Here is a 110,672-nt window from a genome sequence, read left to right on the forward strand (position 1 = left end):
CGTCAGATTCCGTCTCACCATGCCGTCCCGCATCGTCCAATCCACCGTGTCCGTATTGGCGTTGCCACGATGATAGACATCCTGCCCGCCCACGGCCAGCCGTGTCGGGGAGATGGATATTCCTGTATCCTCGTCCCCGATAATCCATGCCCCTTTGGAATGTACCGTCGCATCCAGAAAGTCTATATGGGAAGCGTTGATTGTAGCGGTGGCCTTGTCCGCGTCGTAACGGAGCAACTGCCTGCCGCCGATATGCAGGCTGTCGCCCCCGACTTTCAGGTTGCCGGTAATCCTGATACCGTACTCGATGGCAGTTACCACACCTTCCGGATCGGTAATGTCCTGCGAATAGGTTTCCAGGATACGGGTGTTTCCAATGCCGGCTTCGAAACCGTAATTGGCACTGAGCTTGCCGGTCATGTCACCGCCCGATTTCTTCAGGTAATCCAACAGCAAGCCACCGCTTCCGGAACCGCCTTCTCCCGTAACGGCTCCGGCAATGGCGGATGCAAAACCGTAAGCGGTATTCTTCAGTCTCAGGCTGGTCTCGTCGCCTTCCTCGATGCCGTAAGGATGCTCGTCGTCCTTTTTCTGCTGGGCATTGAAAAAGTTATGGTACAGCTGTGCATAGATGGAATAGCACAGGCTCTCCTTGTCGAGGGTTTCTATATCGGGATGCAGTTGTACGCTCATTTGGTATAGCTGGTCTTGGAAAGAAATTTCTGGATACGTGATGTCAGCGAGATGAAGTTCGGCATATTGATCGGCGACATCGTGCCCATCAGTGTGGGAGTCATGATTTTCGAACATTCCGTCAGGAAGTCGAGCATCAGCCGGGCAAGCTCATTACCCAGAACCAGCGGCTCGGTGGCATTCTCGTCACCGAGCGTCACCTTGTTGTCGGCAACGGCAACGGTCGTGGAATTGACCTTTTGTACCACTTTATCTGCTGTCTGTCTGACTTCAGACTTGTCCACCGTATGCGTGATGCTTTCCGCATCGATAACGGTTGTCGCTTCCTTGTCCTTGTCATTCCTAACGGTTGTTGTGACGGCCGTCGGCGTATAGTGGGTGGAGGTCTCGTTACCGGTGGTTTCCAGTTCGTCGTAGTCCGGGGAAGAGTCGTTTTCCGGATCCAGTTCCTCCATTTCGGTCACGCCGATGACGGTTTCCGTGCGGGCATTGAGCCGCAGGATATCCACATGGGAGAAGTTAACCACATAGGCATAACGGGTGGCGGCATCCATGAAGATGGTCACGTCGGAAAAAAGTGCGGGGACGATCAGGAAGCCGCCTTCGCTGTTGGTGGCGGCCGAGAGCAACACGCCTTTATGGATAACAGGTTCGGCGGAGGCCGTCTCGTCCGGGTACTCGCCGACATCAATGGTACCGCCGTAGTCGGAAAACTCCTCGTCCGAGGGGTTGTCGTGTATCTTGGCGACATAGCCGTGTATCATGCGGGCCGTACCGATACCGGACATGCCTCCGGGAGCCAGATTGATACGCTCCATACTCCGTCCCAAGGCTATCTTGCGGATAGCCTCACGGATAAGCAACTGGTTGGATTTGTCTGAAGACATGAGTTTTTTGAAAGAATAGGAGGAGCATAGTTTATTGGTTGCCAATTATTTTGTACTTTTGCAAAGACAATGATATTACTTATGAAACAAGAAATTTTAGAATCCTATATTACATATATATTTGATTTCTTTCAAAAATCAAGATGCTTTAAAGCCGGGCAAGGTAACATGCTCAGAAATTTTAGATTTGCAGCTGAAAAGCAATTTACTCGTAATCAATTGGGTATATTGTATTTCCTGGTAAATACCCTCATTGATAATGGCTATCTCTACTTAAAAGATAGAGATTTTATAGCTCTTACGGAGAATGGTGCCGATGTTATAAATGGGGGAGAGTGTGTTATTCCTAAAATTTCCCTTGAGCGGACAATTTATGAAAAAGAGACCAGTAGATCAGATATATATGAACAGCTTTGGAATATTATCGGATCGAACAAAGAAAATGATTATGCGCCGCTGTATGTAGATGGACCATTGTTTTATAATACAATCAGGCCATATTTAACAACATTGTCGTTACCTCATACATATGGGGAATATATGGCAGAATTGCGGGAAAAGGAAGAATTTACATCAAGAATTAAATGGTATAGGACTTTATTTTTAGCTCTTGATGAGAATGATGTACAAAAATTCCTCAAAGATTTGTCTATCAAAATAAACAGGCTGCTGCTAATGAATACTCCAAAAGATGCGATACAAGAAGCTTTGAATCCTTGGGCAGATGTAGACATTCCTACAATCGATAATACGCCTCTGCCTGAAATTCTCAATAAAGTGGCGGAAGAACCAATTGTGAATAAAAACAAGCCGTTTGTGTTGATTTCGTATGCGTGGGAGGTAGAAGACAATGTCTTTATGAATTGGATTCAAACTTTCGCCAAAGATTTGCGAAGACGAGGGATTGATGCTCAAATAGACCAGTATCAACCTCATGGAACTGACTTGCCTAAATTTATGCTTGAAAGCATCCGTAAGGCAACTAAAGTTCTGTGCATTCTGACTCCAAAGTATAAAGAGAAAGCTGAATCCGGTAAAGGAGGTGCCGCTTATGAAGGGGGTATAATATCACATGAAATATATAACAATCAGGGAACCACTAAATTTATACCGGTTGTACGCAAAGGGTCTTTTGAAACTTCGACACCGGATTTCATTAGTGGAAGAAAAGGTTTTGATTGCTCTACTGACGATAAATACAATAGCGAACTTCCGAATATTATCAAGGTAATAAACGAAGAACCATTGATAGAAATTCCTCCTGTTGAATAACGGTAAATCTTATTTCCTAATTTTATACGGAATACTCAGTTGTTGCCTGTATCCACCCACCCCGAAAGTAGTCGTTACCTCTTCCACGAGGTATACGCCGTTCTTGGAAGGATTACGGTAGTCGATCAGTTCCACCTGTACGGCAGGAGACAGTCCGAAATCCCCGAATACTGTCACATTGCCGGTGATTCCGTTCAGATTGTAATTCCGAAAGTATTCCGTCGTCTCTTCTACAAGCCGGTCGGAATTGATTCCGACATGAGGTGACATATATGGTACGATGGTATATGTGGATAAATCCACCTTGGTCCTGGTCTTCGCTCCTGATGCCGTCGTGTTGCCCGTTACTTTGTGCGTCTTTTTTGAAATCTGCGTGGCATTGACCGTCTGAAACTCCTTGCTGCCCGGCGTCGCCGGGTCGTATTCAGGATTCATGCGTACTGTCACCTCAAAGAATTTTTCATCCGTCCCGAGTGCCTTGCCCGTCACCGCCAAAAACTTCGGATCGGTCTTGACCACTTTCAGGTTGCTCTGCGCCACATGCTCGTTGAAGTATATCCTGTACGGTCCTGTCGATTCATCCTCCGGGAATACCGGCTGAGCCTTGCTGGACGAATAAGGACGCCCGACGGCAATGGACGGTATGGCCCCGTCATCATCGGCATCGTATTTTAAAAAACAGTAGACCTTGTACTTCGACCATTCGGAAAGGATATCCGCTACCGTGAAGTTGTCCGTGACCTTTACCTTGCCGATATGTATCTCAAACCGCTTCGTATCCGAGTGTATCCTGAAGCCGGTATCTTTCAGGATATTATACTTGCCTTCCAGCACCTCGTTCACCGTCGTCCCTTTCGCCGGGGTCTCGAAATGAGGTGCCTGTTTCAGTTTGAGTTTGTAGGCCATATTCTCACACTGGATTTCCAGCGTGCTGTCCGAATTGTATCCGGTAATGTATCCGTCGAACATATTTTTCAGCACGCCGTTGTAGCCCAGCTTGATATTGATGCGCTGTCCGACCTTGAATGTCGTCTCGTCAACCAGACGCTGCGCGCTGCGTTTCTCGATGATGACACCGTCCTGCATCACCTCCGTCGTTATCCTCGACACGTCCTTGCCCTCCAATGTCACGTTCCCGATAATCGTGGAGCGGCATACCGACCCTTTCGGGAATATCACTTTGGCCGTTCCGATCAGCTTCTTGTAACTCTCGTTGATTTCGAGCGACTGGACTTCCGTAATCTCCACGCCGTTCTGTATCCTCATCGGATTGGATGGGTCGGCATCCCCGATGGTGATGCGACAGCAGAGGATATCCATTGCAGCTATACCCATAAACGTGTCAGTTTAAGCAACGAGGCGGGGTCGATGACCTCCGTACCGAATTTAACATACTTGATCCACTTGTTCGTGTGCTTGATGGCCGTGTCCACCTTTTCCTGTTCCGCCAGTTTCAGTTCCACGGCTTCCGATGGCTCCACGGCGACACAGTTCAGCGAATACGGCTGCACGTTCCGGCAATCCGTAGGCTGTAAGGTATAGCCCTGTATAATCAACCGTGAAATGTTGAACTGGCGCAATACCGTGTTGTCGCAATCGATGACACCCTTGTATTGTACCAGCCTGATAAACTTGGACACTTCCGCCTCGGGATACACGTCCGGGTATTTGGAGGTGATCTTGCCGTTGATGGTAATCTCGAGGTCACCCCCGGATATATATTCCTTGCGGGTATAGTCCCGCCCCTGTACCCGGGTCAGCAGGATATTGTTCCGGCTGCTGACCTGTACCTGCGGTCCCAGGTCCACGAATGTCACCAGTCCATACCGGCTGTTCGGCAAAACCTTGCACTCGCTGTTGTCATAATACTTCCCCTCCTCTGATATGGACAGTTCCAGAAAATCCGCCACTGTCCGGCCGACGATGGAATCGATATGGTTTTTCTTCTGCGCCACCGCCTGCTGTTCCCTGATGAGCTGGTAGTACTGTCCGGTCTTGTTCGCAAGGCTGGACTGCGACTGTGTCTGAAGATATTTGTCCCGCACCTGCTGTTCCCAGTATTTGAGGTATCGGGGATAGGAACGTAGCAACCCGTAAGCCGTCTGCGAGGCAACCTGTATGGCTGCCCGTTTGAGCAGGTCATGGTGCCTGGAGAAGTAATGTACCTGCCCGTCCTGCAATTCGGCAAGCCCCATGCCCAACGCCAGACGCGTGGCGTTGCTGATGTATCCGCCAAGCGAACCGTGGTTGAGTATGCCTCCGCTCAACAAAGTCGAGGCCGCGATTTGTATCAGTCTTCCCATAATCCTTTCATTTTATGCGTTCCAGGAGGCATCGAAGTCATGCACGACATCGATGAGCGCCTGTGCCAGTTGTTCTTTCAGGTTCTGTATCTCTTCCGTCTGCCCCTCCTTCGACTTCATCAGGTCGATGGTCCTGACACTGAGCAGGCTCTCTATGTTCACGATGACCTGTTTAGGTGCCGCCGAGGACAACCGCCCCGTGCCGGAATAGTTGCCGCCGGCCCCTCCGTCATCCAGATGCGTGTTGGTAATCGGGTTGGCAGCAAACGGACGTGTATCGTTGGAATCCGGTTCGTTGCCGTACTGGTCGGGAGTGAAGCCCGCCACGCGGAGGATGTTCTCGGCTGCCTCCGCCGAACCTCCGAAAGTCTGCCGGAGCGATGAAAAGAACTTCACGAGTGTCGTATGTGCCAGCTTGCGATGCGCGATGTTGTCTATACGCTGCGCATCGGTGGCGTTCTGCCCCAGTGCCCGCTGTTTCCATAGCCCGTTTTCGTCCTGCTCGAATCCCCAGGCCCTGAACTGGTCAAAGTCGAACCCTCCCTTACGCATCAGCTCATGCGCATTGGCGGCACTCGATATGGCATTCCGATAAGCGGTGGCGGCACGCACAATCTCCGGAACGGTCTGCGTGTTCATGTACCGGGCATAGTCGTATGTGCGGGCGGCAACCGCTTCCGACCTGTCCCCGATATCATTCACATAGACGGCCTTGCCATCCTGCATACGCCACAAAGACTTGTCGAGATCCTTCTCCTGTTGCCCGAAACGCTCCTTTACCGTCTTGAGGAAAGCGTCCACTTCCAATACCGTACCCATCTTCCCGAACTCGGCGTACGCGGCATCGATACGTGTCTGGCTGTCGCGTTTGGCAAGGGTGACAAGCGCATCCCTTATGTCATCCTGACGGGCTTTGTCCATGTTATACACATGGTCTCGCGATACCATCCCCTCAGATGAAGCGATGGCAAATTCCCCCAAGAACCCGGCCCACCAGTTGGATGTGAAGGCTCCGATTTTATGTCCCGAAGCCTCTTCGATACTTTTGCCGGCAACGACCTCGTCCACGGCACGCTTTGTCTTGACAGCCATGTTATAGGTCTCGCTCAGGGAGGAGTAAAGTGCCTCTATGGACGGATAACGGTACTTGCGGTTCGATTCGATCTCTTCCAGTACGGCATCCTTCGCCTCCTTTATCTTCCAGGTCTTGTAAGCCACCCATCCCAAAGTCCCGACCAATGCGGCTATACCTGCCGTGGCGGCAACCGCGCCTGTACTGATGGCACTCAACGAGGCGGCAGCACCGGTCAGTCCGCTGCCGGTAGCCACCTGTGTGGCAAACAGCGACTGCAGGACTCCTTTGGCTCCGATGACACCGCCCCCGGCCATCAAGGCGCGGTTCATCGCTCCCCGTCCCGCCACGCCTGCGGACTGCATGGCCGACACGATGGCCCGCTTCTGGGCAAACGAAACCTTACCGATACCACCCGCCCCCAGCAGCCCCTGCACGACACTGATTGATGTCGTGGCCGCAGACTGTTTGCCGATAAACCCCATGGCGATGCCGATATTCGTCAGGGCTCCCGCCACCTTGAACAGCCGGGTCGCGACAACGCCTGTAAAGACAAGCGGTTCTATCCAATGGAAATTGCGGGTCACCCATGCGCCGATATTGCCGATCACGGTGAAGATGTCCAACAAGGCATTCCCGATGGACACCAGGCCACGGGTAAATTCCGGAGCCTTGAACTTTGCCAGAAAAGTGCGGAGCACAGTGCGGATAGAGGGTTCCAACACCTCGTATGCCTGCATGAACCCTTCGGTCAGCTGGGAGGTCACCTGCGCCCACAATCCCTTGGTCGTATTCTGCTTTACCAATGCCAGTTCTGAGGAAACGCCCTGGGACCCCCGGTTATATGAAGTCAGTTCTCGTAGTTTGTCGTAGTTCTTCAGGAACATCATCGCCGCGTTACCGCCAATTTTCCCGAAGATTGCCTGGACATCCGCCATCGACGCGCCCTTCTTGTTCAATTCCTCGAAAATGTCCGCTATAGGACGGAGTTTCTCGACCTGCACCCCCTCGATGTCGCGCATTTCCGTGAACCGGATGCCCAGGCGGTCCAGAACTTCCTGTGCCTCCTTGGTAGGTTTGGCAAAACGTGTGGAAAGAGCACGCAACGAGGTTCCCGCCAGCGTTCCCTTCAGACCCATATTGCCCAAAAGACCGATGGCGGCACTGCTTTCCGTGAAGTCCACGCCCGCCATACGCAGGTAACCGGCAGCCATCTTGTATGACTCCGCCATCTCCACGATATTCACATTCGAGCGGGAAATGGTGGAGGAGATAATGTCCGCCACGCTGTCCATGCTGTCGTTATGGATATCATAACCGGCCATGATGTTCGTGGCCAGGTCGGCGATATACGACACGTCGTTGTCACCGATAAGTGCCAGGTTCGTGATCGGGCGGATGGACTTGTTGATTGTCTCGATATTCATGCCCGCCATCGACAGGTATTTGACGGCACCGGCAATCTCCACGGCTGTGTATTTCGTGTCGATGCCGATTTTACGGACATGACGGGCCATACTGTCAAAACGGGTCTCGAATGTCTTGAGGTCGCTGTCCGCCACACGGAGGATGGAATGTGCCGATTCCATGATGTTGGAATAGTCGATGGCCTTCGTCAGTTCCGAACGGATCAGGCTGTAACCCATATAGGCATTGAGCATCGAAGCGAACGGGAGGTTCCTGAGTGACGGCGCTTTCGAATACTGGATACGGTTGATGGCGGCACGGCGTTTACTGCGGTAGAGCGTACCGGCTGCAGTATGTTCCCGCTGCATGAGCCTGACGGACTGCATCGCATTGCGCTGTTCCTGCCGTCTTGCAGCCTGCTCGGCCTTTATACGTTCCGTTTCTGCCTTACGGCGTGCCTGTTCTGCCTGCCGGCGTATTTTCTCCGCAGCACGGGCGGCATTCTTGCACTCCCGTTCTTTAGCCCGCGCTTCATCGGCACGCCGCTTTTCCGCCGCGGCGGTTTCTGCCAGAGCCGCCTTACGGCGCTGGTCTGCGGTAAAGAGCTCCTCCGCGTGGACCAGTTTCTGGCGATGCAGCTGCTGTCCTGCATAAAGCCGTTCCATCAGTTTTTGCCGGGCCTTTTCGGGCATTACGAAGGCCTGCGGAGCATATGGCACCGGAACGGAAGGTGTGAGTCCTTCGGATGGTATGCCTCCCTGCATGTTGAAAGAAATGACAGAAGCACTTTTGATACGACCCAATAGGGAAAGTATCTGCTGCAACCTGTTTTCCGCCGTCCCGGTCTTGATTTGCAGTTCCCGGTCACGTTCCATGGAAACCAGGGCGGAGTTGATTTTCCCGATGGCTTTGGTAATGCGTTTCTGCGCGTCTGCCATCGTGCCAACGGACGAGGCGGCATTCTTTTCGATCTCCGCTTTGCGCATCTCGGCAGCCTTTTTCTCGTAAAGGCTTTTGGCGTTGGCCTTGATTTTCTTGCTGTCCAAAGCCTGACCGGCATTGATGGTCAGGCTGATGCCTTTGGAAAGCGTGGAAATATCCGTGAGTAACCCCTTGATACGTTCCAGCTTCTCTTCGCTTTTTTTCGTATCGATGGTCAGGCGGTAATCGAAATTACGTTTCTTGCCGTTCTTGGTGCGGAACACGCGGTCTATCTCGTCCATCATATTCTTGATGTTCGTGACGGCCGGAGTCAGGGACGCTTTCGCCTGTACCAGCTTGCCTACCGCCTCACCGAAGGCGATAACCTGCTTGGTGCCCTGAGAGGCATCCACGTTGATGGAGTAGTTGACCTGATAGTTCTGTTCCTGAGCCATGGTAATGGGTACTGCGTTAAAAGAATAGTCTTTCCGCAAGGGCGGAGATTATGAAACGAAGGCCGCCGCAAACCGGAAGCTTACGGCGGCAGGTCAAGGAGTCCTCTCCGGCAATGACATCGGAACGGGCATACGGCTGATGAGCATCTGCTCGTGCAGCCACAACGCCTCTTCGGAAAGCATCGCGAACTCCTCGTCGGAAATCGTGTCGAGGTTGACGCCGGGAAAGTAGTGGCGGACATAGATCATCCGCTGGCGGATGCGCTGCTCGTCGGTCACTACCCACCGGCTTATAAGTTTACCAGGACACTCTGGCGGGTGGTGATCAGCTCGGAAAGCTGTCCCATCAGACCGAACAGGAAGAGCGACTCGTCGTCCACGAGTTCCTTATCTCCGTCCACGAAGCAGTCGCGGGCCAACGTGCGCATGGCGATTACCTCGTCCTTTTTGGAAGCGGCCATGAATTTGCTGAACTGCGGAAAGCTCGGTTCGGACATGTAGGCCACATAAATCTCTTTCTCGCCGTTTGCGGTGTCTCCGAAAACGACCATCGGACAAATCTTGCGGAGTTTCTTCTCCTCTTTCAGTTTGAGGGCTTTTTCCTTGATCTTGATCTCCTGTTCCAATGAAAGCATTTTTTCGTCCATATCGAATTTGTTTTGATTCACCGAAAGAGTAGGACAAAGAATCGTGGAAAGGTTGAAGACACGGTTCTTATTCACTTGTAATCCATATGTTATACAAAAAACTTCTTTGCTCCTGATATTCCCAGATCAGTCTTTAAAGGAAATTTCGCTGAATATATTTCATATATTTCTTTGATATATAGTATATAATCGTTAATTTTGCATATTCTCAAACATAAATGATTATGTGCAAAATAGATGATTTTATAGATGTGACAAGCCGGTACATCGCTGAATTGCTTGATTTGAGGGCGGACATCAGGCCGGTCGAAAAGGATGTCTTGCATACATTCCCAGCCAACATTACTGCCGGTTATACATTTTGTACGGCTAACTTGTTGGGGCATGACGTAGTTCTTCTGTATAGTGCAGACAGTTCTGCATATACTCCGGGGCAGATGCGGAAACAAAAAGAACTGGTTGAGCGAAAAGCCCAATGCCCGGTAATATTTGTATTGCGTACAGTGGCGGCCTATAATGTACGGCGTCTTGTCAGACATCGTGTAAATTTCATCATACCGCAAAAGCAAATGTTCATACCGGATTTGTTGATAGATTTGAAACCGCATAAAAATAATATCGGGGGAGGTGAAGAAACGCAGATTCCTGCAATTGCCCAATGCATAATCCTTTATCATCTTGAAGTAAAGTCTCTCGAAGGGAAAGGAACTTATGATATTGCAGATCTTTTCAACGTGTCGTATGCCAATGTAAACCGGGCGGTCAGATGGCTGAAAGATAAAGAAGTTATCGCTTTATCCGGCGGCAAGACAAAGAGTATGATATTTCAGTTCAAAAAGCGTGAATTATGGGACAGGATGTTGCCGTTCCTGGCGAACCCCATCGAGCGGATTGTATATACCGATAGTCTGCCTGATGAAGTATTTTGTATTAGTGGAGTAAATGCCTTGTCGGAATATTCAATGCTGAACAAGGAAAAAAATGACACTTATGCCATTGCAAAAGAAGAAGCTCGACGGTTGCAAATCCGGACAGACAAGGAATATGGCGAGACCCGCATAGAGATATGGCGTTACAATCCATGTTTTTTCTCAAAAAACGGCATTGTAGACAAATTGTCTTTATTTCTGGCCATGAAGGATATGGATGATGAACGCATTCAAATAGAATTGGAAACTATGATAAATAATATGATATGGTAAGAGGAATTGATAAATTCAGGGAGTTTTTCACCGGATATGAAGGAAACTATGTCATCATAGGTGGTACTGCCTGTGAAATGCATGAAGAAATATATGCACAAACTCCAAGGGCGACCAAGGACATAGACATTATACTGATTGTGGAGGCGCTGTCTTCGGATTTTGCTGCAAAATTCTGGGAGTTTGTAAAAACCGCAGGGTACAGACAAAGGAATAAGGGAACCGGGAACGGGGAATGCAGGCATGAATATTACAGGTTCAAGGAACCGGGAAATCCGGATTTCCCGTATCAGATAGAACTCTTTTCACGAAATATCGGGGTTGTCAAATTCCCGGACGATGCCCACATTACCCCCATTCCGGTTGATGATGACCTGTCAAGTCTGTCAGCCATTTTGATGGATGATGACTATTATTATTATACCATTGAACACAGCACGTTGGAGGAGGGCGTACATATTGCGAACATTGAAAGTCTTATCTGTCTGAAATGCAGGGCCTATTTAGAAATGACCGAGCGGAAAAGCAATGGAGAACAAGTGGACAGCAAACATATCGTCAAGCACAAGAAAGATGTATTCCGGCTGGTTGCCATGCTTGCTCCTGCCGACACCTACGAAGTTCCTGATTCGCTTAAACAAGATGTTGACAGGTTTTGCCTGGCTGTCAAAGAAGAAGTGCCAAACTCTGATTTTTTCAAATCGGCAGGACTTAAAAGCATTTCCGGAGAACAGTTATTGGAACAACTTGAAGCCAATTTCATAACACAACAATGAGAATCCAATACGCATCCGACCTGCATCTCGAGTTTCGGGAGAACAGCAGTTTTTTGAAGCACAACCCGCTGGCTGTTGCCGGAGAAGTGCTTGTCCTTGCCGGAGATATAGGATATATCGGAGATGAGAACTACTCCAGACATCCGTTCTGGGACTGGGCTTCCGGAAATTACAGCCGGGTCATCGTGGTTCCCGGAAACCACGAGTTTTACAAGATGTTCGACATAGACAAGCTGTATAACGGCTGGTCGCTCAAAATCAGGGAAAACATCACCTGCCACTATAATGCCGTTATCCCATTGGGTAACGATATAGAATTGATCGCTACCACACTGTGGTCACATATCCTGTTGCAGGATGCCTATGAAACTGAGGCAGCCATCACAGATTTCCGCAGGATGCGTTACGGCAGCGAACCGCTGGACTGGACAAGGTTCAATGACGAACATTCGCGCTGTTTCCGTTTTCTGGAACAGAGCGTAAAACAAAGTACTGCCAGACATCTCATTGTCGCCACTCATCATGTACCGTCATTCGAACTGATGGCGCCGGAGTTCAAGGGCAGTCCGCTCAATGGGGCATTTACCGTGGAGCTTGGCGGTTTCATTGCAGACAGCCCGATTGAATACTGGATATATGGCCACTCGCACCGCAATATCAATAAGGTCATCGGAAACACCCGGTGCATATGCAACCAGTTGGGCTATGTGTTCAGTAACGAGCATACGTCATTCGATAAGGAAGCGCATATTTCGATTTAAGTCTGCCATACATAAATCCCGTCTGTCAGCCAAGGTCAATATCCGGCAAACAGACGGGTTATTATGTAACAAATTTATGGTTGACTATTGAAGTCGTGGCTTCACCAACTTCCCGTCGATACCGCATGTTTCCAGAACCGCGGTATTTTCTTTGTTGAAGGCGATCAGGCATGACGGCGCTCCGGCCGTACCACCCTGTTCCCCCGTAACATGGTAAAAACTGAGCCGTCCCTTGATAAAGAGTATTGAATCGGCGTTTGGGAATATCAGTTCGTGGAACAGGCGCGTGTCCGTGCGGGCAAAAGTGAGCGCGACGGCATTCCTGTGTTCGACACACCTGCGGATAAACCGGACAATCAGTGCAGTGTCATAGGGAGGATTGCAGAACACACGTCCGAACCAGGGTTGTTGCAGGCCGTCATCCTCAATGGTATAGTGATGTCGCGCCGTATCCCATGGGCGGTTTACGGGCGAACACGGATCCAAATCGAACGGCCCCAGCCTCCGAAGCAGGCAGGGAGGCGTGAGCCATTCGTTCTTTCCGGTAGAAGATTTCCCCTCGAAAGTTACATCCATGACAGCTTAGATTGTATCACCCGAGCCGATTTGGATATCGAACGGGTTGAGATCGAATTCATGGGTGATATTGGTATCATCCTGCTGTGACTCGAGACAATCCTCCGTGAAGATGCAACCTTTGAGCGTTACGGTCGTCGTTGTCCAGTCCTCGCCGGCCATCGGGTTGGCAAAGCTGATAATCAGGTCGAACTCGCCGATTTCGAGCAGCGAGCCGTACACCGAACGCAACAGCTGTTGCGTGGCATAGTCCATCGTGATGCTCGCCGTATAGGTAATGTTCCCGAACCCCCTCGACACCGGCCGTCCTCCCATGCCGTAGTTACTTTCGACCTTGCGCTTCTTCGACCATTTGATGGCCGACACGCCTTCAAGGGTCGTGGAACCTTCATCGATTCCCAGGGCGGTCGATGACAGGGTTATCATCGACCACGAGTATGCTACATTGTTGATTATTGCCATATGCTATGTCTTATTTGCGGTTAATGACAGTCCTTCCTCTACATAAATCTTCACGGCCACGCCCACCGGGACAAGGACATAGGAGATGCGCAGCGTGTCGTCCACCAACACGTTCTGGTTCGGGTCGATAGTGACGGCGTATCCTGAAATTTCCTGCGCCGCCTGCATCTTGGCCAGTATATCCCCGATGAGTGTCTTGAAAGCTGTAATCTTCGACGGGGCGAGGAACCCGGTTGAAGGATTGACCATCAGCGGTGAGTTCACATACGGCAGCAGGGCTGCACGCACGGCACGGCGGCTCTTGTTGATGGTGCGGTTCCGGGCAATGGTACGGAAATCCCCATGTGAGCATGTCTGGTCTTTCGAGATGTAGATCCCGTTCTCGCGGCCGGCATACTTGATGGGAAAAATATACCCCTTATCGTCGAGTTCGTCCAGCAGTGACGGGGAGAGTGACTCGTACCGGTTCAGGCTGAGGAAGTTCTCCTCTGCCTCGTCGAGGTTGATGTCCCCGAACCCCAACTCTATTTCCTGGAAATCGTCCGCGAAGAGATTGAACTGCTTGACCCATGCGATGGATTCGTGCACGTTGGCCTTTGCTATGGCTCCCATAACCGCTCCCAAAAATCCCACGGGCGTATGGTTCCTGTTGCACATCTGCATCGTGGAGATCTTTTCGTGATGCGCCTGGCCGAATATACAGCTGATACGGCTTGATTCACAGATGCATGAAGGTATTTTATTCAGGTCAATCTGACGCCCCTCAGTCGTATCCGCCCCCGTATTGGAAGGATTGGCGGAAAGGATGAGCGAGAGCGGCTGGTTCTGCTCCGCAAGCCCCACGGCCACGTCGTTGAGCCCCTTTACCAGATTGAGGTTGTATTGTTCCGATGCGCCGTTCGCTTTCCACAGCGGCTGTTCCGTCCATATGCCTATCTGGTTGATCATACCCCCGGCAGCACGCTGCATGATTTCCAGCGCATCCCAGTTCGCCGAACAGTCCGCGAACATCACGTAGAGTTTTCCTGAACCGCCCGGATTGCCGGACATGCGGAAAAATTCACGGATATGGTATGCCGGGATGCCGTGCAGGAAATTGACATTCATCTCCTCCTCGTCGGTTGCCTCCACACGTTCGATGATACCGAAGTCGTTCACGGCGGACTTGAACGAGGTGATGTAGCAGACATCGCCAGGCTTGAGCCTGGTCTCATTGGTTTTACCATACCCCTCCGTGAAAAGCGTCGGCTGGAGGGACACGTCGAACAGCAGTCCCGTCACCTTCTCGCCCGACGAGCCGGTATCGTAAGGAATATTGCCGTCCACATCCTTGATAAATACATTACCGAGTGCCATTATGATTTCTTTTTAAGTTCGTTGTAGAAAGGATTCCTGTAGAGTACGGCCTTGCCCCTGATGGCGGCCGCCGTGTCCGGCGCATAGGTTCCTCCGTGCGTGTCGATGTACAGCGACGGATATGCCGGGAACTTTTTCAACAGGGACAGGATGTGAGGCTCTGTCGTCTCCTCCGACCCTGCATTCCCTTTCCCCGCGGTCTTGGCCGGCAGCCTGTCTTCAGTCTCGCCGCCTGTCCCGAGGTTTTCCGATGCCGTTTCCGGAACGGGCACCGCCTGAGCCTCCGGTGCAGGAATATTATTGTTGTCTGTCTGCGGAGTTTCCTCCGTGTTGATTTTCTTTGCCATAACAGTAGAATGAAAATGGGGAACGGGGCCTTGCCTCCGCTCCCCGGGTGGATATTGAGAATGAAGAAAGGTGTGTTATTCGCTCTTCTTGTAGGCGGTATGGACCACGATCTCCGCCGGGCGGACGATGTTCACGTCCATTTTCATGCGCATCTGGAAAAAGAACAGCTCGGAGTTGGCCTGCAGACGGTCGATTTTCAGGATGTCCGTGTCGTTCGCGTAATCCACCCCCATCCACAGGTTGGAGTCCATGCCGGTGGAGAACTCGCCGAGCACCATCGTGTGTTCGGGGATTCCCACGACCGGGACGATGCGCTTGCCCTTGAAGCGATAGCGGTTGACCTCGGTATTCTCGGAATACTTGACCTGCTTGTCCGAGATATATTGGTCATACGCGTCCCAGGCGTCCCATCCGACCACAAAGGTCAGAGATGTCTTCTTTCGGATCTGCTTCGGACATTTCCTCCACATCGCATAGAGCGCCGCCTCCACCGCGGCCCCGTCCGTCAGCTCGGTCGTTCCCGAAATGATGCACTGCCCTCCGGCAACCACCTCGGCATCGGAGGAGTTCACATTGTCGAGGATCCGTTTGATGACCCCGTCAAAATATTTCTCCTTGTTGGCTCCGATTTTCGTGCAGCCTTCCGGTGCGGTAATCTTGGCCACCGTCTCTCCTCCGCGGGCGGAAGTCCAGATGGCGTTTCCGATATACTCGTTTTTCTTGTCCATAAGGAGACGGAGCATCGTCGCCTGGATTTTCGGGTCGAGCTCGCGGAACACGAGATTGCCTTCCGGCTGCGCGAAACGCCAGTACTTCTCGTAGTCCCTCGGGTTAAACTCGAGATAGACCATAAAATCGGACGGCTCAAGATGGCGTTCGGTGAACTGGTACTCGTTCGTGCCGTCATCGCCCTTGGCTCCGTGGATGGGTTGTGGGGTCGGCACGTTGTCCTGGATAATGTTGCCCAGCTTGATGGCAGGAAGCGTATAGCGGTGCTGGATGCCCGTCTTGATATGAATCAGTCCCTCGCGGACTGTATCATTGCCCTGCACGGTATAGGTCAGCAAGTCCTCAAGTACTTCGCCGCTATACCCGTTTTGAAGAAAGTTTACTGTATCAGCCATTGTCGTTTTAAGTTTTCCGTTGAAGAATGAAACTCGGCCGACTGGCGGATACCTGCTGTTTCCGCGCGAGACACTGCGGTCTCCGGCATGTCAGTTAAAATCGGGCGGACGCCCGCGGATAGTCTGTCAGAGCTTTCGGAACTTGAAATCCGCACCGACCACTTCCGCCACCTTCTCGGCCATCAGCTGTTCGGCGGTCTTTGTCGCTTCCGCCGTGGCCTGGATGTTGGCAGGGTCATCGGCGATTTCCTTCGAGATTTTCTCCCGCGCGGGAATGGAAGCCAGCGTGCTTTCCGCCAACTCGAAGTTGGAACCGGCCATCTCCACCCACTGCGTTTTCGCCTCACGGTCAATCTTGCCTTCTGCAATGGCATTCTCCACCAATGTCTCGATACGGGAAGCCTGCTCGTCCTTCTCTTTCTGCTCGTAGGCGGAAAGGCGTGCCGTCGCTGCGGCCAGGTCTGTCTGCAAGTTCCGGATGGAGGCGTCTTTTCCGGCGATGACGGTCTGCGCGTCGCTCAGTGATTTCTGTATTTCTCTGTATTTGGGTTCCATCGCGGCCAGTTCAGAGATACGTGCCATCACGTCCTTGACCTCACCGTCCTTCATGCCCAGCGAGGCTGCAATCGCCCCGTACTCAAAGCCTTGTGTCTTGTTTTCGTTTGCCATATCGTTTTCCGTTTCTGTAAGAGTAGGTTCAATGCCTTTGAAAGGTTTATTTCCCGCGCTGACACGGCTCATCAGTTCCTGGATGGCGGCCGTATCGGTCAATCCTTCTATCTCGTCATGCACTTTACGGCAAAGCTGCTTCGAGGTATGGATGACATGCTCCGCAGGTATGATGCCGGCCTTGACGGCAGCCTGTGCGTCGAAATAGGTCCCGTCCTTTCCTGCCTGTCCGTCCATGATGGCCCGCACATGCTCCGCTTTCAGGCCGAACCGTTTCCGGTAAATCGTCTCGATCTGTTTGGTAAAAGCCGTTACCATGTCCGACGGTTCCCCTCCGTCATCGTCCGGCAACATCGGGTTATGAATCATCAGTATGGCATAATCACGCATGAGAGAACGCTTGCCCGCCGCCCAGATGATGGAGGCCATCGATGCCGCGACCCCTTCGATGATACATTCCGTATCCACCGTGGCATTGGCGATGGTGGAATAGGTGGACATGCCGTAAAGGACACTGCCGCCCTCCGAGTTGATCAACACGCGGATACAGGAGGGACGGATGATATTTTCCAAAAAGTCGAACTCGTCATTGAAACGTGAGGTCGTCTCTTCCGTCACGCGACCGAAGAAACGGATAACAGCCGGCTGGCCTGCCTTCGCCTCTCCGACGACATATTGAAGTGTGTTCATATCCATATGCAAGGGTTATTTGAACAAGAGTAGGCGGTGGAAAAAGAAAAGGTTTTGCACTGCTATTTATGGAAGTGGAAATATGAGAATCCATCCATTTATGGAAATGCGATTATCTTTACAGTATAATAGATTGTTCAAATTACAGACCGGTTGCAACTATTTGTATCAAGACCGGCATGCTGAACATTCTAAATTCAGCAAGTACAGAAAATGTATCATGAGTCTTGTATTATCTGCTGATTCATGTCTGTTTATACGCAGTGCGGATAAATCTCCTGCATGGATTTCAATTTTCCGATCCAGTATCCGAAAAACCAGATACTTCGTCATGTTCCGGACGCGGATGGAAGCCGTGTCCGCCGCTGTCATGTTGCGGCGCATCGCTGTGTTGGGTGAACGGGGGCATGACCACATACCTTTTTACCCAGTCCCTGTATTTCCACGCGGAAGATTCCCTGAACCATACCTCGTAGTCTATCCAGTACGCCTGCAACATATTGGTTGAAAGCGGCATGTCGAAATAGGTCAGGTTGCACCGCTCGCTCAGCGCCGGCTCATGGTTCTTGGCATCCTGTATGGCTACATTGAGCCGCTGGAAGACCAGAAACGCCTCGCATTCCTTGTCTTCGTCCGCATTGTTGAGCGTATTCAGGATAAACCGCACGCGCATGGTGGCGCGTCCCTCACCGATACGCTGTTGCTGTACCAGGTACCTCACGTTGATAAAGTGGATGAACACGGCAGGGAACACAGTCTCATACTCCGTGTTATCGTCACGGACAATGCGGGCGAACTGGCCGTTGTCGATAGCGACGGTTTTGAACAGGGGCGGCGACAACGGGTCGTCCGGATTCTCCCGCAGGGTCAGGACAGCCCGCTTAACGGCCCGGTATATCTCCACGAAAGGGTTCGCGGAAACTTCTTCAGGCAGGCTCTCCGCCGGTGCCGACGGTTGTGCGGGCTGTGGTGCTGGGTGTTTGTCTTTTATCATAACGGCTGGTGTGGAAATCCTTTAAAAATCATATCTATGAAATGGGCGGCGATATAGTCGTCCGTCTTCGGTGAGAATCCGATGAACTGCCGGTGTACGGGACGGCGCGTGGAATACTGGTTTACCGTGTACAGCCCGAACTTCGGATCGGTATTGTGTATGGCGGCATAATGCCCGTAACGCTCCTTGCTGCGTCCCCGCTTGCCCTTGACTGGAAAGCTCTTTTCCGTAGTCCACATGCAATACCTGGCGCCTTTCCGGAAGATGCGCGTACGGTCCGAACGCCGTCCCACTATGTCTGTCCGGCCGGCTTCCGACTGTATGCTCCGGGCCAGAGTCCCCGTATCGTTCATGAGAGGATGGGTGAACCTCTTTCCCCATTTGGAGGTACGAGGCGCCCATTTGCTACCGTTGAATCCCCCCGAAGCGAATGAGGACACGAACTGCTGCCTGGTATAGTCACCGGCAGCAGTTGCGAAGTCGAATACGTTGAACTCCAGCCGGCTGGCCATGACGCGCGTACTGGTCCTGCTTACCCAGTGGCTGCAAAACTCATCAAGCGTTATCTTGGGCATAGGCGAACTTTCCTTTAATGCGTTTCACAATATCATTCATGTAACCCGGAAGCGGGACGGAGAAATAGCGGTGCGCATCGGAAAAGATACGCCCGCCGGTTGCCAGGCTCTCCCGGAAGACCGGATCCACCTTTTCCAGATAGTCTCCCTTATCCGGCAAAGCCGCCCGGACAGCGGCGAACCCCTCCGCGACCAGAAAGCAGCGGCATCCCCATTCGATCGGCGGTATCAGCTCCGGAGGAAACTCGGATTTGCGGAAGGAAATCCCTTCCAATGAAAGATGCCAGGCACGTACCCGTTCATCGCCTTGTGTCATGTAGGTAAGCACGGTATCCATATCCACCGCCATCCACCATGCGGCCATCGAGGCCGCGAAGAATACCTGGTTGTTCTCTTCCTCCGCATGGACGAGGTTATACCTGCGGCATATCTTTTCGTATGCTTCCATGTCCTGTTCATCCGCTGTCTCGGGCAGTTCCCCGAGCATGGCATACTCCTCTGCCGCGGCAAAATCCACCAGGTTGTCTATAGCTGCAATCAGGATGTCACGCTGCTGCCGTTCCCTCTCTGTTGTAAAGGAGTTGTGATTTTTCAGTATCTCCAATGCCCGGTCCATATCGATTCGCAGACCTGTCAGCGCACGGTCTATGAGGAAAGAGGCACGCAGGGTGATGATGTCCTCTATAATGTCGAGACGTTCCGCGCTGTTCTCCCAATAGAGGATCAGCCTGCGGAATGCATCGAAAATGACACGATACTCCTTTTCCGTATCGGATTCCGTGGTTGCAGATGCCCTGACAGCCCTGAACGGAGCGTTGTCCGGGAGCGGAAGACGGGCTTCTATTCCGCTCCCCGCAGAAAATTTCCGACCTTCGCCCCCCGGGGGCGTCCGTAACGCCGGAAATACTCCTCGTCCGACATGATGCCCCGGTCGTTGTGGCTGAGACCGGATGAGCCGCCTTCGGCTCCGAAACCTAATCCCGGGATAACATTGAGCTGCCGGCCCACATTGATACCGAACTCTTTCTCGATCTCATCGGCCGCCACTTCATATTTGTCCGTGATCAGCGAATAGAGCTTGATGCGGTCCTCGTTGCTCATCTCTATCCGGTTCGAATACCGGAACTCCAATCCTCCGGGGATATACCCGATAGCCACCAGGCGGGGGATTATCTCCTCGTTCATGACGTTTTCGATATACCGACGGTAGACTTCGATACGGTCGCGGAAAATGTCCTGGTGTGCTTTCGTGGAACCCACGTACGACTGCATCCCTCCGGCCATCGACTCGGAGCCGAGCACGAGGTTGGCAACTTCCTTGTTCACAAACTCGATAAGCCCGGTATATATCTTTTCCGAGTTGGACATGGTGAATGTCTTGATATCGACCTCGTCCTCAATGCCGGTAACCACCACCTTGTTCTGTGCCGCGTTGGCTATCTCGTTAGCCAGCCTCTTGCGGTCGGCGTTGCTCTCGCTGACCGTCTTTCCGTGGATAATCGGCTGTCCGTAAGTATGGGAAAAGTTCACATAGTTGGCCACCGTGAATTTCTTGGCCAGTATCAAAGGGGTCGTGGCGGAAAAAAGTCCCAAGTCGCCGGAGTTTACCAGTACATAACAACGGTAATATGCCGGGTCATGTAAATCCCAATGCGGCTCCCACAGTCCCTGCCGCTTCAGTACCGTTTTCTGGTCCGGCAACACATTACGCCGTTCGATGATGTTGACTTCCGCCAGCTTGTCCGTTCTGGGGTCAGTATGCGGCATGATTTCAAGCAGGGTGTACCCGTAGAGCTTGGATTCCACTATGCCCTTGATTATCTTGTCGAACTGCGAACCCTGTATCTTCAGGGAGTTCGCCACGTCCTTGATGTATTTTCCCTTTTCGTTTACACGGGCAAGCATATAGCGGTCGCCGAGAATCTGGCTTTCCAGTGTCTCGACAACGGAACGTATATGAGCGTCCTGTTGCAGGCAGGCTTCATACAGGTCAATGAGCCGGGCGCGGTCATCGAGAATATATCCCGAGCCGGTATCCTGACGGCATGAACGGTAGCGGTTGTTGCGCTCGATTTCGCGGACATACTCCTGAATTGTCTTTTTGGAGGTCTTAAAAATACTCTCCAAGAGTTCCCCGTTAAATGATTTGTCCGATGTAGCCATAATTTTTTTGTTTCTTGTTCAAAGAGTAGAGACAATCCTCAAGAGAGGTTTTTACGGCTAAAAGAATATATGGAGAACGGGACTCTTAATGCTTGATTTACAAACCGAAATATACAACTTAAATATATAGATATTTCGGTTTTATTTATGTTGTAAATATCTTATTATCAGTGATTAACAATTTATTAAAAGTGTAATTTATGTATATATTTATAGTGTATTTCATATTAAAAAGATATATCTTTGCACCACGTTAGATACAAATCCAAGAACAATGAAAAAGAGAACATGAAAGAAGAAAAGATTCCCTGCCGGATAATCCGGTACAGGGAGTTCCCCGATCTGCTTTTCGGAACGTTACGGGAAGACGGACCGGTCTATTTCGACGCGACACGCTTCATCCAGGCCAAAGGAGATGCACGCCGGCATAATGTCCGTGATTTCCGTGTCGCTTTCCATCACTGGGCAACGGCGTTGGCAGACGCCTACGGAATAGACAGGGAAAAGATGATCATCCGTGACGAGGCGTCGGGACACCTGTTAATTGATGAATGTCTGGCTCTATTATTTGTCGTTTACATCGATCCCGCGTTCGGTGTCTACCTTCTGGAGCGCGTGGACGAACTGCTGTCCGGTGGATTTACGGTTTCAGACACTTGGCTGGTACAGGCTGCCGGTCTTAGATTTACAAAGGAGGAATTAACGCAAATTTTAGAACAACATGAGACGCAGCACATTTAAACGACCCAAGATGGTGCTCATCTTCAACGGGGCACAGGTTCTTGTAGCGGTCACGCGCTCGCTGCACAGCGCGGCGGAATTGACAAAAGGCAACTTGCAGGCTATCTCATTCTGTTGCACGGGCAAGTATGTATGCAGCGGCGGATTCTATTTCAGGCATCTGCATCCGGATGTGGAAATCGAGCTGGCCGACCTCGGCACACTGATGCTGAAAGATTATGACGCCCTTTGCGGCGAGAAACGCACGTACTATCCGGTGCGCAAGATGGCACATAAGAGAGCCTTGCTTGAAAACAAACGTAAGTCTGATAACCAAAAGAAAGGAGGAAATACCTATGAGGGAAAATAGGAATGTTCCGTTCCGGGACTGGAACATAAGGGTTTCCCGGAACCATAACGGCCAGCTCCATATCTGCGCCGTGGATATATGCGATATACTCAAGCGGGACGAACTGCTTGAAAACGGCGCCATCGCCCGTGTTTGCCCGACGGCATTGAAAATCAGTTTCCGGAAAAACGGCAGGGAACAGTGGGGTTTCCGTCCCATCGATATGCGTCGGCTTTTACAACTGGTACGCAAGGAGACTATTATACCCCGTGACCTGCTTGATGAATTGGAAGTGTGGGGCAACAAGCTTCTGGAACTGGAAGCCGGGGAGCTGCACGCCGTCCCGCAGGACGACATCGTCATGCACTTCGAGGAAGGGTTCCCCGTCACGTTCCGGCGTGTCGGCGACAAGCTGATGGTCAACGCCACGCAGATCACGATGCACTTCGGGAAAATCCCGTCTGAATGGCTACGCATCGCTTCCACGGATATGCTCCGCAGGGAAATGGCCGGCAACGGACATACCGGGAAATACGAGTCGCAAGTCTTCACCACACGGGGGCGGGGGCACGGTGCGACCTGGTTGGAATCACCGCTTGTCATACCGTTGGCCAGATGGATCGCCCCTGACCTGTCTTTGGCGGAATGGTTGGGCGAGGCTATCGGCAAACTCTCCGTGAAACGAGGGAAGACAATCGTACGCGAACGCCCCAGGGTGGCGGCACCCGGTCTGCCCTGTATGGATTGTCCCATGCCGCAGGATATGGAATCGGCGACGAGACTGATTCTGGAACTGCGGAAGGTGGTGAGTGAATCCCTGCCGAAAATCGTATTCTACGAGGAGTTTATCGAGAACAGGGACTGGTTCAAGAGCACGCGCATCGCTGACGAACTCGGCATATCGCCGCGACAGTTGCACCAGTTCCTTGCCGAAGAGGGCATCTGCAAGTACGAGAAGCGGCAATGGGTGGTCTTTCCTTCCTGCCGGGCCTGGCAATGCGATGTGCCTTACACGTGGGAGAACAGCCGGGGCAAGGTATATACTTTCGGATCCACCAAACGATGGACACAGGCCGGACGGGAGTGTATCATAGAACTGTGGCGCAAGAGGAACCCTGAATACTGCCCACCGGGTGCATAGCGATGGAAACGGCATTACAGCGGATCATCCGCAAGACAGGAAGACGGCCGGTAGAGTGCCGTTGCCGTCTGTGCAGGCAGCAATGCCGGATACCGTGCCTCGGTACGCCGGAAGACATCCTCCGGTTGCTGAAAGCCGGATACAGGGAGCGTCTTGCACCCACTCGGTGGGCGGTAGGCCTGCTGTTAGGAAAAATCCCGTATATCGTGCCGATGGTACAGGCGAAACAGGAAGCAGGCGGGTGCACATTCTTTCAGGACGGACTGTGTGAACTGCATGCGGCAGGGCTCAAGCCCACTGAAGGCAGGTTGTCGCACCATACCATCACCATGGAGAACCTGAAGTTCGGAATGTCGCTCTCGTGGAACGTGGCCAAAGAATGGCTGGACGAGCGGAACTTCGACACGATACGGGAGATTGTCCGGATAATGGGAAAATAGATGAGGGACGGTTTCATGAATGAAGTATCAGTATAACCGGTTGATTCCTCCTTTGCCGATTTCATGGAACCGCCTCTTATTAATTCATACCATTTGCAAACAGTTCGTATTAGTCGCGGCTATCCTTTATCAGGAAAACATTTAAACGCGAATGATATGAAACTGAAAAGCAGAATGACCGTCGGGGAGATGTCGGAACACCTGACGGAACATACCGGCAAGTTCGCCAACCGCGTATCCGTGGGGCGTTACGCCAAAAAACTGGGATACGCCGTGTATAAACCGATGATAAACGGCAGGATATGCCAGTTCTATGTCAATCCGTCGATTAAGGATGACGGGGAAGCGGAAACATTACGGACGAACGAACGCGAAAACGGACATGAAAGGGAATGACGACAAAAGGCAACACGTGATACCGTTTATGAAATGCTTCACCGGGCTGGTCGGCGCGTTCACCCCGGAAGAGGTCATCTTCATGCTGTACATGGCAGACCGTACACGCCTGCGTGAAAAAGGTTACGACACCTTGCGCAGCAAGCGGTACTACATGGAGAACATGGAGATGGGTTCGCGGATTTTCGACAAGTGCGTGGAAAAGACAACGCGTATGGGATTGCTTGAACGGGTGCCGGTCAGCGGGATGTACGATTACCTGTGGCACATGGATTCCTACAACCGGCTTGTAGGGATATTGGCGGAACTTGGAAATCCTTTTTCTACCAGGGCATTCTGTCATCGGATGTTCGATGTGGAAAAAAGGACCGTGGCATCCGTCTCTGACGAAGAGGTCAGCCAATGGAAAGAGAGACACCGAAAAGTTTGAGCGTATCTGTCCACGGAACGTAAATGAATAAAAACAGACGGCATCGTTGTGATTTGCCGTCTGTTTTTGTGTTTTTGCGACATAAAATCCGATAAAACCGGAAGGAGGTGGTAGCCGGGTACAATATTATCCGGGCAAACGACAGAATATGCTAAATATACTTATTCAGTTCTTCCACAAGAAGATGCACCGTTGTCGAAGATTCCGCCTGTGCCGGCGGTATTCCCTCCATTCGGCGCAATACGGCTTTTGCGTTCGTGATGGCCTGAGCCTGTTTACCGCCCAGCTCCCTGAAAACACGACCGCCTGTACCGGCTTCCTTGTTGTAGGAGAAGCCCAACAAGCCGGATAGCTTTGTTTCATATTGATTTCTGTGCATCGGGCCTTGTACCAGGTTATAGTGCAGCAAGAACCAATACTCGAAAGCCTGGTTGCTGTATGCCACCCTCATGCCACCGGCTTCCGCCATACCGATAGCCCGGTTGAAATCCCGATCGGGAAAGTCATCCTTGTCAAATACCACCCAGCACTGGTCATACTCGCGTCCTTTCTTCCGCTCTTCTTCTTTCATCCGTAAAGCCTTTTGGACAAGACCTACCGTATTGAGTCCCTGGCCTACCGCTTTAATATTGGCGGAAGTCAGGCGAAATGCATTGAAATAATCCGGTTCCGTATTTACCCCCTCGCAGATGATCAGGAAGGATTGTTTGACCTCACGGACAAAACTGATACGCCTGAGTGTCCGTGCCGCGCGTGGATCACGCTTGTTCGTCCGTGCTGCCATATTCTTCCTCCCTCAGGTCAAATAACCGTTCAAACTGGCCGATGACAGGGATACCGCCATATTTCCCCATCAGGTACTCCTTTTCGAAAGGTGCACTGTTGCGAACCTTGTATTCCGCCAACGAATAGAGTTCCGAGGCTCCAAACGAATCTTTCTGTGTAAACCAGATCTGATCCCTGCGGAACAGGCTTGCATTAAGCAGGTTGGTGTCATGTGTCGTGAAAATCAACTGTGCATTCCTGGGATTTGTCACTCTGGAATTGAACAGCCCGATGATGCGACTTGTCAACAGAGGGTGCATTTTCGAGTCGAACTCGTCGACAACCAGCCTTTTGCCATGATCCAACGCGTCGATTATAGGATAAGCCAGCGAGAAGTATTTGATCGTACCCTCCGATTCGTTTACGCGGAACGGGAAAGTGACCGTCTTCGTGGCGTTGCCCTCCTCGTCATATTGCTGGTGTGAACTGATGACTGTATTGTCAACCTTGCGTATGTCGTCGATTCCGAAGTCTGCAAACCGGGCAAACTCCACAATACGCCTTTTCATGGACGGATCATCGATCTGGGCTATCGCCATTTCCCAAATCCGCTCGTCGCTGCTGCCAAGAACAATCGTGGTGTTGGCCAACCATCCCATGATTTCCACCGAGACGCTTTCGTTGAACTGTGCTGCCACGGAAAGAAGCAGCGCATTGTCGCGCACCATTTTTTTGGCGACAACCTCTTTGCCGACCGAAAATTTGGGATGCAGTTCATACTCATCGCCGTCACGCAGGAACAGTTCCACCTCCTTTGCCTTGCGCTTGTTGCCCTTTTGATAAAGCCACTCCCGGTGTACACGTTTTTCATCGACTTCGAACCCATAGCGGTATTGGACCGTTTCGTCGGCAAAGACCGCCTCAAAATAACTGGGCTCCTGTTCCGTCCTCCGGTTGAGACGGAAACTTTCCACCCGTATGCTTTCGCCGGACTGCACGCCTTTGGAGGAATTGATGACAAACCATTTGAAGAAATCGAGTGCTTTGACCAGATTCGATTTCCCGCTGGCATTGGCCCCGTAGATGACCGCACTCTTCAGCAAAGAGAGGTTCGTACCTTCAAGCTCAAAAACAATCTCATCGGACCGGGTCTGTTTTTCTTTCAGCGCGGAAGCAGCCAAAGACAAGGTCGCCGGCTCCTTGAACGAAAGGAAATTTTCGACTGTGAACTGAATAATCATATTATATCGCAGTTATATGTAAATTTTATGCAAATATAGGGGATATTTTTCATATATAGATGTTTTATCGGATCTCTTTTTGCGGTTATTTTCCTGCACGTGAAAATCAGACCGTTTTCGTTCTTGCAATGCTGCCCTGCAAAAGGCGACTGCAATTTTCCGAAGCGGCAACATCGGCTTGCGATTCATGCTCCCGATAGTGGAATTTGGGTGGAAAGACGCGAAATTCGCCACATCTTTCCCCTCAATGTGGTACAAATGTACCGTGTATCTGACAGGAGGGGTGTTACAAATGTAGCAACAATACTATAAGTAGTATTATACAAGAAGAAAGAAGAAAGATGTACTTTTTTCTTTGACGCAAAGAAAAAAGATACCAAAAAAGAAACAAATCATGACAGACGGCACGCCGTCTGTTTTTTTGTTTTTTTGAATCGGAAAGTGTTGAAAACGGATAAGATGAGGATTAAAGGACCACTTCCTCCCCAGATACAAGAGAGAGAAACAGAACGAATACCTTATACCGTCACCCTCTTACCGTCTGGCATCCTTGTCGCGGTTCAGCCTTACGACAGAGCGCACGCAGTCACGTACCAGTTCGGCATCCCTCCGCTCCATGAAATAGTTCCCGCATTCCAACCGTTTCCTGTCCGCCGGCCTGTTGTTGTCCCTGCATTCACGGATTTCCAGTATGTCATTCAGGTAATAGTACTTGTCACCGCGTCTGACACGTGTTGCCAGCCGTTCGAGTTCCTTCAGCCGTCCGTTCCATGCAAGCCCTTTCTGGCGTAGAGCATCGGAAAGCCTGCTACGGCCACTGGTTCCGATAGGCAGTATCTGGAGATTCACCGCGTACCCGACTGTTTCATGCAGGGAATAGCGCAGGCTCCCGTCTTCGTCCAGCAGGCAATACAGCACAACACGTCCTTTTGCGTCGATTTCCTTGAAAGCCCCCAGTATTACATGCTCATCCAGGATACTGAGTTTTACCAACTGTCCGTCTTTGGGAGCATAGAGAGATTCCGAACATACACCCCGGCGCTTGTCCCATGCAAGATGGCCTTCGTTCAGCAGGCGTTGGAGGGCAATCTTTTGCTCTGCGCTCGCTTCCCGGCAATCATTCAGAAACATGACCGCGTCATCGGTAACGAGTTCTCTGCCCGCAGTCATCCTTACCGGAACCGACACGCAATTACCCGTGACATCTCCCACAAGTCCGGTTTCCGATGTCCCACCGTTGAAGACGACCATTCCCTTGCGAATGGACGACCCACCCGTGCTGTCTTTCGGAATACTCCCGATTTTCTTCTTATGATATGATTCCATTCTTTCGATTCTTTATCCAGATATTTCCTGTAACAGCAAAATGCCATACTTCATACATAAGTGGATACAATACGGCAAATATACGTATAATTCACCAAAAAGGCAGGTGACTGAACCCCATTTCTTCTGCATTTCCACGGTTTCCTGTATAAAGTCACAAAAACCGTACAAATAAGTCGGAATCCATGTGGATAGCTTCGTTCTGTATATTCTATATGATTAAGGAACAAAACATTACAAGATTGTCCGATTGTGAAAAGCATATCCGAACATACTGAATGACAGGAATACACATCCTCCTTTTCCGTCGTCCAATCCGGTTAAGAACAGTCAATATACCGACGTGTCTCTATATATTTTTTGATGCGTTTTCAGCGTATCTAAAAAACAACTTCAAGCCGGAACCCGGAAATCGTGCAGAAAGTCTGTACACCCGTGAAAATTGAAAGGACAGGCATCCACAAATGAGAATATTTCAAAAATATGGGACATGGTGAACACCAGCACCTTAAGCAACCATGATAAATACAAGTACTTTACTGTATATTTTTTGATACCTGCTTACAGTTTCAATCCGAAAGCCGCATTTTGAGCCATTTTGGAAAACCGGACTTGAAAAAACGGCCCGAGGACAGAGACCGAATCCGCACCCGAGGGTACACCCTCCCTAATCTTTTTATTTTTATTACACCATTGAATATCAATAATTTATTAGGTTTACTTTTGTATAAAGTAAGCCTAAAAACGTCTTTTACATTATCTTTGCTTACAAATTGAAAGTAAAAAAATCTTTTCAGTCCTATTTTATCCATTTTAAGCAGCTAATAATCTGATAATCAATAGACAAAACTGATTTTGATTTTATACATACGTTGAAACGGGGCTTTTTTGATTTTTGCAAAGGAAAAATTTTTTTCAAAGAAAATCATTTTTTCTATTTTATTGATATTCAACTATTTACAAATTCACTTCGCGCGCGTGCGTTCCATATTCGCAAAAAGGCTGTTTTTGGAACGTTCCAAATTTTTTTTCTCAAAAAGTTTTGCAGTTCTGAAAAACGGTTTTATAATAGTCATGTACTCGAAAGCCAAACAAACGGCAAACAAGTACGGAGAAAAACGAATAAAAAAATAGATAGTAAAAAACAGAATTAAAAAACAGAAAAGCAAAGACCGCCGAGAGCGAGAAACAAAAACGGCGTTTACACGAAAGTGAGTTGTTGAGCCGTCAAAGGGTAACACCCGAAACAACACCGTGTGCGTTTAGGTACGCTTAAAGAGTGCGTTAAATAACCACGCTTCGCACGGGGCAATAATACCAGTATTGCCAACCTACGAAAGTAGGGAAATTTATGGAACGGGATAAATCGTATTTATTCCGAGTGCCGGAAATACGTCAAGACTTTTGCAAGTCGCTGGGAGTATTGAGAATACCGCCACTGAAAAGGACGTGCAAGAATAATGCCATAATTGCGCCCTTGTGCGCACGGAGATAAAATGCACGGTAGCGGAAAAACAGTCCGCACGGAGCTTGAGAAAAGAGCATTGCCAATGTTATGCCCATAATCACCAGCCGCCCACCACCTTACTGTTAGCTGCCGGATTGGAAAAGATCCGGAACGTGCCAGAGAAGCGTCTTGCCGAAATTGGAGTAAAGCAGCGCAGAGCCACGACACGATGAGTAGAACTCGTGCAAAGATACGATATGCCGAAAATGCGCTCATTTGGATAGCTCTGCTATGGGGTACGTTTTAAGTGCGACAAAGTTACGAAAAATTTTGCCGTGCAGGGTGAAATGCACGGCAAATTTTTGGGCGCGTGGCAGGAAATGCCACACTTTGCGCTATGGTGCAAAGTTCGGGGTTCGACTCCCCGAGTGCCCGCAATGCGTGATTTTGCGCAGTGTTTCTAAAATTTTATCATTATGGCAACTTCTAAATTGAACAAGGAACAGTATGCAAACATCGGTTCGTTTGCAGGTATCATGTTGGTTTACAACTCTACCAACAAGGACGGTGAACTCGTGCAGACGGCACAGCACTTTTTCGGTGCGGACTTTGAGCCTGCCGACAAGTCGGACAACGAGATTTTCCGTGTGATTAAAAACATGGTCGCAACTATGTGGCACACCATTGCGGAGGAAAAGAAACTGCGTGCCGATGCCGACGGCATACGCTCGAAATTCCGTGCCACAACCCCTGCGGAAATCATCATCTGCGAGAAGTCGGGAAATCGTATCAAGAAGTACGACCTTACCGACAGCGTTTGGGCGCGTATCGGTCTTGTGCCGACCAAAGTAGACCTCGAGAAGTCAAACCGTGATTTCCAAAAGACAATCCATGCCGCTGCAAAGGCTATCCGCAACGCCATGGATTTCGCCCCGAACCTCGCCAGCCTCGAAAAGCCAACCGAGAAAACGACCAAGACCGGCAAGGCTGAAAAGGTGGCGGAACAGCCTGCCGGAACGGTTGCCGACGAAAGCAAAAAGGCGGCATAAGGGCAACGGAGTAACTGAAACCTGCCCGAAAAAGGCAAAAGGACGGCAGGCAGCCCGCTGAACGTGTGGGACTGCCTGCCCTTTTCGTATCTGCCGTCGTAAGCGCGTGTTCTTGTGACGTATGCCACGGATACGCGCTTTTCATTTCGGGCGAAAGCAACTGTAACGTGATAGGCGAAAAGAATTTCCCGGCAAAAAACGGTGCCGGGACTGTACCTCCGCCGCAGGACGGGGAGTACACCGTGGACGACCTGAAGACCGCTCTGGAAGAGTCCGAGCGGTCGCTGCATGATGCCGTCTTCATAGCCCGCCAAGTGTGGGAGAAGGACTGCGATGCCGTGAAGTTCGACATCGACGACCTTGTGCAGATAGAATCGGCATTGCAGGAGATATGCAACATCACCGCAGGAATTGACAGCGGGGACGATGGCGAGTGACATGACGCGCACACGTGCTGCGGAAACTGCGGGGCGTGCGCGCTTTTTCGGGCATTGATATACACTGTGTCAGGATTGCACCCTGAAATGCCCGCACTTTTCTAAAATTCCCTCCGATATGACTTCCTTGCGCCGTGAGGCGTTGTGCCTACCTTGTATATAACACGGTTAAGCACGGTCTGGCGTTCTGCGGAACCGCCTGCCGTGCTTCCGCTGTTATCCTGTGCGGGGAAGCGGAGAACGGATGTGCCAATAATAAAACGAATAAATATGATAGAAGTGTTTGACGCAAAGCGCACCCGCAGTTACGGGTGCTTTGCCAGTTTCAAGGCTGCCACCGATACGCTTGACAGCCTTGCCGCGACGGGACAGCTCGGAAGTGTGCCCGCTGTCAGCGTGGCGGCGTATTGCAGCGGCGTGTTACAACGGGAATATGAAGCGGTGTTTGTCGGTGGGAAATGGCGTGTGCCGAAATCTCCGAAAAGGCGGATGCCGGAAACGAGACCTGCCCGTGGGAGACGTCGGCGGAAATGGTGCAAGGAGTACGCTACGGCGGAGCTGATGTTCCGAGAAGGGTTTCCCGACCATTTGAACCGCAGTTATCCGCTCTCGGCGGACAGCCTGAGACGGTGCAACCGGAAATGCAGAATTTATATGCAATAATAAAAACGCAATGAGTATGAAAACATTAGCAGACGTGAAACGGAAAATGACGCTTGGCTCGAAGTGGCGGTGTGTCCGGCTGTTCGAGGGCGGAAAAGACCTCGGCGTGCGTGAGGTCGGGAAAGTGCAGGGTAATGCCGTGGCATTCCTCAAACCCGACGGGAAACTCTCGTGGCTATGGTGGCCAAAGGCAAAGGACGTGCAGGTGGAAGAAAACGCCTTCACCGTGCTCCAGAACGGAGTGCCCAAGCTCAAGTACATCTATGCCGGATAGGTGTTCCGGAAAAAATCATGCAAAATAATATGAATTAATAACAACTATGGGGGCGGAATGCCCCTATGCTTTTATAAACGGATAAAGAAAATGACAGAAATAACGAGAAAGCAGATATCTGGTCTGCGGGTAAAGATGTATTAACGGCTATGGGAGAGGAACATAGAATCAACGAGATAAAAGGTGTCATCATCAGCCGTGCCCTGCTCAAGGAATACGGGTATGATGGCGATATGCCCACCGACAAACAGATGCAGGTCATCGGCAACGGGTTACTTGAATACTGGGGCGTAAGCGACGGTTTCAAGGAAGCCCTCGCCAGTACAATGGAGAACATGTTCGGTGTAAAAGCAAAAGATTAGGTCTATGGAAACGAAAGAACTTACTACCCACCAGCGTGGTGTTATTCTACGCGGCATCTGCGGCGGGGCTGCATTGAAAGACAAGTCGCCGCAAATATCTGAAAACAATACCGTCATAACCTGCGCCGGAGGGTTGGAGATTTGGGACATCTGCTGCATCAGCAGTGATGCCGAAGCCTTCGGCCTGAAACCGTCCTTCGGTTATGACGGGCACACGAGAATCACTTTCACCCCCAAAGAATAAGCGGAATGAAATCATATTACTACTTGGACTACCTGCACCGTGAAATCTTCCTTGAAGAGGAGGATATTCAGACCGTTCCGGAATCAGGCAGGGCGGACGATGCCTGTTCCGCCATTGCCGAAAAGCCGTATGTCGTGGAGCAGTTCATGGCGGACTCTTTCCGGACACTCAAAGATGTGGCCAGCCGCCTGTGCGATTCCCCTGATATTAAAAGCCGCCACGATGCGCTGATGTATATCGTGTGGAGGGTGGCACTGGACATCAAGGAGTGGCGGACTCTGAGCCATAGCGAAGCCGCCGTCAAGGTAACCCGTGAGGACGGTTTCGTGTGGCTGCTTGTATCGGCGGAAAATGCCCGGAAGCTATGGGAGGCAGACGTATTCTCCCTGTACAGGCTTTATGCCGATGATTCGGAATCCCTGATCGAAAGCGAGGCGGAGCTGGAATCGACTATCAAGGGCGGATACCAGATAGGTATCGAGGTGGGGTTCGCCTCTGTAATGGACCATGCCGCCCGGATGAAGCAACAATAAAAATCGGAAACAATCAAATAACGAAATCAAGAAGAAAGGTATGGAAACAACATTATTGACAAAGGAAAATGCCCATCGTGTGACCATGGTGCGGCGTGTGGATGCCCCGGAAAGCGAACCGGTAGCGTTTCTTTTCAGGGGAAAGAGACACGGGTATTGCAGCTATTCCCATCTTGTAGGGAATCCGGGCAAGGAAGAAATCCTCGCCCCGGCGGACTTCAAGGACTGGGAAGTTGTGGAAGTGGCGCACCCGGGCTATCTGGAAGAATATTTCAAGCAGGCGTGCAGCTCCTACAACCTCACCTCCTTCTCACCCGACGAGCGGGGTGAGTCAGACATCGCCTCGCACGAAAAGGAACTGCACGAGGATTTGCAGTCGATGCCCGAGCAGCAGCGGGAACGTTACATGGAAAACTACAAACGCTATTTCTCTGCCATGATCGCCGCCAACAGCCGTTGTGCCAGCGCGATGATTACGGGACCTGCACGCTTCAACACGGGCCGCAACGAAAAGGCCTGCAACAGCCACGCCAAGAGCGTCACGGCGTTCCGGGAATGGCGAGAACGTGCACTCGAAGCGATTCGCAAGGCTACCGAAGCGGCCAAGCCCGAAGAACAGCGTCTCGAGGAGGAGTGGCAGAAGGTCAAAGCCTTTATCGACGATGCCGCCTCGACCATTCACGGTATCGATACGGGTACGGCACGAGGCTATAGCCGGGCTCTCTTCGTCAGCAACCTCGCCGGGCGACTCTCCACCTATGTCAACCATGGCAACGTGGAAATCATCGACCGTGCCGTCGCTCGTCTGCGAGAGTGGAACGACAAAGTCAAGAAACCTGTCGTCACGGCACGCCATTCAATCTTCAAGTATCCCGAACTCGTCCGCAAGGTGCGGGAAAAGCAGCAGGAACGGGCAAGCCGTGAAAATCGTGAGATTCCGTTCGATGGCGGCAAGGTGGTCTACAACTTCGAAGAAGACCGCCTGCAAATCCTCTTCGACAAAATACCCGATACCGATATGCGTACAACCTTGAAGCGTAACGCTTTCAAGTGGGCGCCACGCAACCAGGCATGGCAGCGCCAGCTCACCCGCAATGCCGAATATGCCGCCGGTCAGGTGTTGAAAATAACCATTTAATCCAGTGCCCATGAGATACATCATCGATTCACGTTATTTCGACGGGACATGCCTCACGTCGATGTCGGATGACATGCACAGCGACTACGGCGGCGAGACGCTGGAAGCACTGCGCGAAAGGGAGAAGAACCCGTACCTGGTCGCTGTATCACCGGTACGCATGACACTGCTTGTGAAGCGTTATACCCGGGCACTTTGCAAGCCCTTCCATGAAATTACGGAGGAACGTTATTACGAACTGCTGGAATGCCTGCCTCCGGCCCGCATGCAGAGCGACTGGTTCTTTGTCGGGGAACCGTATTACCGAAACCTGTACGCGCTCTGTTTCGAGTCGGACGGCAGGTATTTCCGGGCGGAACGTCCCATACGTCTTTCCAATGCGGAAATCTACCGCCAGATTCGGGAACACATGGAGAAAGTAAACCTGCATCCCGCCATCGTCAAGAAGGCTTCCTTTGTCAAATATGTCAATTGGTACAAAAAGACGGTCACCTACATACCGTACTATTTCGAGTATGGAGGTAAAATATATTTCCTGAAGAACCTCGCCACTCGGACGGGATCCGAATTTGGCGACCGCCGGGAACGGAACGAGATGGCGGCATTGCTGAGGAACCTGCGCGGAAACCGCTACGAATACTGCACTTTCTACTCCCAAAAGAAGGACATCTTCGAGTTTTTTGACTGGCTACGGAAGAACAAATACACGCTGGAAATCCAGGGCGACTTGTTCGACTTTGCGGATGACCGCTCCCACGTGGACTTTCACGGCAATGTATGCGAGTATTCGGCTGTGTTCCATTACCGCATCTATTCACGCGAGCTTTTTGGCCATATCATTAACCAGCTACGCACCGTGAAACGGTATCACGCGTGGCATAAAAGGAGGGAAATACGATGAAAATCTCAAATGAACCTACCCCATACCTCCTGCTCAAGGCAGGAACTGACAGTGCATGGGATTGCTGCGACTTTGCAATCGTGTACCTGTCAAAAGAGTGGAGACAGACACAGTCCGGCAGGCTGGAAGCCGTCAAGCCATTCAAGGATGACATCAGTTTCCAGTCTTTGAACTTTTATGACATATCGGTTGGTTTTTACCAGCCGGACGAGGACGGGATACTGGGCAGCGAGGACTTGCCGGAAGACAATAACTGGTGCTTCGTGGAACTGACCGAAACGGAACTGGAAAGGTTGGTTCCGCCGGACAATGTGCTGGTCAGCCATATCTTGGCGGTATTTGCAAACGGGGAAGCCAGATACCGGGCGTACGGCAAACATACCGACGAGCGATTCTATACTGAAAAATTCCCTTTGCAACAGATTTTGGATATACTGGCGAGTCATGAATCTTAAAATTTCAAAGCAACTATGACAGAAATCATCAAAACGGACGGAACACGCCAACCCGTGCAGCCAGCCAATGGCTCAGACTTCACGCTGGAGGAGATGCAGGCGATTGTCGGCGGCTACATCGAACTGGTGGAACTGGACGGGAGCACGACAATGGTCGTCAACGAGGAAGGCAAACTTATCCCTCTGTCCCTCAATCTTGAAGCGAGCAGGATATTCCGTGCTCATCACCCGGCGTCGAAAGACTTCATCGTTGGGGACGTACTTGTGTGCAATAACAATCAAATCAGATAAAATTATGGATAAAGAGAAAGCAAAAGCGCTCAGCAAGACCCTCGCATGCTACAAAGAATTACAAGAGAATAACAGTGTAAACCTGATCGAGTTCCATACCGCTGACGGGCAGAAACACGGTATCGGCAACCCGGAAGCCATCAAGCTGTTGCTTTCGGTGGCCGTCATCGAACTGGAACGCCAGCTCCGGACCGCACAGTTCGGTGATATTCCGGAAAGCCTGGAGAACAGCCGCGAGTACAAGGCGGCCAAACAGCTGGAATACGCCATGAACGATTTGGGATTCAAGTCCGAACGTTTCGCCCAGGCTCTTCCTTATTTCCACAAGACACTGGAACAGACATTCTTCAGAACGGTAAAGGCTTCCATTACCGCTATGGCAGGGCGTGATTCACGCTGCATTGACGACCGCAACCGTGCTTCATACGAGATGTGTCAAATGCTGGCCTCCATGCTGGAAGATACCCGTCTGCCCTTTATCTAAATGCCATGTTCATAGACGAGAGGACACAAAACCGCCTCCATGCCGTGCCGGGAGAGAGTATCTCCCACGGCACGATGCGCACGCAGGACCTGATTCCGGCGTTCTTGGACGTTATCCGTGACACACCGGAATACGTGCAGGTGATGAATGCCATCCCCGCCCATGCCATGGAGGACAAAGAAGCAGACTGGTGGAACAGCGATGACGCGGCGGGATTGCTGGAATCGCTGTTCGACACGCTCGATAGTTACTCACCGGAGGGGTACTATTTCGGTGCTCATCTCGGTGACGGGTCCGATTACGGATTTTGGAAAATGGACAAGTGAATGTCGGAACATGGTACGGATTACAAAAGACAAGCGGCATGACATTCTCAAAGACGGGATTTGTATCGGGCAAATCTATCTTGCCCGTGCCGAAAGCAGGAAATTAAGATACTGGGCAATCTCTTGCATGAGTGGAATCGGCTTCAACACTTTCAATGAAGCCCGCAGTTATGCCAAGGATTTCCTTTAATAAAAGAATCGCATGAAAAATTGGATACAACAGATGCTTTTGTGGCGTAAAAAGACGGACAAGGGCAGAATGACACTCGGAAAGGTGCAGAAAGAGTATCGCGAGAATGACGTATGCATGGGAGAACTCCTTGATGCCCTTCCCGCCGACGGCCTTTCCATAGAGGAAGCGTTCGAGCTGGCTATCACCGCCAAGAAGTGGGCGGACGGAGACCGTTTCTACCGGAGTATCAACGATGGAGAACCGGAAGAATTGTAAGGTAAATAACAATAAACAATAATGACAAATGAGCAGATATGATTTTATAAGATTCGGCGGCTTTGTCAACTGGGCGGACGAGGACACGGACACGTTCCGGAAAATGAAAGTCTGCCTGCCGGTAAAGGAGCCTGTCGAAGATGACACGAAAATAGGACTGATTTCCACGGACGAGGACAATCCGGAAGAAATCGCGGTTTCCTATTCCGTCAGGGCAGCCGAACTCATCCCTTGGACGGACTCATTCCAGGAAGGATACTGGAAAGCCCTGATAGTGGCAGAGGCAAACGGAGCAGGCACGGACGTATTGCTGCCCATGCTCAAAGATGCCGGACTATGCCTGATGGAATGTGTCTTCCTGATGCTCCGGAGCGATGCCTGCAAACTGTTTCCGGTCCTGTGCCGGCTGTTCCCGGAAGTGGAGGAAATGTTTGAGATTATCACATGGAATGACAGGGAATATTTTGTCAGGGAACTGACGCTGTTCCGTGGAACGGGCGGGGAATACAAAACCTTGGTCTCTGTAACGGGTCTGCAAGACGTGCTGGTCGGCAAAGACGGCGCACCCATATCGGACGAGGCGGAGGCCGTGGACCGGAAAATCTGCTATTACTTCACGGACGAGGAGTTCCTGCTGCCGGAAGAGCGGCTTGTGGCCCTTGCGGAGGATGCGTGAGAAATCATAATGTATGTACAAAGACCAGAAAATGAATAAAAGAATGAACAAACAGCAAACCACTCCCGTTACCGACACTTTTAAGGGGATGCTACTTATGTCAATGGGTGTCCCTGTAGGAAACATCCGTCCCTACCGTTTGAAGTCGGCACCTTCCTGCCTCGGCGGTTTCGAGCGCATGAGCGTAGCGGCAGCACGAGCCTTGGGAATGGATATCCCGGAGACGGAGAAAGAGAACGATGAAGTTTACATATGCCGCTTGGGACCCGCCGTTTTCCATAAATGGATGCCTGTCTGGATGTTCGAAACCGCTTTCGAACCGGTTCCCGAGCAGAGACGCGGTGACCGCATCCGAACACTTACGGAAGAGATGAACAACCATCACGTGGCGGAGAAAGCCCTGAATGAAAAATGTTACGCCCTGTCCGTGGAGCTGCTTTCCGAGTGTGGCGGCAGCCTTGATGACAACGGTGAACAATCCTCGACCTATCTCCATGTTGTGGACCGTGACCCCGTGGAACTGGTCATCACGAACGCATCGCTCCGGAAAGACGGGAAAATCTTCATCATGGGTTACAGTTACTACACGGGCGAGGAGTACGAGCAGGAATGTGACGTAGAATCCGGCATGGACATACTGAATTTTATCCTTTCCCAAAAAAGTTTTGAGTGCTATGAATGAAGATAAGATATTGCAAATGTTCTTCGACATAGGCCGGTGGACGAAGGCCATTGAAAAAGGCGTGCTGAAAGACATTAGGAAAGACCAACTTATTCGGCTGACCGACGAGCATACCCGTATGGCGATGGCCTATGCCATGCGCCGGGGAAAGTACGAGATTTCCCCTCCCCACACGGCGCAGATACCCAAGGACAACGGTGAGTTCCGCACAGTGTACGTAAACGAGCCGATGGACCGCGTAGTACTGGGTATCGCCAACGACCTGCTCTTCGAGTTGATGCCGGAGATGCTGCACTCTTCGTGCAAGTCCTACCAGACCGGTATAGGGTGCGGCAAGGTAGTTACGGAAGTCAGCCACCGGATGACAGAAACCGGCAATAGCGGCTGTCTGGGCTGGAAGTCCGACCTTTCCAAATACTTCGACAGTGTTCCGATACGGTTCATCGACGAGGCGTTCGACAAGGTGGAGGCCAAACACGGCCAGTCTGCCCTGATAGACGTACTTAGGAAATATTACCACTCGGACCTCTATTTCGATGAAGATAACCGGTTGCAAAGCAAGTATCAATCCTTGAAACAGGGTTGTGCTGTGGCTAGCTGGCTGGCGGATGTACTGCTCTACGACCTAGACAGGGAACTGTCACAAATGAACGGCTACTACGTCCGGTATTCCGACGATATGCTTTTTATCGGCAAGGATTATGAAAAAGCGATGGACACACTCCAAAAACGCCTGGAAGATAAATCCATGAAGCTAAATCCCAAGAAAGTGGAATACCTGGCAGCCGATGTCTGGTTCAAGTTCTTAGGATTCAGTATCAAGGGCGGCATGGTCTCGCTCTCGTCATCACGCATCAAGACCTTCCAGCACGAGATCGAGCGGCGGACAATCCGCTGCCGGGACACGACACTGGTAAAAGCCGTGGACGCCGTGAACCGTTACCTGTACAAGGGCGAGTTCAGCTGGGCGATACAGGTATTGCCGGTCTGTAATGTGAAGAGTGACCTCAACGAGCTGAACAAGTTCGTGATGGACTGCTTTAGAGCCATTCAGACGGGCAGGTGCAAGATCGGCGGTCTGGGATATGTCCGAACCAAACCGGATGGCTGCATCGTCCGGGGACGGGGACGCAACGTGAAGGCCAACCGCGATAAAACAGACCGGGACATACCGGGTTACCTGACTGTCGGCTGCATGCGTAACGCCCTTCTGACCAGCCGGGCGGTGTACAACACGCTGGTGGCATCGCTATAAGTTACGCCGGGCACACGGCAGAACGGGTGGACGGGCAGGCTATTCAACGTTACAGGCTTATAACCAGAATCCATATCGAGATTAACCGGTCTAACACCCGGTTAATCCCATCTCGATTCTGGCTGCGCCTGTAATGTATCGGGAAATTAAAGTCATGTGCCGTCTGTCCCGCACCCGTTACCGGAGCACACCGGGAAAGTTCAAGGAATAGGTTTGGGCATCCCGCGTACCAACGTCTTCTTTCCGAGTCTGAAGGCGGCTGACCGTCGCCTTCGGACTCCGCAGAAGACCCATACGCGGGATACATCGGAAGCATAAAGCCATGTGCCGGTATTATGAGAACTTTCAGTCTTTTCCAGCACGGGAACGTGCGGTTCGGGGGAATGGATTCAGCCTGCTGTCCCCGATAAGCCCGTCTCGCGCCGTCGTATCCCTAACGTTATACGACGGCGCCATTCCGGCTTCCGCCACAGCAGACATCGGACCTGTAAAGGAACGTGCCGGCATTCCGGGAACCGCAAAAAGAACAGCACAGGGCAAAGGGGGCAAGGCCGGGATTTCAACAGAGCCGCAATTCACACAGCTGGAGCCTGTGTCATCTCCTGCTAACACGACAGATGACACAGGTTCCAGCTGTACTCGCGGCCCGTATCAGGTTTTTAAAGGGATGTGCCGTCCGGATGAGTCCCCTGAACAGAAGGTAGCGCGACCGCATATGCACGAGGGACCCAAATTCAAGATACAGTATTCAAGCTTGGTCCTGAGCCAGGCAACTACCTGGTTCAGGACCGAAGTCCTACTGTATTTATCAGGACTATAAAGATACGCGCCAGGGGTTTGAGTGCCATTTATTGTAAACAGGTGAGAAAATGGAAGATATTTACCGAGAAACCGTCACCGCCATAGAGAACGGCGCAAATTTCCGGATTGATTTCCAGTCCAGAAGTTTAAAAGTAAACGGGAGACACATGATACGGAACGGCAGGTATGATGGCGCTCCGTGGTTGCCGGAGTACGGCTGCGGGGATTTTTTCACGGATGTGGAGGAGCTGTACCGCCGCTATAAACATTCGATACCATCGGAGCGCAGCCAGAGCAAGTCCCGCCGGTATTTCATGGCATTGCCCGAAAGTGACCTCGAGGACGGGGACATGCTGTACGGGCAACACCGGGATACCGCGCAATTCGAGCTGGAATTCTATATCCTCTGCCGGATTATAGGCGGGTTCACATGGAATCCCGAAACGATGGGCAAATGGTTCTGGCAAAGCGAAAAAGACAAGGACCTGGTGATACTCAGAAAATGGGTGGAACCCGGAAGTAATCAACTATTAACAAATTCACAATGAGCAGAAAGAAACAAGAAACAAAAGTCCTGTGCCCCGGATGCGGCACGGAATTCGCCATCGCGGACAAGGAATTTGCCGCCACGGGCACCGTTATCGGCAAGAATTCGGATTTGGGCACCGTCTATCCGGTGGTGGCCGGCCATAATTCTCCCGCCGGACTTCCCAAAGGGGCGCGGGAGCGTATCGAGGCACTCCGCGGTGCCGGTGTGGACGTGAGCTGCCTGTTCGCCATGCAGGGAGCCGAGGGCGGCGAGTATATCGCCTCCAACAAAGACGGGAAACTTACCATCCTGGATGACAACGACCCGATATTCGGCAGCATCATGGCACAGGGTACCGTTCCCAACAACCGACTCTTCCGCCGGTGGGTCATGGCACAAATGTTCCATATGATGTCATACACGCATTACCGTGAAAAAGAGCCGGCAGGGGTGACCGAGATGATTCACCGGAAAGGCTATGATTACCAGTGGAAAATGCTCTTGAACGAGCTGCACGCCCAGATGAAGATGGAACACAAGGACATCACGGGTTTTGCCGAGAGAAACCGCTGGTTCAACCGTGATGTGGTTTTGGCCATCGCGAGCGACTATGTCAACGCGCTGAAAAAACACGTGGGCAACCTGGAAACAAGAAAATGCAAGGGAGTTCCCTACAAGCGTATACACGGCCGTAATATTTTCGTGGAGGACCTGCAATCCAAACTGTACTACCCGCTTTCCATCGCGATAACCCACATCAGGCACGCGTTGGACGCCACACAGCTTTACAACGCGGTCAGACAGTTCAATGACCGTCGTATCCGGCTGCCATGGGGCACTCCTCAAAGCAAGGCATGGATGGATGCCTATAAGGGAGCCGGGGCGTTCTTTACCATGCAGAACCTGATTCGTTTCCACGGTTGCACGGCTGTCAATGACCGGGGTCGGCGTCTGGACAAGTACCAGTCACTGGCGTTCCTGTCAGCCAAGGCGGAAGAGTATAAAAACGGAGAAGGCTGGCGGTTGCTGGCAGTCCTGAAAAAAATGCTGGCGGACAACAATATCAACATCAAAAAGAAGATGGCGGCATGGCGTAAGAAATAGGCCGTCATCTCCATCCGCCCGGTAGGCGGCACGGTGTGGCGGGTCAGAATAAATTAGTACTCCCTCCATTGAAATGATGCTCATCCCTGTTAACACAAGATGAGCATCTTTCAATGGAGGCATTACATCGAAAACGTAAAGAGATGCCCCTGTTTGACGACCACACCGCTATTCTAATCAAAACGACATAATCCTTTATACGATGAGCAAGAAACAACTACGACGCAGGGCCTACCTGCTGTACCGGTTACGAAAACAGGGTATCCGATGCCTGACACGTTGCCGGACCATCTTCTACCCTTACGGGGAGGATCCTAAATCAGTACCGCAGATCTGCAGCCTGATAAGCGAATTCCATTTCCATGTCCAGTTTGAAATACCCGCCTGACATGAAACCGGGAGACATTGCAACGCTGAAAGTGCCCTACAAGGGCTATCGCCGTATAGAGCTGTTGGAACGGCTCCAATACACCTGGCTGGTACGCATCTGCGAGAGCGGGAAGGAGATCGAGGTCTATGAAGACGAGTTCGAAACGGATTAAAGGCACGGAACAATGAAAGGAGAACAACAGGAAGAACGCATACCGAACTTTATCGGCAATGCCGTCATTATCCTCACAGCCGCCCATCTGGGCTGCGAGGTGGAGATGCTCGCCACCGCACAGGAGGTGTGGCGGACGAAACGCCTGCCCGAGGCGGTACTGCTGGGCATGTACGAAAAGGCCGCATGCGATGCCGTGTCGGCTGTCCGGAAGAGAGGTCTGGCGGAACAGGCTGACCGTCTCGGAGAGATATTTTACAGGACGGGGGAATTTCCCCCGCCGGAAGAAGACAATACATAAAAAGGAGTAACAAATGAAAACAAGGACTTTTCAGGAAATATATGATTTCTGCCGTACGGACGATACCTACCGGAGCTATTTCGAGGCATCGGACGAGTCCCGCATTACCGGAGCAAGGGCAAGAAAGTACTATTACGGCGACATCCGCCGAGGCCAGTGCCGCGTGGGGACATTCATCTACTGCCAGTCGATGCGGCAGCTTGAAAGGTTCCTCGAGGGCGCAAGGCAGGACCACTACATCCATGTTGACCCGCCGGCCTGCCGGGAAGTGAGCCTCAAGGACGATATGTTCCCCGGCCAGACCGCCTATATCGTGGTACATGTCAGGAGGCAGGGTGTGCAGATTGAAATCGAACACCCGTTGCATGGTGGATGGGTGCATTTCACGGCACGCTCCCACCGTCCCTTCACCAGGGAGGGAATCATAGCCGAGGCGAAGTCCTACATTGACAGCCACATCCTGCTGGCACCGGGAAGATACCGGGACTTGCAGCTGGAACATATGGTTTCCAAGGAACAGTTCCCCGCATGGTACAGGCAGTATAAAATGAGGCTGCACGACCGGGCGGAAGCCGAACATCGGGATATGGTGGACAGATACAGGCACAGGAACGACCTTACCTACGGAGAAGCCCGTGACATGCTCGCGGCTTCGGGTATATTCTTCGACCTGAACTGCGACGAGTTCGAGCGGGACGAGATTACGGAACAATTTGTAAGACTTTGTAACAAAACATAATACCCAGGCAAATGAATCTATATAATCAAATCAAATATAACGGGTATCGCATCAACATCTATTATGATGATGACGCCCGAAGCCCGCGTGAAGCGTATGACAATCTCGGTACGCTTTATACGGCACATCGTCGCTACCGCCCGGAGAAGGAGTTTGATGACCACTTCGATATCGACAAGGTTTTTGAAGGGCATATCGGAAATTTCCGGGAATCGTTCCTGAAGGAATATATCGCCCTGCCGGTCTACCTCTACGACCATGGCGGCATTACAATATCCACCTCGCCGTTCAGCTGCCCGTGGGATTCCGGATTTTTCGGAATCATCGCGGTACCGTTGGACAAGGTGCGCCGGGAATACGGGTGGAAGAACATCACCGCGAAACGCAGGAAGCGGATCGAGGGATACCTGCAAGACGAAATCAGTACCCTTGACAACTACTATACCGGGGAAGTTTTCGGGTATCGCATCATGCCGGAAAGTGACGATGACAATGAACTGGACAGTTGTTGGGGATTCTATGGTACGGAATGTATGAAAGAACTGGAAGCCGAATGCAGGCATATTATCGACGGGCAGAACAAAGCGGCAGCATAAAATAGAAAAATACGCATAATAACTGGAAATACAATGAAGACATCATACGGACTTGAATTTGACACGGTAACAGAAATCAATCCTGAATGGAGCGACTATGACAAGACGATAGCAGGATGTCACCTGGCCAATGCCAGGGTGGTCATCGTGGATACGGAATACGGGCAACCGATAGACAATGAGCATGACCTTGAAGAAATCTACCGGATTCTCGAAAAGAAAAAGACAGGCCATACTAAAAATGAACGACATGGAAGAAAAACGAGATAACAAGGAAATCAGGGTACGCCTGCACCATATCGACCGTGGAAACTGCACGGAAGTATGGGAGGTGCAGACAGAGAAGGGGAAGCCCAGACGCTATCTGGGACGTGACGACGGTTATGGACCGAAGGAGTGGTACACGCTCTGCGATGCTCCCTACGGCTATTGCGAACGCGACTGCCATGTGAGGGAGGACCTCACCCTCATTGTCTGCGACAAAGATTGGAACGAGGTGTTGCGAGACGGAACGGACAGGGAACGCTTTCCTGAAAGTTTCCCTTCACTGGATGAAGCCTGCAACGAGGCATGGAGCAAGGTCGTGAAAGTGCTTCCGCATGTCACGCACAAAGGTTTCGGGCAGTGGATCACCAAACAGTCATTCCTCCCGCTCAGCCAGACCGAAGAATTGAATTGGCGGGATAGCTACTATGAGGAAGAAGCGAGTGAGATACTCTCACGTTTTACATGGATCGGTGAAGAGTATGCCATATTCAAGGTTACCCAGAGGCACACCAAGTGCGACGCCCAATGGTACGAGTATTACGCGGGGAAGACAAACCGGCAGGAACACGAGTGGTATACCCGTTTCTTCGGTTACGAGTACCATGACCGGCATATCAGCGACGTACTCCGGACACTCGGAAGGCGGTGCGACGACATCATCCGTACTGCGGTGGAAACCCGCACGGACCACTATTACGGGCGTACGGTTTCCTGTTTCATGGACGAGTTCATCGGTTACGACCTGTCCCATGAACAGGTCCGTGACGCCAAGGAATGCAGATTGCGCAAGGCACGGGAAGACTACGACGAAGCGAACGCCTACTATTACAAACTGAAAGAGAATGAGGAAAGCATCCGTGGTATCGAATTGATGCTGCACTGCATAAGACAACAAATCCGAAAAATGAAAAGATAATGGCCAGAAAACTACATGTAGCCAGAGTTTGGCAAATCGAATACAAATATCCGGGTATGTATGGCGGGGACGGTCAGGATATCTTTTATGATATCCTGACAATGTTCGAAGTTGATAACTCCGCAGAAGACGCCTATACCGATGACTTCGAAATAGCCCGTTCGGGTCTGCAGCAGCTAAGAAAACATATCTCAGAACAGGATGAAACCTTCCGGCAGAATGCCGAAGAATTTTATTCCTGCCTGGCAAAGGTCGGGATGGACCGGGAAAAGTTTATCGAAGTACTCGATTGTCTAATCAACGGCAGTGACCAAAGCGATGCCTATGTGCATGTCTCATGGTTTTAATGATATGCCATGAAGGCGTTTCGAGCAAACCTGCCGTAACATCAAACCTGTATGAAACCTAAAGATAACGGGCTGGCCAACCTTCATGACCGGAAACGTGAGGAACGCGGTTTCTGCTGCATGCAACTGATCATATTCCTTACAGACAATGGAGTGAAGAGCTGGGATGAATGGCACCGGGCGCATACCGACGCGGCCCGGGGCGAATGCAGATACCGCAAGCGGTGCCCGGTTTATGGACGTAGCAAACATTTAATGAACAATAAATAATATGGTACTTAATATTGTAAAAAACGACCTGCCTGCCTCATGCATTGCAGAATATGTAAGATGCGTATTTGACAATGCCAAAGTAAACATCAAAGATGAAAATGCAGTATCCGTCGACATCGAAGTGACCGGAAAGAACGAGCTGCACTCTTTGGAAGGATTAAAAGAGTTGGAATACTATTTTAAAGATTATGACATAAGAATATGGTGACCGCCATGCAACGGGCGGCAAACCGGAAATTGTTCAACTACAGATAAAAAACAAGCAACATGGAACAGGAAAAACCTACAAAGCCGGAAACAGACAGAACCTTTCCGGAAGACGATGACACACTTTACCGTGAAATGACAGTGCACATGCCCCGCTGCTATTTTCCGACTTCGCTAGGCGAGAACAGTATCCTCAAATTTGCCGGAGAGGAATTCCGCCGCGTCAAGAATATTGTCTGCCGGCGCTACAACTTTAACGAGGACAAATATATCCGGGAGAACGCCGGCGTATCCCCTTTCGACTCTGTTCGAGGCAACTTCGAGCAGGAAGTGTACAGACGTCTCCGTAAGGATTATGCGCACCTCAGTATCATCTCCATCAGAAGATCACTTATGGAGAAAATCCGCGACGCCGTGAAGAAGGAGAACAACATCATCGGCACGTTCTACCGCAACTGCGGCGTACATTACCGGGAGGCGGAATCAGCGGAGTATGAAACCTCCCCGATAGTGGTGGTCCACAATTCCGCTTTTTACGGATACGGCGGTTATGAAAGTGCGACCGTTTATGAACTTTTCATCGACGGGAACGGCAAACTGCTCTGCACGCTCAACGGCGAAGCCGGCGAGGATTTCGATGAGCCCATCGGACAGGTACAGACCGAGGGATTGCTTGAGATTGCCCACTGGCTGGAAGAACACGGGTTCATCTCCGCTGATGTCAATGACGACGAGATTGTCGTATGCGAGGGGTGCGGTTCAGACAATATACAGACCCAGGCATGGGTGGATCCGAATGCCCGTACATTCATCGGTACCACGGGTATAGACCGCTATGATAACTGGTGCGACGAATGCGAGGACCATCAGCCATTCTGTACTTTAAAAGAGTTCAAAGAACGCATGGAGGAATGGTGGAACTCGTTGGACGCAAATCAAATGGAACAGATCACGGGTTGCCGTCAGGACAAGTGTCCGGCCGGAGACAACCATCAGGGGTTTGCCGAAACCTGCAATGAATGGTGGGAAAACAAGGGCTATGACGAGAAACGTAAAATCTGGAAAGAACATAATGACTGCTGATTATGATTTACAATCTTCTTAAACGCATACAGAACCTGTTGGCTTCCAAGCCGTCCGGGACAAAGGAGGAACAGGAAATCCTGAGTCTGGTCAGCCAGGCGCTTCCTGCAATGCTCAATGGGCATGATACGGAAACACTTGCCGCCAATGAGCTGCTGGTACGGATATGCCCCGACACCAAACGGCCGGTCCTCGTATGCCATAACGGCAACGGGCAGTGCCTGTGCCTGCACAATGGGACGACGGAAGAGGATGCCGTCGACGTGGACTTATGGCTGCGTTCCAACGGTAGAGAGTGTAACGGCTACAACAAGTTGCAGGAGGCTGTCGTGGACCTTGCCTACAATGCCGGGGCGGACAACCTGTGGGAGGACAGGGACTCCCGTGCCGTCAATGCCGAGATCGTCCAGTGGGCGGAAGAATTCGAGACTGAGCATGCGGGCACTGATTGGGATGCGGAGGACTACTTCCTTGCCATCGACAGGTTTTACAAGGAAAAGACAAAACAAATGAATCCGGTTACAATACCGGCGAACTGAAAAAATGGCAACCGAATGGACAAGGAAATTGCAGAAGAAATCATCCGGGAAAACCGTTATCCGTCCGGATATGACATACAAGACTATCTGTTTGACAATGAGGATACTGTGCTTTCTCTGGAGGACGGAACGGAGCTGCTTGATGACTTCGACCTCTGGAAAGAACGTTCCGACCTCGAACTTGAAAAAATCATGGACCGGAACTACTGGTCCTCGACTGGTGGATATTAGATTAAAAACAGGAATATAATTATGGTAAGAGAACTTTATCAACGGCTCAGGGAATATTTCAACAACTTACCCGAACCGACAGAAGAGGAAAGACAATTTATCCGGGAGCTGAACGCCGGGTATTTCCCTATCACGTCCGTCCACCGCGATGACCTGGAAGGACAAGGTTTCGATGTGGAAAAGATCAGCGATGACGACATGCAGAATCTGGCGGAAAAGATGGCCGACGATTACTGCGAACAGTTGTTCTGGCCCAGCATGGAAATCATTGCCGGAGAAATCCTGAGTTTCCCGAAAGTAAAAACAAAAGACATTATCTGTCCGAAATGCAATTCGGAAAATATCCGTTATGATATTCACGAAAGTCGGTTCCACTGCGGCGAGTGTTCCCTGGCATGGGATGACAAGTTATATGCACTCGTGGAATTTCCCGAGGAAAGTGCTCCTTTCGAGGAAGAAGGAACCGGTTATCCGGCATGGGGAAGCGGGGAGAACGGGGCGCTTTACGTGCCCGAGGAAGACTATATACGCCATACCGGCAAATCTCCCGAACGGGACAAGTGTTACCGTGCCGTGTGTTGGCCGGACTCCCAGAAATACATGGGAACGAAAGGTTGTGAACCCATACAGGATGAAAACGGGATACGGGATTTCGGCACATCGGCATACTGGGTGCCGCTGCTTCTGACGGAAGAAGCGGCAGAGCGACGAATGGACAAGAAAAAGGTACCGGTATGCCCCGAATGTGGGGGCACAGATATTGACATTCTGAGTGACGAGGGCGTGGCCGTATGCAATGACTGCTGCCTTGAATGGCCTTACGCGGAGGATTGAGAATGGAAACGGTAGATGTTTATACGGAACGAGGCGACCTGGTCACCTGTTCCGATTGCGGCAAGGTGATGCTCCTGCCGTATGGAGCGGATAAATGTCCCGCCTGCAAGAAAGAAGGTTGCCTGGTATGGACGGACGAAAGCTTGCGGGAAGCCGACATCGACTCCCTGCTCGAGAGGCACTGTAACCTGCACCAGAAGAGCGAACTGCAACCGGAGGAGTATCTTTCACTTTCCATACTGGTGACCGAGTATATTCCATATCTGGCCGATAAACCGCAGACAGCGCGTGAAACCCTGTTCCTACTCCTTGAAACCGGCTCTCTTTTCGAGAAATACTGGCGGGATACAAGATGCTTCCAATCCGAAAATATCTACACGCCCGCCATCAAGACACTGCTTGACAAACTGGACGTGAAACTGCGAGAGGGCGACACGATTCCGGTAGAATACCAGGATTGCCGCTCCCTGGAGGACTTCTTCAGGGTCGTTGCCGGCGAGCGTCCGGCAAAGGAAGAGGTATCGTTTTCTTCAGATAAGGAGGGAAACTATTATTTCAACGGACGCAAGGTCAAGGTGGAAAATTCTGACGAGTACGCCTACCGCCTGCTGAAAACCAAAATACAGACGAGCTACCGGCGTCCGGTAGATTTTTACTTCCGCTTCCTTGCCCGTTTCGGACCATACGGAACTTATGGCAACGTGTATTACCCGAGTATCACGGACCTGATATGCAGGCGTTACCTGCCTGAAACCGCAAAATGAATTCCGGAAAGGCGATGGACAACGGTTCACCGCCTTTCTTATTGTATAACTTTTTTAATATCAATCATTATGGCAACAGCATTAGCAACAACGGCCGCCCCCGTGCAGTTCGATTTCCAGAACAACAACGTCGAGGTGATGACGCTCGACACGCTCCGGCGCACACACAAGGAAAATGACATCTATGGCAACCCGCTCAAGGGAATCTACCATTACGAGGTGATAGAGCGCATGGCGGACATCTGCCAGAAACACAACCTGAATTACGAGGTGGAGGAAATCTTCGCCGCCCAGAACAAGAACAAGGCACAGCCCGGCGTGGTCGTCCTGCCCCAGGTGGAACAAAAGTACGGGGCGATGGCCGTCGAGGCGCATATCCTGCGCCGCGTTTATACGACCATCCGCATTAAGGAATGGGAAACGGACGAGCTGACCACGACGCTTGTCATCGCCTTCCATCAGGACGGCATCCAGGCGGCCATCGGCCCGTGCGTCAGGGTGTGCCACAACCAGTGCATCCTCTCCCCCGAACGCAGTGTGTCGAACTACGGGAAAGACAAAGTCACCACCGAAGAGCTTTTCGGTCGTGTAGACGAGTGGCTCTCGAACTTCGAGGTACAGATGAACGAGGACAGGGAACGCATCCGCCGCCTGAAAGCGAAAGTAATTACCCCGGTGGAGATGTACGCCTACATCGGATTGCTGACAGCATTGCGCGTATCGCATGACAGTTCCGACAAGCGTCTTTCGTCCAAGGTGGAGACCTATCCCCTGAACCAGTCCCAGATTTCCATCTTCACCGAGGACCTGCTCAAACTCACCGAAGAGAAGAAGACGCTCACGGCGTGGGATATCTATAACGTGGCAACCGAAATCTACAAGCCCGGACGTACGGACATTCCGGCCATGATTCCCCAGAACGGGGCGCTGGCCGAGCTGATGCTCTCGGAAGGGTTGCCGGAATCTTAAAAGGCTGCCACGTGACAAGAATCAAGGGACAACTGACGACAGCCGACTACCTGCCCATAGCGGAATATAACAGGCTGGTCCGCGGGCTTGAGAAGGACGGCGAGTACCTGTGGGAGACCTACTGCTGGCTGTCGTTCTGCACGGCATGCAGGGCCTCCGACGTGAGGACCCTGCGCTGGAAAGACATCTTAGGAAAAAGCACCATGACCCGCATCGAGCAGAAAACAAAGAAAAACCGCCTGATCAAGTTCAACAGGGACGTGCAGGAGAAGAACCGTTTCCTGTACGAGATGCTCGGACAACCCGCCCCCGAACAGTACATCTTTCTCAGCCCGCGTACCGGGAAACCTTACTCGCTGGAATACATCAACAGGCTGCTCAAGGTATTCAAGGTAAGGTACAGGCTGCCGATCAGGGCATTCTCCACACATACCTTCCGCAAGACTTTCGGGCGCTATGTCTACGAGCTGATGGGACGCTCGGCCGAGGGCCTGATCCTGCTCAACCAGATATTCCGCCATTCCAACCTGGAAACCACCCGGCGCTACATCGGGCTGGCGCAGGAGGACATCGACAAAGTGTTCGATTCCATACGTCTATGAGAATATTTTCAACGATGCCCGGAACCCGAGCGGGAGGTTCCGGGCTATGCTTTATATAACATATCAAAATCAGAACTGTAAATGGACACACCGATATATATCGACACATACTTCCGCGTCGAGTCCGGCTATGACGGCGGTCGCATGCCGGAAGAGAAAGCCGGACGCTTCTTCGACGAGGTAAAGCGCCTTTTCACGGAAACAGGGTTCAGCATCAAGGAAAACAAATACAAAGACGGTTGTCCCGAGGTGTATCTCGGAAAGACATGCCTGTACTGTCATCCCCAATCGTTATCGGGCCCTGTTCTTAAAGAGCACATGGAGCTTATCGAGAAGATTCTGGCACAAGGAACGACCTTCCGGTACCTACGTACTGACACTTACGGCGAGATTCTCGACCTGACGGAGGAGGAAGAACTCGCGTATTACCACAAGACTCATGACATGACTATCGGGGGTGTCTTTCTCGACGCCTTCCGCACCAAGCGCCGGAACCTGTACAAGAGCCGGGAGCAGGTGCTGGAAATACTCGTCGAAAAGCTGCGTGTCAAGACACTCCGTGGGAAGTCCGTTTATTCGAACACCTCCCCGGCATACCGTTATATCAGGGAAATGTACGGGAAAATGGTGTCCGAAGGACGGCTCGTCGAGGGATGCAAGCAAACCGCTTCCGGGAAACTGCCGCTCTGCCGCACGGCAACCGGCAGGGAACTGAAAATGAAAAGACGGGAAGACGACAGGACGGAATGACACGCGGTTCCGTACCGGACATGGCCGGATACCAGTCCGAAGACTTCTGTAAATCATAATTTTCAAGCCGGACTGTCAATCGAAAGAAGGACGACCCGGCTATACTTCAACAACAAGAGATAGCACTATTATGAGCATACAAATCGGAAAACTGTTGCCGGACGGCAGTGTCCGGCACATCAAGGCGCTCCATGAGACGCTTTCAAAAGACCTTGTGAGGAAACTCCGGGTGTTCTATCCCAATGACAGACGGGTAGATGCCCTGCTGTCGCTGGGCGACATACAAAAACTGGGACCGTCACCCTATGGAAAATGGACAGGAACCGGCGATACCGTCCACTGTTTTTCAAAGATCCGTGACGGACGGGAAACACCGCGGCAATCCGCATCACGCATCGCGGACAACGCAGACATTTTCGGCCGCATGGAGGACACGTGCCTCCTGTTCGATAACGGCAGATGGCATGTCATGGACAAGGGAGAATACTGTGAACTGCCGCTCTTCGTCGAAGATACGCCCTCCCATGACAGCATGAAACCGATCACGGTATATGTGAACAACCATGTCCGACTCGAAAAGATAAATACACCGCAGCACTGGCAGGGACTTGAGGAACTCGCCGAACGGGAATCCAGGATACTCTATGTCTACCGGGGGTGCCGCCTTGTGAGAATCGTCCGTTCGTCCAACCTTAAAAAGAAACTGTATGCGGCACAATAACATCGTATCGGCCATAGAATGGCTGCCGGAACACCTGTTCACGGAAGAGATCGTGGAAGCAGCCGTCGAAAGCAAGGAAATAGAGGTGCTGAGCCATATTCCGGGACGTTTCCTCACACCCGGACGTATAGAACGAATCATCGCGGGCAGCACGGAGAGCTGGCACAGCTTCGAGCTGCGCAATATTCCGGAGGCGTACCGTTCGGGAGCAGTCTGTGACTACGCCATGCGCAAAAAAACGAAGAATATCACGGCCGTTCCCGAAGCAATGGTTACCCGAGAAATGGCAGAAGCGGTCATCCGAAACGGACGCGGGGATTTCGACATTCTCGCCTTCATACCTGAACGCCTTTGGGACGCACAACTGGCATACCTGGCCTTGCGCAGCTATATTTACGACCCGTATTACACGGACAGCAGGACAGACGCCGTCATGAAAACGGGGCTTATCCTCGGATATGTCCCCGTTGAGGTAAAGACTCAAGAGTTCTATTACGGGATGCTCGACGGGATGAAAATATTGAGCACGGTTACCGATGCCGTCGTGCCGTCCCGTTTCAAGACTGCGGCATACTACCGCAAGATGGCGGAACATGACCTCTCGCTTGTTCCCGCCCGGTTCTATTCCTATGAGATTCTCCATGCGGCTGTCTGTTCGACCGAAGGAAAAAACTTCATCACAGACCCCCAGTTTTTCAAGCCGTTGTCGGTATATCTGGACGACATGCTGGCGGACCGGCTGATGGAGAAACACCCTTACATGTTCGGGGAGTTGCCGAAGCGGTTCAAGACACCGGAAAGACTGGTCATTGCCATCGATAACAGCAAACGGGAGACGAACTGCTATATCGACGAGGAAACTGAACAATCCCTGCTCACGGTGGAAGTGTGCAAGGCATTCATCCGAAGAAACGGCAACTGTCCCGAATTTCCTGAAAATGTATGGACGCGGGAATTTGTCGACTACTGCATGGAGCACGGGACGTGTTTCCGCTGGTTCCGCCAGATGCCCAAAAAGTTCCAGACCTACGCGAACACGCAGGCGGCGTATGATTACGGCCATCACCATATCTGTGACTTTGCCAAACGGTTCATCACCCCACAAATGGCGAAGGAGTGCTACCGGGAGCGCAGTTATGCACGTGCCATCCCCGGACATTTCCTCACGGAGTTCTGCCGACAGACCGGACTGCCCGAGAAGTTCTACGGCGGGGAAACCACGATGCTGTCGCTGAAAAACAGCCGTGACGACTATACTTACTGCAAAGTCGGCAATACCTGTCTGGCCTTTTACCTGAAAGAACAATACGAGCCGTCCTCGGCACATCTGATGATGACGCGGTCGGATTCAAAATACTGCACACCGGAGAAGGTGTTCGACGTGCCTGTCGGAACCTTCCACCGCACGTGGCTGGAAAAGATCGTGGCGGAAAACGACCCCCGCTTTGTCAAACCCCGTGTGGACAAAGCGTTGAAAGCCGTACAGGCGGTCTGCTATTACGGTGTCGAGAAGTTGAAGGACCTGAACCGTACGGAAATCTTCCGCAACACCTTCATGGGCGAGACCATCGGTTACTGCGCCCGCCGCAGGGACCTGACCTACCACAGCGACAACTGCGGGACCCTTATCGAGGGCTTGAAGTTCAAGATCCGGGGAATGGCTGTCCCCGTAACCCTGGCGGAAGACATGACTCCTTATACGGCCGACATGCTGCACCGGAAGTTCGGCTTCTGCTATATCGGAATGACGGCATTCGCCACGGACTACGGCCTGGACATGGAGAAGGCATACACCTTTGCACAGATGCGCCAGATCGTAAGGGAGAAAGGGCACAAGCCGTCATTGAGAAACTACAAACGTGAACTGAAACAAATAAACATCATACAATGAAAAAATACCGGATAGCTATCGAAGAGACGCTCCGTAAGGTCGTGGAGATCGAGGCGGAAACGCCCGGTCTGGCCGTCTGCAGGGCGGAAGACGAATACAATGAAGAGAAACACGTGCTGTCAGCCGACAATTTCGCAGGAGCTGACATCGCGCTCTCGACTGATGACATCACGGTCATGGAGACTCTGGAAGACGTGGGTTTCATCGGATACGTGCAACGCCGTTTTGAGGAATGCCGGGAGTCCATATCCGTCGAAGACAAAGTCCGGCTGGCATTCGGAAGTTTCGACAACGCCCTGTATGAGTTCGGCGAATACCGTAAGGAGGCGGCCCGGAACCGCCCGCAGGTCTACCTGCTGTACCGGAGCGATGCCTGGCACAACCGTTCTTCCATGGAGCTCATAGCCCCGTTCTCCTCCCTCGAAAACATGATGGAGTACCTGCGGCGTAAGAAGAAGGAATTCCGCCTGACGGAAAGTGATCTGGAAGAGTTCAAGAACAACCGGCAGACGAAGGGGCGCGGCGAAAACTACCTGTACGAGTCGGATTATCTGGATGTGCTGCCGGAACAGGAACCCGAACTGCCGCCGAAAGATGACGCTTTCTATGACAAGGTTTTCACCTGCGGGCAATCCGAGCTGTCACGCAGGGAGTTGGAATCTCTGCCGGAGCCGTTCGATACCTACCATGTTACGGACGAAGAAATGGAACAGATTGTGTACGAAACGGAAATGGAGACACGGGACCGGCTGCGGCTCGGTAAAAGAAAGCCCATAGATTTTGACAATGACCGCCATAGTGAAATCTGGTGGGAAGAAATGGAAAAAGCAGTGGTAAGGCACGGCGTACCGTACTACGAGGCCGAATAACGAAAATAGAACCTGTTCATCACATGCCATAATGATGACGGGCCGTCGCGGCTACGGCTGCGGCGGTCTTTTTTTTCAAAACGAGGTGAGTATTCCACCCCTTATACAAAACGATTACCTACTCTTAAAAAAACGGATTTATGAAACAGACAAGACAGGATTTCTTCACGGCGAACGGGGAAGGAATCAAAATCATGACATTTACGGAGTTCGCCCGGCATATCCTGCGTATGGAATGCGGGGAAAGTCTGGAACTGTATGCCGTTGTGAACCGGCAGACACGGGAATGCTCCCGGCCGCTCTCTGTCAGAAAGGAACAATGGAACGGTACGCCCTTTTACCTGCTCGGCGGGCACGGGCAGGAAGTCCGTACCATCAATTTTGCGGGTCGTCCGAAAGAGGAGTTTGAAACGACCTGCCATGATGCCTTGGACAGCTACGATGCCGTGGAAAGTATCGGGGCGGTCGTGTCAAGACTGCGTGAATTATCTCCTGAAGAACTGCATAAGCGGATTGCGGAAGAGATGAAGACCGGCTGTAAATACCTGTTGGTCTACCGCAGCGAGGAGGAGATGACGGCCGCACTCGACGGCAAGATATACGCCATCAGCGATACGGACGGCAAATTCCTTTGCGACCTGTATCAGCCGGATTATCTCCATCTGGAAAACGGGGGCGATATTGTGGACACCGCATCCATTCCGGACATGCATTTCCATTCCGATTGGGCAATCGCCAACCCCACGGTACGCGACAAGGTGCTCTCCTCCCGGATGGTGATTATATATACCCACGAAACGGCAACGCTATGATAGAGATTGGCAACAGGATAGAAACGCCGGAAGGTGTGTTCTATGAACTGGAATACGGAGGGGAAGGAAACATCTACAAGAACGAGGATGCCTTTCTCAACCGCCCCGATGAAGTGTGCTATATACCCGAATACGCGGCAGAAGACCGTGAGGACTGGCGTGTGCCGGAGAGCAGTGACGGCTGTTTCACGCATAACTCACTGCTCGCCCTGTGCAAGGGTAATGAAGAGGTGTGCCAGGATCTGTTTTACAGCCTTGAATGGACGTACCCGACCACCTTGCTGGAAGAATGGGACTCGAACGGCTATTTCGATGAGATCGAGGGCTGGTATGACAGTAACGATTAAATGGAACGGCATATCATGGACAGGAAATACAAAATCACATACTCGGGAAAAATCACGGGCAAGACCCCGAACTACATATTGAGCCTGCGGGCGCATCTGAAAGGCATTTTCCCTGAAATGGAACGGTATGGTAAGGAAGAATTCGACCACGTGCTTCATTGCATCAGCTCGTTCATTGATGATTTTACCTTCAAGGTACGCAATTCCCGATACCGGGGAGACATCCTGAAAAGGACTATCAGTAACGACTGCCTGAAAGTGTTCAACCTGGGTGACGAGAAAGTGATACTGACCGTCTCCTTCACCCCGCTGGAAACATGAAACCAACAATATGACAGATATGGATAAAATACAGAAAGACAATGCGGAGCCGGGCAAAGCCCCGGACAAAATGAGCGCCGACAAGCTGCATCTGTTCGCCACCCAGTACGCCTTTATCGACGGACGGCTGCACGAGGCCGAGCAAGCCATGCTGAAATTCATGCTGGAGTTCCTGGCACAATATGGCCGCGTATCACTCGGCCTTACAGAAGAGGAGGAACTCGATGACAACAACTTCCCCGTCACGACAACCTTGTACGGGAAGCACGACACGCCCCGTATCAAGCTTACCGATGTCTACCTGACGGATGACGGGGAATATCTCCTTGCTGACGGAATAGATGCGGAGACCGGGGAAAAACGGGACGGATTCTATATCTACAGCGAACAATACGCCGATATCTTCCAGTTCGTCGGCCACGCTTCGGAGATGAACTGACGAATGAGGAACAACCATAAAACGAAATATCAATGGACTGTATCAAAGATTTACAAGACGCCATCCGCAACATTCTCGTGAACAACGGTCTTACGGAACTCTGTCTGGGAGAGCCTGACGAACTGGACGATCCCACCTATATCATCTGGTATGACAGGCACTGTGAGCCTCACGAAGACCCGGTATTGAAGGTTTGCCTTGAAGATGAGGGCATTGCCGTTGAGGTCGAAGCCCGCAGTTTCGGGAACACGATAACCGTCTACGATTATGACATAGACCGTATTGAATGGTGGAAAGGCATTCATGCCAATATTCTGGAAGTGCTGGAGCGTGACGGCAAGCGCCGGTGTCCGGCCTGTGGCAGGACGGTCAAGGAAAAGCAGCTGTATTGCAGTGCCGGATGCCGTGATTTCATGACTCCCGGACCGACCGTGGAGCAGGTCGCGGAAAAAGCCAACCGGAATATCCGCAAACTGGCAAGCCTTGCCGCCGGAAAGGACAAGGCGTACCGGAAGCGGCTGATAGAGAAATATACCGTCGGCCTGTCATAGGCCGGCTTTGTGACACTAAAAAATGTATGATATTATGGCAACAAGAACCATCTACCTGACCGTACGGCTCGATATCGACAACCCGAAGGCCGATGAGATAACGGACGAAGAGGTTGACGAAATTATCAGCGAAGTGGACTATGAATTCAAAAATTACGGGGACTATGAAATCGACACGGAAATCTGCGGGAAAAATGACGAAGGTGGTCTTTAGACGCTATCCCGACGGACAGGTCATCGCCCTGTTCCCGGACATACCGTGGAGCGGACGGCGGGGTGAAATAACCTCCTACATGCATGTCGGCCAGCATGGCGCAGCCGACTATGCGGGCGTGATCGCCATGACACGGCCAGCCCATGAAAAGGAGTACCGCAACCCGCTTTCCGAACTGAGAGCCATCGGTTACGATGACCTACACATCATGCGGCGTGCAAGACCGAAATTCATAAACAGCTAAAAACAAATCTTATGTCTCATAAACCGAATGCCGTTCCTGTCTTGCAGGAGGGAACGGTCTATACAATTATACTTGACAACGGACGAAAGGTCCACGACGTAATCTATCATGCCTGTGTCGCCTCCGGCAAGTCGTATTTCGCCAAAGGCGATAAGACCTATCCCGCCGAAAAGGTGCGGAACCATTCAATCACCGGACATGCCGCATCGGACGGCTCTAGAAGGAACGGCACACCCAATCCCGACCGCTTCGCCATCACGGATGAAGTGTGCGAGGTCGTTGATGTAGTTACCACGCCGGAAACCAATCCGGAAATGTTCCGGTGTCGTGTCAAATGCCTGATGTATTCAGGCCTGTCACAAGCCGAGGCTGAGAAAGTCATCGCTTCAACGCCACTAAAGCTGGAACTCTTCTACGACGTAGGCCGTGGCAGTTTCGCTATTGACGCCGAGGCAGTTGGCAACACACCGCTGTATAATCCTTACACGGGAAAGGAAATCCCGGATGAAACTTAAGCCGAACTACATCGAATATGAGAGAACTATATATCAAGAATCTCTGCATCGAGATTACCCGACGTTGCAACATGCGCTGTACCCATTGCATGCGGGGAGATGCCGAATCCGTGGATATCCCTTTGAAACATATAAGCAACCTGCTGCGGCATGTCAGGCATATTCGCCATTTCAACATCACGGGCGGCGAGCCGTCGCTTAACGTCCGGGCCATCCGCCATATCCTCGAACGGGTACGCGCCTACGGTATTACTGTCAATGACTTTTATATCGTAACCAACGGCTCTGCCACATCCCGTTCGGAGGAATTCATAGAAGCCTGCGCCGCACTGTACGAGTACCAGGAGGAAAAGGAACAGGACTCCGGCCACATGCTCGAAATGAGCGACGACCGCTTCCATGATCCGGCAGAGCATGCCGCCACGCTCGCGGCACTTTCCCCGTATCCCTTTTTCGGAGTCCGGGGACAGGCCGAGCGTATCTTCCTTTTCCGGGAAGGCCGCAGCACGGAGGGGTTTCCGAACCCTGTTCATGGGATTTATCTTACGGAGGAGAACTACGTTTACGGCGACCTCTGTCTCAATGCTGAAGGCATGGTTCTCTCCAACGGGGACCTGAGTTATGCCCGCCAACGGGAACATGCCCTGTGTCCCTGCGGGAAACTGATGCAATATCTCCGGATGACCTTGAAAAAGCGTCAAAAAGAAAGATTGTACGAATAAATACACAAATCAAAAAACTTATGTCAATCGTATGCAGTATCTGCGGCGGCACTGGAGTGAAATGTACCGCCGTCATCGACCCGAACACCAGACAGTTCCTCGAATTTACCCGCAACGCCTTGTCGGACGGCCGGTGCAGCCAGTGCGGCAACGTTGCCCTGACCGACCCTGACGAAGTAAAAGCCGGGCTGGACAAGCTTTGGACGGAATATACGGCGCGGCATCGTGCCGCCCCTAACTACATCTGCTGCGACATTGTCCGGCATGGTGATTACGACGGGTGTGAAAAGGCGTATATCCGCATCGGAGGCCCGTCAGACGTGGTCGAGAAGTATCCGGTCGTGGCCGTGTGCCGCGACCTCGAAGAGCTCAAATCACTTGCGCTCCCTGACCCGACGCGAGAATTTACCCTCATGGGAATTCAAGGGTTCGAGTTCCACGACGTGTTGGAAAACAAGACCTACGAGATCGGGGTGGACGACCTGAAAATTCCCGTCACGACGAAAGAGGTGCTGGACTTTTACCCGGCGGAACATCGGCTGAAAGAAACGGACATCGAACAATATGCCGCGGCTTACACGGCCCGTATCAAGGCGTACAGGGAGTATACCCGTCAGCTCGACGCCACACTCGTGCGGCGGCTTCTCGACGAAGAGCGGCTGATGAAAGTCGGCGAGAGCGACGGTTTCCGCTTGAAACTCCATTTCGACTGGTTTGTCATTTTAAAGCGGGAGAACGAAAGGATGTACGCGCCTTTCAAATACGCTGTAAATGCTTATTGTCTGGATAATATCCAAACTTTCGACCGTCGTTATGTCACGCTCGAAGATGCCTTGCTCCACTGCCTGAACGGTTTCAACGAGAACGCGAACATTCCTAACCGTTACAAGTCCATCGGGCATTACCTGTCGGGGAAATCCTGACGACGGGCAGTGTATCGACGGGTTACCGGAGGCCACGGGTGCTTTCCCCTTGACCGGAATACCGTCGGAACAAGTAACAATGTAACCAAAGAATAAAAAATATGATGAATGATTATAAAATCAAGAACATTCTCGAATCCCTGAAAGAGGAGGTCGAGAACGGGAAGGTATCCCTGCGGGAAGCTGCTGTCGAACTTCATAAAGCCGGCTGGACGAATTTCATCGACATCGACGCCACGAGGAACCTACTGAAGACCCGGAATGTAACGGGGAACGGAAATGTCCCGGGAGTTTCCGACATGATGGGAAAATACCGCGAGATGAAAGCGGCGCACCCGGATGCCCTGTACATTTTCCGAAACGGGGAATCTTGTGAATTGTATGAGGATGATGCCATCGCCGCTTCCGGCATTTTGGGCATTGCCACCGCCGAACGCGTCGACGGGCAAGGGAAAGGCGTCAAGGAACTGCGGTTTTCTTTTCGTGACCTGGACGTGTATCTCCCCAAACTGATACGCGCCGGAAACCGGGTGGCTGTCTGCGAACCGAATCAAACCGGTTCGGGCAAACGAGTTTGATAACCATTAAATAACAAATATTCAAAACCCAAAGACACATGATAAAGATAACAACGATTTTCGGCGAGGACGCCGTACGGGAATATGAAGAGAACAATGAACTGCCTTCTGAAGAATGGCTGGCGGATAACGGGGGCGTCGTGGACGAGAAAGAGTTCGAGACTGAGGCGGAGTACAATGCCTACATCGCCGGGGTAAACGATGCCGACGGATGGAGTGATTATCATATCATACGCCACCGGTCGGAAGAGGCGGACACCTCGAGAGAGGAAAATCTCTGGCTACGTCTCGGAATTAGCGTCCGGGGCAGCCGGGAGGACATCGAAAGGATTCTAAACGGGGACACCGAAACCCTTCGGAAACTGCTCGATGCCGGACGTTATGGGATTGGCGGAGAGACCTATGTCCCTGGTTCGACCGTCGAGGGGTACAACGAGGACCACGACACGGAGTTCGAGGAGGAAGACGTGGAGTTCCATTTATAATAAAACCACACCATCTGCAATAATGATAACAGTAAAAGTTCTACTCGGTAAGGATACTGTAAGCATATACAGGAAAACCGGGGATATCTCGTCGGTGGAGAGCACGGCCGAATCCGGGGGATATGTGATAACCCGACATTTCGAGACCGAAGCTGAATACAAAGCCTACGCAATGGCTGTGGAAGACCTGGACGGACATGAAGACTGGCAGATGCTGACTCCTGCCGTTACGCCGGAAGCTCCGTTCCGCAAAGGGGAATTTGTCCGGCTGACAGACGATGCAATTAAGCGGATACGTGAAAGTTTCGGGGACGGACCGGCTGACTACAGAAAGGAAATGATTTTGGAGGTGATTGCCTGGTGCCGCTATGAAGGCACATGGATCATTGAAGTCCGAGATATCCGTGAAGACGATACTCAGGAGTTCGATGCCGTTTTTCTGCGCCCCTTGACGGCACGGGATCTCGTGGCTATTTCCGCACCCCGACACCCGCTATCCACTGCGATATATCCTATTCACATCCGATAACTTAAATGATGCATGATGGAAAATATATTCATACTGCCCGGAAACGAACAGGAACTGTTTAACCGGTATTTAGATAACAACGAATACGGCCCTCTGAAAGAACGGCTGGAACTGGTCAGGAAAGCCTTGAGCAACAAGCTTTCCCCGGATGAACGCAATAAGCACGGGCTGAACGTGGGTGTGCATGAACTGTCCATGGAACGTAAGGAACTGGAAAGAAAGATATTCCAAATGGCACTCAAATCCTTTGCAGAACGGGTTTGTGACGAGCAACGCGCTCTTTGCGAACAGGGGTTCTGGCAGGCACCGTGCGGCAAAGAGGCGGAATATATCTCCTCCGCTCCGGTTCCGGACCTTGTAACGGACGTGAAGCAGTACAAGACCATTTGCCGCTGGTGGGAGAAGCTGTCCGATACCAGGAGGCTGAAGGTAGCGGCGATGTTTGCAAACGAACTGGGACCGATATACGGGCACGACACCGAAACGCTGGAACGGATTTATAGCCGCTGGTTTCTACTCTCCTTAGATGGCAAACAACGCATCTACCATTCATGGACCACAAACGAAAAACAGACTTCACCATGCCATACAAAAGCTCGGGAATAATCATCAGCGGGACACAATATGACCGCAGGCAGAAGCTCACTCCTTTTCAGAAGGCTGAAATTTTCCACCGTTACATGACAGAAGCTGTCAGCCAGCGCCAGCTTGCCCGGGAATACGGTGTCAGCCGCAGGCTGATAACCTTCATTGTGAACCCAGAAAGCGAAGAGCGGAACAAGGAACTGCTGAGAGAGAACAAGGCAAAAGGCTTGTATAAATATGACCGGAAGAAACATACCGAAAATATACGCAACCACCGTCGTTACAAACAGAGATTATTTCAAGAAGGTAAAATCATACTAAAAGATGGATAGACAATGAGAATACAGGAGAAACAAAAAGCGTTGGAACAGGAAGTTATAGCCAACCTGTGTGCGATACCGAAAATGCCGGAAAATATGTTGCCCCATACGGTATATGTCGAGGAGGAAGGGGAAGACGGGTATGGCCACGGGATACCGGTATACACCATGTACCGGTTGGAGGAGATACGCACGGACGGAAGCTGCACGCTTTACAACGCGGAAAGCCGGGAGCGTTTCACCTGCCGCCACCTGCATGAGATTAACATGGACTGGCTGGTGACAGTCTGGGAACGTTATCTGGAACTCTGTGTCGAGCAGGATATCTGGAAAGGGAATGCCGTTGCATTCCTGAAAGACCGTACCGGCAAACCGGAAGAGGAAATCATTTCATTCGTGGAAACCTCGTGGGACAAATGCCAGGCTTATACAGACAACCTCAAGGCGTTTCTTGGGGAAGATAAAGACCGGGAAATATGGATATTCTCTTTCCCGCTGGACGAATTTGAACGTGACGTTCCGGCCGGAAAAATCATCGTTGATTACGAAAATAACCCCGCAACGCGGGTTGAGAAGATGACACCGCTGGAATTTACGGCCAACATCAATGATGAATGTTTTGATGACCGGAACAATTGGGTAAGAGCCATTGAACTTCCCAAGCAGGAATAATAAACTATTTGAATCAATAAATATGATTACAAAAGAAAACATTGGCAACGAGACCTTTGAGTCTATGACCATCAATGACACGCCTGCATTGTTTACGGATATGCGGATTGACCGGAATGCCGTTCCGGAGGGACTGTACGCATACGATATCCGGGAGTCGGATGACGGGGACCGTCTGGCGACCATCGAACCGACGGTGATGGTAAATCATGGCGGAACCATCCTGACCAGGAAAGAGTTTATCACGGAAAAGGACGGCTATGTACAGATTGACGAATACGGTTTCGAGGACTCCATGACACTGGAAGAGTGGCTTGAGGAAAACAATTAAATGTATAAAGGATATGGATATTAAGGAACTGACAGAAAGGTATCGGGATCGTTTCGATGCCCATTACCTGCAAGACGATAACGGAACCGGCAGAAAAGGTCGGAAACGGAAAAAGGAAGTTGAGACCCCGAATTTTCTCAAGGATGTTATCCGGCCGATCCTGGACACTTTGCCGGACTTGTTGCCGGAGTACGGGTTCACCAAAACTACGGATGATTACGCCATGTACGGCGAGTATTACCGTATCAAGGCGGGTATCGTCCTCGTGGGAGGTTTTTCCATCGATGAGGATTTTAACCTGTACTTCACGCCATTGTTCCATGGCAAAGCCTGCGGTAAGAGTCACAAAATCGACAGCATCGGACAACTCGTTGAAATCATCCGCGAACAATTTGAAAGAAGGGAGGTGAAGATGAAAGGATAGTTTCATGCAATAGACATGGGTCGTTCCGTAATTTATTGTATATTTGTCAGATGAAGAAAGTCTGTATATGTATTTCGGACGAAAGCCCGGCAGTTGAACGGATTACAGGCACTTTCATGTTTGGCTGACATCAAACCTAATATATCTATTTGATATGAAAAAGGAAGAGATTATTCGCCGCTGTTACGGCGGCATGAAGGAAAGGCATGGCGTGGAAACCATCATCCTTTTCCATGTCGGAGATTCATTCGAGGCGTATTTTGATGATGCCGAAACGATTACCCGGATCACGGAAGTGCCCCGGTTCAAGATGACGGCGGCAGGTATACCTGCCATCAGGATTTCCGACGCCGCCTTGGAAGAATGTAGAAACCGGTTGCTGGATGCAGGATGCAAGGTATGCGTGTCCGAGGTCCGGGGGGTATCCGGCCGCCACATTCTCAAAATCAATGAAACAAATACGGAAACGGGCCGATGAATTGATATTGATAGCGGCAGCAATAGGTCCTTGGACACTGTTGGTGGTAGCGGTATTAATCATCGGAACGCTGAAATGCTGTCTGACCACGGACTCGGACAGCATTGACGAAAGTATCAACAAATCACCGGGGATAGTCGCGCATGTCATGGTACTGGACAGTACGGATAATGGTTTTCGGGTGGTTTATGCGACGGCTGCGCCGGTAACGGATGAAAGGTTTGCCGAGATATGCGACAGGCCGGGTATTTTGGAGGGGTTCGAGAACCTGAAACGGAAAGCTCCCGAACACTTTGGCGGCAACCTGCTGGAAACCGACATCTGTGACTTCGCGTTGTACGCCTACCGGTTTCCTATCGATAAGGACGTACGGATACACAATATCTTTGTCGCCGGTAAAGAGAAAATGGACTTCTATGTCCGGAACAACCCGGACCTGCCCGGGTGCGCTACATGGATGCACCACGGTACGGAACAAGGGAACCAATATCTGAATGCTGACGATATAAATCACTGTATACCCAACGGAAGGCGGATTTACCGTTATTGGAAATGCCGTTATCTACTGCAAACTTCTGATACTGACGAGCGTTTCAGTCATTTTACAGAGGAGGAAAGGCTGTACTGAATGCAGCCTTTTCTCTATATATATTACACATAACCATCTGAAAATTAATAACTAAAACGTTTTGTTGGCGTGAAAAATTGGCATATATTTGTATGGAAAAGTGACCCATTGAAAACAGATTGTCAATTGAAAGCAATAGATTGAATATGAAAGAACAGTAATATGACATCGGAAAAATCGCAACTGAAGTTTGCGAGATCGGAAGAGACGGGCGAACTGATAGGGTTCGTTTCGCGCCATTCCAAGACACGTAAATTGATGGGAGTCCGTGAAGACTCAAGATTCGGCAAGCAGATTTGTGTCCTTTCGGAAGACCTGAAAGGAACTCTCGAGCCAAACATACTATACTCGGTAGAGTTGAAACCCATGCACAAAGCCAACGGGTATGTAGTCGTTGCCGCTACCCCCGTGTTATTTCAGGCGCATGTGGAAACAGTGATCGTCCCGAAGACATTGTATCAAGTAACTGTGACGTTCGGCAACAAAAAGATTTTCTTCGACCCGAAAGACGGCAAGAGCGTAATGAGCCGCACAATAGACGGTGTGCTGGAAATCCTCAAGGGACGCAAGGATATCAAGTACAAGGAAGGTGTCATCACCGACTATCTGAATCAGGCGCGTGCTCTGGTACGACGTATGGAATCCGACGGGTTCATCTATACGGGAGACAGACATCAGGGAGGAATTCAATGAAAGAAAAACCGGTCGTGGGTATTGCGACCGACGGTGCCCATTCTGCAAAAGAGAGGTTGACACGCTTCCGGGCTGTCGACCTCTCTTCAGGAAAAGAACTCTTTTCCAAAGCTATCGGTAACTGGACGAACAATATCGGGGAGTTTCTCGGCATTGTCGAGGCGGTCAGATATGTCATGGAACATCCGGAAAGTCCGCGAACAATCTACTCGGACAGCATTACAGCCATCACGTGGTATCGTAACAAACAGACAGCCTCTTCACGCAGATGCCCGGCATTGCAGAAAGCGGAGATATTCCTCAAAGTGATGGAGGCAAGAATCAAGGACATCGAAGTGCTGCACTGGGACAACCGCCTGTGGGGTGAGATTCCTGCCGACTTCGGAAACAAATAACAACATCAATATGGCAAAATTAAAATCACAGTCACAGAAATATGTTGAGCTGAAGGAGGAAGACTACCTGTTGCTCATCGAGAATACCATCAAGATGGAAGCCCTGAAGATTGCTGGTATCGAAAAGATGCCCATATACAAGGCTATGGAACATATCCTTGAACACGAGCACATCGACCTGCTCGTCAAACCCGTTTCAAGGAGATATTCTTGATTTTTTTAGGTGGACAATAATACACCCCACAAGCAAAATCAATGCTTATCAGTACCAAATGATAGTATATAATAACAATTAATGTAAATCAATGCAAATCAGATGATTAAGAAAGTGGCGCATGTACGGAATTATCTATACCATACATGCGCCACTTTGCTCTATACACTTTTTGATTTCCTTGATTGATAAAAGAAGGTTCTTTTCCAGTGTTTTACAATCCGACTTTTTTATATACTTTTGTCTTCAGTATCAGTTGGTTATTGAAACCCTCTATGTATGCTTATAAGTAGAGATTAGCTTTTTTAAGCGAAACTAACTACTGGTTATCAATCAATTATCAAACAAAAAAAGTTTGCCATGGCGACAGGCCTTTATATTATATGTACCGCCCCGTCAGAAGCGGAATCCGAGCGTCAGCGCCACGTTGTGACGGTTGATGTCGGTCGAATAGACGGCACTCTCGGTGTACCCTGCCTTGTCCTCGGCGTAGAACAGGTAGTAGTCCGTGGTCTTCGACGACATGTACTGATAGGCCAGGTCGAGCAGCACGCCCCGGGCCAGGACGAATCCCACGCCGGCGCCGTAATAGGTCGTCTGCTTGATGACGGGCGATGCCGGCGGAAACTCATCGTCCCGGACCATCGAATCGCTGAAGCCGAAGCCCGCACGCAGCGACAGCACCGGCAGGGGTTTGAACTCGGCGCCCACGCGCACGATGTTCGATCCCTTGAAATTCTGGCGGAACGAATCGTTGTACCACGACTGCGAATCCAGCCCCGAGGGATTGTCCTTGATGCGGATGCCGTTGTACCAGTCGCGCTCGTAATCGACCGAAATCACGCCCCGCTCGCCGAACGTGTACGATGCACCGAACATCAGCCGCGTCGGCGAGACGAACGACCAGCCGTTGGGTCCGTCGTCGACCAGCAGCGGCGAGGTCATGTTGGGATCGTTCGCCGTGGAAATGTATCCATCCTTGTCGGGCGTCACGTTCGGATCGGTATCGTTGTTGGCATAGGCCAGTCCGGCCGCCGCGCTCTGGAATTTCCGGTCGAGCGAATAGTAGGTCGGGGTATGGATCGCCGCGCCGAGACGCAGGTTCGCCGTCGGACGATAGACGATGCCCGCCTTGAAGTTGACGCCCGTGCCGTCCACGATCACGCTCTGGTTGAGTTTCCAGCGCAGCAGCTGATAGTCCAGCCCGGAATTTCCGAAATCGGGCGTGTTCTGGCTCGGCGCATCGTAGAAATACTCTTCGACATAGTCGATGTATTTGCGCTGGTAGACGCTCTGGATGCCCAGCGACGCACCGATGTAGATTTTATTGTTGATATTGGCGCCCACCGACAGCACATACTCGCCGATCGAGCCTTTGCTCCGCAGCATCGTGTAGTGGTCGACGCCCGCATTGTTCCCGACCCATGTCGGTTTCCACGTCCCGGGATCGTCGGGATCGGTCTGGTCGATCAGAAACCCGCGGTAAGCCAGCATCGCATTCCAATACTGGGGATCGTTCGGCCAAACCCAGTCGCCCGAACCGCCGTTCGTATAAAAATCGTTTTTCGAAACGCCGTCCCACTTCAGCTGACGGGCATAGGCGTCGCCGATGGTCGCGGCCTGGTTCTGCCGCACGAACCCATAGTCGTAGTTGAAATCGGCGATGCGGTTGTAGCCGAAGCCGACATTGAGGCTGATGAGCGAGCGCGAACCCTCGTAAGCGTTGATCACGACACCGATGTTGGCCATCGAAAAGCGGTCGCGCGAATTGCGCCCGTACTCCGGGGCGTTGCCCTTGCTGCGCGCGAAGGACATCATCGGCGTGATCGAAATGTCGCCGTGGCGGTACATGCCCAGACCCGCCGGGTTGATCGACATCGACGAGAGGTCGGCGCCCAGCGAGGTGAAAGCCCCCGCCATGGCCATGGCGCGCGCCGTGCCGAAGTTGAACTGCGTCTGCGAGAGTTCGATCATATCGGTCGGCATCAGCAGGTCCTTGTCCATCAGAAGTCCGCCCCATTGCTGAGCCGAAGCCCCGGCCGCCGTCGCGGCGGCCGCAAGCGTGATTATCAGTCGTTTCATAGTCGTTTGCACATTAAGAAAGTCAACCGTTAACGTCCGCCGGAGTTCCGGTAGCTGCCTCCCGAAGAGGTCGTACCCGACCCGCCGCGCGAACCTCCGCCGTAACTGCCGCCCGACGAAGGCGAACTGCCGCGGTTGTAGGACGACGAACTGCCGCTGTTATAACTGTTGCCCCGGTCGTAGGTGTTGCCGCCGGAGTTGCGGTAGCCGTTATCGTTGTACCGGCTGCCTCCGCGCGACGAGCTGCCCGAATTATAGCGTCCTCCGGACGAGTTCCGCCCGCCGCTGTTGTCGCGCACGCCGAAGGTGTTCCGGCCGCCGCTGCTGCCGCCGCGCATCGACCCGGTCGATTTCGAACCGGAATACGATCCCACGCCGTAGCGGGTTCCCGAAGGCGACGTGTAGGGATTGGGCCGGCGCACGATGTTCGACTGATAAGGCCGTCCGTGCCAGCCCGGCCCCCATCCGGGACCATGATGATGCCCGTGCCATCCGGGCCCCCAGCCCCAGCCCGGTCCGTACCAGGGGTCGTACCACGAACTGTACCACGGTCCCCAACCGGGTCCGTACCAGGGATTGTGCCACGAGTTCCACCCGAAGCTCCAGCCCCAGCTGCCGAACGAGAAGCTCGGGCCCCAGGGCCTGTTCCACCCGTAATACCACGGATCGGAGTAGATCACCGTGCCCCACGATCCGAACATCGAGGTGATGTACTTGGGTTCCACCCACACCTGGTCGCCCATGACCACGATGTTGTAAAACGCCGGGTCGTAGGCCGACACGTAGTTGAAGGCCGAACCGTAGCGGGCATTGATGTAGCTCGACGGCATCTTGTAGGTCGGCGACTCGAATCCGCGCAGGCGGCGCGCGTAAGCGCTTTCATAGTCGTCGGCCAACACGCTCTCGTAAGGATTTGCGTCCGCAGAGCGGTATTCGTAATAGCTATTCTCCGCGGCAGCGGCCTTCGCCTCGGCGATCCGCGCCTCCCATTCGGCCCTGCGGGCTTCGGCGGCAGCGCGCTGCGCCTCGGCCTCGGCCTGCTTCCTGCGGGAGATCTCCGCGCGGTCATGCACGGCGTAGAGATCGTCGGAAGCATACCCCGCCGAGGCGTAGTAAGCCGACGAGCAGCTTGCGAGGCCTGCGGACAGGATGACGGTTCCGAATAAAATTTTCAACTTTTTCATAGCGCACGTAATGTTTGCGTTAGTTCTCCGAGTACCAAACGAAAACCGTACCGGTTTTAGTATCGTTCATCCTTATAAACGGCCGCGCACGGGAAATACTGCATGCGCGAATGCGGATCCGTTCGTTTGCAAAGATAGTGCAAGCCGAGAGCAGAGGCAAATTTATTTGACTATGCCGAGGCGCCGCCTATCTAAGCGGAGGTTTATCCTCCGCAAAGATACGAATCAGCGGGAGCAAAAACAAGCCTGCCTGCACTTTGCCGAGCGGGAGTATCTTCGACGAAGTCAAAGGTACGAATAATTCCGGAAAAGCGGTAAAACCTCGGCTTCCGGAGGCGTTTTTTCAACCAAATGTGATTTTTTCCGCACGAAAATGTGCGAAAATAAAAAATATGCCTATATTTGCAGTCCCAAAACAACGGTTTTGGATCGGGAGAACGGGGCAAGCCCTCCTCCCGCGACCGAAAAGGAGAGGTGCCGGAGTGGTCGATCGGGCCGCACTCGAAATGCGGTGTACGGGTAACTGTACCGGGGGTTCGAATCCCTCCCTCTCCGCAACAAACGCTGAAAATCAGCAGATTGCAAAATAAACACCCAGTTTTACACCCAAGAATGTAAAGTCGGTGTTTTTGTTTTATTTAAGATAATACAACCACTACATAATAAAAGAGTAGCGATATTAAAAGAATCCGATGAGAAAAGACTAATATTTATCTATCCATTCAGTTTGATTTTTCAGGACTTTACATCGTCCTGAAAGTATTTGTTATTGTATTCCAACGTCAGGAGTGGATTATAATACAAGTTTTTTGTGTGGATAGAATTTCGTTTTGCTTAATGTACGAAAGTACTTATCTATAAACGCATGAAATATTAGCACAATGAATCATTGGAAATCAACTTTGGCCGTGATAGGAATAGGCCAACTCATATCTATTTTAACAAGTACGATTGTTGGCTTCTCCATTATTTTTTGGATTAGCAACGAATTTAAATCCCCGACAGCTTTATCTCTGGCTATTTTAGCTGGATTTTTACCACAATTTGTATTAGGCTTGTTTGCCGGGGTCTATGTTGACAGATGGAATCGAAAGAAAACGATGTTTTATTCGGACTTGTTCATCGCGTTCTGTACCCTATGTCTTTTTATTGTGATAACCAAGGGTTATAAAGACCTTTCTTTTTTTTATCTATTGACTGCTTGTCGTTCAATAGGCAGTACGTTTCATGCACCTGCTTTACAGGCAAGCATCCCTCTACTGGTTCCCAAGCACCATCTTGTCAGGGTATCAGGTTTGTACCATTCCATTCAATCCTTCAGTGAGGTGATAGCTCCCGTTGTAGGGGCAAGCCTCGTTGTTTGGCTTCCCATACAGTATATTCTGCTCATAGATGTGATCGGAGCTGTTGCTGCTTGTCTGACCTTACTTTGTGTCCAGATTCCTTCTCTTCAAAAAACGAAAGTTCTTCCAGATTTCAAAAAAGAACTGACGGAATGTTGGCATACCTTGCGGCGTACAATGGGCATTTTGCCTTTATTCGTATGCTTTACGCTGGTGACTTTTGTCCTTATGCCTGTTTTTACGTTATTTCCTTTTATGACGCTTCTGCATTTCAACGGAAACATTTTGCAAATGGGAGTTGTGGAAATGGGTTGGGGCTCAGGGGCATTGTTGGGCGGTTTAGTACTTGCCTGTAAGGCTTTGAAAAGCAAGCAAACATTAGTGATGCATACGGCTTATGTGATATTGGGATTGTATCTGATTAGCGCCAGTTATTTACCATCAAGCGCATTTATAGGTTTTGTTTGCCTAACATTTACAGGAGGCATAGCCTATTCCATTTACCATGCGCTTTTCATCGCTATTATTCAGCAGAACTTGGCTTCGGACATGCTTGGACGGACTTTTTCTCTCATCTTTAGTTTGAGTACCTTTCCATCAATGCTGGGTATCGTAGCTTCAGGATATTGGGTGGAAGCATGGGGTATCACATCCGTCTTTATGATCAGCGGATGGGTTATCTTTCTGATTGGAGTGGGTGCAAATTTTATTTCTTCAATCAAGCAGTTGGATAATTACGCATAGTATTATTTATTAAAGAATTATTATATGACAAAGAAAGAACACACTACGATTACAGAGTTATTTCAAGTTTTGGACTTGTTGGAAAGCCTGGACATGCAGTTTTGGTTGGATGGAGGCTGGGGAGTGGATGTCTTGTACGGACAGCAAACCCGCTTGCATAGAGATATTGACATTGATTTTGATGCCAATTATACAGACCAACTCCTTGATCTTTTGCAGGAGAGAGGATATCAAATTGAAACAAATTGGTTGCCCACCCGTGTGGAACTGTATAGCAAAGAATTAGGCTATATTGATATCCATCCTTTTGTCTTGAATGCGGACGGCACTTCCAAACAAGCCGACTTGGATGGAGGCTGGTATGAATTTCAACCGGACTATTTTGGAACAGCAGTCTTTGAAGGCAGAAGCATCCCTTGCATTTCTGCAAAAGGGCAACAAGTATTCCATTCGGGCTACGATTTAAGAGAGAAGGATATTCACGATTTATCTATAATTAAACAATGTATAACAACAATGAGCCTAACAATTAGATAAGAACAAGAAAATGACAGAAAAACAAATTGTCTGGTATATCTTACTTACAGAAGTAAAGATAGACAGTGACACCCAGTCTGTCACATCCCTGAGTGTAGCTCCATTGGCAGTCTTGCCGGAATTCCAGCGTAAGGGAATTGGGGGGGGGATGTTGATTCAGTAAGCCCATCAGAGGGCAGCACTTTTGGGTTACGGCACAGCAGTCGTATTGGGGCATAAAGAGTATTATCCTCGATTTGGCTATCGCAAGGCTATCGATTTAGGAATTGAATTTCCTTTCGAAGTCTCTCATGAATATTGCATGGTGGCTGAATTAATACCTGGAGCTACTGAGAATGTGAAAGGTATGGTTTGTTATCCAACTGACTTTAAATAGTTTAACAAGTAAAATTCATTATATAACTCGGACTGGGTATTTCAATTTCCCAGTCCGTATTCTGATAGTACTTATTCAATTGGAAGATTGTGTTGCTTCAAGAATGAAAGTTTATCCCAATACCCTCTTTGAAAGACGATTTTGTTATCTTTTACATGAAAAAATCCGCATCCACGAAGTCCAAGAGAGTCTTTCCATTCCATGATAGCCCATTCGCCATCTTCAAAAATATTTTCCACCATACAAACCATTTTAGCAGTGGCAAATTCATTCACAAACATTTTGTAGATTGATTCTTTACCTATTATTGGTTCGTTTGCGACTTGATGATTTACTGCATTAGTAGCATACAGCTCTGCTATATGATAAGCATCTGCTTTGTTAAAGCAATCTATCCATTTTTCCAAAACTTCTTTAGGCTTCATTTTTTATAAATTCTTAGGATTTTGATTCTGTAATAAAAACAATCTGTTTGGATGCATAGATACTTGATTTTATTAATAATAGGCTATTCTATATTCTAAATCCTCTGGATTTTTGCTCTCTCTGCACCGAGTTACGTAGATTCTGCTGTAACTTTTCCCATTGTTCCTTAAACCATTGTACTATGGGTTGTCGGTTTATGGTCAGCATAAGCTTACCACTATCCATCGGATGTTTCTCAACCCTAAAAATATCATTCTTGATGTCAAATTTCCACCTGTGTTCTTCGGAATAAATTTTGCCACTACATTGTATGGATTCTTTCTTTGTCAAGAGGTTTTCTATCATGTCTTTGGTAAACCCGATAACAGCGCATAATTTTTCCATTCTCAACATCTCTTTGAACATGGGAAACCATTTGTGGGCTTTTTCAAGCAAGGTGCTCAATCGTGATATTTCCTTGTCTTTGGCTTCAAGTTCTTGATTATGTATTCTTTGAAGATTACGAATTTGTCTGCTATGCTGTTCCTGTATTTGTTGTATCTGAATTTTTAATTCATCAGTAGCTTTGTCCCGTTTGGTAATTTCCTGATGTAGCTGCTCGATGTGATGTTCCAGTTCTTTCAGCTTACCGCTTCCGAAAAGAGAACCTACACCGCTTGCTATGGCGGTAGCAGCATTGGTGGCTGTTTTCTTTAGTTTGTCCGTGCGTATCTCTGCTTTTACCTGTTTGAGTTCCTGTTCGGCAAGGCTTACTTGTTGTTCCTTGTGTCGCTTGGTTTCCTCTATACGTTGCAGTTCGGCTTTCTGCTTCTCAATGATGAAATCATTTCGTTCCAGATGCTCTTTACCTGTGACAGCTTTTGCCTGTCCACGTTCCATCAGGAGAATATCGGAAGCAAGGGTCTGCATGGTTGCCATATCCTCGTCATTGAGCTTTCGGCTCTTTCCAGTTTCATGGTTCATCCAGTCGAATACGACATGAGCATGATAATTTGGTTTGAACCATCTGTTACCGACTTGGAAGCTCTCCTTGTCTTCTGCTTCCGGCTGACCGTTCAGCCAATGCCCTTCGTCTTTATGCAGGAAAATCTGTAGCGGAGTGATGCCCCAGCGTCTTTGGCACTCTTCACCGAATTTGCGTACATCAGCCAGTGTGGTGTCCGGTCTGATAAGCAATACTCCTTCACGGATGGGTGAGCATCCCGCCACCTTGATAATCTTTCCATTCTTTCCCTTGCGTTCCCTTTCCTTTTCCTGCATGGCACGTCCGGTCTTTTCCTTGACCATTTGCTTGATATTGTCATAATGAGTTCGCAGTTCGGGAGTGCCGAAGTCGGGATTTATCCACTGTTCGTTATCGGTGGAAAGTTCGGGAACGACATAGATTCTGGACTCCCCGATATTACGCATATACTCGGCAGTCCTTCGGTTGTGTGCCTCGCTCGATGCGATGTTGCAAGGCTTGATATGTATGCTTGATTTTGTTGCCATAGCTTCTTTCCTTTGTTTACAATTGATTTACTTTGCTCGCTTTCGCAGAGGGGTTCTTAGGGGTAACCCATAAGCGGAGATTGCAAAGAGAGGGTCACTCTTTGCTCGGGGTTCTCAGGGGTGAAACGCCCTGAGTGGGTCATTAGGGCAAAGCCCTAATCCCCTCGGGAGAGCCCACAACTACGAAAGCGAAGCGTGTAGTTATAGTGGGCTATAACCGGAAGCCTTTCGGTTTCTTGGATAGCGTATCATTCCTCTTTTCGACAGATTGCGCTTGCTCTTTCCTATCGGCTATTCGTTTCTGTAAATATTCGTTCAGATCTTTACATCCACTGTAGATTTGCGAGGCGTCACGTATATACCGGGTAGCATCATACTCCTTTCGGATTTGCTGTATTGCTTCCATTCCTGCACGGTCATTGTCAAAGAAACAGTGGATGCGCTCATAGCTTCCCAACGGATAGAGTGCCTTGGGAACATTGGCTACGGAATTAAGAACTATGTAATCCTGTCTGTCGAAGTCGGGTGATTGCGGACAGCTTTCCAGCCTTAAAGTAAGAAAGGAAAGGTAATCCATAAATCCCTCAAAAACGTAACATGTACTCCTTGGTTTTCCTGACTGTCTGATATGGGATATTTCTTTTGGTGCGATACATCCCTTGAAATATCGGTTGCGAATTTCATATCCGCCTGATATGTTCGGAAAGGCAATGGCGAAATACCGTTTGCCGTTGTGGGTGAAACGGGCTTCCTTACATTCTCTTTTCGCCAGTGCCGTGTTTATCCCTCTTTCCTGTAGGTAGGCAAGCAGGGCAGGAGAAGCCAGCAGCACAATGTCCAATTGCTGAAAACTCGGTTCGGAAAATGATTGCTTGCCAAAAGAGAAAGACACGGGACGTATGTGTGGTATCTGTTCTTCGATTTTCTGTAGAAGATAAGGCACATAGTCGGAACAGTAGAGTTCCTGTGCCAGTGCGATGATATTTCCACCTTTGCCGATTGCGAAATCATACCATTGGTTGCGCTCGGTATTTACTTTGAACGAGGGTTCTGTCTCTTCCCGTAACGGGGATTTGTACCATAGGTTAATACCTTGCTGCTTGACGGGAGAATATCCCAAACTGTACAGAAAATCCGCTATCCTGATTTGTTTTGCTGTCTGTATATCCATAATAAGATGAGTGTTTGAATAATGGTTGGAATATTTATTTCTCTTTTCGCCCGTACTTTTTTATGAAGTACGGTCTGTATAATCACTTCACTTTATCTTCGTATATATAGGATACGGTAATAAAGTGAAGCGCTTTTCTATTCCCTACAACCGCTTCGCTTTATTCTTAATATATAGACCTGCCGAATAAAGTGAAGTGATTACAGGTTATACGGTCTAATAGTGAAAGTCCGGCTTGAACGTGTATTTCCTGCCGTTCTCCTGTACTATCATCCGTTTGTTCCGGAGCATGGTGATAAGTGATACCGCTTTTTGATGGTTCAGTTTTACACCTACCGACATATATGACTTGATTAAGGAGGTTTCCAGATCCTTGTAGCCGTATTCCTCTTTCAGTCCGAAAGCCGCTTCCAGTGCTATGCGGTGCTGCTGTTCGCTAATATGTCTGTAAGGGTCAAACTTTTCCTCTTCCGGTCTTCCGGGTTTCTTCGCTTCGGGTCTGTACCCCTCTATGAGTTCAGGCAATGCATTGTCGTTGATACGGAAAGCGAAAGGCTCGAAATCCATTGCACGGATGTGCATGGCTGAAACATTGCTTATATCCCCGTTGCTCTTGTCCTTTTCCACCAGCAGAACGGTTTCCGCCTTGTTGTTCAGCTCCGTACCGATATGCCCTCTTGCGTTTTCATCGCCTTTGTTCTGGTGGAGTATCGTATGGATGTGTATCTGCCTGTCATCCGTCCACTGCATCAGTTTGGATATAATGCGTGTCGATTCTCCCGGACTGTTGATGTCATATACCATATCACGGATGCCGTCTATGATTACAAGCCCTATGTCCGGTGTATTATAGATAGCCTGTTCGACAATCCTGATACGCTGTTCGGGCGTGTATTTCCTCAAAGCGAGAAACTCCAGATGTTCATTGTCCCTGTCATCAGGAAGACCAGCAAGCCGTAAAATACGTTTCATGACTTTCAGACAGTGATAATGGCTTTGTTCCGTGTCCACATAAAGAATCTTCCTTTTTTCTTCCGGTAGTTCCGCAACATACCGCAGTACCGTACCGTTTTTCAATGCGGCGGCTACGATAGCCGATACATTGAAAGTCTTTTTACTCTTGGCTTTGCCGATGGATGCACTGAAATTGCCCAGTGTACCAATGACCGAACCTTGCACTTTTAGAATCTCAGGTGCTTTTTCGTAGATTTTCGACAGACTCAGGCGTGAAGCTTGCCAAAGGATTATTGCCTGTTCTGCCGAAATCTCCTTTATTTCTTTCATATAGTCCATAAGCATACCTCCCATTATTTCCGTCCTCCTGTTTTCTTCCCGGCAAGCTCAAGAGCCAATTCCGCATCTACGATAATCTTGCGCCCTATCTGGGTAATCGCCTTGTCTATCTTACCGCTTTTCTTTATGCGGTTGGCAGTGGGCAGACTGCACCCGAACAGTTTGGCTATACCGAGTATTCCGTACACATACTTCTTTTCCGTGTCTGTAACGGGTTGCGGCAATGCTTCGGCCTGACCTGAAGCGTGCTTACTCAGGAATATGAATTCTTCGCCTGTCATCTGCCAGACGGGTTTTGATAATAATTCTTGGATATTTGTCATCGTCCAATCTATTTAGTCGTTAAACAATCAGCCCTGCGCACTGGCTGTTATTTCTGTTCTCGAACGATGCAAAATTAGGTAGGGTTATGAGTGGTAAGGATGGGGACGGTACAAACTGAATATCATTGTATCTTATTGAATATCAGAAAATAAAAATACCACTCAAAAATTATTTTGAGTGGTAAAAGTGGAACTTTCGTAAAGTATCAGGATATATTACGGATTATCTGAATATATGTTCCATTTCCTTGGCGAAATTTTGGTTGCTGTCACTGGGGAAATCTGAAACAGGCTCCTTGTACTTGGATTTGTAGTAGCTGTCGTCAATATCCAGCAGTTTCAGTATTCTGTCTTTCCATTTGTCCCTGTCCTGTTTGGAGAGTTTCTCGCTCATCAGGAATATCAGATAGCATACACGTATTTTCTCTCTCGGTTTTATTTTCAGCTTACAGTTGCAGGGGTGAAGATTCATATTGGCATAGAAATCCAGTGCGGAAATTTCTTCGAACTGTTCTCCTATGCACACCTCATGAATGAGCGAAAGTAATTTCATGCTGAAATATTCCTGTTGTTCTTCTGTCGTTTCCTGCTGACTGATTGGCTCGCTTGATTTATTCTCTTGCTTTCCGTCAGGAATGTATTTCTTCAATATATCCAGAAAAAGGCAGCTTTGACGGTATATGTCCGCACAACAGTTCTTCATGTATTGGAATGCCTCTGTTCTTGCAGCCTTTTGCTGATCATAGAGTTTGTTCAGTTTGGCTTTTTCCCTGTCATATTCAGCCTTGCAGCGTTCATATTCTTTCTCTGCCTGTTTTTCCTCTTCGGCTGTATGCTCCCTGTAACCAATGGAATCATACCTGTTGTTGGCTTCATTCAGCGGCTTGCTCAGACTTCTTGTAACATCCAGCTGGGCTTCAATTTCCTGAGAATACCTTTCCATGTGCTGATAGCAAGCACGTTCTATGGCTCTGTCACTTAACGGGCGTATCTCATAAGCCTGTATGCTCTTTTCTATTTCAGTTTTCAGGCTGTTGAGTATCAAGGTGTATTGCTCTTTTTGCTTGTCAAGCACCAGTTCAAGGATAGCGGCTTCAAAGGATTTCATGTCATTATACTCCTGATAGAAATCCGATATGAATTTCTGCCTGTCAAAAGAAAAAGCGTAATTATCTATATAGTCTCTGTATATTCTGTTGAGTTCTCCATATTGGGGAATCATCGTCTGTATCTTTCCTGCCATATACTTTATATTATGGGTTCTTGTCCTTGTCAAGGAATAAGGTCAGTTCTTCTTCCACTTCTTCTATACTCGGTAGGGCAGATTTCAGATTTTCGGGTACTGCCTTGCTCAATTGATAGTCGCTGATACCTATCGGCTGGTCATATCCAGCCAAGGCATATTGTGCCACGACCTCATCCTTACCCCTGCACAGCAAAAGACCGATGGTCTTGTTATCATTTTCTCCCCTCAGTTTATCATCTACAACATTGATATAGAAATTTAACTGCCCTGCATATTCCGGTTTGAATGGCGTTGCTTTCAATTCCACGACAACATAGGCATGGAGCTTGATATTATATAGGATCAGGTCGGCGAAAAAGTCACTGTCCCCAATCTGGAAATGTTTTTGTCTGGCAACAAAAGCAAAGCCGTTACCCATTTCCAGCAAGTAACGGGTTACATGCTTTACCAACTGTTCTTCTATATCCCTTTCGTCAGCCTTTTCCTTTGCTCCTGCCAAGTCAAAGATATACGGGTCTTTTAACAGATAATTGGCAAGATCGCTTTGAGGTGCCGGAAGTGTGGCAGTGAAGTTGTTTACCTTGTTACTCTTGATTTGTCTGTCATACAGATTACTTTCAATCTGCATTTTCAGCACATTACTGCTCCAACCCATTTCTACAGATTGTTTCATATACCAATACCTTACGCCCAATGGTAGCGGATTATTGAGTATGACCATATGGCTTGCCCAATTTATTCTTGCAATCGGTGACGCCAAGAATAAATCTTCTATATCCTCTATTTTTATTTTATAGATGGTTGCTACTGTTTTTGCTACATTCTGAAATTGCGCAGGAACCTCCTGCGTAATTTCTAAAGATTGATTATCAGCTGATTGTATTTGCGCAGTAAGCTCCTGCGTAAATTGTCCGCTATTGAGCTTAAGGACTTCATTAGTAATGTTTTGAATATTTGGGACCGACAGTATTGAATCTGCTTCAATAAAACTACGAAGTACATTTAACGGATATAAACGGGCAAACTGGCACATATAAGTAAGATTACGTTCCGAATATCCCTTCTTTTCAGGATAATTGAATCTGATTGCCTGTGCCAATTTTTTGATAATTTTACCACCCCACCCATGTAGGTGTTGGTGGTACAGTATATAATTCCCCATTTTCCAGTAATGGAACAACATCTGGGCATTGGCTGCGGTAATGAGTCGGACTTGTGCCTGTTCTATTTCCGAACCGACAGCATGGACAAAGGCATCAAAATGACCTTTCTTTATATTATGTTCGTTGTTATTTTCCATATCACTAACTATTACTTAACAAAGATAACTCTAATAATGGATAATCTGTGAAACTGACTGATACTTTTAGAGTTGGTTAAACTTGTTCATTGCATTGGCCTTAATATCGTCTGCTATGTCAATGTAAGGCTTCATGGCTTTATAATCACTGTGCCCTGTCCATTTCATTACAACCTGTGCAGGAATACCGAGAGCCAGTGCATTACAGATGAATGTCCTTCTTCCTGCATGTGTGCTGAGTAATGCGTATTTCGGTGTAACTTCATCTATACGTTCATTTCCTTTGTAGTAGGTTTCACGTATAGGTTCGTTAATTTCTGCCAGTTCTCCCAGTTCTTTCAGATAATCATTCATTTTCTGATTGCTGATAACAGGCAATGCCATGTGGTTTTCAAAATGGATGTCCTTGTATTTTTCAAGTATGGCTTTACTGTACTTGTTCAGTTCAATACTCAGACTATCTGCCGTTTTAACGGTGGTGACTTCTATATGGTCGGACTTGACATCACTTCTCTTTAGGTTACGAACATCTGAATAACGCAGACTGGTAAAGCAACAGAACAGGAAAACATCCCGGACACGTTCCAGATACTGTTTGTCTTTGGGTATCTGATAGTCTTTTAGTCTGTTCAACTCTTCCCATGTCAGGAAGATTACCTTCTTGGGGGTGGTTTTCAATTTCGGTTTGAACGTATCGTATGCTATATTCTGGTGATAGTCTTTCTTGAAGCTCCATCGCAGGAACCATTTGAGGAATCCCATTTGTTTACCGATGGTACTGTTTCTCATGTCTTTTTTGTCACGCAGGAAATTGATATACTCGTTCAATCCGAACTCATCGAAATATTCAAAGGTCACATCTTCCTTGAACTCCTTGAGGTGATTTTTAACGGCTGCAAACTTTTCGTATGTGGATTCAGTCCAGTTATTCTGATTGCCGCATTCTTTTACAAATTCATCGAACACCTCCCAAAAACTTATCTGTGCTTCTTCCTGCTGTTCTTCGTTGGCATTCTTCATCCGCAGGTTGAATGCATCCTTTAGTTGTTGGGTAGTTGGCATGGTTTCCTGTACCTCAAACTCCTTGAACACATTTTGAATTTCGGCATAGTATTTCAGCAGATCGGCATTGATTTCAGATGCACTTTGCTTTAATTTGTTGGTACACCCGTTCTTTACTCGCTGCTTGTCGGAATCCCATTTGGCTACATCGATGCGGTAACCCGTTGTAAACTCAATGCGCTGGCTTGCGTATATGACGCGCATACGGATGGGGACATTCTCCACAATTGGCACACCGTTCTTTTTCCGGCTTTCCAATGCAAAAATGATGTTTCGTTTGATATTCATAATTGGGTGCGTTTGAAATTCTACACCCAAATATACACCCAATATTTGGAATAGCAAAAGATATTCAGAAAGATTTAGATTTACTATGTATTCCAAATTGTGTGTGATTATCAGTAATTTGCAATTTTATGATATTTCTTGAATGTATAGGTTCGAGAGCCTGTCTCTCCGCCAGGAGAGGCTGAATATCAGCAAAATGCACCGAAACGTCCGGCTTACAAGGCCGGACGTTTTTCTTTCCGGTCCCGCTCACGCCACAGCCGCTCCGGCTTCCGTCCCCGGCGTCCCCACCGTTCCCATCGTCTCCACCGTCTCCGGCCGGACAGACCGGGAAGAACGCCGGGAAATGCCTCGAATAGGCCCGTTTGTTTGGGAACGTCCCATTGCCGAATCGTCGGTTTTTTGTAATTTGCGGCGATTTTACCGCTTTGCGGCAAAAATACACGCGCAATCGCAGGCCGGCGGCCTGTCTTTTGCCGGATTCCGGAACACGCTGTTTCCATAAATGCTGAAAAAGATTCTCAAACATACGCTCCGGACGCTGCTCGTCATTCTCCTCGTCCTGCTGCTGGTCCCGGCGCTGCTCTACGTTCCGGCCGTCCAGGACCTGGTCCGTCGCCGTGCCGTCGCCTATGCGTCCCGGACGCTCGGCATGGAGGTCTCCGTCGAGAGCATCCGCCTCGCCTTCCCGCTGCGGCTGACGGTGGACAACACCCTGTTGGCCGACGGGGCGGACACGCTCCTTCGCTGCGGAAGGCTTTCGCTCGACGCCGCCCTGTGGCCGCTGATCCGCAAAGAGGTCGTCATCCGGAACTTCGCGCTGGAACGCGTCGCCGCCCACTACAAGGACACCTTGGCGGGCATGAACCTGCGCGTGGCTGCGGGAGCGTTGTCCCTCGAAGCCGCCCGAGCCGATCTCTCGGCCAACACGGCCGGCATCGCCCGGCTCGTCCTGGCCGACGCGGACATCCGGCTGGACCTGACCGAAGCGGCTCCCGCCGGGAAAAAGGACAGCACCGCCGCCCAGCCGTGGACCGTAGGGCTCGACCGGATCGCGGTCTCGAACCTCGCCTTCGGGATGCGGACCTCCCCCGCAGTCTCCGAACTCTCCGTCCGCCTGGCCGACGGGACCGTCGACACCTGCCGGGTGGGGCTGGAGAGCCAGCAGGTCTCCGTGAAAAGCGTCCTGCTCGACCGGGGCGCCTATTCCTACCTCACCGGACCGGCCGAAGCGGAAAACGAGGCTCCCGCCAAGACGGCCGAACCGTCCGCCCCGTGGACCGTCCGGGTCGGCAGCGTCGCGCTGACCGGCAACAGCGTCGAATACGGCCGGCTGGGCCACCGTCCCGCCGCGGGGTTCGACCCTGCGTTCATCTCCCTCGCGCCGCTCGACCTCACGATCGATTCGGTGTACAACCGGGGTGCCGACATCGCCCTGCAAATCCGCCGGATGGCGTTCACCGAACGCTGCGGGCTTTCGGTCCGCGACCTGACCGGACGCGTCGGGATGGACGCGTCGGGCATCGTCCTCTCGGGGTTCGACCTGCAAACCGCCTTCTCCCGGATCCGGGCGGAACTCTCCGCCGGAGCCGGAATCCTGAAACTGGAGCCGTCATCGCCGCTCGACGCCGCCCTTTCGGCCGACCTGAATACGAAGGACCTGAAATACCTCTCCCCGGAGGCCGTCCCGCCCGTGCTGGACGACCGGATCGTCCGGCTGACGTTCTCCGCGACGGGAACGCTGGGCGACATCGAAAAGACGCAGCTGGAAATCTCGTCGCCCGGACACCTCGGCCTCAAAGCCGACGCCGCGGCGAAAAACCTGCTCGACACCGAACGGATGGAGGCTTCGGCCCGCTTCGAAGGCGACTTCCGGGACCTCTCGTTCCTCAAGGCGCTGCTCCCCGACACGGCCCTGCGGCGGCGCGTGGCGATTCCGGCCCTGATCCGGCTCCGCGGCTCCGCCGGGGCGGACAGGGGCACGTTCTCGACGGCTTCGACACTCTCGGCCGACGGCGGCGAACTTTCCGTGAAGGGGCGGTTCAACCCCCGCGAACAGCGTTATGACGCTGCGATCCGGGCCGACAGCTTCCCGCTCAACCGTTTCCTCCCGGCCGATTCGCTGGGGATCGTCGACCTGACCCTGCTGGCCCGCGGCACGGGCTTCGACCCGCTGCTGCCCCGGACCCGGACGAGCTTCCGGGCACAGATCGACCGCGCGGAGTTCGGCGGCCGCGATTTCGGGGGCATCGAACTCGACGCAGAACTCGACAGCCAGCGCCTTTCGGGACGAATCTCCGACCGCGACGAAGCGCTCCGGCTGCTGCTGCTCGTCTCCGGAACGCTGACCGAACGGGAACAGCGCGTCGGCCTCTCGGGCAGTGTCTTCGGGTTCGACCTGGCGGCACTGGGCGTCACCCCTGAGCCGATCGGCGGATCGTTCACGCTGAATGCCTCCGCATCCGCCGCCGGAAAGGGCGCCTACGCCGCCCGCATCGCGCTGGACAGCATCGAAATCCGGAACAGACACCGGACGGACCGCATCCGTCCGACGAGCGTTTCGCTGCGCACCGACTCGGCCGCAACCCGGGCCGAAGCGGTTTCCGGCGACCTGTCGCTGACCTTCTCCACACCCCAGTCCGCAGACTCGCTGATCGCGGCGCTGACCCGGAGCGCCCGGACGCTGGCCGGACAGATCGACACGCAGAGCGTCGACATGGAGCAGCTGAAACCCGCGCTTCCCGACTTCGCCCTGCGGGTCTCGGCGGGTCCCGACAACATCCTCAACAGCCTGCTGAAATCCCGGAAAATCGCCTTCGACAAGCTGAACGCCGAAGGGATGAGCTGCGACTCGCTGCCTGTTTCGGTCCGCCTGCGCACGGAGGGACTGACCTACGGGAACGTGGTCCTCGACACCGTGACGGCCGACATCCGCCAGAACGGAAAACGGTTGGAATACGTCCTCGGGCTGGCGAACGCCCCCGGGAATCTCGACAACATCGCCCGGGCCGGACTGTACGGCCACCTCGTGCGGAACACCGGGCAGGTGAACCTTTACCAGCGCAACCGCGCCGGCCGCGAAGGGTTCCGTTTCGGGCTGGACGTGACGTGGACCGACAGCCTGATCCGCGCAAGCGTGACGCCTTCCGACCCGCTGTTCGGCTTCGAGCCGTGGACGGTAAATCCCGGCAACTACCTCATATACCGCTTCGACAAGCGCGTGGAGGCCGATCTCGACATGACCCACGGCGACCAGCGGTTCGCGATCCGCACGCCCCCGGGCGGCGGCGCATCCGGCGACATCCGCCTCGACATCGCCGGACTGAACATCGGCCCGGCCCTGGGACTGTTCCCCTCGGCCCCGCCCGTCGACGGCGTGCTGGGCGCGAACCTGGCGCTGAACCTCGCGGCGGACAGCCTCTCCCTCCGGGGCGGGGTCTCGGTGGCGGAACTGACCTACGACAAGCAGCGCTTCGGCAACGTCGATCTCGGACTGTTCTACAAACAGGACCGGGGACACCTCGCCGACGCACGCCTGACGCTCGACGGAGCCGAGGTGCTGGCCGTGCAGGGGGACTACCGCGAGGAGCGCGAAAGCCCGCTCGACCTGACGGTGACCGTCCCGGGCTTCCCCTTGCAGCGGGCCAACGTCTTCCTGCCGGCCGACCTGCTCCGCCTTTCGGGCAGCCTGCAGGCCAGGGTCCACGCGGGCGGCACTCTTGGGCGGCCGAAACTCGACGGAGGCGTGCGGTTCGCCGGGACCGACATCCGCGTCCCGATGATCGGCACGTCGTTCGGCCTCTCCGCGGATACGATCCGCATCGCCGGCAGCCGCATCCTGTTCGACGACTACGCGGTTTACGCCCCGAACAAAAGCGCGCTGACCGTCGGCGGCGAAATCAGCCTCGCCGACTTCAGGCGCATGACGGCCGACCTCGCGCTGCGGGCCTCGGATTTCCAGTTCGTCGACGTGGCCCGCAAGGCCGGCACGGCCGTCTACGGCAAGGCCTACCTCGACCTCGGTGCCACGGCCAAAGGTCCCGTGGACGAACTCGTCGTCCGCGGCAACGTCGCCCTGCTGGGCGGCACGGACATCAGCTACGTCATGCAGGACTCCCCGATGGACGTGAAGGAACGCCCGCAGAACGTCGTGACGTTCGTCTCGTTCAGCGAGCTGGACACCCAAACCCCGGACGACACGCCGCAGGAGGTGCGCATCGGCGGCATGGACGTGCTTGTCAACGTGGACATCAACAATGACGTGCAGGCCGCCGTGGACCTCTCGGCCGACGGCAGCAACCGGATCGACCTCCGGGGCGGCGGCAACCTCACCTACACGATGAACCCGCTGGGCGACGTCCGCCTGTCGGGCAAATACGTGCTTTCGGGCGGAAGCGTGCGCTACAACCCGCCCGTCATCTCGCAGAAAATCTTCAAAATCACGCCGGACAGCTACGTCGAATGGATCGGCGACATCGCCGACCCGGCCTTCAACATCACGGCCGTCGAGACCGTCCGGGCCAACGTCTCCTCCGACGGACAGGACGCCCGGCCGGTGAATTTCGACATCTCGATCAACATCCGCAACTCGCTCAACGACCTGGCGATCAGTTTCGGCCTGGCGGCTCCCGAGGACCTCACCATGCAGAACCAGCTGAACTCGCTGACGGCCGAGCAGCGCGCCAACCAGGCGATGAACCTGCTGATCTACAACACCTACACCGGCCCGGGAACGACCGCGAAAGTCAGCTCCGAGAATCCGCTCAACACGTTCATCCAGAAGGAGCTGAACCAATGGGCGCAGAACAACCTCAAGGGCGTGGACCTCACCTTCGGCATCGACTCCCACGGCGAAGACGACCCCAACGGCCAGCGCACCGACTACTCCTACCGGCTCTCGAAAAACCTCTTCAACAACCGCGTGCGGGCGGTCATCGGCGGCAAGTTCAGCACCGACGCCGACCCGTCGCAGAATCTCAAGGAGAACCTGATCGACGACATTTCGCTGGAATACATGCTCACCAAACGCGACAACATGTACCTGAAAGTCTTCCGCCACACGGGCTACGAGAGCATTCTCGAAGGCGAGATCACCGAGACGGGCGTGGGTTTCGTCATCCGCAAGAAGCTGTCGCGGCTGGGCGATCTGTTCAAGCCGATGCGTCCCAAAACCAAAAAACCGAAAAAATGAGTCCGCAGCGCATCCGAAATATCGTTCTGTCGCTCTGCACCGTGCTGCTGGCGGCCTCCTGCTCCACCACCCGGCGGCTGGGGAGCGACGAGGTGCTGTATACGGGCGTGAAAAAGATCCGCATCAAGCCGGATTCGGGGGTCGTGCTCACCCCGGCGGCCGAGTCGGCGGTGAAGGAGCCGCTGTCGGTGGCACCGAACAATCCGCTTTACAGCCCCTATCTCCGCACCCCGCTGCCCATCGGGCTGTGGGCCTACAACTACCTCTACACGCCCAGGGAGAAAGGATTCAAATACTGGTTCTACAAGCGGCTGGCCAAGCAGCCGGTGCTGATCTCCAAGGTGCAGCCGCAGCTGCGCACGAAGGTCGCCGAGCAGGTCCTCGAAAACTACGGATACTTCGGCTCCCGCGCCGCCGACTCCCTGCTCTACCGCAAGCACGGCCGCAAGGCGAAGGTCTGGTACACGCTTGGCATCGCACCCGCATGGCACTATTCGTCGATCGCCTACCCGCAGGTCGACGGGGGCCTGAAACACCTGATCGACAGCCTGCATGCCACCTCCCTGCTGCGCGTCGGGGCGCAGTACAACCTCGACTCGCTCACGCTCGAACGCAAACGCATCTCCCAGCTGCTCCGCAACCGGGGCTACTACTATTTCCGTCCCGAATACCTGGAGTACCTGGCCGACACGACCGCCGGCCGCCGGCAGGTCGCCCTGCGCCTGAACCTCCTGCCGAACGTTCCGGAGGTAGCCCTCATGCCCTACCGCGTGGGCGACGTCACGGTCCGCCTGACCAACATCAAACCCGGTCCTGCGGATACGCTGCACCTGCCGGGCGCAACGGTCATCGCCCAGCGGCCGCTGAAAATCCGGCCCCGGGTCCTGTCCCGCACCCTGACGCTCCGGCCCGGACAGCTCTTCACCGTCGACGCCCAGAACCGGACGCAGACCGACCTCAACAAACTGGGAATCTTCCGCTCCGTCAACCTGAGCGTCACGCCGCTCGACTCGCTGCGCGGCTCCGATACGCTCGACGTGGAGATCGACGCCCGGTTCGACTACCCGCTGGAGGCGGCCCTGGAGACCGACGTGACCTCGAAGTCGAACAGCTTCATCGGCCCGGGCGTCACCTTCCGGGTCAGCAACAACAACCTCTTCCGGGGCGGCGAGGTCCTCTCCGTGAAACTGAACGGCTCCTACGAATGGCAGACGGGCAACAAGAATTCCGGGGGACGCTCCTCGCGGCTCAACTCCTACGAACTGGGGCTGAACGCCAACCTCGACATTCCGAGGCTGTTGCTGCCCCGGAGCATGACGCGCCGTCAGAAATACCCGGGGAGCACGTCGTTCCAGCTGGGCGTCGACCTGATGAACCGCCCCAGCTTCTTCCGGCTGATCGCTTTCAGCGGTTCGGCGGGCTACAACTTCCAGACCTCCCCGTACAGCCGCCATTCGCTGACGGTCTTCAAGCTCACCTACAACAAACTGCTCCACACGACCGACTCCTTCGACCGGACGATGGACGAGAATCCGGCCATCGCCATGAGTTTCCGCAACCAGTTCGTGCCCTCGATCAACTACACCTACACCTTCGAGCGGACCTACGGGGCCACGGGCAACCGGCGCTTCTACTGGCAGAACAGCGTCACGTCGGCGGGCAACCTGCTTTCGGGCATCCTGCGGGCCTTCGGCGAGCGGCAGCCCCAGCACCTCTTCGGCAACCGCTTTTCGCAGTTCGTCAAGGAGGTCAGCGAGGTGAAGTTCTACCACCGCATCGGCCGCCGCAACAACTGGCTGGCGACGCGGTTCCTCATCGGCGCGGGCTATGCCTACGGCAATTCCGAGGTGATGCCTTACAGCGAACAGTTCTACATCGGCGGCGCCAACAGTATCCGCGCCTTCACCATCCGCTCGCTCGGACCGGGCAGCTACCGCCCGCCCGCCGACGACCGCAACGGCTACCTCGACCAGACGGGCGACTTCAAACTGGAAGCCAACGTCGAATACCGCTTCGGCATCATGGGGCGGCTCAACGGGGCCGTCTTCATCGACGCAGGCAACATCTGGCTGCTGAAGAAAGACCCCAAACGCCCCGGGGCCGAACTCAAATGGAAAGGGCTTCTCAACGACATCGCGCTGGGAACGGGCTTCGGACTGCGCTACGACATCAGCTACCTGGTCATCCGCGCCGACCTCGGCATCGGGCTGCACACCCCCTATCCGAATCCGGACAAGAAGGGCTACTACAACATTTCCAGTTTCAAGGACGGTCTCGGATTCCACCTGGCCATCGGGTATCCGTTCTAAACGTCCGCTCCGTTCCGGCCAGACAAGGCAGGGCAAGGCGGGACGCCCCGCCGACCTACCCGCGCCAACCGTCTCCGGGCGCGCCGTCCTCCGGTATCCACATCCGGCCCTTTGATCCTTTCCGGCCAGCAGGAATACCGGCCGTCACTTCCCGTTCACCGAAATCCCTATCGCCATCCCCGGCGCCATCCCCGGCGCCATCCCCGGCGCCATCCGCATCGCTGCCGCACCTGCGGCATGCCCCCTGGTCTCCGGACAACCGCCCGTTCCGGATAAACCGGCCCCATACGGGCATCTGCATACAATTTCGATGTCCGAACGGGTTATAATCATAAGGAAATTATTCATGGGCGAAGAAGGGGGTTCACTACAAAAATTCGCCATTTTTGCCTAATTTAAACAAGTGAACGGCGCCGGTTCGGAACGCGGCGGAACGTCCGGAAGACCAGGCCGCTCCGCAAATGTCAAATACATTGATAATTAATTGTTTAAAACCAATGTAATAATAATTGATTTACAATTATGCAATTTATAATATAAAAACAAACCCAAGGATTAGGGTTGTAGTTGCCCGTGCAAATTCTAATCTGCATTTTTGTTCGAATTCACCCATTTCGAAAGAACAAAAACGGCCAACATGACTACAACTCCTTCCGAAACTCCGAATGCCTCTGTAAACATACTTTTATCATCCCATCCGTCATCGCTGTTTCAGTAAGTCTGTGGTAGGTTTTGTTGGCATCATATTAACCTCCAAAATCCACTCATCATGTATGTTTCCGAACATCTGAAATGGCGCATCCTGATTGCGCGAGCTCTCAAGTCGTTCCACTTCGAGAGCGAAAATGCCAACCGTAACCTCAAGCGGGTCTTCGAGGTCTTCGGCAAGTATCTGTTAGGCACGACCTACGACACGTTCCTGACCTACCTCAACAAGGAGAAGTACGACATCTCGGAACTCAAGCTGCCGCCGTACATCCTGATCGCGCTGAAACTGCTCGACGCCATCCGGCTCACGTGCGACCGCCTGCACGCCCGCAGGCCGAACGTCTCGTGGACGCTGACCGCAATCGTCGAGGAACTGCTCGCCGTCGTGCGCGAGAAGGAGAAGGGACACCCCGACCGGAAAAACCGCGTCGACTGACCCTAAACCGCAAAAGAAACCGGGTTGCAAGGTCACTTGCAACCCGGTTTTCGCATTCTGCGGAAAGAAGGGGATTCGAACCCCTGAAACCCTTTAGGGGTTTACTCGCTTTCCAGGCGGGCCAGTTCAACCACTCCTGCATCTTTCCGAAACGTGCCCCAAAAGTACACAATATTTCCCGATTCTGCAAATAGCGGCACTCTTTTTCCATTCATCCGCCCTGCGGACAGGCCCTTCAGCGGATAAAACTCGTCACGACACGCTCTTCCGGTTCGGGACGGTCTTCCGACGCCAGCAGCCCGGCCCGGAGCATCCGTGCCATGTTGCGGGCCAGCACACGCATCGTCTGCAACCCTTCGGCGTCCTGCGCCGCCTCGCCCGGCAGCCTCCCGTGGACGCTGTTCCAGTATTGCGACGACACGACAGGCATGTTCGAAATCGTGAAATACTTGTTCAGCCGGTCGAACGTCGCGCTCGCCCCGCCCCGGCGGCATACGGCCACCGCCGCGGCAGGCTTGTAGGCCAGCATCGGCCCGCAGGAGTAGAACAGCCGGTCGAGCAGGGCGCACAGCGACCCGTTCGGCCCGGCGTAGTAGACCGGCGAGCCGACCACCAGGGCGTCGGCCCCGGCGAGTTTCTCGCGCACCTCGTCGTAAAGCGCGTCGTTGAAGACGCAGCGCCCCAGTTCGGCGCACTTTCCGCAGGCGATGCACCCCTGCACGGCCCTGGTTCCGATCGAGACGATCTCCGCCCCGATGCCCTCGGCTTCGAGCGTGCGGGCCACTTCGGAGAGCGCGATAAAGGTGTTCCCCTCACGGCGGGGACTTCCGTTGATAAGCAGTACTTTCATAATTGCGGGTATTTCATGCAAAAATAACCATTTTTTCCATTTCCCGTACACGTTCCGCGCCGAACCCGAAACCGCACGGCAATTCCGTGGGGCAGCAAAAAAAGGGGGATTCCGAAGAATCTCCCTCACTCTCAAACCTAACCGGCGATTACTTGTTGGCCTCGGCCTTCTCGCAGCACGATTTTTCGCAGCAAGCCTTGGTCGAATCGGCCTTCTCGGCACAGCATGCAGCCGTCGAATCGCACTTCTCGGTGCAGTTTGCGCAAGCCGAAGCCTCGGTAGCGGCAGCCGCAGCGGCAGTGCCCTCGGCAGCCTTCTTGTTCGAATTCCCACAGCAGCCTACCATTGCGGCGGCAGCCAGAACGATGACAAAAGAGACAATCTTTTTCATGGCGTTAAACATTTAATTATTAGTTGTTCTGTAACGCCGCAAAGTTAGATATTCGCCCGGGAAAAGCAAAGAAAAAAGAATTATTTTTCAAAACCGGACTTTTATTGGTCCAAAAGGTTGGAAATCGGGGATTTCTCCCTCTTCAGCTGCTTGAGGAAAGCCTTCGGGAAGGTCGCCGACACACGCCCCTTGAGCATGATGGCCTCCTCCTTGGTCAGGCAGTTGCCCGCCGAAACGATGAAGTAGGGAATCTCGTAATCCACATAAACCTTCACGTCGGGATAGGTCTCTTCGAACAGCGCCTTGGCGGCGAAGGCCCCGTCGCGTGCCGCAGGCCCGTTGTCCGAAAAGACGCAGACCCGGTGGAAACCCTCGAAATAGAGCCGCTGTCCGGCGCGCGCGGCGTCGGCCGCGGCGCGTGCGGCGTCGCCATGCTCGGTGACGGTCACCTGCGCCCGGTTGAAAAGCGTCGCCCCGGGCGTGGGTTCCGCCAGCCGCTGCTTGAAGGCGTCGAGCGACTGCGCGTGCGCGGCAACGACCGCACACAGGAGAATCGGCATGAGGAAAAGCAATCTGCGCATCATTTCAACTGTTTTTTAACGTCCTCGATCGTAAGGCCAAAGGTATTCAAAAAATCCGACAAAGGCATCCGCTCGCGCGAAATTTTCACGGGAGCCGGGCCTCCGCGCCCTTCCACGGCATACGACACCTCGACCTGCGACAGGTCGCCCGACCGTACTTTCCGGGCCAGCACGTAAAGCGCCAGGGGGTCGGAAATTTTCAGCCGCCACAGGGTCCGGAAACTGTCCGTCGTACGGCGGGGCACTTCGACCGCCTCGCGCAGGACGATCGTCCCCACGCGGCTGCCGGCATAATAAACGCCCGCCTCCGCCGCATCGAGCACCAGCTTGTAGCCCGTGTCGTTCATCACCCGCACGACCACCTCGGCGCCTGTCAGTCCCTGGCGCTCGACCTTTTCGATGCCCTCGAAACGGATATTGCGCCGGGCCTTCTCCACGGCGCGGCGGCACGAGGAGACCGACACCGCGACCGCCAGCAGCAGTACGTATACCGAATAACGTTGTATTATCTTCATTTCTCTCCTATATATATTTGTGCAATGCCGAAACTCTGGCTCCGCGCCCGGCAGTTGCGGAACCCCGCCCGGGCCATCATCCCCATGAACTCCTCCGGGGCAGGAAACTCCCCGACCGAGGCCGGGAGGTACTCGTAGGCCCGCTTGTCGCGCGACACCAGTCCGCCGATGCGGGGCAGGATCTTGTAGGAATAAAACTCGTACAGCGCCCGGAACGCCCGGTTGCGGGGACGCGAGAACTCCAGGATAACGACCTTACCCCCGGGTTTTATTGTGCGGGCCAGTTCGCGCAGCCCGGCCCCGAGGTCGCCGAAGTTGCGCACCCCGAACGCCACCGTCGCGACATCGACCGACGCGTCGGCCACAGCGAGGCGCTCGGCGTCGCCCCGGTCGAGGACGATGCGTCCGTCCAGTCCCCGGGCCTCGATCTTGCGGCGCGCCACGGCGAGCATCCGCTCCGAAAGGTCGACCGCGAGCACCTGCACGTCGCGGATGCGGCGGGCCATGGCGATCGCCAGATCGCCCGTTCCGGTCGCCACGTCCAGGATGCGGCCGGGTTTCGCGCGGCGCACCTCGCTGACCACGCGGCGGCGCCACACGCGGTCGATATTCCCCGAGAGCGTATGGTTCAACAGGTCGTACTTCGGCGCGATGTTGTCGAACATCTCGCGCACCTCCTCCTTTTTGGTCTGATCCGTATTGTATGGTTTCATTCGTTATTTCTAAAATCCACTCTGAATCGCTCCTATTCGTATCGTATCGTCTCCTCGGGCTTCACGGTGGAAACCACGGCCGTCGGGATCACCAGCAGGGCGACGATCGCGGCGACGAACCCCGCATTGAGCGCCAGCCACCAGCCCCAGCCCAGCGACACGGGCACTTCCGAGAGCAGGTAACCTTCCGAGCTGAGCTTCACCAGATGCGTCCATTTCTGCACGAGGCACAACCCCAGCCCGACGGCATTGCCCCACGCCAGTCCCCGCAGGGTCACCAGCGCCGCCCTCCAGAGGAAGATGCGCCGCAGGCAGCCGTTGCGCATCCCGAGGGCCTTCAGCAGGCCGATCATCCGCGTCCGCTCCAGCACCAGGATCAGCAGCGCCGAGGTCATGTTGAAGAAAGCCACCGCGAGCATGATCGCGATCACCACCGCAGCGTTCACGTCGTGGGCCTTCAGCCAGTCGAAAATATTGGCGTGCCGCTCCCTGACGCTCGTCACGGCGAGGTTTTCGGAATCTTCGGCATCATCGTACAACAAGGTCCGGCCCAGCGTCCGGGCGAATGCGTCGGCATCGTCCAGCGAGCGCGTCAGGATCTCGTAGCCCGAAATCTCGTCCGGCCCCCACTCCGAGAGCCGCTGCACGTTGCGGATGTCGGTCACGACCGCCACGCCGTCCATCTCCTCCATCCCCGACTCGTAGACGCCCGCCACCTTGAAACGGTCGCGGCGCGGCATCTCGCCCGGCTCGACGAACAGCATCTCGACCTTGTCGCCCACGCCCAGCAGCAATTTGTCGGCCAGCGTGCGCGACAGCAGGATGTCCTTCGTGCGGACCTCGCCGCCCACACGGGGCAGCTCCCCCGCGACGAGCCATTCGCGGAAATACGACCAGTCGTAATCCGCATCGACGCCCTTGAGCATCACTTCGCCCACGGCATCGTCCGTACGGACGATGCCGCCCTTGACGGCATAGGGAGCCATCGCCACGAATCCGTCGGTCCGGCGGATCAGCTCCTCGACATGCGCGCTGCGGCGCACGGGCTGCGCATCGAGGGCGTTCACGCCCCTTACGTCGGTCACCGCGACGTGGGCCGCAAACCCCGTCATCTTGCGCGCCACTTCGCGCTTGAAGCCCATGATGACGGCCATCGCGAGAATCATCACCGCCATTCCCAGCGCCACCGACACCACGGCGATACGCTCCATCACTCCGGGCTTGTTCCCGGGTGCGGGCTGCGCCATGCGGCGTGCGATGAAAAAGGCGAGATTCACGGTGCGCTGTCTTGTCGAAAATTTGTACAAAGTAACATATAAATTTCGTATTTCCGGTGTCGTAACGACACTTTTTATCCGCCGGACGGTTTTACGAGACTTCCGCGGTTCCGTTTTGCAGCCCATCTGACTTTTCCATATCTTCGGGATCGCAACGCCACTTTTCCCGGCCGGAAATTTTATAAACCCGCCCGCAATTCTGTTTTGCAGCCATCCTACTTTTTTGTACCTTTGCGGAAAACAAAGGTTTCTATGCAAAAACAGGCATTGATTACGGGAGCCACTTCGGGCATCGGACGCGCCGCGGCGCTCCGGCTGGCAAAGGAGGGATACGCCGTCACCGCCACGGGCCGCCGGGCCGACCGGCTCGCGGCGCTCCGCGCGGAGATCGAAGCGGCGGGCGGCCGCTGCACGACGCTCGCCTTCGACGTACGCTCCGAGGAGGAGGTGCGCCGCTGGCTCGAACCGATCGAACGGGTCGACCTGCTGGTCAACAACGCGGGCCTCGCCGCCGGGCTGGAACACATCGACCGGGGCGACACGCGCGACTGGGACGCCATGATCGACACCAACGTCAAGGGGCTTCTCTACGTCACGCGCGTCATTGCGCCCAAGATGGTCGCCGCGGGCCGCGGGCACATCTTCAACATCGGCTCGATCGCCGGGACCGAGGCCTACGAGAACGGCGCGGTCTACTGCGCCTCGAAACACGCCGTGCACGCCATTTCGCAGTCGATGCGCGCCGACCTGCTTTCGGCCGGGATCAAGGTGACGGAGATCCGCCCGGGAATGGTCGAGACCGAATTTTCCGAAGTGCGTTTCCACGGCGACAAGGAGCGCGCCGACGCGGTCTACGCCGGCGTCGAACCGCTCACTGGCGCCGATATTGCAGAGGCAATCGCATGGGCGGCACAATTACCCGCCCATATGAACGTTAATGATATGGTACTGATGCCCTCGCAGCAGGCGGGAGCCTATTACACGTACCGGAAAACAAAATAGAAAAACGCTATGACACTCCCCATGATTGCCCTGCTCCAGGCAGGTTACTATGCAGAGCCGCACGCCGCGCGCTACGACGCCGCGACGATGGGCATGTTCGTCCTGATCATCGCCATCGGCGTCATCGGATTCATCGTGCAGGCGCGCCTGCAATCGGTGTTCAAGAAGTATTCGAAGGTGCAGTTCCCCGGCGGGCTGACCGGCGCCGAGGTCGCCGAGAAGATGCTGCGCGACAACAACATCCACAACGTGAAGGTGACGCACGTCGGCGGACACCTCACCGACCATTTCAACCCGCAGACGATGACCGTCAATCTGAGCGACTCGGTCTACTCGTCGTCGAGCGTCGCCGCCGCGGCCGTGGCAGCCCACGAGTGCGGCCACGCCGTGCAGCACGCCCGCGGCTACGCACCGCTGACGCTGCGCTCGCAGCTGGTTCCCGTCGTGCAGTTCGCCTCGTCGGCCGCCACGTGGATCATCATTCTGGGCCTGGTGATCCTGGCCACCACGCAGAACGAACTGCTGTGCTGGATCGGCGTGGGCATGATCGCCATGTCGGCCGTCTTCTCGCTCGTCACGCTGCCCGTCGAGTACAACGCCTCGGCCCGCGCTGTGGAGTGGCTCCAGACCAGCCGCACGATGCAGGGAGCGCAGCTCGCACAGGCCAAAGAGGCCCTCTCGTGGGCTGCCCGGACCTACCTCGTAGCGGCGTTGAGCGCCATCGCGTCGGTGCTTTACTACGTCTTCCTGATCCTCGGACGGCGCGACTGACCCACCGATGAACACCCCTGAAAAAGATTACACCCACCACAGCTGGCTGGCGGCCGCAGCGCTCATCGCAGTGCTCGTGGCCGTAAGTTTCATTCCTCCGCAAAGCGTCGGGAACGTGAAACTCCGCCGCGCCAACATCCTCTCGGACCTCCTTCCGTTCGACGATGCCGAAGCGGCCGAACCCGCCGCCGAGCCGGCGCTCTTCGACGAAGAGGAGTTCCACATCGACATGGCCGCCGTCGCCGAGCGCATCGAGGCCGACACCACCCCGCGCGAGGTGCAGACCACCTACGAGTGGCTCCTCGCGCAGGACACGGCCCGCCGCGAACGCACCGTACCCGACTCGGCGCGCTTCGTCGCGACGCTGACCCCGATCGAGGATTTCAGCGACAGCGGACGCATCCGGGCCTTCTGCGACACGCTGCTCAACGCCCCGCGCCCGGTGCGCATCGCCTTCCTGGGCGACTCGTTCGTCGAGGGCGACATCCTCACGGCCGACCTGCGCGAACGGCTCCAGACGGCCTACTCGGGCGGCGGCGCGGGATTCGCCCCGATGGCCTCGCCGCTGACGGCGTTCCGGCGCACGGTCAAAACCCAGTCGAAGGGCTGGACGGCCTATAACATCATGCAGCGCAAGGCCGCACCCGCGCCCCTGCGCGAAAATTTCTACGTCTCGGGCTGGGTCTGCCAGCCTGCGGCCGGGGCTTCGACCCGCTGGGAGAGCACCGACTACCGCAAACGCCTCGACTCGTGCACCACGGCGCGCATCTTCTTCCTCTCGAAGCGCGACAGCCGCGTCGAGGTGACGCTCAACGACACCGAACGCCGCGGGTTCGACATCACGGGCGACGCCGCCGTGCGGCAGATCGCAGTCTCGGCCCCGCACATTCATTCGCTCGCCTTCAAGGTGCTCTCCGGCACGGAGGACTTCGTCGGCTACGGAGCGGTTTTCGAAGGCCGTGGCGTCGTGGTCGACAACTACTCCGTGCGCAGCAACAACGGACAGGCGATGTTCTGGACCAACCCGTCGGTCAACGCCCAGATCAACGCCATGCTGGGCTACGACCTGGTGGTGCTCCAGTACGGGCTGAACATCATGCAGCCGGGCGTGAAGAACTACACCAACTACGCCGGGCAGATCGAGAAGATGATCGCCTACGTCCGCCAGTGCTTCCCGGGTGCGGCGGTGCTCGTGCTGGGCGTCAGCGACCGTTCGGTGAAGACCGACACCGGATTCGAGCCGATGGACGCCATCCCCCACATGCTCGACTACCAGCGCAGTGCGGCGCGGAACACGGGCGCGGCCTTCTGGCCCACGTGCGACGCCATGCGCGCCCTGGGCGGGATGGAACAGTTCGTCAAGAACGGCTGGGCGGGCAAGGACTACACCCACATCAACTACGCCGGAGGCCGGCGCGTGGCCTGGGCGCTGTTCGACGCCATCAACGCCGGAGCCTCGGAAGTCTACACCCGACAGCGGATCGACGAACTGCGCCGCCGTGCGGAGCAGGCCGTCCTCGACTCGGTGCGCAGGGCCGCCGTCGACCGCCGCATCCTCCCGGCCCCGGCCCCGGCCCCCGAACCCCTTAACCCGCACGTGCAATGACCCTTCCCGCAACGGACGGCATCACGGACAGGCTCCAGGCGCTGTTTGCCTACGACGCCTCTTCGCCGCTGATTTTCAGCAGCGGGCTGTTCCTGTTCCTCTTTGCGGGATTCCTGCTCGTTTACAGCGCCTTCCGCCGCGCGCCGATGGCCCGCATCGTCTACGTCATCGCCTTCTCGCTCTATTTCTACTACAAGTCGAGCGGCGTCTATTTCCTGCTGCTCGTCTTCGCCGCGGCGAGCGACTTCCTGATCGCCCGGGGCATCTACCGGACCCGGAAACGCAGTCTGAAACGCTGGCTGGTGGTATTGAGCGTCGCGGTGAACCTCGGCATGCTCGGCTATTTCAAGTACACGAACTTCCTGATCGACATCTCCAACCAGCTCTTCGGGCAAGGGTTCCTGCAGTTTCAGAACATCTTCCTCCCGGTCGGCATCTCGTTCTTCGTCTTCCAGTCGATGAGCTATACCATAGACATTTACCGCGGTCAGTTGAAGCCTTTGTCCAACTGGCTCGACTATCTCTTTTACCTGTCGTTCTTTCCGCAGCTGGTGGCCGGGCCGATCGTCCGCGCGCGGGACTTCATCCCGCAGATCCGGCAGAACCCTATCGTGGTCACGAAGGAGATGTTCGGCACGGGCGTCTTCCTGATCCTCACGGGCCTGTTCAAAAAGGCGATCATCTCCGACTACATCTCGCTCAACTTCGTCGACCGCATCTTCGACGAACCGCTGCTCTACTCGGGATTCGAGTGCCTGATGGGCATCTACGGCTATGCGCTGCAAATCTACTGCGACTTCTCGGGCTATTCGGACATGGCCATCGGCATCGCCCTCTTGCTGGGATTCCGCTTCCCGAAGAACTTCGACGCGCCCTACAAGTCGGCGACGATCACCGAGTTCTGGCGGCGGTGGCACATCTCGCTCTCGACGTGGCTGCGCGACTACCTTTATATTTCGCTGGGCGGCAACCGCAAGGGCCGCATCCGGACCTACGGCAACCTGCTCCTCACGATGCTGCTGGGCGGACTGTGGCACGGCGCGGCGGTGCGCTTCATCCTCTGGGGCGGACTGCACGGCGCGGCCCTGGCGCTGCACAAGCTCTGGATGGCCCTCGTCCCGGGGGCCAAGGCCACCGGAGCGCAGATGCACTGGTGGAGCCGCGCGGCGGGCATCGTCCTGACGTTCAACATCGTCTGCCTGGGGTGGCTGATGTTCCGCGCCGAATCGATGCAGACCGTCTCGCTGATGCTGCACCAGATTTTCGAAAACTTCAACGCCGCGATGATCCCGCAGGTCGTGACGGGCTACGCCGCCGTCTTCGCGCTGATCGCCGCGGGTTACGTCCTGCACCTGCTGCCGTCGGCCGTCGACGCCGTCGCGCAGCGGATCGTGGTCCATGCGCCGCTGTTTCTGCAGGTCCTGATGGCCGCGGCGATGATCTGGTGCGTCATGCAGATCAAATCCAGCGACATACAGCCTTTCATCTACTTCCAATTTTAGATAACCGATGTACGACTTTGACCATCAACTATTTCTGGCGCTGAATTTCGACGGAGGCCCCGTTCTGGACCGTCTCATGCTGATCGTCTCGGGCACGACGATGTGGCTGCCGCTCTACGCGCTGATCCTCTGGCTCGTGTGGCGCCGCGACGGATGGCGCAACGTCATCGTCTTCACGGTGCTGATGGTCGCCGCGCTGGTCCTCTCGGACATGGTTTCGGGCATCTTCAAGCACAACGGCGTGCTGGGCGGGCTGCTGCCCGACTTCGAACCGCGCTGGCGGCCGATGTTCACCCCCGCGCTCGAAGGGCTGGAGATCGCTCCCGACTCGCTGCGCAAACTGCGCTGGCTGACGCCCGACTCGCTCGCCGCAGCGGGTATCGCCCGCGACTGGGCGGTGCACGTCCCCGTCGAGGCCGTGAGCGGCCGCTTCGGAACTGTCTCGGCCCATGCGGCGGTCATCGTCACGCTGGCCGTGCTGTCGGCCTCGGTCATCCGCCGGCGGTGGTTCACGGGACTGATGGTTTTCTCCTCCGTCCTGATCTGCTATTCGCGCATCTACCTGGGAAAACACTACCCGATGGACCTCGTGTGGGGCACTGCCGCCGGCATCGCGCTGGGACTGGCGGCCTTTTGGGCCTACCGGAAACTCTCCTTCAAGAAAAAGAGCTGAACGGTCGTTCAGCTCTTTTTTCCGTCAGTACCACGCCGACAGCGTGCCGGCCCTGCTCTTCGCGGCGTCGGGAATCCCCGGAAAGAACTTCATCCGCATCTTCGACTCGATCTCCGATATGGGCACGATGAACCGGCCCAACTGCGACTTCTCCGTGGCGGTGCTGGTCGTCAGCGTCTCGACCCAGAAGGCGATGGTCTCCAGTTCGTCGGCCGTGCACTCCTGAATGGGTTTTCCGACCTGCACCGTCTTCTTGCGCACGGCCATCTTGAACTGGTGCGTCGGCATGACGCAATCCTTCGAAAGCGAACTCAACGCACCGTTGTTCGAGGCGTCTTTCTGTACCCAGCCGTCGTTTTCGTAATAGCATCCGGCCACGATGTAAAGCGTGTCGGCGGGAATCGTGCCGCCCGAAACCGCCTCCTCGATATTCGCCCAGATCTTCCCGAAAGGACTCGGCTCGGCGGCCTGCGGCGCAATGTTGGTCGGCCGGAAGGTCTGCATGTTGATTTCCAGCCCCTTACCGGGTCGCTCGCGCGACATGCAGAGGTGCCCGCGCGACCAGTAGCCGCTGCCGTAACGGCCGGTCACCAGATCGGCGACCCAATACTGGTAAACGTCGCCTGCCGACGAAGGGTAGATCTTCGCCTGCTGCGACTCCGGAAGCGCCGGATCTGCCGCCCACGGTTCGTCGGAGCGCCCCGAGCCTTCGAGGTAGCAGCGGTGGTGCGGATAGGCCACCCAAACCGGGTTGTGGCGGCGCGTATCGTAGCAATAGGTGTAGTTGCGCACGCGCTTGCCGCCCGAAACGGTCGTGGTCCAGGTCGTGTGCACGAACTGGTCGGAGGAGGGCGTTTCGAAGTTGGAGGGAAGTTCGGCCCAGCGAAGGCCCGCACCCGTCCCGAGGTCGACCTGCTGGCCGCCGCCGCCCGTCGTGAGCACGATGTCGTCGAAATTCAGTCCGTAGGTGCGCTCCGTACCCGTCGGCGCAAGGCGAATCCACAGTTTCGGAACAGGCTGCGCGAGCGTGAAGCCCACTGTCGTCCCGGTCCACGTATTATAGACCGAAGCCCCCGTATAGGCAAGCGGCCGCCACACCGCGCCGTCGGCGCTTACCGTCAGCGAAACGTCGTCCGACGGGAAGATCGTGCCGAAAGCGAGGGTGAAATCCGTCTGTCCCGCGGGAAGCGTAATGTCCTGAATGACGAAATAGTCCGTCGACGCGTCGTAGAACATCTTGGCGTAGGCCTTGCCCGAAGCCCCGGCGTATTTGCCCGCCGAGCCGTAATTGTCGTTGTTGATACGGACGTTGTTCACGGCATAGGTCACCGTCGAGGCTCCCGTACCGGTCTGGGTTTTCCACTCCTGATTCGCACCCGCCCAGACGCCGCCCGCTCCGTCGCCGAAATCGAGACTGAAAACCGTCTCGGCGGAGGTCTCCGGATTGCGCACGATCACGCAGGTTCCGGTCCTGGCGCCGGAGCCTTCTCCGGCCGTAACGGTCAGCGTGGAGCGCTGCCCCGCGGGCGCGTCGGTAATGGTGATCGTGGCGTTGCCCGTACCCGAGGCGGGCGAGAACTTCAGCGCGGAATTGGGACACGCCGCCTTCCACGAAGCGTTCGTCGTCACGGTGACGACGTTCGAGGCGGGAGAGGCCGGATCGTAGAGCAGGTCGGCGGGAGCGACCGTGAGCGTCACCCCGACGGCATCGGCGGCGCGGGTCACGGTGATGGTCTTACCGGAGGTCCTGCCCGAGGCGGCGCGCACACCCACCTGAACGGAAGTGCCCTTGGGCATATCCCGCACGTAGAACGTACCGTTACCGGAACCCGAAGCGGGGTCCACGCGGACGGCAGCCGATTCGGGCGTCCAGAAAACCTGCCACCCGGTGTCGGCGATCACACGGACCGCATTGTTCGCCGGGGTCGTTTCGTCGAAGGTGAACGATGCGGATTCGATGGCGGCATACCCCTCGTCCGAAGAGTCGTCGCCGCCGCACGAGGCGGGCAGCAGCAGGCAGAGGGCGAACGCCCCTGAAATCGGGAAGGGAAAACCCAGCATGAGGCGAAAGAGAGCGGAGAGTTGTTTCATAGTCTGCATTTTAGTTAGACACACAAACAAATATAACGATAAAACCCAAATTAACAATAACCGCGCACGTTTTTCCCGGGCCGCTGCGCCGCGGTTGCAGCCGATTGCGGAAAGAGTTGCTATTTTGCCCTTTTTTCACTAATTTTGCACGGATAACAAGCATACATCAAAAACACACGATATGGCAATCGAACTCAGCGAACAGGAACAGCTTCGCAGGCAGTCGCTCACGGCGTTGCGCGAACTGGGCATCGAACCCTACCCCGCCGCCCGTTACGAAGTGACGGCCACGGCGCGCGAAATCGCCGACAACTACGACGATGCGAAGAAGAATTTCCAGGACGTCCGCATCGCCGGCCGCATCATGTCGCGCCGCATCATGGGCAGCGCCTCGTTCTTCGAGCTGCAGGACCACACGGGCCGCATCCAGGTCTACATCCGCCGCGACGACATCTGCCCCGAAGGCGATCCGACGCTCTACAACACGGTTTTCAAGAAACTGCTGGACATCGGCGACTTCATCGGCGTGGAGGGATTCGCCTTCCACACCAACACCGGCGAACTGTCGGTGCACTGCCGCCGGTTCACCGTGCTGTCGAAGTCGATCCGCCCGCTGCCCGTCGTCAAGGAGAAGGACGGCAAGACGTTCGACGCCTTCACCGACCCGGAGGTGCGCTACCGCCAGCGGTATTTGGACCTGATCGTCAACCCGCAGGTGAAGGACACCTTCGTCCGCCGCGCCAAGATCATGGCCACGATGCGCGAGTTCTTCAACGAACGGGGATACATCGAGGTCGAAACCCCGATTCTGCAACCCATCCCCGGCGGCGCATCGGCGCGCCCGTTCATCACCCACCACAATTCGCTCGACATCGACCTCTACCTGCGCATCGCCACGGAACTGTACCTTAAGAAACTGATCGTCGGCGGATTCGACGGCGTCTACGAGTTCGGCAAGAACTTCCGCAACGAGGGCATGGACCGCACGCACAACCCCGAGTTCACGTGCATGGAGATTTACGTGGCCTACAAGGACTACCTCTGGATGATGGAGTTCACCGAACAGATGCTCGAACGGGTGGCCATGGCCGTGAACGGCACGACGGAACTGACGATCGACGGCAAGCCGATCTCGTTCAAGGCGCCGTTCCGCCGCCTGACGATGACCGACGCCATCCGCGAAAAGACCGGCTACGACATCACGGGCCGTTCGGAGGAGGAGCTGCGCGAGGCCTGCAAGCGGCTCGATGTCGAGGTCGACGAGACCTACGGCAAAGGCAAGCTGATCGACGCCATCTTCGGGCAGTACTGCGAGGAGGAGCTTACGCAGCCCACCTTCATCACGGACTACCCGCGCGAGATGTCGCCGCTGTGCAAGCGCCACCGCTCGAATCCCGACCTGACGGAGCGTTTCGAGTTGTTCGTCAACGGCAAGGAGCTGTGCAACGCCTATTCGGAGCTGAACGACCCGATCGACCAGCTGGAGCGTTTCCAGGAGCAGCTGCGTCTCTCGGAAAAGGGCGACGACGAGGCCATGTTCATCGACATGGACTTCGTGCGCGCGCTGGAATACGGCATGCCGACCTGCTCGGGAATGGGCATCGGCATCGACCGGCTGACGATGTTCATGACCGACCAGTCGTCGATCCAGGACGTGCTGTTCTTCCCGCAGATGCGCCCCGAAAAGAAGGTCGTGAGCGATCCCGCAGAGGCATACACCGCCATCGGCGTCCCCGAAGAGTGGGTTCCGGTCATCCAGAAGATGGGCTACCTCACCGTCGAGTCGCTCCGGAAACTCGCCCCCGGCAAGTTCTTCAACGACCTGTGCGGGTTCAACAAGAAAAACAAGCTCGGACTGAAGGCCCCCTCGATCGACGAGGTCAAGAAGTGGTGTGAGGAATAACGCCTGCCGATGGAGAAACGACTCGCTTTTCTGACAGCTGCGCTGGCGCTGGTCTGCATGGTTCAAGCTCAACCCTTCCGCTTCGGCGGCAACGGGGAGTTTACGGTCATGCAACTGACCGACCTGCACTACAACGGCGCAGGCTGGCAGTCGGACCACATACCGGGTATGCTCGTGCGGCTGATCGACTCCGAGAAACCCGATCTGGTCGTGGTCACGGGCGACCTGATCTATGCCGCCCCCGGCGAACCGCTGCTGCGGGAAATCTGCGGAACGATTGCTTCGACGGATACGCCCTATGCCGTTGCATGGGGCAACCACGACGCCGAACAAGGACTCACGCACGCAGAACTCAACGCCATAGCCCGTACGCTTCCGAAATGCGTCAACGGATACTACGCTTCCGACCCCTTGCACCCGTGCGATTTCGTGATTCCCGTCCTTTCGAAAGACGGATCGCGCGAGGAAGCACGGCTCTACGTCATGGACTCCAACGACTACAATGCCGACGACCACAGTTACAAAGGCTTCACTCCGGAGCAGGTCGCCTGGTACAGGGCTACGGCCGACGAAGCGGCGAAACGCAACGGATACCGTTCCAATGGACTGATGTTCTTCCACATACCGCTGAACGAGTATGCCGAAGCCTTTGACACGGCACCCGTCGCAGGCAGCGGATTCCGCCTCGAACGCGAATGCCCGCCGCGCGACAACACGGGCATGTTCCGCGCCGCGGCAAACAGCGGCGAGATCATCGGCATCTTCGCAGGCCACGACCATTCGAACAACTACATCGCCGAAAAAGAGGGCATCGCCCTCTGCTACGGCCATTACAGCGGCGGCTACGCCGAATATCAGGAGCTGGTCAGCGGCGCCCGCATCATCCGGCTGACCGAAGGCAGGCGGGGCTTCACGACATGGATACGTTTCGCCAACGGCCGTACGAAGCACCGCGCGGTATTCCCGCAGGAGAGATAACGAAATACTTCAATTCACATAAAAAACAAGTAAAATGAGAAAGAAAATTGTTGCCGGCAACTGGAAGATGAACACGCTTCCCGCCGAAGGTGTAGAACTGGCCAAAGGCATCGTGGCAGGCCGCGGAGAGGTTTGCTCGTGCGTGAACTTCATCGTCTGCCCGCCGTTCACCCATCTGGCGATGGTCGCCGAAGCCCTGAAGGGTTCGGACGTCGCACTCGGCGCGCAGGACTGCGCAACGGAGGCCAAAGGCGCCTACACGGGCGAAATCGCAGCCTCGATGATCGCAGCACTGGGTTGCAAATACGTGATCCTCGGCCACTCGGAACGCCGCCAGTACTACGGCGAGACCTCCGCAACGCTCAACAAGAAGATGTCCCAGGCCTATGCAAACGGGCTGGTTCCCATCTACTGCGTCGGCGAGAACCTCGACGAGCGTGAGGCCGGCAAGCACTTCGACGTGGTGAAGGCACAGATCGAAGAGGTGGTTTACAACCTCACCGAGGAGCAGTACAAGAATCTCGTGATCGCTTACGAGCCGGTTTGGGCCATCGGTACGGGCAAGACCGCTTCGGCCGAGCAGGCACAGGAGATACACGCCTACATCCGCGAGGTGCTCGCCGCCAAATTCGGCGCTGCGGCCCAGGAGACGGCGATCCTCTACGGCGGTTCGTGCAAGCCCTCGAACGCAGCCGAAATCTTCGCCAAGGAGGACGTGGACGGCGGCCTGATCGGCGGCGCGGCCCTCAAGGCCGAGGACTTCCTGGCCATCGGCAAGGGGTTCTCGAAGTAGTATCGCGACAGCGTACAATTACGGACAGCGGCCCCTTGCAGGGGGCCGCTGTCTCTTTATCCGACCCGGATTTACCAACCATAACTACGACACCATGAAAAAACTGCTGTTTTTCGCCGCCGCACTCTCGGCGGCATGCGCCGCAAGCGCGCAAGGCTACTACACCGACGCCTACAATCCCGACATCTCGCGCCACACCGGACGCATCGCCGCACAGCGCGCGGAATTCATACTGCCCGAGGTGAACGGCTACACCGTCTACAAAGCCGACCTGCACACCCACTCGGTCTATTCCGACGGCGACTGCACGCCCGAATTCCGCGTCCGCGAAGCGTGGTACGACGGTCTGGACGTGCTGGCGATCACCGAACACGTGGAATACCGCCGCCATGAAGGCAAGATGCTGAACTTCCTCAAGGGCTACGTCCCCGAAGGCACGGAGGCCATAAACAACAACATCATCCGCAAAGCGGCCGACGAGCGGGGCATTCAGTCCGACCTGAACCTCCCGGTGAAGCTGGCCCGGGAGACGGCCGTGAAATTCGGCCTGACGATCATTCCCGGCGCCGAGATCACCCGCGAACCGATCGCCTACGGCCACTACAACGCCCTTTTCACCACGGATAACAACACCCTCTATGCCGCCGACGCCCTGCAATCGCTCCGCAACGCCAAGGCGCAGGGGGCGCTGGTGATGCACAACCATCCGGGCTGGCGGCGCAAAAGCCTCGAACACCCCGAATTCGAAGTCAAAGCCTACGGCGAGGGGCTGATCGACGGCATCGAAATCATGAACGGCGCGGAGTTCTACCCCAAAGCCATCGCACGCGCCCATGCAAGGAAACTGTTCGTGTCGGCGAACACCGACATCCACGATGCGACGGCCGAGACCTACCGGCTTCAGGGCCATCGCCGCAACATGACGCTGATCTTCGCCCGTGACAACTCGCTCGCAGCGCTGCGCGAGGCGCTCGAAGCGCGCCGCACGCTGGCCTATTCGTTCGGCACGATAGCGGGCGACGAACAACTGCTGAAAGACCTCTTCACGGCATCGGTCCGGACAAAGGTGCTCCACACCGACCCGAAAAACGGCCGCCGCACGGTGAGCCTCACCAACGCCAGTTCGGTGGACTACGTGCTCCGCTTCCCGGGGCAAAACCCCTTGGTGCTCAAACCGTTCTCAACGCTGACAACCACCGTCGCGGCAAACAGTCCGCTCGCCGTGACCGTCGAAAACATGTGGTATTCCGAAAAGGAGCACCCCCGGATCGAGATCGCGCTGTAATTCCGCATCCCGCTAAAAAATCCCCGCCCGTCGCAAGGCGGGGATTTTCCATACCCTCCTCAAACATGTTCAAAAACGGGCCGGGCATGGCCGGAACAAACTTTTTTCGTATATTTACAGCACATAACAAAATGACATGAGCCGGTTAATCATCAACAATTTCAACGAATTCGCCCAGCACATAGGTCAGGAGCTGGGCGTCTCCGACTACCTGACGATCACACAGGAGCAGATCGATCTTTTCGCCGACGCCACGCTCGACCACCAGTGGATCCATGTGGACACGGAGCGCGCCCGGACGGAAAGTCCCTATAAATCGACCATTGCCCACGGCTACCTGAACCTTTCGGTGCTCCCCTACCTCTGGGGACAAATCCTGGAGGTCAACAACGTGAAGATGCTGGTCAACTACGGCATCGAGAAACTGCGCTTCAACCAGCCCGTGCTGGCGGGCGACGCAGTCCGGCTGCGCGCCTCGCTGGTGTCGCTCGCAAACCTCCGCGGCATCGCCAAGGCGGAAATCAAGGTGTCGCTCGAAATCAAAGACAGCCCCAAAACGGCTCTCGATGCGACGGTCGTGTTTCTCTATCATTTCAAATAGCACCCAACGAATCTTAAATTAAACAGGGGCTGTTTACACAGTCCCTGTTTTTGTTGCGGCTAAAAGCCGGGGGTTAAGATGAGCGTCAACAGCCCGAAAACAAACGCCGGATTTTGGATTTTAAGCGATATAGTTTCGTGCAGCGTAATAAAAACCCCGGATGGGTAGTACTTGAGTACATTCCATCCGCCCCGTTCGAGGGATGTGCAGAACGGTTCCGCCTGAAATCGGAAACTACTTGATGCGCTCGTAGTACTCGCGGGTCCGGGTGTCGACGCGGATCTTGTCGCCCGTGTTGATGAACAGGGGCACACGGATCGTGGCGCCGTCCTTCGCCGTCGCGGAGTTCACCGTGGCGGGTTTGAGCGAGTTAGTCGACGCCGTGTCGCCCTTGATACCCGGCTCGGTGTAGATCACCTCCATATCGACGATCGGAGGAAGTTCGGCCGAAAGAACGGCCTCCTTCTCGGTGTGGAACATCACCTCGACGATCTGACCATCGGTGATCAGGTCGTAGTTGTTGATCAGGTTCCGGTCGATGTTGATCTCCTCGAAAGTCTCGGTGTGCATGAAATGTGCTCCCAGGTCATCCTCATAGGTGAACTGATAGGGACGGCGCTCGACGCGCACCTGCTCGATCTTCTGGCCTACCGACGAGAAAGTGTTTTCCAGCACGCGGCCGTTTTCCAGATTCTTGAGTTTCGAACGGACGAAGGCAGGGCCCTTGCCCGGTTTGCAATGCTGGAAATCGACCACAAGGAACGTCTTGCCGTCCATTTCGATACACATGCCGATCTTGATGTCTGCTGCTGTAATTGTCATAGGAATATGGTTTATAATTGTTGTTTTTTCGCGGCGCGAAGTTACGAAAAAAATCCGGAAATTCCTATTCCCGGGGCCACGGCCCGCTGCAAACGCCCGCAGAACGTCCTCAAAGCTCTATCGCCTTGCATTTGAGGCCCATCTGCCGGATTTTCTCCAGCGTGCGGGGCAGGGCGTAGCGCATGTTGCGGAAGGCCTTTTCGCTGTCGTGAAAAACCACGATGGCGCCCGGCGCGAGGTACTTCGTAACGTTCTTCAGGCATGTGCGGGGCGAGAGGCGGCGGTTGTAGTCGCGCGAAATGATGTCCCACATCACCAGCTTGTAACGCTGCCCCAGGAAACGCGCCTGCGCAGGGGTGATGCGCGCATAGGGAGGGCGGAAAAGTTCGCTGTGGATCAGGTCGTTGGCGAAATCCACATCCTCCGTATAGCGTTCGAGGCTCATGCCCCACCCCTTCTGGTGCGAATAGGTGTGGTTGCCCACCTTGTGTCCGGCGTCGAGAATGCGCCGGTAAAGGTCGGGATACATCTCGACGTTCTTGCCCAGCACGAAGAAGGTCGCTTTGGCATCGTACTTGTCCAGCGTCGAGAGAATCCACTCCGTGACGCCCGGCGTCGGACCGTCGTCGAAGGTCAGGAACACGCCGTCCTCGTCGTCGATCTCCCAGATCAGGTCCGGCATCAGGCGCCGGACTATTTTTGGCGGTTTCAAACGCATAGCGCGGCAAAAATAATGAAATTCTAAATAAACGGAAAAGAAAAGCACCAAAACATACGACGACATTTCAATATAAAAACACAATATTTACATTTAACTATGTATCATCAACTTTCAAAATCATAAAACAAAGGCTCCACCATTTCTTCGGTTAAGACATGCAATAAATCTGTAATATTTTGTATTTTAGCGAAAATTTTGAGAAATGAACACAATTGATTTATTTGCAGGATGCGGAGGGTTAAGTCTGGGCTTTAAAATGGCAGGGTTTACATCTATATTGGCGTCGGATATAGACGAGAATTGCAAACTTACATATACTAGCAATTTTCCGGATACCCCCTTTTTATGCCAAGACATAACAACGATAAAAAAAGAATACATAGATCAAATACTTAAGAATAAAACCGTCGATGTTATCATTGGCGGCCCCCCTTGTCAGGGATTCAGTTTAGCCAATAAACATCGCAATGCAATAGAAGACGACCCTCGCAATAAACTCTTTTACGAATATGTCAAATTCATAACCTGGTATGACCCCAAAATTTTCGTCATGGAAAATGTAAAAGGGCTATTATCCATGCATAAAGGACAGGTAATTAACGAGATTATAAAATGTTGTTCAAATGCGGGTCGAGGATACAATGTGGAATATAAAATCCTCAAAGCCTCGGACTTCGGAGTTCCCCAAACTCGTGAACGGGTATTAATCATAGGCACTCGGAAAGATTTAGATATTCGACCAGCATTCCCTGTACCCTCATGCCACCAGGAGATCAGTGTGGACGACGCTATCTCCGATCTGCCGCAGATCAATGCAGGAGAGGGCATGGAAATGTCGCCCTACCCCATGATCCCACAGAATGAATATCAAACATTGATGCGCAAAAATTCTAAACTGGTCCACAACCATATCGCAATGAAACATACAGCACGCCTCATTGAACGGTTCAAAGCAATTAAACCCGGG

Annotated in this window: 127 protein-coding genes and 2 tRNA genes (2 of these 129 running past the window's edge); 89 read left to right on the forward strand and 40 right to left on the reverse strand. The window is 53.1% G+C overall.

What is annotated here, in order from left to right; genetic code table 11:
• Positions 1-693: the beginning of a hypothetical protein gene (locus tag ACGHP5_RS05675; protein ID WP_004293591.1), read on the reverse strand. 996 nt of this gene lie to the left of the window's left edge; 693 of the gene's 1,689 nt are visible here — the first part of the coding sequence; it begins with the start codon at positions 691-693; its stop codon lies off the left edge, out of view.
• A complete protein-coding gene (locus ACGHP5_RS05680) occupies positions 690-1,580 on the reverse strand; it encodes a hypothetical protein (RefSeq protein ID WP_004293592.1) in 891 nt (296 codons plus the stop codon). Before ACGHP5_RS05680 ends, ACGHP5_RS05675 begins: the two co-directional genes overlap by 4 nt.
• Positions 1,581-1,661: 81 nt before the next feature.
• On the opposite strand from ACGHP5_RS05680, the gene ACGHP5_RS05685 reads away from it, so the two are divergent.
• Entirely contained in the window at positions 1,662-2,852 is a 1,191-nt protein-coding gene (locus tag ACGHP5_RS05685; protein WP_224200102.1) for a toll/interleukin-1 receptor domain-containing protein, read from the forward strand.
• Between the two features lie 9 nt (positions 2,853-2,861).
• On the opposite strand, the gene ACGHP5_RS05690 is transcribed toward ACGHP5_RS05685, so the two are convergent.
• The 5 genes from ACGHP5_RS05690 to ACGHP5_RS05710 all read right to left on the reverse strand — a co-directional run bounded on the left by ACGHP5_RS05690 (position 2,862) and on the right by ACGHP5_RS05710 (position 9,657).
• Entirely contained in the window at positions 2,862-4,187 is a 1,326-nt protein-coding gene (locus ACGHP5_RS05690; protein WP_004293594.1) for a hypothetical protein, read from the reverse strand.
• Positions 4,178-5,155 (reverse strand): DUF6046 domain-containing protein, encoded by a 978-nt coding sequence (locus tag ACGHP5_RS05695; protein ID WP_004293595.1) that lies wholly within the window; start codon positions 5,153-5,155, stop codon positions 4,178-4,180. The genes ACGHP5_RS05690 and ACGHP5_RS05695 overlap by 10 nt, the downstream gene beginning before the upstream one ends.
• A 12-nt stretch (positions 5,156-5,167) precedes the next feature.
• The gene (locus tag ACGHP5_RS05700) at positions 5,168-9,010 is read right to left on the reverse strand and encodes a phage tail tape measure protein (protein ID WP_009316561.1); all 3,843 of its coding nucleotides are present in this window, start codon (positions 9,008-9,010) and stop codon (positions 5,168-5,170) included.
• Between the two features lie 93 nt (positions 9,011-9,103).
• Positions 9,104-9,289 (reverse strand): hypothetical protein, encoded by a 186-nt coding sequence (locus tag ACGHP5_RS05705; RefSeq protein ID WP_004293597.1) that lies wholly within the window; start codon positions 9,287-9,289, stop codon positions 9,104-9,106.
• A gap of 11 nt (positions 9,290-9,300) precedes the next feature.
• A complete protein-coding gene (locus ACGHP5_RS05710) occupies positions 9,301-9,657 on the reverse strand; it encodes a hypothetical protein (protein WP_008860783.1) in 357 nt (118 codons plus the stop codon).
• 224 nt (positions 9,658-9,881) lie between these two features.
• Here ACGHP5_RS05710 and ACGHP5_RS05715 point away from each other — a divergent pair, with 224 nt between their 5' ends.
• From ACGHP5_RS05715 to ACGHP5_RS05725, 3 genes are read left to right on the forward strand one after another with little or no spacing between them, the layout of a single operon-like run.
• Positions 9,882-10,859: a hypothetical protein gene (locus ACGHP5_RS05715; protein WP_004303975.1), complete on the forward strand. Its 978-nt coding sequence runs from the start codon at positions 9,882-9,884 to the stop codon at positions 10,857-10,859.
• Positions 10,853-11,635 carry a hypothetical protein gene (locus ACGHP5_RS05720; RefSeq protein WP_008142932.1) on the forward strand — a complete coding sequence of 261 codons (783 nt, stop codon included), beginning with the start codon at positions 10,853-10,855 and terminating at the stop codon, positions 11,633-11,635. The genes ACGHP5_RS05715 and ACGHP5_RS05720 overlap by 7 nt, the downstream gene beginning before the upstream one ends.
• Positions 11,632-12,396: a metallophosphoesterase gene (locus ACGHP5_RS05725; RefSeq protein ID WP_004293601.1), complete on the forward strand. Its 765-nt coding sequence runs from the start codon at positions 11,632-11,634 to the stop codon at positions 12,394-12,396. Before ACGHP5_RS05720 ends, ACGHP5_RS05725 begins: the two co-directional genes overlap by 4 nt.
• Positions 12,397-12,480: 84 nt before the next feature.
• On the opposite strand, the gene ACGHP5_RS05730 is transcribed toward ACGHP5_RS05725, so the two are convergent.
• The 10 genes from ACGHP5_RS05730 to ACGHP5_RS05775 all read right to left on the reverse strand — a co-directional run bounded on the left by ACGHP5_RS05730 (position 12,481) and on the right by ACGHP5_RS05775 (position 21,353).
• The gene (locus ACGHP5_RS05730) at positions 12,481-12,972 is read right to left on the reverse strand and encodes a DNA N-6-adenine-methyltransferase (protein ID WP_004293602.1); all 492 of its coding nucleotides are present in this window, start codon (positions 12,970-12,972) and stop codon (positions 12,481-12,483) included.
• 6 nt (positions 12,973-12,978) lie between these two features.
• Positions 12,979-13,434 carry a hypothetical protein gene (locus tag ACGHP5_RS05735; RefSeq protein WP_004293603.1) on the reverse strand — a complete coding sequence of 152 codons (456 nt, stop codon included), beginning with the start codon at positions 13,432-13,434 and terminating at the stop codon, positions 12,979-12,981.
• A gap of 3 nt (positions 13,435-13,437) precedes the next feature.
• Complete coding sequence (locus tag ACGHP5_RS05740; protein ID WP_004303973.1) at positions 13,438-14,790, reverse strand: DUF2586 family protein; 1,353 nt, start codon at positions 14,788-14,790, stop codon at positions 13,438-13,440.
• Positions 14,790-15,137 (reverse strand): hypothetical protein, encoded by a 348-nt coding sequence (locus ACGHP5_RS05745; RefSeq protein WP_004293605.1) that lies wholly within the window; start codon positions 15,135-15,137, stop codon positions 14,790-14,792. Before ACGHP5_RS05745 ends, ACGHP5_RS05740 begins: the two co-directional genes overlap by 1 nt.
• Before the next feature lie 75 nt (positions 15,138-15,212).
• Positions 15,213-16,262: a hypothetical protein gene (locus ACGHP5_RS05750; RefSeq protein ID WP_004293606.1), complete on the reverse strand. Its 1,050-nt coding sequence runs from the start codon at positions 16,260-16,262 to the stop codon at positions 15,213-15,215.
• A gap of 126 nt (positions 16,263-16,388) precedes the next feature.
• Positions 16,389-17,627: an ATP-dependent Clp protease proteolytic subunit gene (locus tag ACGHP5_RS05755; protein ID WP_004293607.1), complete on the reverse strand. Its 1,239-nt coding sequence runs from the start codon at positions 17,625-17,627 to the stop codon at positions 16,389-16,391.
• 283 nt (positions 17,628-17,910) lie between these two features.
• Positions 17,911-18,615 carry a hypothetical protein gene (locus tag ACGHP5_RS05760; RefSeq protein ID WP_004293608.1) on the reverse strand — a complete coding sequence of 235 codons (705 nt, stop codon included), beginning with the start codon at positions 18,613-18,615 and terminating at the stop codon, positions 17,911-17,913.
• Positions 18,612-19,190, reverse strand: a complete 579-nt coding sequence (locus ACGHP5_RS05765) for a hypothetical protein (RefSeq protein ID WP_008860784.1) — start codon at positions 19,188-19,190, stop codon at positions 18,612-18,614. Before ACGHP5_RS05765 ends, ACGHP5_RS05760 begins: the two co-directional genes overlap by 4 nt.
• Positions 19,171-19,806 carry a phage minor head protein gene (locus ACGHP5_RS05770; RefSeq protein WP_008142943.1) on the reverse strand — a complete coding sequence of 212 codons (636 nt, stop codon included), beginning with the start codon at positions 19,804-19,806 and terminating at the stop codon, positions 19,171-19,173. Before ACGHP5_RS05770 ends, ACGHP5_RS05765 begins: the two co-directional genes overlap by 20 nt.
• Before the next feature lie 224 nt (positions 19,807-20,030).
• The gene (locus tag ACGHP5_RS05775; protein ID WP_117513720.1) at positions 20,031-21,353 is read right to left on the reverse strand and encodes a DUF935 family protein; all 1,323 of its coding nucleotides are present in this window, start codon (positions 21,351-21,353) and stop codon (positions 20,031-20,033) included.
• A gap of 288 nt (positions 21,354-21,641) precedes the next feature.
• Between ACGHP5_RS05775 and ACGHP5_RS05780 the strand changes: the two genes are divergently transcribed.
• The 6 genes from ACGHP5_RS05780 to ACGHP5_RS05805 all read left to right on the forward strand — a co-directional run bounded on the left by ACGHP5_RS05780 (position 21,642) and on the right by ACGHP5_RS05805 (position 24,829).
• Positions 21,642-22,094, forward strand: coding sequence for a hypothetical protein (locus tag ACGHP5_RS05780; RefSeq protein WP_004293612.1), 453 nt, complete (start codon positions 21,642-21,644; stop codon positions 22,092-22,094).
• Positions 22,095-22,104: 10 nt separating this feature from the next.
• A complete protein-coding gene (locus tag ACGHP5_RS05785) occupies positions 22,105-22,443 on the forward strand; it encodes a hypothetical protein (protein WP_117513722.1) in 339 nt (112 codons plus the stop codon).
• Entirely contained in the window at positions 22,430-23,563 is a 1,134-nt protein-coding gene (locus ACGHP5_RS05790; RefSeq protein ID WP_004303966.1) for a phage antirepressor KilAC domain-containing protein, read from the forward strand. Before ACGHP5_RS05785 ends, ACGHP5_RS05790 begins: the two co-directional genes overlap by 14 nt.
• Positions 23,564-23,565: 2 nt before the next feature.
• A complete protein-coding gene (locus ACGHP5_RS05795) occupies positions 23,566-24,003 on the forward strand; it encodes a hypothetical protein (protein ID WP_004293615.1) in 438 nt (145 codons plus the stop codon).
• A 156-nt stretch (positions 24,004-24,159) separates the two neighbouring features.
• Positions 24,160-24,399 (forward strand): hypothetical protein, encoded by a 240-nt coding sequence (locus ACGHP5_RS05800; protein ID WP_004293616.1) that lies wholly within the window; start codon positions 24,160-24,162, stop codon positions 24,397-24,399.
• Positions 24,386-24,829 carry a hypothetical protein gene (locus ACGHP5_RS05805; protein ID WP_004293617.1) on the forward strand — a complete coding sequence of 148 codons (444 nt, stop codon included), beginning with the start codon at positions 24,386-24,388 and terminating at the stop codon, positions 24,827-24,829. Before ACGHP5_RS05800 ends, ACGHP5_RS05805 begins: the two co-directional genes overlap by 14 nt.
• Positions 24,830-24,980: 151 nt before the next feature.
• Here the strand turns inward: ACGHP5_RS05805 and ACGHP5_RS05810 are convergent, their stop codons facing one another.
• The 3 genes from ACGHP5_RS05810 to ACGHP5_RS05820 all read right to left on the reverse strand — a co-directional run bounded on the left by ACGHP5_RS05810 (position 24,981) and on the right by ACGHP5_RS05820 (position 28,161).
• Positions 24,981-25,613 carry an RloB family protein gene (locus tag ACGHP5_RS05810; RefSeq protein WP_004293618.1) on the reverse strand — a complete coding sequence of 211 codons (633 nt, stop codon included), beginning with the start codon at positions 25,611-25,613 and terminating at the stop codon, positions 24,981-24,983.
• On the reverse strand, positions 25,588-26,835 hold the full coding sequence (locus ACGHP5_RS05815; protein ID WP_004293619.1) for an ATP/GTP-binding protein: 1,248 nt from the start codon (positions 26,833-26,835) through the stop codon (positions 25,588-25,590). The genes ACGHP5_RS05810 and ACGHP5_RS05815 overlap by 26 nt, the downstream gene beginning before the upstream one ends.
• A 534-nt stretch (positions 26,836-27,369) precedes the next feature.
• Entirely contained in the window at positions 27,370-28,161 is a 792-nt protein-coding gene (locus tag ACGHP5_RS05820; RefSeq protein ID WP_004293621.1) for a hypothetical protein, read from the reverse strand.
• 1,923 nt (positions 28,162-30,084) lie between these two features.
• On the opposite strand from ACGHP5_RS05820, the gene ACGHP5_RS05825 reads away from it, so the two are divergent.
• The 62 genes from ACGHP5_RS05825 (at position 30,085) to ACGHP5_RS06130 (ending at position 67,120) form a co-directional block, all read left to right on the forward strand.
• A complete protein-coding gene (locus ACGHP5_RS05825) occupies positions 30,085-30,657 on the forward strand; it encodes a hypothetical protein (RefSeq protein WP_004293623.1) in 573 nt (190 codons plus the stop codon).
• A 167-nt stretch (positions 30,658-30,824) separates the two neighbouring features.
• Positions 30,825-31,094 (forward strand): hypothetical protein, encoded by a 270-nt coding sequence (locus ACGHP5_RS05830; RefSeq protein ID WP_008143004.1) that lies wholly within the window; start codon positions 30,825-30,827, stop codon positions 31,092-31,094.
• Positions 31,095-31,364: 270 nt separating this feature from the next.
• The gene (locus tag ACGHP5_RS05835; protein WP_004303960.1) at positions 31,365-31,757 is read left to right on the forward strand and encodes a hypothetical protein; all 393 of its coding nucleotides are present in this window, start codon (positions 31,365-31,367) and stop codon (positions 31,755-31,757) included.
• Between the two features lie 16 nt (positions 31,758-31,773).
• Positions 31,774-32,031 carry a hypothetical protein gene (locus ACGHP5_RS05840; protein ID WP_004303959.1) on the forward strand — a complete coding sequence of 86 codons (258 nt, stop codon included), beginning with the start codon at positions 31,774-31,776 and terminating at the stop codon, positions 32,029-32,031.
• A 149-nt stretch (positions 32,032-32,180) separates the two neighbouring features.
• Complete coding sequence (locus ACGHP5_RS05845; protein ID WP_004293628.1) at positions 32,181-32,393, forward strand: hypothetical protein; 213 nt, start codon at positions 32,181-32,183, stop codon at positions 32,391-32,393.
• Between the two features lie 4 nt (positions 32,394-32,397).
• Positions 32,398-32,637: a hypothetical protein gene (locus tag ACGHP5_RS05850; RefSeq protein WP_004293629.1), complete on the forward strand. Its 240-nt coding sequence runs from the start codon at positions 32,398-32,400 to the stop codon at positions 32,635-32,637.
• Between the two features lie 5 nt (positions 32,638-32,642).
• Positions 32,643-33,170 (forward strand): hypothetical protein, encoded by a 528-nt coding sequence (locus ACGHP5_RS05855; protein WP_004293630.1) that lies wholly within the window; start codon positions 32,643-32,645, stop codon positions 33,168-33,170.
• Between the two features lie 40 nt (positions 33,171-33,210).
• On the forward strand, positions 33,211-34,308 hold the full coding sequence (locus tag ACGHP5_RS05860) for a hypothetical protein (protein WP_004293631.1): 1,098 nt from the start codon (positions 33,211-33,213) through the stop codon (positions 34,306-34,308).
• 10 nt (positions 34,309-34,318) lie between these two features.
• Complete coding sequence (locus ACGHP5_RS05865) at positions 34,319-35,209, forward strand: hypothetical protein (protein WP_008860787.1); 891 nt, start codon at positions 34,319-34,321, stop codon at positions 35,207-35,209.
• Positions 35,206-35,664 carry a hypothetical protein gene (locus ACGHP5_RS05870; protein ID WP_008143016.1) on the forward strand — a complete coding sequence of 153 codons (459 nt, stop codon included), beginning with the start codon at positions 35,206-35,208 and terminating at the stop codon, positions 35,662-35,664. Before ACGHP5_RS05865 ends, ACGHP5_RS05870 begins: the two co-directional genes overlap by 4 nt.
• A 15-nt stretch (positions 35,665-35,679) precedes the next feature.
• The gene (locus tag ACGHP5_RS05875; protein WP_008143017.1) at positions 35,680-35,955 is read left to right on the forward strand and encodes a DUF3846 domain-containing protein; all 276 of its coding nucleotides are present in this window, start codon (positions 35,680-35,682) and stop codon (positions 35,953-35,955) included.
• Between the two features lie 4 nt (positions 35,956-35,959).
• Complete coding sequence (locus tag ACGHP5_RS05880) at positions 35,960-36,439, forward strand: hypothetical protein (protein WP_004293635.1); 480 nt, start codon at positions 35,960-35,962, stop codon at positions 36,437-36,439.
• 5 nt (positions 36,440-36,444) lie between these two features.
• The gene (locus tag ACGHP5_RS05885; RefSeq protein WP_004303957.1) at positions 36,445-36,765 is read left to right on the forward strand and encodes a hypothetical protein; all 321 of its coding nucleotides are present in this window, start codon (positions 36,445-36,447) and stop codon (positions 36,763-36,765) included.
• Between the two features lie 202 nt (positions 36,766-36,967).
• Entirely contained in the window at positions 36,968-37,213 is a 246-nt protein-coding gene (locus ACGHP5_RS05890) for a hypothetical protein (protein WP_004293638.1), read from the forward strand.
• A gap of 28 nt (positions 37,214-37,241) precedes the next feature.
• Positions 37,242-37,889: a hypothetical protein gene (locus tag ACGHP5_RS05895; protein WP_004293639.1), complete on the forward strand. Its 648-nt coding sequence runs from the start codon at positions 37,242-37,244 to the stop codon at positions 37,887-37,889.
• Positions 37,890-37,902: 13 nt separating this feature from the next.
• Positions 37,903-38,571: a hypothetical protein gene (locus ACGHP5_RS05900; RefSeq protein ID WP_040295805.1), complete on the forward strand. Its 669-nt coding sequence runs from the start codon at positions 37,903-37,905 to the stop codon at positions 38,569-38,571.
• A complete protein-coding gene (locus ACGHP5_RS05905; protein WP_022048014.1) occupies positions 38,564-39,826 on the forward strand; it encodes an RNA-directed DNA polymerase in 1,263 nt (420 codons plus the stop codon). Before ACGHP5_RS05900 ends, ACGHP5_RS05905 begins: the two co-directional genes overlap by 8 nt.
• An 869-nt stretch (positions 39,827-40,695) precedes the next feature.
• A complete protein-coding gene (locus ACGHP5_RS05910; RefSeq protein ID WP_004293642.1) occupies positions 40,696-41,175 on the forward strand; it encodes a hypothetical protein in 480 nt (159 codons plus the stop codon).
• Complete coding sequence (locus ACGHP5_RS05915; protein ID WP_008143029.1) at positions 41,172-42,260, forward strand: hypothetical protein; 1,089 nt, start codon at positions 41,172-41,174, stop codon at positions 42,258-42,260. The genes ACGHP5_RS05910 and ACGHP5_RS05915 overlap by 4 nt, the downstream gene beginning before the upstream one ends.
• Positions 42,261-42,622: 362 nt before the next feature.
• On the forward strand, positions 42,623-42,802 hold the full coding sequence (locus ACGHP5_RS05920; RefSeq protein WP_004322731.1) for a hypothetical protein: 180 nt from the start codon (positions 42,623-42,625) through the stop codon (positions 42,800-42,802).
• 12 nt (positions 42,803-42,814) lie between these two features.
• Positions 42,815-43,102, forward strand: a complete 288-nt coding sequence (locus ACGHP5_RS05925; protein WP_004322729.1) for a hypothetical protein — start codon at positions 42,815-42,817, stop codon at positions 43,100-43,102.
• Between the two features lie 13 nt (positions 43,103-43,115).
• Positions 43,116-43,841, forward strand: coding sequence for a hypothetical protein (locus ACGHP5_RS05930; protein WP_008860791.1), 726 nt, complete (start codon positions 43,116-43,118; stop codon positions 43,839-43,841).
• An 11-nt stretch (positions 43,842-43,852) separates the two neighbouring features.
• Positions 43,853-44,437, forward strand: a complete 585-nt coding sequence (locus ACGHP5_RS05935; protein WP_008143037.1) for a hypothetical protein — start codon at positions 43,853-43,855, stop codon at positions 44,435-44,437.
• A gap of 33 nt (positions 44,438-44,470) precedes the next feature.
• Positions 44,471-44,707, forward strand: a complete 237-nt coding sequence (locus ACGHP5_RS05940) for a hypothetical protein (protein WP_004322721.1) — start codon at positions 44,471-44,473, stop codon at positions 44,705-44,707.
• Positions 44,688-45,620: a hypothetical protein gene (locus ACGHP5_RS05945; protein ID WP_008143040.1), complete on the forward strand. Its 933-nt coding sequence runs from the start codon at positions 44,688-44,690 to the stop codon at positions 45,618-45,620. Before ACGHP5_RS05940 ends, ACGHP5_RS05945 begins: the two co-directional genes overlap by 20 nt.
• Entirely contained in the window at positions 45,620-45,967 is a 348-nt protein-coding gene (locus ACGHP5_RS05950) for a hypothetical protein (RefSeq protein WP_008143041.1), read from the forward strand. The genes ACGHP5_RS05945 and ACGHP5_RS05950 overlap by 1 nt, the downstream gene beginning before the upstream one ends.
• A 51-nt stretch (positions 45,968-46,018) precedes the next feature.
• Complete coding sequence (locus ACGHP5_RS05955) at positions 46,019-46,237, forward strand: hypothetical protein (protein ID WP_004293651.1); 219 nt, start codon at positions 46,019-46,021, stop codon at positions 46,235-46,237.
• A gap of 1 nt (position 46,238) precedes the next feature.
• On the forward strand, positions 46,239-46,448 hold the full coding sequence (locus ACGHP5_RS05960) for a hypothetical protein (RefSeq protein WP_004293652.1): 210 nt from the start codon (positions 46,239-46,241) through the stop codon (positions 46,446-46,448).
• Positions 46,449-46,507: 59 nt separating this feature from the next.
• Positions 46,508-47,530, forward strand: a complete 1,023-nt coding sequence (locus tag ACGHP5_RS05965; protein WP_004293653.1) for a hypothetical protein — start codon at positions 46,508-46,510, stop codon at positions 47,528-47,530.
• Between the two features lie 2 nt (positions 47,531-47,532).
• Positions 47,533-48,069 (forward strand): hypothetical protein, encoded by a 537-nt coding sequence (locus ACGHP5_RS05970; RefSeq protein WP_004293654.1) that lies wholly within the window; start codon positions 47,533-47,535, stop codon positions 48,067-48,069.
• Positions 48,070-48,084: 15 nt separating this feature from the next.
• Complete coding sequence (locus ACGHP5_RS05975; RefSeq protein WP_004303944.1) at positions 48,085-48,300, forward strand: hypothetical protein; 216 nt, start codon at positions 48,085-48,087, stop codon at positions 48,298-48,300.
• 21 nt (positions 48,301-48,321) lie between these two features.
• Positions 48,322-49,134, forward strand: a complete 813-nt coding sequence (locus ACGHP5_RS05980; protein ID WP_004293656.1) for a hypothetical protein — start codon at positions 48,322-48,324, stop codon at positions 49,132-49,134.
• Positions 49,113-49,898 carry a hypothetical protein gene (locus ACGHP5_RS05985; protein WP_004293657.1) on the forward strand — a complete coding sequence of 262 codons (786 nt, stop codon included), beginning with the start codon at positions 49,113-49,115 and terminating at the stop codon, positions 49,896-49,898. The genes ACGHP5_RS05980 and ACGHP5_RS05985 overlap by 22 nt, the downstream gene beginning before the upstream one ends.
• Positions 49,899-49,967: 69 nt before the next feature.
• Positions 49,968-50,867, forward strand: coding sequence for a DUF932 domain-containing protein (locus ACGHP5_RS05990; protein ID WP_004293658.1), 900 nt, complete (start codon positions 49,968-49,970; stop codon positions 50,865-50,867).
• A gap of 11 nt (positions 50,868-50,878) precedes the next feature.
• The gene (locus tag ACGHP5_RS05995; protein ID WP_004293659.1) at positions 50,879-51,469 is read left to right on the forward strand and encodes a tyrosine-type recombinase/integrase; all 591 of its coding nucleotides are present in this window, start codon (positions 50,879-50,881) and stop codon (positions 51,467-51,469) included.
• 81 nt (positions 51,470-51,550) lie between these two features.
• The gene (locus ACGHP5_RS06000; protein ID WP_004293660.1) at positions 51,551-52,219 is read left to right on the forward strand and encodes a hypothetical protein; all 669 of its coding nucleotides are present in this window, start codon (positions 51,551-51,553) and stop codon (positions 52,217-52,219) included.
• A gap of 130 nt (positions 52,220-52,349) precedes the next feature.
• Positions 52,350-52,940, forward strand: coding sequence for a hypothetical protein (locus tag ACGHP5_RS06005; RefSeq protein WP_018665671.1), 591 nt, complete (start codon positions 52,350-52,352; stop codon positions 52,938-52,940).
• Positions 52,927-54,831, forward strand: coding sequence for a hypothetical protein (locus ACGHP5_RS06010; RefSeq protein WP_018665672.1), 1,905 nt, complete (start codon positions 52,927-52,929; stop codon positions 54,829-54,831). The genes ACGHP5_RS06005 and ACGHP5_RS06010 overlap by 14 nt, the downstream gene beginning before the upstream one ends.
• A complete protein-coding gene (locus ACGHP5_RS06015; RefSeq protein ID WP_119993140.1) occupies positions 54,828-55,700 on the forward strand; it encodes a DpnD/PcfM family protein in 873 nt (290 codons plus the stop codon). Before ACGHP5_RS06010 ends, ACGHP5_RS06015 begins: the two co-directional genes overlap by 4 nt.
• A 140-nt stretch (positions 55,701-55,840) precedes the next feature.
• Positions 55,841-56,512: a hypothetical protein gene (locus ACGHP5_RS06020; RefSeq protein WP_018665674.1), complete on the forward strand. Its 672-nt coding sequence runs from the start codon at positions 55,841-55,843 to the stop codon at positions 56,510-56,512.
• Complete coding sequence (locus ACGHP5_RS06025; RefSeq protein WP_018665675.1) at positions 56,509-56,859, forward strand: hypothetical protein; 351 nt, start codon at positions 56,509-56,511, stop codon at positions 56,857-56,859. Before ACGHP5_RS06020 ends, ACGHP5_RS06025 begins: the two co-directional genes overlap by 4 nt.
• Entirely contained in the window at positions 56,860-57,180 is a 321-nt protein-coding gene (locus tag ACGHP5_RS06030; RefSeq protein ID WP_004293666.1) for a hypothetical protein, read from the forward strand.
• A gap of 19 nt (positions 57,181-57,199) precedes the next feature.
• Complete coding sequence (locus tag ACGHP5_RS06035) at positions 57,200-57,619, forward strand: hypothetical protein (protein WP_004303935.1); 420 nt, start codon at positions 57,200-57,202, stop codon at positions 57,617-57,619.
• 32 nt (positions 57,620-57,651) lie between these two features.
• Positions 57,652-58,170 (forward strand): hypothetical protein, encoded by a 519-nt coding sequence (locus ACGHP5_RS06040; RefSeq protein WP_018665676.1) that lies wholly within the window; start codon positions 57,652-57,654, stop codon positions 58,168-58,170.
• 34 nt (positions 58,171-58,204) lie between these two features.
• A complete protein-coding gene (locus ACGHP5_RS06045) occupies positions 58,205-58,384 on the forward strand; it encodes a hypothetical protein (protein ID WP_004293669.1) in 180 nt (59 codons plus the stop codon).
• Positions 58,335-58,628 (forward strand): hypothetical protein, encoded by a 294-nt coding sequence (locus ACGHP5_RS06050; RefSeq protein WP_004303931.1) that lies wholly within the window; start codon positions 58,335-58,337, stop codon positions 58,626-58,628. The genes ACGHP5_RS06045 and ACGHP5_RS06050 overlap by 50 nt, the downstream gene beginning before the upstream one ends.
• 11 nt (positions 58,629-58,639) lie before the next feature.
• Positions 58,640-59,143, forward strand: coding sequence for a hypothetical protein (locus tag ACGHP5_RS06055; RefSeq protein WP_004293671.1), 504 nt, complete (start codon positions 58,640-58,642; stop codon positions 59,141-59,143).
• A 17-nt stretch (positions 59,144-59,160) separates the two neighbouring features.
• Positions 59,161-59,865 (forward strand): radical SAM protein, encoded by a 705-nt coding sequence (locus ACGHP5_RS06060; protein WP_025068530.1) that lies wholly within the window; start codon positions 59,161-59,163, stop codon positions 59,863-59,865.
• A 20-nt stretch (positions 59,866-59,885) separates the two neighbouring features.
• Positions 59,886-60,788, forward strand: a complete 903-nt coding sequence (locus ACGHP5_RS06065; protein ID WP_117901650.1) for a hypothetical protein — start codon at positions 59,886-59,888, stop codon at positions 60,786-60,788.
• A gap of 104 nt (positions 60,789-60,892) precedes the next feature.
• On the forward strand, positions 60,893-61,366 hold the full coding sequence (locus tag ACGHP5_RS06070; RefSeq protein WP_004293674.1) for a MutS domain I containing protein: 474 nt from the start codon (positions 60,893-60,895) through the stop codon (positions 61,364-61,366).
• A gap of 38 nt (positions 61,367-61,404) precedes the next feature.
• Positions 61,405-61,851: a hypothetical protein gene (locus ACGHP5_RS06075; protein ID WP_004293675.1), complete on the forward strand. Its 447-nt coding sequence runs from the start codon at positions 61,405-61,407 to the stop codon at positions 61,849-61,851.
• 22 nt (positions 61,852-61,873) lie between these two features.
• Positions 61,874-62,380, forward strand: a complete 507-nt coding sequence (locus ACGHP5_RS06080) for a hypothetical protein (protein WP_004293676.1) — start codon at positions 61,874-61,876, stop codon at positions 62,378-62,380.
• Between the two features lie 15 nt (positions 62,381-62,395).
• Positions 62,396-62,986 (forward strand): hypothetical protein, encoded by a 591-nt coding sequence (locus tag ACGHP5_RS06085; protein ID WP_229053208.1) that lies wholly within the window; start codon positions 62,396-62,398, stop codon positions 62,984-62,986.
• Positions 62,962-63,297 carry a hypothetical protein gene (locus tag ACGHP5_RS06090; protein ID WP_004293678.1) on the forward strand — a complete coding sequence of 112 codons (336 nt, stop codon included), beginning with the start codon at positions 62,962-62,964 and terminating at the stop codon, positions 63,295-63,297. The genes ACGHP5_RS06085 and ACGHP5_RS06090 overlap by 25 nt, the downstream gene beginning before the upstream one ends.
• Before the next feature lie 3 nt (positions 63,298-63,300).
• Positions 63,301-63,957 carry a hypothetical protein gene (locus ACGHP5_RS06095; RefSeq protein WP_004293679.1) on the forward strand — a complete coding sequence of 219 codons (657 nt, stop codon included), beginning with the start codon at positions 63,301-63,303 and terminating at the stop codon, positions 63,955-63,957.
• Positions 63,958-63,979: 22 nt separating this feature from the next.
• The gene (locus tag ACGHP5_RS06100; RefSeq protein WP_008143065.1) at positions 63,980-64,288 is read left to right on the forward strand and encodes an LPD28 domain-containing protein; all 309 of its coding nucleotides are present in this window, start codon (positions 63,980-63,982) and stop codon (positions 64,286-64,288) included.
• 13 nt (positions 64,289-64,301) lie between these two features.
• Positions 64,302-64,712: a hypothetical protein gene (locus ACGHP5_RS06105; RefSeq protein ID WP_021891778.1), complete on the forward strand. Its 411-nt coding sequence runs from the start codon at positions 64,302-64,304 to the stop codon at positions 64,710-64,712.
• Positions 64,713-64,866: 154 nt separating this feature from the next.
• Entirely contained in the window at positions 64,867-65,190 is a 324-nt protein-coding gene (locus ACGHP5_RS06110) for a hypothetical protein (RefSeq protein WP_004293682.1), read from the forward strand.
• A complete protein-coding gene (locus ACGHP5_RS06115; protein WP_004303923.1) occupies positions 65,162-65,818 on the forward strand; it encodes a hypothetical protein in 657 nt (218 codons plus the stop codon). Before ACGHP5_RS06110 ends, ACGHP5_RS06115 begins: the two co-directional genes overlap by 29 nt.
• A 162-nt stretch (positions 65,819-65,980) precedes the next feature.
• Complete coding sequence (locus ACGHP5_RS06120) at positions 65,981-66,511, forward strand: hypothetical protein (protein ID WP_004293684.1); 531 nt, start codon at positions 65,981-65,983, stop codon at positions 66,509-66,511.
• On the forward strand, positions 66,508-66,906 hold the full coding sequence (locus ACGHP5_RS06125; RefSeq protein WP_004293685.1) for a hypothetical protein: 399 nt from the start codon (positions 66,508-66,510) through the stop codon (positions 66,904-66,906). The genes ACGHP5_RS06120 and ACGHP5_RS06125 overlap by 4 nt, the downstream gene beginning before the upstream one ends.
• Positions 66,907-66,916: 10 nt before the next feature.
• Positions 66,917-67,120 (forward strand): hypothetical protein, encoded by a 204-nt coding sequence (locus ACGHP5_RS06130; RefSeq protein ID WP_004303920.1) that lies wholly within the window; start codon positions 66,917-66,919, stop codon positions 67,118-67,120.
• A gap of 396 nt (positions 67,121-67,516) precedes the next feature.
• On the opposite strand, the gene ACGHP5_RS06135 is transcribed toward ACGHP5_RS06130, so the two are convergent.
• Together ACGHP5_RS06135 and ACGHP5_RS06140 are read right to left on the reverse strand one after the other, a co-directional pair.
• A complete protein-coding gene (locus ACGHP5_RS06135) occupies positions 67,517-69,202 on the reverse strand; it encodes an OmpP1/FadL family transporter (RefSeq protein ID WP_390568186.1) in 1,686 nt (561 codons plus the stop codon).
• Between the two features lie 29 nt (positions 69,203-69,231).
• Positions 69,232-70,386 (reverse strand): hypothetical protein, encoded by a 1,155-nt coding sequence (locus tag ACGHP5_RS06140; protein WP_147619421.1) that lies wholly within the window; start codon positions 70,384-70,386, stop codon positions 69,232-69,234.
• 468 nt (positions 70,387-70,854) lie between these two features.
• Here ACGHP5_RS06140 and ACGHP5_RS06145 point away from each other — a divergent pair.
• The 3 genes from ACGHP5_RS06145 to lnu(AN2) all read left to right on the forward strand — a co-directional run bounded on the left by ACGHP5_RS06145 (position 70,855) and on the right by lnu(AN2) (position 73,010).
• Positions 70,855-70,941: transfer RNA gene (locus tag ACGHP5_RS06145), tRNA-Ser, on the forward strand.
• A gap of 326 nt (positions 70,942-71,267) precedes the next feature.
• A complete protein-coding gene (gene mef(En2) / locus ACGHP5_RS06150; RefSeq protein WP_005786079.1) occupies positions 71,268-72,473 on the forward strand; it encodes a macrolide efflux MFS transporter Mef(En2) in 1,206 nt (401 codons plus the stop codon).
• Positions 72,474-72,497: 24 nt separating this feature from the next.
• Entirely contained in the window at positions 72,498-73,010 is a 513-nt protein-coding gene (gene lnu(AN2) / locus ACGHP5_RS06155; protein ID WP_004308783.1) for a lincosamide nucleotidyltransferase Lnu(AN2), read from the forward strand.
• A gap of 447 nt (positions 73,011-73,457) precedes the next feature.
• On the opposite strand, the gene ACGHP5_RS06160 is transcribed toward lnu(AN2), so the two are convergent.
• The 8 genes from ACGHP5_RS06160 to ACGHP5_RS06195 form a co-directional block, all read right to left on the reverse strand.
• Positions 73,458-73,811 carry a nuclear transport factor 2 family protein gene (locus ACGHP5_RS06160; RefSeq protein WP_004308780.1) on the reverse strand — a complete coding sequence of 118 codons (354 nt, stop codon included), beginning with the start codon at positions 73,809-73,811 and terminating at the stop codon, positions 73,458-73,460.
• 88 nt (positions 73,812-73,899) lie between these two features.
• Complete coding sequence (locus ACGHP5_RS06165; protein ID WP_004308779.1) at positions 73,900-75,303, reverse strand: hypothetical protein; 1,404 nt, start codon at positions 75,301-75,303, stop codon at positions 73,900-73,902.
• A 211-nt stretch (positions 75,304-75,514) separates the two neighbouring features.
• Positions 75,515-76,474, reverse strand: coding sequence for a toprim domain-containing protein (locus tag ACGHP5_RS06170; protein ID WP_007842328.1), 960 nt, complete (start codon positions 76,472-76,474; stop codon positions 75,515-75,517).
• Between the two features lie 216 nt (positions 76,475-76,690).
• A complete protein-coding gene (locus ACGHP5_RS06175) occupies positions 76,691-77,767 on the reverse strand; it encodes an AAA family ATPase (protein ID WP_007852816.1) in 1,077 nt (358 codons plus the stop codon).
• Between the two features lie 14 nt (positions 77,768-77,781).
• Positions 77,782-78,090: a DUF3853 family protein gene (locus ACGHP5_RS06180; RefSeq protein WP_007842330.1), complete on the reverse strand. Its 309-nt coding sequence runs from the start codon at positions 78,088-78,090 to the stop codon at positions 77,782-77,784.
• A 223-nt stretch (positions 78,091-78,313) separates the two neighbouring features.
• Positions 78,314-79,333, reverse strand: a complete 1,020-nt coding sequence (locus tag ACGHP5_RS06185; protein ID WP_007842331.1) for a hypothetical protein — start codon at positions 79,331-79,333, stop codon at positions 78,314-78,316.
• A 10-nt stretch (positions 79,334-79,343) separates the two neighbouring features.
• Positions 79,344-80,636, reverse strand: coding sequence for a YhcG family protein (locus ACGHP5_RS06190; protein ID WP_007842332.1), 1,293 nt, complete (start codon positions 80,634-80,636; stop codon positions 79,344-79,346).
• A gap of 66 nt (positions 80,637-80,702) precedes the next feature.
• On the reverse strand, positions 80,703-81,986 hold the full coding sequence (locus ACGHP5_RS06195) for a site-specific integrase (RefSeq protein WP_021992115.1): 1,284 nt from the start codon (positions 81,984-81,986) through the stop codon (positions 80,703-80,705).
• 505 nt (positions 81,987-82,491) lie between these two features.
• Between ACGHP5_RS06195 and ACGHP5_RS06200 the strand changes: the two genes are divergently transcribed.
• The 3 genes from ACGHP5_RS06200 to ACGHP5_RS06210 all read left to right on the forward strand — a co-directional run bounded on the left by ACGHP5_RS06200 (position 82,492) and on the right by ACGHP5_RS06210 (position 90,630).
• Positions 82,492-87,177 carry a translocation/assembly module TamB domain-containing protein gene (locus ACGHP5_RS06200; RefSeq protein WP_390568187.1) on the forward strand — a complete coding sequence of 1,562 codons (4,686 nt, stop codon included), beginning with the start codon at positions 82,492-82,494 and terminating at the stop codon, positions 87,175-87,177.
• Entirely contained in the window at positions 87,174-89,486 is a 2,313-nt protein-coding gene (locus ACGHP5_RS06205) for a BamA/TamA family outer membrane protein (protein WP_390568188.1), read from the forward strand. Before ACGHP5_RS06200 ends, ACGHP5_RS06205 begins: the two co-directional genes overlap by 4 nt.
• 769 nt (positions 89,487-90,255) lie before the next feature.
• Complete coding sequence (locus tag ACGHP5_RS06210) at positions 90,256-90,630, forward strand: hypothetical protein (protein ID WP_337755981.1); 375 nt, start codon at positions 90,256-90,258, stop codon at positions 90,628-90,630.
• Positions 90,631-90,690: 60 nt separating this feature from the next.
• On the opposite strand, the gene ACGHP5_RS06215 is transcribed toward ACGHP5_RS06210, so the two are convergent.
• From ACGHP5_RS06215 to ACGHP5_RS06245, 7 genes are all read right to left on the reverse strand, one after another.
• A tRNA-Ser gene (locus ACGHP5_RS06215) sits at positions 90,691-90,778 on the reverse strand.
• 87 nt (positions 90,779-90,865) lie between these two features.
• Positions 90,866-91,480, reverse strand: coding sequence for a flavodoxin family protein (locus ACGHP5_RS06220; RefSeq protein ID WP_290534104.1), 615 nt, complete (start codon positions 91,478-91,480; stop codon positions 90,866-90,868).
• Positions 91,481-91,628: 148 nt separating this feature from the next.
• Positions 91,629-91,871 carry a hypothetical protein gene (locus ACGHP5_RS06225; RefSeq protein WP_290534105.1) on the reverse strand — a complete coding sequence of 81 codons (243 nt, stop codon included), beginning with the start codon at positions 91,869-91,871 and terminating at the stop codon, positions 91,629-91,631.
• A gap of 101 nt (positions 91,872-91,972) precedes the next feature.
• Complete coding sequence (locus ACGHP5_RS06230) at positions 91,973-92,452, reverse strand: hypothetical protein (protein ID WP_337656791.1); 480 nt, start codon at positions 92,450-92,452, stop codon at positions 91,973-91,975.
• Positions 92,452-92,967 (reverse strand): hypothetical protein, encoded by a 516-nt coding sequence (locus tag ACGHP5_RS06235; RefSeq protein ID WP_337656789.1) that lies wholly within the window; start codon positions 92,965-92,967, stop codon positions 92,452-92,454. The genes ACGHP5_RS06230 and ACGHP5_RS06235 overlap by 1 nt, the downstream gene beginning before the upstream one ends.
• On the reverse strand, positions 92,964-93,680 hold the full coding sequence (gene ubiE, locus ACGHP5_RS06240; RefSeq protein ID WP_290534108.1) for a bifunctional demethylmenaquinone methyltransferase/2-methoxy-6-polyprenyl-1,4-benzoquinol methylase UbiE: 717 nt from the start codon (positions 93,678-93,680) through the stop codon (positions 92,964-92,966). Before ubiE ends, ACGHP5_RS06235 begins: the two co-directional genes overlap by 4 nt.
• 32 nt (positions 93,681-93,712) lie before the next feature.
• Positions 93,713-94,957, reverse strand: a complete 1,245-nt coding sequence (locus ACGHP5_RS06245) for an ABC transporter permease (RefSeq protein ID WP_337772855.1) — start codon at positions 94,955-94,957, stop codon at positions 93,713-93,715.
• 252 nt (positions 94,958-95,209) lie between these two features.
• Between ACGHP5_RS06245 and ACGHP5_RS06250 the strand changes: the two genes are divergently transcribed.
• Genes ACGHP5_RS06250 through ACGHP5_RS06270 form a run of 5 tightly spaced genes read left to right on the forward strand, consistent with a single transcriptional unit; the run spans position 95,210 to position 100,511 of the window.
• A complete protein-coding gene (locus ACGHP5_RS06250) occupies positions 95,210-95,959 on the forward strand; it encodes an SDR family NAD(P)-dependent oxidoreductase (RefSeq protein WP_337656785.1) in 750 nt (249 codons plus the stop codon).
• A 21-nt stretch (positions 95,960-95,980) separates the two neighbouring features.
• A complete protein-coding gene (locus tag ACGHP5_RS06255) occupies positions 95,981-96,730 on the forward strand; it encodes a zinc metallopeptidase (protein ID WP_290534122.1) in 750 nt (249 codons plus the stop codon).
• Positions 96,731-96,737: 7 nt separating this feature from the next.
• Positions 96,738-98,336, forward strand: coding sequence for a hypothetical protein (locus ACGHP5_RS06260; protein WP_390568189.1), 1,599 nt, complete (start codon positions 96,738-96,740; stop codon positions 98,334-98,336).
• A complete protein-coding gene (locus tag ACGHP5_RS06265; protein WP_390568190.1) occupies positions 98,333-99,838 on the forward strand; it encodes an MBOAT family O-acyltransferase in 1,506 nt (501 codons plus the stop codon). The genes ACGHP5_RS06260 and ACGHP5_RS06265 overlap by 4 nt, the downstream gene beginning before the upstream one ends.
• Positions 99,839-99,845: 7 nt before the next feature.
• Entirely contained in the window at positions 99,846-100,511 is a 666-nt protein-coding gene (locus ACGHP5_RS06270) for a phosphatase PAP2 family protein (RefSeq protein ID WP_337772863.1), read from the forward strand.
• A gap of 24 nt (positions 100,512-100,535) precedes the next feature.
• Here ACGHP5_RS06270 and ACGHP5_RS06275 read toward each other — a convergent pair whose 3' ends face one another.
• Positions 100,536-102,602, reverse strand: coding sequence for a DNA/RNA non-specific endonuclease (locus tag ACGHP5_RS06275; RefSeq protein ID WP_390568191.1), 2,067 nt, complete (start codon positions 102,600-102,602; stop codon positions 100,536-100,538).
• A gap of 181 nt (positions 102,603-102,783) precedes the next feature.
• On the opposite strand from ACGHP5_RS06275, the gene lysS reads away from it, so the two are divergent.
• The 5 genes from lysS (at position 102,784) to ACGHP5_RS06300 (ending at position 108,162) form a co-directional block, all read left to right on the forward strand.
• Positions 102,784-104,505, forward strand: coding sequence for a lysine--tRNA ligase (lysS, locus tag ACGHP5_RS06280; protein ID WP_290534115.1), 1,722 nt, complete (start codon positions 102,784-102,786; stop codon positions 104,503-104,505).
• Between the two features lie 9 nt (positions 104,506-104,514).
• Positions 104,515-105,483 (forward strand): metallophosphoesterase family protein, encoded by a 969-nt coding sequence (locus tag ACGHP5_RS06285; protein ID WP_390568192.1) that lies wholly within the window; start codon positions 104,515-104,517, stop codon positions 105,481-105,483.
• A gap of 34 nt (positions 105,484-105,517) precedes the next feature.
• Positions 105,518-106,276 carry a triose-phosphate isomerase gene (gene tpiA / locus ACGHP5_RS06290; RefSeq protein WP_390568193.1) on the forward strand — a complete coding sequence of 253 codons (759 nt, stop codon included), beginning with the start codon at positions 105,518-105,520 and terminating at the stop codon, positions 106,274-106,276.
• A 94-nt stretch (positions 106,277-106,370) separates the two neighbouring features.
• Positions 106,371-107,561 carry a PHP domain-containing protein gene (locus tag ACGHP5_RS06295; protein WP_295901725.1) on the forward strand — a complete coding sequence of 397 codons (1,191 nt, stop codon included), beginning with the start codon at positions 106,371-106,373 and terminating at the stop codon, positions 107,559-107,561.
• A gap of 136 nt (positions 107,562-107,697) precedes the next feature.
• Positions 107,698-108,162 (forward strand): MaoC family dehydratase, encoded by a 465-nt coding sequence (locus tag ACGHP5_RS06300; protein WP_290534119.1) that lies wholly within the window; start codon positions 107,698-107,700, stop codon positions 108,160-108,162.
• A 234-nt stretch (positions 108,163-108,396) separates the two neighbouring features.
• Here the strand turns inward: ACGHP5_RS06300 and efp are convergent, their stop codons facing one another.
• Entirely contained in the window at positions 108,397-108,984 is a 588-nt protein-coding gene (gene efp, locus ACGHP5_RS06305) for an elongation factor P (RefSeq protein WP_290533291.1), read from the reverse strand.
• A gap of 109 nt (positions 108,985-109,093) precedes the next feature.
• The gene (locus tag ACGHP5_RS06310; RefSeq protein WP_290533290.1) at positions 109,094-109,666 is read right to left on the reverse strand and encodes a polysaccharide deacetylase family protein; all 573 of its coding nucleotides are present in this window, start codon (positions 109,664-109,666) and stop codon (positions 109,094-109,096) included.
• 241 nt (positions 109,667-109,907) lie between these two features.
• On the opposite strand from ACGHP5_RS06310, the gene ACGHP5_RS06315 reads away from it, so the two are divergent.
• On the forward strand, positions 109,908-110,672 hold the 5' portion of the coding sequence (locus tag ACGHP5_RS06315; RefSeq protein ID WP_337755989.1) for a DNA cytosine methyltransferase. The gene runs 357 nt beyond the window's last position; 765 of the gene's 1,122 nt are visible here — the first part of the coding sequence; the start codon lies at positions 109,908-109,910; its stop codon lies beyond the right edge, outside the window.

It is taken from the genome of Alistipes sp. i18-0019-D1 (genome assembly GCF_042852885.1).
Taxonomy (GTDB): domain Bacteria; phylum Bacteroidota; class Bacteroidia; order Bacteroidales; family Rikenellaceae; genus Alistipes.

What these genes read in the sequence shown, in the direction of transcription:
- ACGHP5_RS06200 (WP_390568187.1), top strand. Translation starts at nt 82,492, where the DNA reads ATGCTGAAAAAGATTCTCAAACATACGCTCCGGACGCTGCTCGTCATT.
- ACGHP5_RS06055 (WP_004293671.1), top strand. Translation starts at nt 58,640, where the DNA reads ATGTCTCATAAACCGAATGCCGTTCCTGTCTTGCAGGAGGGAACGGTC.
- ACGHP5_RS05925 (WP_004322729.1), top strand. Translation starts at nt 42,815, where the DNA reads ATGAAAGGAGAACAACAGGAAGAACGCATACCGAACTTTATCGGCAAT.
- ACGHP5_RS06255 (WP_290534122.1), top strand. Translation starts at nt 95,981, where the DNA reads ATGATTGCCCTGCTCCAGGCAGGTTACTATGCAGAGCCGCACGCCGCG.
- ACGHP5_RS05720 (WP_008142932.1), top strand. Translation starts at nt 10,853, where the DNA reads ATGGTAAGAGGAATTGATAAATTCAGGGAGTTTTTCACCGGATATGAA.
- ACGHP5_RS05750 (WP_004293606.1), bottom strand. Translation starts at nt 16,262, where the DNA reads ATGGCTGATACAGTAAACTTTCTTCAAAACGGGTATAGCGGCGAAGTA.
- efp (WP_290533291.1), bottom strand. Translation starts at nt 108,984, where the DNA reads ATGACAATTACAGCAGCAGACATCAAGATCGGCATGTGTATCGAAATG.
- ACGHP5_RS06265 (WP_390568190.1), top strand. Translation starts at nt 98,333, where the DNA reads ATGACCCTTCCCGCAACGGACGGCATCACGGACAGGCTCCAGGCGCTG.
- ACGHP5_RS06035 (WP_004303935.1), top strand. Translation starts at nt 57,200, where the DNA reads ATGGATAAAATACAGAAAGACAATGCGGAGCCGGGCAAAGCCCCGGAC.
- ACGHP5_RS05880 (WP_004293635.1), top strand. Translation starts at nt 35,960, where the DNA reads ATGGATAAAGAGAAAGCAAAAGCGCTCAGCAAGACCCTCGCATGCTAC.
- ACGHP5_RS06260 (WP_390568189.1), top strand. Translation starts at nt 96,738, where the DNA reads ATGAACACCCCTGAAAAAGATTACACCCACCACAGCTGGCTGGCGGCC.
- ACGHP5_RS05695 (WP_004293595.1), bottom strand. Translation starts at nt 5,155, where the DNA reads ATGGGAAGACTGATACAAATCGCGGCCTCGACTTTGTTGAGCGGAGGC.
- ACGHP5_RS06270 (WP_337772863.1), top strand. Translation starts at nt 99,846, where the DNA reads ATGTACGACTTTGACCATCAACTATTTCTGGCGCTGAATTTCGACGGA.
- ACGHP5_RS05765 (WP_008860784.1), bottom strand. Translation starts at nt 19,190, where the DNA reads ATGCCCAAGATAACGCTTGATGAGTTTTGCAGCCACTGGGTAAGCAGG.
- ACGHP5_RS06050 (WP_004303931.1), top strand. Translation starts at nt 58,335, where the DNA reads ATGAAATCGACACGGAAATCTGCGGGAAAAATGACGAAGGTGGTCTTT.
- ACGHP5_RS05805 (WP_004293617.1), top strand. Translation starts at nt 24,386, where the DNA reads ATGAAAGGGAATGACGACAAAAGGCAACACGTGATACCGTTTATGAAA.
- ACGHP5_RS06080 (WP_004293676.1), top strand. Translation starts at nt 61,874, where the DNA reads ATGATAACAGTAAAAGTTCTACTCGGTAAGGATACTGTAAGCATATAC.
- ACGHP5_RS06160 (WP_004308780.1), bottom strand. Translation starts at nt 73,811, where the DNA reads ATGAAGCCTAAAGAAGTTTTGGAAAAATGGATAGATTGCTTTAACAAA.
- ACGHP5_RS05950 (WP_008143041.1), top strand. Translation starts at nt 45,620, where the DNA reads ATGGCCAGAAAACTACATGTAGCCAGAGTTTGGCAAATCGAATACAAA.
- ACGHP5_RS06020 (WP_018665674.1), top strand. Translation starts at nt 55,841, where the DNA reads ATGAAACAGACAAGACAGGATTTCTTCACGGCGAACGGGGAAGGAATC.
- ACGHP5_RS06300 (WP_290534119.1), top strand. Translation starts at nt 107,698, where the DNA reads ATGAGCCGGTTAATCATCAACAATTTCAACGAATTCGCCCAGCACATA.
- ACGHP5_RS06065 (WP_117901650.1), top strand. Translation starts at nt 59,886, where the DNA reads ATGTCAATCGTATGCAGTATCTGCGGCGGCACTGGAGTGAAATGTACC.
- ACGHP5_RS06045 (WP_004293669.1), top strand. Translation starts at nt 58,205, where the DNA reads ATGGCAACAAGAACCATCTACCTGACCGTACGGCTCGATATCGACAAC.
- ACGHP5_RS05855 (WP_004293630.1), top strand. Translation starts at nt 32,643, where the DNA reads ATGAAATCATATTACTACTTGGACTACCTGCACCGTGAAATCTTCCTT.
- ACGHP5_RS06275 (WP_390568191.1), bottom strand. Translation starts at nt 102,602, where the DNA reads ATGAAACAACTCTCCGCTCTCTTTCGCCTCATGCTGGGTTTTCCCTTC.
- ACGHP5_RS06310 (WP_290533290.1), bottom strand. Translation starts at nt 109,666, where the DNA reads ATGCCGGACCTGATCTGGGAGATCGACGACGAGGACGGCGTGTTCCTG.
- ACGHP5_RS06130 (WP_004303920.1), top strand. Translation starts at nt 66,917, where the DNA reads ATGGCAAAATTAAAATCACAGTCACAGAAATATGTTGAGCTGAAGGAG.
- ACGHP5_RS05935 (WP_008143037.1), top strand. Translation starts at nt 43,853, where the DNA reads ATGAATCTATATAATCAAATCAAATATAACGGGTATCGCATCAACATC.
- ACGHP5_RS06180 (WP_007842330.1), bottom strand. Translation starts at nt 78,090, where the DNA reads ATGACAAATATCCAAGAATTATTATCAAAACCCGTCTGGCAGATGACA.
- ACGHP5_RS06100 (WP_008143065.1), top strand. Translation starts at nt 63,980, where the DNA reads ATGATTACAAAAGAAAACATTGGCAACGAGACCTTTGAGTCTATGACC.
- ACGHP5_RS06195 (WP_021992115.1), bottom strand. Translation starts at nt 81,986, where the DNA reads ATGAATATCAAACGAAACATCATTTTTGCATTGGAAAGCCGGAAAAAG.
- ACGHP5_RS06025 (WP_018665675.1), top strand. Translation starts at nt 56,509, where the DNA reads ATGATAGAGATTGGCAACAGGATAGAAACGCCGGAAGGTGTGTTCTAT.
- ACGHP5_RS05735 (WP_004293603.1), bottom strand. Translation starts at nt 13,434, where the DNA reads ATGGCAATAATCAACAATGTAGCATACTCGTGGTCGATGATAACCCTG.
- ACGHP5_RS06230 (WP_337656791.1), bottom strand. Translation starts at nt 92,452, where the DNA reads ATGCGCAGATTGCTTTTCCTCATGCCGATTCTCCTGTGTGCGGTCGTT.
- ACGHP5_RS05920 (WP_004322731.1), top strand. Translation starts at nt 42,623, where the DNA reads ATGTCCAGTTTGAAATACCCGCCTGACATGAAACCGGGAGACATTGCA.
- ubiE (WP_290534108.1), bottom strand. Translation starts at nt 93,680, where the DNA reads ATGAAACCATACAATACGGATCAGACCAAAAAGGAGGAGGTGCGCGAG.
- ACGHP5_RS06250 (WP_337656785.1), top strand. Translation starts at nt 95,210, where the DNA reads ATGCAAAAACAGGCATTGATTACGGGAGCCACTTCGGGCATCGGACGC.
- ACGHP5_RS05800 (WP_004293616.1), top strand. Translation starts at nt 24,160, where the DNA reads ATGAAACTGAAAAGCAGAATGACCGTCGGGGAGATGTCGGAACACCTG.
- ACGHP5_RS05990 (WP_004293658.1), top strand. Translation starts at nt 49,968, where the DNA reads ATGGCAACAGCATTAGCAACAACGGCCGCCCCCGTGCAGTTCGATTTC.
- ACGHP5_RS06190 (WP_007842332.1), bottom strand. Translation starts at nt 80,636, where the DNA reads ATGGAAAATAACAACGAACATAATATAAAGAAAGGTCATTTTGATGCC.
- ACGHP5_RS06075 (WP_004293675.1), top strand. Translation starts at nt 61,405, where the DNA reads ATGATAAAGATAACAACGATTTTCGGCGAGGACGCCGTACGGGAATAT.
- ACGHP5_RS06120 (WP_004293684.1), top strand. Translation starts at nt 65,981, where the DNA reads ATGACATCGGAAAAATCGCAACTGAAGTTTGCGAGATCGGAAGAGACG.
- ACGHP5_RS05740 (WP_004303973.1), bottom strand. Translation starts at nt 14,790, where the DNA reads ATGGCACTCGGTAATGTATTTATCAAGGATGTGGACGGCAATATTCCT.
- ACGHP5_RS06175 (WP_007852816.1), bottom strand. Translation starts at nt 77,767, where the DNA reads ATGGACTATATGAAAGAAATAAAGGAGATTTCGGCAGAACAGGCAATA.
- ACGHP5_RS05870 (WP_008143016.1), top strand. Translation starts at nt 35,206, where the DNA reads ATGAAAATCTCAAATGAACCTACCCCATACCTCCTGCTCAAGGCAGGA.
- ACGHP5_RS05680 (WP_004293592.1), bottom strand. Translation starts at nt 1,580, where the DNA reads ATGTCTTCAGACAAATCCAACCAGTTGCTTATCCGTGAGGCTATCCGC.
- ACGHP5_RS06125 (WP_004293685.1), top strand. Translation starts at nt 66,508, where the DNA reads ATGAAAGAAAAACCGGTCGTGGGTATTGCGACCGACGGTGCCCATTCT.
- tpiA (WP_390568193.1), top strand. Translation starts at nt 105,518, where the DNA reads ATGAGAAAGAAAATTGTTGCCGGCAACTGGAAGATGAACACGCTTCCC.
- ACGHP5_RS05900 (WP_040295805.1), top strand. Translation starts at nt 37,903, where the DNA reads ATGTACAAAGACCAGAAAATGAATAAAAGAATGAACAAACAGCAAACC.
- ACGHP5_RS05685 (WP_224200102.1), top strand. Translation starts at nt 1,662, where the DNA reads ATGAAACAAGAAATTTTAGAATCCTATATTACATATATATTTGATTTC.
- ACGHP5_RS05745 (WP_004293605.1), bottom strand. Translation starts at nt 15,137, where the DNA reads ATGGCAAAGAAAATCAACACGGAGGAAACTCCGCAGACAGACAACAAT.
- ACGHP5_RS06095 (WP_004293679.1), top strand. Translation starts at nt 63,301, where the DNA reads ATGAGAATACAGGAGAAACAAAAAGCGTTGGAACAGGAAGTTATAGCC.
- ACGHP5_RS05875 (WP_008143017.1), top strand. Translation starts at nt 35,680, where the DNA reads ATGACAGAAATCATCAAAACGGACGGAACACGCCAACCCGTGCAGCCA.
- ACGHP5_RS05835 (WP_004303960.1), top strand. Translation starts at nt 31,365, where the DNA reads ATGATAGAAGTGTTTGACGCAAAGCGCACCCGCAGTTACGGGTGCTTT.
- ACGHP5_RS05915 (WP_008143029.1), top strand. Translation starts at nt 41,172, where the DNA reads ATGAGCAGAAAGAAACAAGAAACAAAAGTCCTGTGCCCCGGATGCGGC.
- ACGHP5_RS05885 (WP_004303957.1), top strand. Translation starts at nt 36,445, where the DNA reads ATGTTCATAGACGAGAGGACACAAAACCGCCTCCATGCCGTGCCGGGA.
- ACGHP5_RS05725 (WP_004293601.1), top strand. Translation starts at nt 11,632, where the DNA reads ATGAGAATCCAATACGCATCCGACCTGCATCTCGAGTTTCGGGAGAAC.
- ACGHP5_RS05785 (WP_117513722.1), top strand. Translation starts at nt 22,105, where the DNA reads ATGGTGCTCATCTTCAACGGGGCACAGGTTCTTGTAGCGGTCACGCGC.
- ACGHP5_RS05795 (WP_004293615.1), top strand. Translation starts at nt 23,566, where the DNA reads ATGGAAACGGCATTACAGCGGATCATCCGCAAGACAGGAAGACGGCCG.
- ACGHP5_RS05980 (WP_004293656.1), top strand. Translation starts at nt 48,322, where the DNA reads ATGGTAAGAGAACTTTATCAACGGCTCAGGGAATATTTCAACAACTTA.
- ACGHP5_RS05790 (WP_004303966.1), top strand. Translation starts at nt 22,430, where the DNA reads ATGAGGGAAAATAGGAATGTTCCGTTCCGGGACTGGAACATAAGGGTT.
- ACGHP5_RS05850 (WP_004293629.1), top strand. Translation starts at nt 32,398, where the DNA reads ATGGAAACGAAAGAACTTACTACCCACCAGCGTGGTGTTATTCTACGC.
- ACGHP5_RS05815 (WP_004293619.1), bottom strand. Translation starts at nt 26,835, where the DNA reads ATGATTATTCAGTTCACAGTCGAAAATTTCCTTTCGTTCAAGGAGCCG.
- ACGHP5_RS05970 (WP_004293654.1), top strand. Translation starts at nt 47,533, where the DNA reads ATGATTTACAATCTTCTTAAACGCATACAGAACCTGTTGGCTTCCAAG.
- ACGHP5_RS06210 (WP_337755981.1), top strand. Translation starts at nt 90,256, where the DNA reads ATGTATGTTTCCGAACATCTGAAATGGCGCATCCTGATTGCGCGAGCT.
- ACGHP5_RS05825 (WP_004293623.1), top strand. Translation starts at nt 30,085, where the DNA reads ATGGCAACTTCTAAATTGAACAAGGAACAGTATGCAAACATCGGTTCG.
- ACGHP5_RS06295 (WP_295901725.1), top strand. Translation starts at nt 106,371, where the DNA reads ATGAAAAAACTGCTGTTTTTCGCCGCCGCACTCTCGGCGGCATGCGCC.
- ACGHP5_RS05780 (WP_004293612.1), top strand. Translation starts at nt 21,642, where the DNA reads ATGAAAGAAGAAAAGATTCCCTGCCGGATAATCCGGTACAGGGAGTTC.
- ACGHP5_RS06040 (WP_018665676.1), top strand. Translation starts at nt 57,652, where the DNA reads ATGGACTGTATCAAAGATTTACAAGACGCCATCCGCAACATTCTCGTG.
- ACGHP5_RS05820 (WP_004293621.1), bottom strand. Translation starts at nt 28,161, where the DNA reads ATGGAATCATATCATAAGAAGAAAATCGGGAGTATTCCGAAAGACAGC.
- ACGHP5_RS05770 (WP_008142943.1), bottom strand. Translation starts at nt 19,806, where the DNA reads ATGGACCGGGCATTGGAGATACTGAAAAATCACAACTCCTTTACAACA.
- ACGHP5_RS06000 (WP_004293660.1), top strand. Translation starts at nt 51,551, where the DNA reads ATGGACACACCGATATATATCGACACATACTTCCGCGTCGAGTCCGGC.
- ACGHP5_RS05840 (WP_004303959.1), top strand. Translation starts at nt 31,774, where the DNA reads ATGAAAACATTAGCAGACGTGAAACGGAAAATGACGCTTGGCTCGAAG.
- ACGHP5_RS06165 (WP_004308779.1), bottom strand. Translation starts at nt 75,303, where the DNA reads ATGGCAACAAAATCAAGCATACATATCAAGCCTTGCAACATCGCATCG.
- ACGHP5_RS05755 (WP_004293607.1), bottom strand. Translation starts at nt 17,627, where the DNA reads ATGGATATGAACACACTTCAATATGTCGTCGGAGAGGCGAAGGCAGGC.
- ACGHP5_RS06170 (WP_007842328.1), bottom strand. Translation starts at nt 76,474, where the DNA reads ATGGATATACAGACAGCAAAACAAATCAGGATAGCGGATTTTCTGTAC.
- ACGHP5_RS06235 (WP_337656789.1), bottom strand. Translation starts at nt 92,967, where the DNA reads ATGAAGATAATACAACGTTATTCGGTATACGTACTGCTGCTGGCGGTC.
- ACGHP5_RS06220 (WP_290534104.1), bottom strand. Translation starts at nt 91,480, where the DNA reads ATGAAAGTACTGCTTATCAACGGAAGTCCCCGCCGTGAGGGGAACACC.
- ACGHP5_RS05895 (WP_004293639.1), top strand. Translation starts at nt 37,242, where the DNA reads ATGAGCAGATATGATTTTATAAGATTCGGCGGCTTTGTCAACTGGGCG.
- ACGHP5_RS06090 (WP_004293678.1), top strand. Translation starts at nt 62,962, where the DNA reads ATGCCATACAAAAGCTCGGGAATAATCATCAGCGGGACACAATATGAC.
- ACGHP5_RS05845 (WP_004293628.1), top strand. Translation starts at nt 32,181, where the DNA reads ATGGGAGAGGAACATAGAATCAACGAGATAAAAGGTGTCATCATCAGC.
- ACGHP5_RS05960 (WP_004293652.1), top strand. Translation starts at nt 46,239, where the DNA reads ATGGTACTTAATATTGTAAAAAACGACCTGCCTGCCTCATGCATTGCA.
- ACGHP5_RS05810 (WP_004293618.1), bottom strand. Translation starts at nt 25,613, where the DNA reads ATGGCAGCACGGACGAACAAGCGTGATCCACGCGCGGCACGGACACTC.
- ACGHP5_RS05940 (WP_004322721.1), top strand. Translation starts at nt 44,471, where the DNA reads ATGAAGACATCATACGGACTTGAATTTGACACGGTAACAGAAATCAAT.
- ACGHP5_RS06030 (WP_004293666.1), top strand. Translation starts at nt 56,860, where the DNA reads ATGGAACGGCATATCATGGACAGGAAATACAAAATCACATACTCGGGA.
- ACGHP5_RS05775 (WP_117513720.1), bottom strand. Translation starts at nt 21,353, where the DNA reads ATGGCTACATCGGACAAATCATTTAACGGGGAACTCTTGGAGAGTATT.
- ACGHP5_RS06015 (WP_119993140.1), top strand. Translation starts at nt 54,828, where the DNA reads ATGAAAAAATACCGGATAGCTATCGAAGAGACGCTCCGTAAGGTCGTG.
- ACGHP5_RS05945 (WP_008143040.1), top strand. Translation starts at nt 44,688, where the DNA reads ATGGAAGAAAAACGAGATAACAAGGAAATCAGGGTACGCCTGCACCAT.
- ACGHP5_RS05700 (WP_009316561.1), bottom strand. Translation starts at nt 9,010, where the DNA reads ATGGCTCAGGAACAGAACTATCAGGTCAACTACTCCATCAACGTGGAT.
- ACGHP5_RS05985 (WP_004293657.1), top strand. Translation starts at nt 49,113, where the DNA reads ATGGCCTTACGCGGAGGATTGAGAATGGAAACGGTAGATGTTTATACG.
- ACGHP5_RS05865 (WP_008860787.1), top strand. Translation starts at nt 34,319, where the DNA reads ATGAGATACATCATCGATTCACGTTATTTCGACGGGACATGCCTCACG.
- lysS (WP_290534115.1), top strand. Translation starts at nt 102,784, where the DNA reads ATGGCAATCGAACTCAGCGAACAGGAACAGCTTCGCAGGCAGTCGCTC.
- ACGHP5_RS06135 (WP_390568186.1), bottom strand. Translation starts at nt 69,202, where the DNA reads ATGAAACGACTGATAATCACGCTTGCGGCCGCCGCGACGGCGGCCGGG.
- ACGHP5_RS06140 (WP_147619421.1), bottom strand. Translation starts at nt 70,386, where the DNA reads ATGAAAAAGTTGAAAATTTTATTCGGAACCGTCATCCTGTCCGCAGGC.
- ACGHP5_RS06225 (WP_290534105.1), bottom strand. Translation starts at nt 91,871, where the DNA reads ATGAAAAAGATTGTCTCTTTTGTCATCGTTCTGGCTGCCGCCGCAATG.
- ACGHP5_RS05690 (WP_004293594.1), bottom strand. Translation starts at nt 4,187, where the DNA reads ATGGGTATAGCTGCAATGGATATCCTCTGCTGTCGCATCACCATCGGG.
- ACGHP5_RS05910 (WP_004293642.1), top strand. Translation starts at nt 40,696, where the DNA reads ATGGAAGATATTTACCGAGAAACCGTCACCGCCATAGAGAACGGCGCA.
- ACGHP5_RS06070 (WP_004293674.1), top strand. Translation starts at nt 60,893, where the DNA reads ATGAATGATTATAAAATCAAGAACATTCTCGAATCCCTGAAAGAGGAG.
- ACGHP5_RS06115 (WP_004303923.1), top strand. Translation starts at nt 65,162, where the DNA reads ATGAAACAAATACGGAAACGGGCCGATGAATTGATATTGATAGCGGCA.
- ACGHP5_RS05905 (WP_022048014.1), top strand. Translation starts at nt 38,564, where the DNA reads ATGAATGAAGATAAGATATTGCAAATGTTCTTCGACATAGGCCGGTGG.
- ACGHP5_RS06005 (WP_018665671.1), top strand. Translation starts at nt 52,350, where the DNA reads ATGAGCATACAAATCGGAAAACTGTTGCCGGACGGCAGTGTCCGGCAC.
- ACGHP5_RS05955 (WP_004293651.1), top strand. Translation starts at nt 46,019, where the DNA reads ATGAAACCTAAAGATAACGGGCTGGCCAACCTTCATGACCGGAAACGT.
- ACGHP5_RS06285 (WP_390568192.1), top strand. Translation starts at nt 104,515, where the DNA reads ATGGAGAAACGACTCGCTTTTCTGACAGCTGCGCTGGCGCTGGTCTGC.
- ACGHP5_RS05715 (WP_004303975.1), top strand. Translation starts at nt 9,882, where the DNA reads ATGTGCAAAATAGATGATTTTATAGATGTGACAAGCCGGTACATCGCT.
- ACGHP5_RS05975 (WP_004303944.1), top strand. Translation starts at nt 48,085, where the DNA reads ATGGACAAGGAAATTGCAGAAGAAATCATCCGGGAAAACCGTTATCCG.
- ACGHP5_RS06060 (WP_025068530.1), top strand. Translation starts at nt 59,161, where the DNA reads ATGAGAGAACTATATATCAAGAATCTCTGCATCGAGATTACCCGACGT.
- ACGHP5_RS06105 (WP_021891778.1), top strand. Translation starts at nt 64,302, where the DNA reads ATGGATATTAAGGAACTGACAGAAAGGTATCGGGATCGTTTCGATGCC.
- ACGHP5_RS05760 (WP_004293608.1), bottom strand. Translation starts at nt 18,615, where the DNA reads ATGATAAAAGACAAACACCCAGCACCACAGCCCGCACAACCGTCGGCA.
- ACGHP5_RS05710 (WP_008860783.1), bottom strand. Translation starts at nt 9,657, where the DNA reads ATGGACGAAAAAATGCTTTCATTGGAACAGGAGATCAAGATCAAGGAA.
- ACGHP5_RS06110 (WP_004293682.1), top strand. Translation starts at nt 64,867, where the DNA reads ATGAAAAAGGAAGAGATTATTCGCCGCTGTTACGGCGGCATGAAGGAA.
- ACGHP5_RS06010 (WP_018665672.1), top strand. Translation starts at nt 52,927, where the DNA reads ATGCGGCACAATAACATCGTATCGGCCATAGAATGGCTGCCGGAACAC.
- ACGHP5_RS06205 (WP_390568188.1), top strand. Translation starts at nt 87,174, where the DNA reads ATGAGTCCGCAGCGCATCCGAAATATCGTTCTGTCGCTCTGCACCGTG.
- ACGHP5_RS06185 (WP_007842331.1), bottom strand. Translation starts at nt 79,333, where the DNA reads ATGGCAGGAAAGATACAGACGATGATTCCCCAATATGGAGAACTCAAC.
- ACGHP5_RS05730 (WP_004293602.1), bottom strand. Translation starts at nt 12,972, where the DNA reads ATGGATGTAACTTTCGAGGGGAAATCTTCTACCGGAAAGAACGAATGG.
- ACGHP5_RS05860 (WP_004293631.1), top strand. Translation starts at nt 33,211, where the DNA reads ATGGAAACAACATTATTGACAAAGGAAAATGCCCATCGTGTGACCATG.
- ACGHP5_RS05930 (WP_008860791.1), top strand. Translation starts at nt 43,116, where the DNA reads ATGAAAACAAGGACTTTTCAGGAAATATATGATTTCTGCCGTACGGAC.
- ACGHP5_RS05965 (WP_004293653.1), top strand. Translation starts at nt 46,508, where the DNA reads ATGGAACAGGAAAAACCTACAAAGCCGGAAACAGACAGAACCTTTCCG.
- ACGHP5_RS06085 (WP_229053208.1), top strand. Translation starts at nt 62,396, where the DNA reads ATGGAAAATATATTCATACTGCCCGGAAACGAACAGGAACTGTTTAAC.
- ACGHP5_RS05890 (WP_004293638.1), top strand. Translation starts at nt 36,968, where the DNA reads ATGAAAAATTGGATACAACAGATGCTTTTGTGGCGTAAAAAGACGGAC.